The sequence below is a fragment of the Salinisphaera aquimarina genome, from assembly GCF_042643355.1.
In the GTDB taxonomy this organism is placed as follows: Bacteria; Pseudomonadota; Gammaproteobacteria; order Nevskiales; family Salinisphaeraceae; genus Salinisphaera; species Salinisphaera aquimarina.
Window position 1 is genome coordinate 512,195 of the sequence record NZ_JBHRSS010000001.1, and the last position, 114,441, is coordinate 626,635.

The window sequence follows — 114,441 nt, forward strand, 5'->3', positions numbered from 1 at the left end:
CTGGGCACGTTGCCGCTTGCGCTTGCGACCGGCGCATCGGCTAACAGCCGAAATGCCATCGGTACCGCCGTGGTCGGCGGTATGCTGGCGGCCACCTTTTTCGCGATACTTTTCGTGCCCATGTTCTATGACCTGATCGAGAAGGGCACCGACAAGCTCCGTGGCCGGGGTCGAAAAGAGCACAATGAGGAACAACATGATGCGTAAGGCCCTGCTTCTGCTGGCCGTGGCCGGTCTGTCGGCGTGCACGCTCGGGCCGGATTACAAACGTCCGGATATCGATCTGCCGGCGTCGGCCTTCGATTCCACGCTGTTGAGTCAATCACAGCAGGACGCCATGGCGTATTGGTGGACGCGCTATCGCGATCCGCAGCTCAACAAGCTGATCGACGACGCGCTCGACGACAATCTCGATATCGCGCTGCAGGCGGCGCGTTTCCGGGAAGCCCGGGCGCAGCTGGGTCTGGCCAACGCCAACCTGTTCCCCTCGATCGAGGGCCAGGCCAACGCGACCCGCCAGAAGACCAGTGGCGCGGTACCGTCCTCGGGCGGATCGAGTTCCGGCGGGGGCGGTGGCGTCGGTGGCCAGTCCGGTGGCGCGTCGAGCGCCGGCGGCTCGGGCGTGCGCTATAACTATTTCTCGGTGGCGGGTTCGATCAGCTATGAACTCGACGTGTTCGGTGGCCTGCGCCGCGCGGACGAACAGGCGCGCGCGCTGTTGCTGTCGTCGGCCTATACCAAGGATTCCGTGCGTCTGAGTATCGTCAGTGATGTGGTGACCAACTACATGTCGCTGCTCGCGCTCGAGCGCCAGATCCGGGTGACCAACGAGACCATCGCCACCCGCAAGAAAGGCATGGATCTGGATGAGCAGCGCTACAAGTACGGCGCCATCGACAAGCTCACGCTGCTGCAGACGCGATCCTTGCTGCAAACCGCGCGCGCCCAGCTGCCGCCGCTCAAGCAGCAGGCCAGCGAGCTGCGTTCCTCGCTTGCGATCCTCACCGGACGTACGCCGCGCGAGATCATGGCCGACCCGCAGATCGAGGCGGGCACGTTCGAAGACGTGCATCTGCCCGATGAGCTGCCGGTGGTCATGCCCTCGCTTCTGGTCGAGCGTCGGCCTGATATCCGCGCCGCCGAGGCATCGCTGATCGCGGCGAACGCCAATATCGGCGTGGCCAAGGCGCGGTTCTTCCCGACCTTCAATCTGACCGCGATGATCGGCACCGAAGCGCTGGACGTGGATGATCTGTTCGAGCCGTTCGCCGAGACACAGGGCATCACCGGTGCTATTACCGCGCCGATCTTCGATTTCGGTCGTCGGCAGGCCGGTTACGATACCGCCGTCGCCCAGAAGGACGAGGCCGAGATCATGTATCGCCAGACCGTGCGTCAGGCCTTCCGGGAAGTGCGCGATGCCCTGGTCGCGGTCGATCTGACCAACCAGAGGCTCGAAGCCGTCCAGCAACAGGTCGATGCCTACCGGGAGACGGTGCGTCTGGCGCGGCTGCGCTACCAGGCCGGGCGTACCGCGTTTTTCGACGTACTCGACGCCCAGCGCCAGTTGTTCAGCAGCCAGCTCGATATTGCGGAAGCCATCCGCGACCGTTTCACCGCGACCGCGGACCTGTTCAAGGCGCTTGGCGGAGGCTGGACCGAGAACAGCGATTCGCTGACGCCAGGGCTGCAGGCGACGCGCGACAGCTATGCGCCGGCGGACGATGCGCATGCGACACCGACGGGCATGTCAAAATAGCGACATGAGCTCTCCCGGCAATCTGTATTCGTGGCGCTAGCCTCTGCCCGACAATCATCGCTGTATCGCATCGAGGATCAGAACGGTCGTCGTGCGCTCGTGCTTGCGGGCGACTGGGGTAGCGCGGCGCGTCTGCCCAGTTCCGGTCCGCTGGCGAAGCGCCTGCTTGGATCGTTAGCCTCCGACGACGGTGTGGTGATCGACGGGCAGGGCCTCGATAGCGCCCACCCGCGCGTAGCGGCGCTCGTCTATACGCTCGTGCAGCGTCTGCGCCGCGCCGGTGTCGAGGTGGAGTTGCACGCCTTGCCGGCGAGCGTGGCGTCGCTGGTGGATCTGGCCCGGCCCGCCGAGCGCGAATCTTCGCCGCCGGTTCGACGTGCAGGCTGGGTCGCCCGTCTGGGCGCCGCCGGGCGCAGCCGTTTCGATACGGTCGGTATCGTGGCCCGGCTGGTGGGCAACGCCGCGTCGGCAACACCCGGGCTCGCCACCGGCAAGGCGCAGGCGCGCTGGGTTGACTTCGTGGCATTGCTGCGCGAAACCGGCGCGTCGTCGCTGCCCGTGGTGACGGTCGTGAATCTGTTGATTGGCGCTGTGCTGGGCTTCGTCGGCGCGGTGCAGCTGGCGGCGTTCGGTGCCGGTCTGTACCTGGCCGATCTGGTGGGTATCGCGGTCGCTCGCGAGATGGCGGCGATCATGACCGCATTCATCATGGCCGGGCGTATCGGGGCAACGTTTGCAGCTCATCTGGCCACCATGCAGGCCAACGAGGAGATCGACGCCCTGCGCATGATCGGCGTCTCGCCGTTCGAGTTTCTGGTGCTGCCGCGCCTGGCCGCGATGACGCTGATGATGCCGCTGCTGTTTCTCTATGCCGCCGCGCTGGGCATCGGCGGCGGCATGATCGTGGCCGATCTCGTGCTCAACACCTCACCGGCGAGCTTTCTCGGGCGTCTAGAAGACGCGGTCGCTGTGCGTCATTTCGTGATCGGCTTCGTCAAGGCCGTGTGTTTCGGCATCCTGATCGCGCTGGCCAGCTGTCATCTGGGGATGAGCGCCGGGCGTAATGCCGCCGAGGTCGGGCGTGCGGCCACGCGCACCGTAGTCGTATCGATCATCGGCATCATTCTGATCGACGCCGTGTTCGCGCTGTGTACCAACGCGTTGGGGATCTAGTGTTGGCGCAAGCCAAGCCGCGTCGCTGCGTGGCCGCGTGGCGGCGTGCCACGGGCAGGGCGAGGGTCGGTTATCGTGCCCTGTGTGACACGAGCGTTACCTGCATCGGTCGCTTGCTCGCTATTCGCCCACTGCACGTTACAGGACGCTAGCCCATGGCCGAGCTCGACAAGGCACAATCGCTGGATGAGGGCATCGTCGTGCGCGACCTGCGCCTGGCCTATGGCGATACGCTCGTCCAGCAGGAGCTGTCGTTCTACGTGCCGCGCGCGAGTATTTTCGTGATCATGGGCGTGTCCGGCTGTGGCAAGAGCACCTTGTTGCGCCACATGATCGATCTCGAGCAGTCCGACCAGGGCGATATCCGTTTCGACGGTCAGCGCCTGTGGACCCGCGACGCCGCCGAGCGGGCGGCACTGCAGCGGCGTATCGGCGTGTTGTTCCAGAGCACCGCGCTGTGGAGTTCCATGAACATCGGCGAGAACGTCGGCCTGCCCATGCAGCTACACACCCGCCTGAGCGCGGCCGAGATTCGTGATCAGGTGGCCTTCAAGCTGGCGCTCGTCGGCCTGGCCGGTCAGGAAAAGCGCATGCCGAGCGAATTGTCCGGGGGCATGCAAAAACGCGCCGGGCTGGCCCGCGCCATCGCCCTCGATCCGGACTATCTCTTTCTCGACGAGCCCAGCGCCGGCCTCGATCCGATCACCTCGCAGCGTCTGGATGCGCTGATCATGAACCTGCGCGACGCGCTTCAGTTGAGCGTGGTCGCTGTCACCCATGAACTGCCGAGTATATTCACCATTGCAGACGACAGCATCTATCTCGACAATGAGAGCCGCCGCGCAATCGCGCACGGCAACCCGCGTGACCTGGTCCGGCATGCCGAGCATGCCCGGGTGCGTGCGTTTCTCAATCGCAGCTCCGTTGCCAGCGAGGTCGCGGCGGGTGCGTCGTAACCATCGCTATGGGCGCAATACGCTGATTCTGGGAGGATTCCCGTATGGCCAGTAACCGCAGCTATACCCTGATCGGCCTGTTTCTGCTGGGCGCGATCGTGCTGTTCGTGGCGGCGGTGCTGGCCTTCGGCGGTACCCGCTTGCTCAGCGACAATCGCACCGCGATCATCTTTTTCGATCAATCGGTGCTGGGTCTGACCAACGGTTCGAAGGTGCTGTTTCGCGGCGTTCAGGTCGGTACGGTCAAGAACGTGCAGCTCCGGCTCGACCCCGAACTCGGCAAGGCGCGGATCGGGGTGACGATCGAGGTGGGCGCCAATAACACCGTGATGATGGATGGCGACGGCTCGACGCGGGACGTCACCACGCAGGAACTGGTAGACCGCGGGCTGCGCGCGCAGCTCGTGGTATGGAGTTACGTGACGTCGCAGCTGGCCGTCAACCTCGACTTCCAGCCCGACAGCAAACCGAATTTCGTCGCCAAAAAGCAGGATCTCGCCTATCCCGAGATTCCGGCGGTGCCATCCCAGATCGAGCAGCTCAAGGACACGGTCAGCGATCTGCCTTGGAAGGAGACGCTGACCACGGTCAACGAGACGATGCAATCGATGGTGACGCTCGCCAACGACATGGACGCGCTCATCACCACGCTGGGGCCCAATCTGGCCCAGACCAGCGACGCCGCGCGCGATACCATGCAGGCGGCCCGGACCACGATCACGTTCAGCAACACCCAGATCGAAAAGACGCTGTCCGGCTTGCGCGAGCTCACCGACAACGTCAATCACCAGCTGGTATCGCGCGATGCGCAGATTGGTCGGCTGCTCAACAACGCCGAGGCGACCAGCAAGAATCTCACCTCGATTTCCAGCAATCTCGAGGCGTTGACCGATCCCGGCTCGGATGATCGTCAGGATATCCAGAGTGCGATTCGTGATCTGTCCGCCGGGGCTGCGTCCCTGCGTCGTTTCGCTGAAACCCTCGAGCGCGACCCGAATTCGATCCTCTTTGGAGAGTCACGATGAAATCAGTTTTCCAGGGCGGCGCGATCGCCGTCTGCCTGCTCGGTCTGTCGGCCTGCGCCAGCGTGCCGCCGGTTCAGCATGTGCTGCTGTCGCCGCCACAGAGTGAGCGTGCCACCACCCGGGCGAGCCGGTGGGATGTGCGGCGCGTCCAGATGCCGGAATATCTGGACAGCTATGACGTACAGCTGCGTACCGACGAATACGTGCTCACGCGCCTGCCGGACAGCAAATGGGCCGAGCGGCTGCCGGTGGCCATGACCCGCCTGCTGCAACAGACCATCGACGAGAAACTGGTCAACAAACGGGATCGTCCCTATCAGGTCGATGTGAAGGTGGATACGTTCGAGCCCCAGCCTTCCGGGCAAGTCGTGCTGTCCGCACGCTGGACCGTTACCGATACTCAGGACGACACGGTCATCGCTCGCGATAACAGTCTCATTCAGCAGCCGTTGCCGGCGGCCAACCGCGACGCAGCCGCGATCGGGCGCGCCATGTCGGAAGCGGTGCGCCAGCTGGCGTTCCGGATCGTCGCCGCGGCGGGCTGACCGCGCCGGTCGTCCAGCCTCTCTGCGAGGGGCGGGGCGCGCCGTTGTCTGATGTCAAACGGGGTTTCCTCAGGCGCAGAGGACGAACGCGACAGCACGGCTGCTCTCGGCGGCGCAGGACAGTATCAAGGCTGTGTATGCCGGCCACAGGCAGGGGCGTTGCCGTTACTGCTCGGCTTCTGCAACGGTGGTGGGGGCGCTGATGTTGCGTCCTTGCCCGCCGATCCTGCGTCGATTCGACGCGTGCGCTGTCTCGCGATGTGCGTTCCTGCAGTCGCAGTCTGCGGTGCTGCTGAAAACCGATGACCACAAAAAAGGCCGCCCGGATGACCGGGCGGCCTGGAAGTCCTGCGTGTTCGCAGCGATCAGAAATGCATGCCGAACGAGAACTGATAGAGCACGGCCTTGAAATCGTTGGATGAACTGACGGTGCCCACGTCGATCGGGCCGACCGTCGGACTCAGCGTGGGCGAATTGACCACGATGTTGTTCACCTTCGCTTCGACCGTGGCACAGCCCACGTACTTCACGTCCGCCGTGATGAACATGTTGTTGGGCAGCTGGAAGTCCGCACCGAGCTGGCCCACACAGGCGACCGGCTTGGTGAGGTTCAGCGTCGGCTCATTGCCGTATGCGTTCAGCACGGTATTGGAGACGTCGGTGTCGTAGGTGTAGAGATACATGGCGCCGACGCCGATGTACGGCTGGATGATCGTATCCACCCACGGACGGTAGACGATGGTGAAATTCGGCGGCAGCGTCTTGAGCGTTCCGATCGAACGACCCAGCGGCGGTACTCCGGTCGGGATGCCGTTCTTCGTGGTCGGCGACAGCGATTCGTCGATCGCGTTCTTGGAGACTTCGAAGTCCAGCTTCAGCGGCGGCGCCAGCGTGACTTCCATCGCCAAGTGGTGGCCGGTCAGCGGCAGGTACAGACCGTAGGTGCCGCCCAGCGTCGTCGTGTTACCCGTCGACGAGCCGGTATGGGCGATCTCGCTCTTGCCCGGGCCGAACGCCTGCGCAGCCAGCCCTTGAGCGTTCTCGACACGCAGCGGCGAGCTGGTGCCGTAGTACTGCAGATGCAGCACGCCGATACGGAAGTAGCTGTTGTGCTTGACGTAGTCGAACGACTTGGCAAAAAAGCCCGGCTCGCTCTCCGCCTTGAACTTGTCCGAGCCCGAGTTATCGGCGCCGTCGCCGCGCATCTGGCCCTGTGCCAGCGCCGATCCCGCCACCAGCAGGCTGGTTCCCGCAAGAATCACCGCGGCGGCCCGCTTGCCCAGCAGACGGCGCCTGGACGTTGTGTCCTGATTCATCTCCCTTCTCCTTGTCACGTTTTATCTTGTTAGAGAGGCACGGACCCCGGCTGCCCCCCAAGGCAGCCGGGGTCGTCACGCCGTGTCATTTAACGATTCGGGAACTCGCGACCACCATGCGCCGGCGAGCCGACCAGCTGGAAGTTCAGGCCGCCCGGATCCACAGTGGCCGTTGCAGGCAGCAAATTGAGCGCCGTTGCATTCAGCCGGAATCTGTTCGAATTCCTCACCGATATTGCCAGGCGTCCGTTCTGCTCGAACGTCACCGGGCCGACAATGTTGACGTTGATTGGCTGCTGATCCAGTGCCACGCCCTGGCCGTCCGGTGCGTTGGCGACGAGCGTGAGCGAGGCCGCGAAGCAGGGCTCGAAGTCGTACGGAACTGCAGGGCTGGTGACGTTGCCGTCGGCATCAGTGCGCGCGGGGAAGGTGCCCGTGCATTTATCCACGATGTAACCCGACTGGGTACCGTCGGTGTTTGCATCGTTGGGGAATCGCAGCAGAATTCGACCAGTACGCAATGCGGTTGTATCACCGAGTCCCGCATCGTCGAGAAGCGCACTTAGCAGTCCTCCTACTAGATCTCCAGGCTGGCTAAGTTGATTGAGCAGACTACCTACAGTCGTCTCATCATTAAGCAGCATCGAGAACAGCTGGGCTATTTGGCTATCAGGTGGAAGAATCTGACCCAGTAGGCCACCCGCCTCTTCGGGGGTCATTTCTGGGTTTCCACCAAGTAGGCCGCCGACAGTGCTGAGTAGACCGTTTATCGCATTACCTACCGCGGGGATCTCTCCAATAGGGGACGTCGGACCCTGATCGGGATCCTCGTTGACCAGTGCTAATTGGTCCACGATTGCGCCAACCAATTGGTCCAGAGGTCCGCCTACTGCACCAGTTATTGTAGCGCTTAGCTGGGAGATGTCGATATCAACGCCTGTCAGCGAATTGATACCGCCCGGTAGCAACGAGACGCGTATGCATTCGTTAGGCGTACTGCCGACAGCGCTCGACCCGTCAGCGTTCGCCACTGAATCAAGCGCGGCGCAGTCTTCCATCGTGTCGCGTATGGCGATCGGCCTTGCCAGGGACAGATATGAGGCGAAACGACCATCCGCTTGCTCACCCGGAATCATCAAGGAGTTGCCCAATAACTCGGTAGTAAGCGTCAACAGCGTACGGTTGCCTGCCTGGGGTACTTCGCCGTCGTCGAACTGACCGTTTCCGTTGGTGTCGGACTCGGGCAGTGTGAACTGGTTGGCGTAGTAGTCGTCGCTGGCCGCGGTGGCATCGAACGGGATGACGATATCCGGACCGCCCGCAGGGGGCTGGGTGGTCGCCGCTTGCGGCGTCGAACCGGTTCCATTCAAGGGATTGGTATTCAGTGCGGTACCGTCGGCGTCCACGATCTGGTTGCTGCACGACGACCCGTCGGTGCCGCAGACCACGATCCAGTAACGCGTACCGGGCTGGAAGTCTTCCGACGGCCGGAAGCTGAAGCCGCGGGTCAGCGCGTCACCCTGATTGGCGAGTGCAATCTCGCCCGGCACGGCGCCGACACACTGACCGCTGCCGTTCATCTGCTGTACCGCGACCGTGGCGCCAGCGTTGCTGTTCGCATCGCCGCTGCCGGCGGTCAGGCAGCCATTGGCCAGCACGATCGAGTCGCTGTCGACGAGCTTCGAGAAGAAGCCGTCGACCGAGACATTGGCCGGGCTGGTGAACACGGGGAAATCGTCCGAAGCAATATCATTGCCATCGGCGTCCATACCCGGGTCGTCACCGACGCAATGGCCGGCGGTATCACCCCCCGAGTTGAAATCACCGCCCTCCAGCGCGCAGGGAATACCGGGCGACAGGGTGCCCAGCAGCGGCGGCGTCGGGCTGGTCTCGACCTGTGGTTCGGTGGTGAACGCAATCGTCTGGCCGGGGCCCAGTGTGTTTTCGAAGCTCACTGCGTTGCCGGCGAGATCCTTAAGCGTGTCGCTGGCATTGAGCATGATCGTGTATTGCGTGCTCGGCTGCAGCAGGCTGATCGGGTCGATCACGATGCTGAAGCCTTCCACGCGATAGGTGGCGGGGACGTCGCCCGCGTCACTGGTCAGCATGATACTGCCCGGATTGACGCTGGTCGGATCGAGCGGCTCACTGAAGGTGATGGCCGGGCTCGACTCGATCGGGAAACTGTTGATCGCTGCGCTGTCGTCGTCGCCAGGTGAGCCATCAGTACACAGCTGTTCCGGAAGTGCAGTTGGCGACGCACCCAGAGATGCGAACACCGGATTGTAGGCTGCAGAGCCGAACGCATAGAGACAAGCGGTGGGCGACTGTGCGGTCACAGTCGGCGGCAGCTGATCCGCGGCGACATCGATCTGATCGTCCGGCAGGGCCGGCAGCACCAGCGTGAGCTGGAAGTCGGTGGTGGCGTTGTCGGTGCGGTTGACGTTGATCGGGAAGGTGCCGATCGTGCTGATCGCCAGATCGCCGTTGGCGCGCGGCACGGCCAGACCCGCGGCCTGGATATTGAGCACGGTCTGGTTGAATACGCCGTTGGCCAGCGATTGAATGATGTTTTCCGGCGTGCCCGCGGTCGCGGTGATCAGGGTGCCGATGCCGAGATCGAAACGCAGGCGTACTGCCGTGGGGGCTTCGATATTGCGATAGTCGTTGGCCATCAGATAGACATCGACATCGTTGATGAAGTTGACGTCGATCAGACCGCTCGGGTCGATCGGGGTGGCGATATCGCCGTTGAGCGACAGGCTCAGGCCCTTGAGCTGGAATTTCTGCCCGGCGCGAATGACCGCGGGGAAGACGTCGCCGAATCCGGGCTGGCCGGGCGTGGAAAGCGTGGTTTCGACGCCGCGAGCGACGCGGGACGCCGCGGCGCCGTCCACGTCGCCGGGGCCGACGACCGGCTGGTCGTTGGAGGCGATCAGCTTCGACGAGATGTTGACGTTATTGGTCGCCATGCCGTCGAGGTTGTTATCCGGCAGGTCATCGGGGTTGGTGCCCGTGTCTTCGATCGTGAGGGTCTGGGGGATCGGCTTGCCGATACTCAGGACCTGTCGTGTCTGGCTGCCGGCAACGAGCGGCTTGCCGAACTCGGAGACGATGTCCGAGGTCCAGGAAATGGTGTACTTGCCGGGCGGGAGCAGGTCTTCGGTCGGATCGAAGACGATATAGCGGCCAAGCGCGGTGAGTTTCGCCTGGGTCGCGTCGCCGTTGGTACCGGTCGTGATCTGTTCGCCGTCCGGGCCGGTGACCACGAACGTGGAATCGTCGACCGTGGCCGGATCCAGCGGCTCGTTGAATATGACGCGGATGGCGTTGAACTGGGCGAATATGGATTTCTCGCCGGTGATTTCATTGGTTTCGCCGGGTGTGACGGTCGTGACCTTGAAGTCGCCGTCGGCGGGGCGTCCTTCCGCCGGGCGCGTGATGAACGAGAACACGCGGTCGCCGGCATCGAAGTTGGTGTTGCCGCCGGCGATCGAATCGGTGGCGACCACGTCATAGCGTGTATTGGGCAGCAGATCGGCGCTGGCCGTCAGTCGAATGATATTGGGCTGGTCTTCGTCCTGTGTCGCCGTGAGCGGCGGCTGGGCGTCGTCGCCGTCGATCTGGAGCGCGAAGGCGTCGGACACGTCGCCCGATACGGCGCCGCCGAAATCGACCACCATGGTGGTGTCGAGCACGACGTCGCTCTGGCCATTGAAGGGATAGGTGAAGATCAGCCCCTGCGGGGTGACTTCGTCACGGGGGTTCGCGGAGCCGTTGCTGCCGCCGCTGCCGCTGGAACAGGCCGGCAGGATGCCCACCATGACAATCAATAACGTGAGGACGGCGAATCGGGTCACGCGCGAATGGCGGACACCGGACTCGCCTCCGAATACGGCGCGCGCAAAGCCTGCAGACGGCTTGGCGCAACGCATACCAGAGGAATGCATGGATTGCACGGCTAATTCTCCCTTGCTGATGAACGTGTCGAATGCGACACGCATTCTTTTTAGAATGCCCCGCGTTGACAATAAACGAGATCGCAATCAGGCGCTAGAGATGGAGGTGAAAATACTGATTACACTCGCATTTTGACGCGTTGCAGCATGGCACGGATCAGCCGGCCTGTGCGCGCTGAAACGTTGGTGAGTACAGGGTTTTGTCGCCCTCAGGCGACAGCGTCGGTCCGGCCGCCGCGCGCGCTATTTCTTATGCCCGGATAGTCTCCGGATGACGCAGTGCGCGCGTTTGCGCGTTTTGCGCTGGCCGTGTTCTGTTTGCCCTGCGCCGAAGACCGCCGGCAAAAAAAACGGGCCGCATCTGGCGGCCCGTTGAGGTGGGTCTGCAAGGTCCAATTCTCAGGCCGCGCGAGAGCGGCTCGCGGCCGCCTTCTTTCGCGCTGAACGCATTTCGGCGGGATCGAAATCGTCCACATTGATGACGGCCATCTGCAGTTCGTAGAGATCGCGCATGCGCTGCGCTTCGTCGGCGCTGAATACTTCCGCCGCGGCTGCCTGTTCGATCTGCTCGAGCGGGTGATCGGCGGTCACCTTGTTCTCCTTGCGGGCCGATACGAGTCTCTTCTGCAGATCGGCGCCGTCGAGCGTGGCCTGCATGGCCTGTTCGAACAGCGCCACGCTTTCGTTCTTGGTCTGCGAGATATAGCAGCGCGGCGTCAGCCGGTCGCGGACAGCGCCGGGCGTCTGCAGCAGCGCGGCGATACGTTGACCGAGGACATCGCCCGGCACCCGGGCGCTCAGACCCAGCGGGAAGATCAGCACGCCGGCCAGCCACGCGGCGGGGCGATTGGGCAGATGCCGGATTACGCCGGCGAGTGCGGTCTCGATGGTCGCAAAGGCATCTTCACAGACCCATTGCACGAACGCCAGATCCTCGGCGTGGGCACCATCTTCCACGAAACGTTTGAGGGTGGCGCTGACGATATAGAGATTGGACAGCACATCGCCGAGCCGTGCGGAAATCGATTCGCGGAATTTCAGGCTGCCGCCCATCGTTGCCATGGCGATATCCGATAGCAGCGCAAGATTCGCCGAATAACGGTTCATGGCCTGATAGTAGGGCTTGAGCACGGCGGTGTTGCCGGTGGCCGTGCCCAGTCCGCCGGTGATGCCCATGACCAGCGATCGTGCGGCGGCGGCGAGGTCGTGGCCGACGTGAGCGTAGAACAGGTCGTCGAAATCGTTCAAAGCCGCCGATTTGTCCGGGTTACCGGCAGCCTCGATTTCGTCGAGCACATAGGGATGACAGCGGATCGCGCCCTGGCCATAGATCATCATCGACCGGGTCAGGATATTGGCACCCTCGACGGTGATGTTCACCGGCGCGGCCTGAAAGCTCCGGGCCACCGGGTTGGACGGGCCGAGCATGACCGCCTTGCCGGCATGGATATCCATCGCGTCCTTGGCGACCTGCTGGCCCATGGTGGTGACATGGTATTTGGCGATCGCCGAGGCCACCGAGGGTTTTTCGCCCAGGTCCACGGCGTTGGCGGTGAAGCGGCGCACCGACTCGCAGGCGTAGGTCTTGCCGCCGATTCGCGCCAGTGCTTCCTGGATGCCTTCGAACGCACCGATGGATACATTGAACTGGCGCCGGATGACGGCATAGGCGCCGGTCAGGCGGGCGTTGCCGATGGCGTCGCCGGTGGAGCCCGAAGGCAGCGAGATCGAGCGCCCGACCGACAGGCATTCCATGAGCATGCGCCAGCCCTGGCCGATCATTTTCTGGCCGCCGATGATGAAATCCAGCGGCACGAAAACATCCGTGCCCCAGGTCGGCCCGTTCTGGAACGGGGCGCTGGCCGGAAAATGCCGTCGCCCGGTATGTACGCCTTCGATATCGGTGGGGATCAACGCGCAGGTCACGCCCAGTTCGGTGTCGTCGCCAAGCAGCCCGTCCGGGTCGTACATCTTGATCGCCAGTCCCAGCACCGTCGCGACCGGAGCCAGAGTGATATAGCGCTTGTTCCAGGTCACCTTTATGCCGACGACCTGCTCGCCGTTCCATTCGCCCTTGCAGACCACGCCCCGGTCGGGAATGGCGCCGGCGTCGGAGCCGGCGTGCGGGCCGGTGAGGCCGAAGCAGGGGATTTCCTCGCCCACGGCCAGGCGCGGCAGGTAGTGGTCCTTCTGTGCGTCGGTGCCGTAGTGCATGAGCAGTTCGGCCGGGCCGAGCGAATTGGGCACGGCCACGATCGGGCCGACGGTGCCGCCGGCCGGCCCGCTGCCGATCTTGGCCAGCACGCAGGAATGCGCATAGGCAGAAAACGCGAGTCCGCCGTAGCGTTTGGGAATGATCATGCCCCAGAACTTGTTGTCCTTGATGAACTGCCAGGCGGCATCGCTCAGGTCGGCGTCTTCATGGCTGATCTGCCACTCGTCGCAGATGTCCAGCAGCTGCTGGACCGGGCCATCCAGAAATGCCTGTTCCTCGTCGGACAATACCGGTGGCGGCAGCTTGTCCAGCCGGCGCCAGTTGGGCGCGCCGGAGAACATTTCGCCTTCCCACCACACGCTGCCGGCATCGAGCGCGGTGCGTTCGGTGGCCGAGAGGGTCGGCAGCACCTCGCGGAACAGATCCAGAATCGGCTGCGTGAGCCACGGCTTGCGGATGGCCGCGACGTTCAGCGGCACGGCTACCGCGGCAAAGACCAGCCACAGGAACAGGCCGACGCCGAACCCGGTGCTGGTAAGCGTACAGGCCGCCAGCAAGAGTGCGGTCACCGCCGTCGCCGTCCTGAGGCCGACCCGGTTGTAGGCCAGGGCGAGAAACGCGCCGAGAAAGACAACGATCCAGATGAGCGTCAGCATCGCGCAACTCCGCGGCCGATCGATCGGCCGGATTGAAAAGGTTCAGTCGAGCATAGGCAATGGCGATCGTGCCCGCAAACCCGTCTGCGGCGGGTATTTCGCTGTCGTTTCAGTTCACTCGTGGGCGCTCAGAAAAGCGCAAATCGCATCCGCGAGCGCTTCGGGCCGCTGGATATGCAGCATATGGCCGCAACGCTCGAGCACGACATGCTCGACGGTGGTGAAACAGGCGCGTCGACGGGCCATTTCCTCGTCGTCGATGACGAATCGCATCATCGAACCGGCGGCATCGATGCACAGCACAGCGGCGCTGACCTCGCGCCAGAGCGCCATGGCTTCATCCGCGCGAAAACCGTAGGCGGCAGTGGCCCGGTGCCAGACGTCGTGGTTCATGCGCCGGCGCTCGGTGTCGTCGACCGATTCCGACCAGCGTTCGGCCAGCGTGGCCAGTTCGTTGTCGTCGAGCTCCGGATAGCGCTTGCCGATACGTTGGGCGATAGCGGCGGTGTCGTCGTATACCCGCTCGATCGGCGGCGAGGCCTGCGCATCCAGCCAGCGCCGGTAGCGTCTCGCGGTCTCGGCGGTGTCGGCATCGGGCACGTTCAGGCTGTCGAGTGTGACCAGATGCGACACGCGGTGCGGACGCACGCCGGCGTACTGGCTGGCGACCTGGCCTCCCATGCTGTGGCCGACCAGGATGACGCGCTGATCGGCTGCGCCGACGACGTTGTCGATGAGCCGTTCCAGATCGACCAGGTATTCCGGGAACCAGTAAGTGTTGTCGATGGATTGGGTCTGGCCGTGGCCGCGCCAGTCCGGGACGATGAAACGATAATGCCCGGGCACGCGGGCGTCGATGGCATCGACCAGGGCTGCGAAGCTGGCCCCGGTATCGAGCAGTCCGTGCAGCAGTACGATGGGCGTGCCGTCGGCCGGCCCGGCTTCGCGCACGGCATAGCGAAGTGCGCCGAGTTGACGAAAGGTGACGTGTTCGAGAAGGGTCATGCCGGTACGCTTCGAAGTCGGTTCACCTGGGCCTGGCGGGCATAGAACGCCGCCAGCGCGCCCAGGATGATGGCAATGGCGAGCAGGGTGGTCGCAGTGGGCGCTTCAGCCAGCCACAGCCATGCCCAGAGCGTGCCGAACACGGTCTCCAGGAGCATCAGCAGGCTGACTTCCGGCGCCGGCAGATAGCGCGGACCGCGGCCGATCAGGCCGAAGGCGAGCGGCAGCACCACGGCCATGGCCGCCAGGGCGCCGAGCCCCGTCGTGTCGAGCGACAGCGGCGATGCCGGCCATGCGGATGCCAGCGCGATCAAGGCGCCGCCCAGCGCCAGTCCCGGCAGGGTGTCGCCGTCGCCGGTGGCTCGCATGACCACGAATGTGGCGCCGAACACAGCCGCCGTGGCGACTCCGATCAGGCGCCCGAAGCCGCTGCCGGCACCGCCCACGGCGATCAGGAACAGACCGAGTGCGATCACCGCCGACACCACCCAGACCCGCAGCGGCGCGCGTTCGCGCAGAAACACGGTGCTCAGCAGTGCGGCAAAGATGGACGCCGTGGCCAGACACCCCAGGGTGTCGGCGACCGAGGTGTTCGCGAGCGCGGTGACGAACAGGATATTGCTGAGCGCGAACAGCACACCCAGCCCCCAACCCTGCGGACGCCGCAGCTGTCGGAGCATTGCGGTGGTGCCGCGGTCGCGAATCACGATATAAGCGAACAGGCCCACGCCCATGGCCAGTCCACGCCAGAACAGGGTGGTCGCCAGATCGGCGCCGAGCAGACGAATCAGGATCGAATCCGGACTGAGCACGAGTACCCCGGCCGCGGTCAGGGCGATGCCGCGGGCGCGCGCCGTCAAAGTGCCTGCCCGGGGCGAGTCGGCTCGATCGATGCGATCAGCGCGCCGGATTCTCGTAGCCGTCGACCACGCGATGGATGAAGCCGAGTTTTTCGTAGGCGCGCGCCGGCAGCACGAATGGATAGGCATCCGGCAGACCCATGCTGCGATTGACCGCGTTCATGCCGATCGCCAGATGGGTCCAGCGGTGACTGAGTGCATCGAAGTCGCTGCTGTCGCGCTGCCACGGCGGCGCGGCCACCAGTTGGTACTCGGTCGCGGTTTCCAGCGTGTCGCGGATGTGCAGATAGTGCGCCCATGATTCGGCCCAGTCCTCCCAAGGATGGGACGAAGCATAGGGGGTCACGAAGTGCGCCTGCCAGTCCGCGGGCGCGCCCTGGCTATAGTGCTGCTGGAGTGCGGCACCGTAGTCGGCGCGTTCATCGCCGAACAGGGCGCGGTATTCGTCGATCCTCGGCGTATTGTCGATCAGCCGGGCCCAGTAGTAGTGCCCGATCTCGTGCCGGAAATGACCCAGCAGGGTGCGGTAGTGCTCGCCCATCTGTTCGCGCATGCGCGCCCGGGCGACATCGTCGGCTTCCGCGATATTGATGGTGATCAGGCCGTTGGCATGGCCGGTATTGATCTGGGCCTGGCCGGCGAGCCGTTCGGTGAATTCGGTATTGGCGTCCCGGTCGGCAAGAAAATCGAAGGCCAGGCCGTTGTCGGGATCCTGGTCGCGGCCGATGATCGGCAGACCCAGCTGCATTAGGTTGTAGACCAGATGCCGCTTGGACGCCTCGAGCTTGGCCCAGAGCGCGTGGTGACGGGGCTCGGTGAGATCGGGAATCGTGCGCGTGAGCCGACAGGACGGGCACAGGCAGTGCGGGGACTCTTCCGGCACCAGCCAGTTGCAGACATTGTGATCGCTGTAGTTGGTGCACAGCCGGTAGATACGACCGAGCACGCTGCCGGCCGGCGGTACCTGCCAGCGGCCATCACCGAGCGGTTCCAGCGAGGTCAGTCGCCGGGCTTCGGGCAGGAAGCCCAGACGGCGTTCGCAGCGCAGACAGCGGGTGTTGTTGAAGAATATCGAATTGCCGCACTGGCAATAGAAGTCGAGCATCGAATATGTCCGGTCGCGGTGACCTGTGAAATGGCGCCCCGCGCGGTGCGCCGGCTGAATTACTCTGAGCCTAGTGCTGAAAGTATCGGCTCTGAATCACGTCGTTGAAGCGGTTCAACTCGATCTGCATACGGTCGAGAAACTCGCTCAGACGATGACCGCTGAGACGGCTGAAATCCGCGTTGGAGAGTACATCCAGGGCGATATTCAGTTGTGCGGTGCAGGGGCTTGAATTGGGCAGTCGTGCCAGCCGTGCACCCGCTTGGTGCAGACAGAAACGCGTCGACCGGGGAAAGGCGACGTCGGAGAGCAGAAAACGCACCACGCCGGGGCCGGTGACTCGTGTGCGCACGTGCCGCCGGTACATCTGGAAGGCGCTCAGTGACTTGAGCACGCTGATCCATTGCACATTCTGGTAAGGGAGCAGGTCGCCGGTTTCGTCGGTGAGCAGGTCGCTGCTGCGCACGTCGATCACGCGTGTGGTCATGTCGGCGCGCTCGATCGACATGCCCAGAGTGAGCATGTCGTAGGCGGCGTCCCGACTCATGCCCGATTCGATCTGGCCCCAGGTCAGGCGCGCGGTATGAACCACGCGATCCATCACCCGACTGCGCGCGAGCCGGCGCTCGATCTGCTGGCCCTCGTCGGCCATGAACAGATGCAGGCCGTTGATCTCCTCCCACACCTCGCGCGGAATGAGGTCGCGGGCGCTGCGCAGATTCTCGCGCGCGGAGGCCACCGAACTGGCGATCGAGCCGGGATGGGCGCGATCGCTCGTGAGAAAGCGCATCACACAGGTTTCGCTGCCGTCCGGATAGCGCTCGGCGAACAGATCGTCGGCGCCGACGATTTCGACCAGCGCGCGCCAGTCGAACTCGGTCTGCCGGGGCAGATCCAGCAGCAGCAGGGTGGTGGCATTGATCAGGCGCGCGCTGGATTCGGCACGTTCCAGATAGCGCCCGACCCAGAACAGATTCTGTGCAAGTCGTGACAACACGGTCAGTGCTCCTCGTCCTGGACGATCCAGGTGTCCTTGCTGCCGCCGCCCTGGGAGCTGTTCACCACCAGCGAGCCTTCGCGCAGCGCCACCCGCGTGAGCCCGCCCATGGTCACGAAACCGCCGCCGTCGGGGCGCGAGACGATGAAAGGCCGCAGGTCCACGTGGCGGGGCGCGGCGCAGCCGTCGATCAGGGTGGGGGAGGTGGACAGCGCCAGCGTGGGCTGGGCGATGTAGTTACGCGGATTGCGCTTGATCAGGTCGGCGAACTGGGCGCGCTCGGCGTCGGTCGCGCGCGGGCCGATGAGCATGCCGTAGCCGCCGGATTCGTTGGCGGGCTTGACCACGAGCTTGTCCAGGTTCGCCAGCACATGTGCGCGTTGCTTGGGATCCATGCACAGAAAGGTCGGCACATTCGGCAACTTGATGTCTTCATCCAGGTAGTAGCGGATCATCTCGGGCACGTAGGCGTAGACGACCTTGTCGTCGGCCACGCCGGCCCCCGGTGCGTTGGCGATGGCGACGTTGCCCGCGCGCCAGGCCCGCATCAGCCCTTTCGTGCCGAGCATGGAGTCGGGGCGAAAGGCTTCGGGGTCGATGAAGGCATCGTCGACGCGCCGGTAGATGACGTCCACCCGCTGTGGCCCGAAGATGGTGTGCGAGTAGACACAGTCATCACGATCCACATACAGGTCGCTGCCCTGTACCAGTTCCGCGCCCATCTGGCCGGCGAGCCAGACGTGCTCGAAGAACGCCGAGTTGTAGACGCCGGGCGTGAGTACTGCGACGTTCGGGGTCACATCCTTGCGCGGCGACAACGCATTCAGCGCATCGAGCAGCTCGCTGGCGTAGTCGTCCACGGGCAGGATCGTATGGCGTTCGAACAGTTCCGGAAACACCCGTTTCGAAACCAGCCGGTTCTCGACCATGTAGGACACGCCGGAGGGCACGCGCAGGTTGTCCTCCAGCACGTAGAAGTCGCCCTGGCCGTCGCGGACCAGATCCGAGCCGCAGATATGCGCCCAGATATCGCCCGGCGGCCGGATGCCCACACATTCCGGGCGGAAGTTCACCGAGTGCTCGAGCACTTCGCGCGGAAATACGCCGTCGGCGATGATCTTCTGCTCGCCGTAGAGATCGGCAATGAACATGTTGAGCGCGGTGACCCGCTGCAGCAGGCCGTCGCGTACCCGCTGCCATTCGGTCTCGCCGATTGTGCGGGGCAGCACGTCGAAGGGCCAGGCGCGGTCGATCATGCCGGCATCGGAGTACACCGTGAAGGTGATGCCCATGGCTTTGATCGACAGATCGGCCGCGGTACGCCGGTTGCTCAGTTCGGGGCCGCCGAATTCCCCCAGCTGGCGAATCAGGCCACGCGCCGATGCTCGGGGCGACCCGCCGTCGTCGAACAGCTCATCAAAGAAGCCGGGGCTGCGATAACCCTGCCAGAAGTCATTCATGGGATAGGTTCAAGCAATCGTGTGAGGGATAGAGTACCGCTATTTTCTATGCAAGACGCAGACCATGAGCATGCTAGAATCCCGCATTGTTTTGAACGTGACTTAGCACATGGCGGGTACAACTACCGCGGCGGCTGCCGGCGTCGTGTTCAAGGGTCGGATGATGACGATTACGGTGCTCGAGGTTCGCGAAACCGACAGCGACCGCATCGCCAAGCAGATCGACGACCAGTTGAAACGCACGCCCGGTTTCTTCTCACGCATGCCGGTGCTGCTGTCGCTGCCGGACGCGCTCCCCGATCTGGCCGCCCTGGGGAACATCGTGCGCGATGCCGGGCTGATGCTGGTCGGCGTGCTCGACCCGAACGAGCAGGTGGCGGCTGCCGCCGCGGATGCAGGCCTGAGCGTTATTGCCTCGCCCACCCGTGGCAGCAACGGTGCCGAGCGCGCGCGCAAATCCGCGCCGGAGCCTAAAGACAGCCCGCCACCGGCCCGGGACAACGATGCACCGGAATCCGCGAAAACACCCACACGCCTTGTGACGCGGCCGGTGCGCTCCGGCCAGCAGATCTATGCGCGTGGCGGCGATCTTGTCATCGCAAGCTCGGTCAGCGAAGGTGCGGAAATATTGGCCGACGGGCATATCCATATTTACGGTGCGCTGCGTGGGCGCGCACTGGCCGGCGCGAGCGGAGACACGCAGGCGCGTATCTTCTGCCGCCGCTTCGAGCCGGATCTGGTCGCCATCGCCGGCTGTTACAAGGTCGCCGATGCCATAGACGAGGGCGTACGTTCCAGGGCCGTTCAGGTATCTCTGGAGCATGACAACTTGACCATAGAATTGCAGGAGTAGCGAGTGGCAAAAACGATCGTCGTCACGTCCGGTAAAGGCGGGGTCGGCAAGACCACGACTGCCGCATCCTTTGCGACCGGCCTGGCCATGCGGGGTCACAAGACCATCGTCATCGACTTTGACGTGGGCTTGCGTAATCTCGATCTGATCATGGGGTGCGAACGCCGGGTTGTGTTCGACTTCATCAACGTGATCCAGGGCGAGGCCAACCTCAAGCAGGCCATGATCCGCGACAAGCGGGTCGAGAATCTCTATATCCTCGCGGCGTCCCAGACCCGCGACAAGGACGCGCTGGTGCTGGAAGGCGTGGAACGCACGCTCAACAAGCTGGCCGAGGAGTTCGACTATATCGTCTGTGATTCGCCGGCCGGCATCGAAACCGGGGCCATCATGGCGATGTATTTCGCCGACGAAGCGCTGGTGGTCACCAATCCGGAAGTCTCTTCGGTACGCGATTCCGATCGCGTGCTCGGCATGCTGTCGTCCAAGACACGTCGCGCCGAGAAGGGCGAAGAGCCGGTCAAGGAGCATCTGGTGGTCACCCGCTATGCGCCCAGCCGCGTGGGCAAGGGCGAAATGCTCTCGCTGGTCGACGTCAACGATATTCTCGGTATCCCGCTGCTGGGCGTGATCCCGGAATCCGAAACCGTGCTCAATGCCTCGAACTCGGGTGTGCCGGTGGCGCTCGAAGACAATGCCGATGCCGGACAGGCCTATCTGGACATGGTGGCGCGTTTTCTCGGTGAGAACCGCCCGATGCGTTTCACCGAAGCCAAGAAAGGCTTCCTCGATCGTTTGATGGGGAGGTAAACCATGGGTTGGCTCGATGTTTTTCGCGCCGAGAAAAAAGGCTCGGCGCAGATGGCCAAGGAGCGACTGCAGGTCGTTGTCGCGCATCGTCGTACCGGCGGTGGCAATCATCCGGCGTACTTCCCGCAGCTGCAGCGGGATCTGCTCGCGGTGCTGCGCAAGTATGTCGAGGTCGGAGAAGAGGCGGTACAGATGGAAATCGAGCGTGAGGGCGATCTCGAGGTGCTCGAGCTCAATATCACGCTGCCCGACTCTCGCCACTAGCTGGAGTCCGGGATGAGAGCGCCGTGGTCCGATTGGGGCGCGGCGCCCTTTAAAAAGCGATCGCGGGGCATACGGCGCAGGATGCCTCGCTCTGGAATTCCGACGGCCAGATGACGCGCCATATGTGTCAAGATCGTGAGATGCAACGCGAGGCCGCGCTGATCGTCGACGTATTCTTTCGCCGCTGATTCAAAAACGCTGATTACCCGACACGGCATGGCCGCGTATGCGAAAATAACTATTTTCGGCACGAGGGGTCAGGATGTCCGCACAGCAGAAAACGTTCGATTACGTGATTGTCGGCGGTGGCTCGGCCGGTTGCGTGCTGGCGAACCGTCTGAGCGCGGACCCGAATGTATCCGTCTGCATGCTGGAGGCGGGGCCGGGCGACTGGAATCCGTTGATCCATATCCCGATCGGCATCATCGGCCTGATGTGGTCGAAGATGTTCAACTGGGCGTATTACACCGCGCCACAGAAGCATCTCGACAATCGGCAGATGTTCTGGCCGCGCGGCAAGACGCTGGGCGGTTCCAGCGCCATCAACGCGCAGTGCTATACGCGCGGCAACGCCTGGGACTACGACCACTGGGCGGAACTCGGCAATCGCGGCTGGGGCTATCGCGAGATGCTTGGGTATTTTCGCAAGTCCGAACGCTTCGAGAACGGCGAGAACGAGTATCACGGCCAGAGCGGCAGCTATGCGGTGAGCAATCTTCGCCACGTCAATCCGCTCAGCCGCAAGTTCGTGGACGCGGCGGTCGCCTGTGGCTACGAGCGCAACGACGACTTCGGCGGCGCCACCGAGCAGGGCTTCGGGCTCTATAACGTGGCTCAGGACAACGGTCGCCGCTGCAGCAACGCGGACGCGTTTCTGCATCCCGTGGCGGATCGCAAGAACCTCACCGTGATCACGCGCGCGCGTGCCAAGCGGATTCTGCTGGAAGGCAAGCGCGCGACCGGCGTCACCTACAAGAAAGGCTGGTTCGGCGGCGGCCATGCCGTGGCGGCGAAACGCGAGGTGCTGCTGTGCGGCGGGGCGATCAACTCCCCGCAGCTGCTCATGCTCTCGGGCATCGGGCCGCAGTCCGAGCTGGACGCCCACAGTATTCCGGTCCTGCATGCGCTCGAAGGCGTGGGCAAGAACCTGCAGGATCATCTCGATGTCAGCATCATCGATATCGAGAAGACAAAGCTCAGCCTGCGTCTGGGGCCGAAGTTCCTGCTCATCGACGCCCCGAAGGCCGTCTGGGACTATTTCGTCCACGGCCGTGGACAGCTGACCAGCAACGTCGCCGAATCCGGCGGTTTCGTGGCCAACGACGAAGCCCCCGAACTGGCCGACATGCAGCTGCATTTCATCGCCACGATCGAGCAGGATCACGGCCATAATCTGTGGAACACCATCAAGCATCACGGCTATACGCTGCGCATCTGCGACCTGCGGCCGAAATCCCGTGGCTTTGTCGGGCTGCGAAGCGCTGATCCGATGGCCGACGCGTTCATCGACCCGAATTATCTGTCGGCGCCGGAGGACATGGCGCAACTGGTTCGGGCGGTCAAGATCGGCCGTCGTATCATGGGCGCCGAGCCGCTGGCCGCGCATCGCGAGCGCGAGATGGAGCCCGGCGAAGACGTGCAGGACGATGCCGCCATCCAGCGCTTCATTCGTGCGCGCGCGGAGACGATCTATCACCCGGTGGGCACATGCAAGATGGGCCATGACGATCAGGCCGTGGTCGACGACCGTCTGCGCGTGCACGGCATGCAGGGCCTGCGCGTGGTCGACGCGTCGATCATGCCGACCCTGGTCGGCGGCAACACCAATGCCCCGACAACGGCGATCGCCGAGAAGGGCGCCGAGATGATCCTCGAGGACGCGATGGGCTGACCAGCCTGTGCGTCGGCTTGGCTGTCACATGGTCTCGCCCGTCGTGCTCAAGGCACGCGAACACTCCAGAAAAGGCGCGAGACACGGATTGTGGTTATGCGCGCTCCAGTAAATCCCCTGTTCGATCAGGGGCGCGTCCCGGATCGGATGAAACACCGCGCCCGGCAACTGCATGCGGCGCATGGATTCGGGTACCAGCGACACCCCCAGCCCGGCCGCGACCAGATTGACGATGGTCTGCTGCAGATGGGTTTCCAGGCGGATGGTCGGTTCGAAACCGTGGCGCGCGCAACAGCTTGAAAGCGCCTCGTAGAGCGCCGGCGCGGTGGTGCGCGGGAAGGTGACGAACGGCTCCTGGGCGAGCTCATCCACCGCAATCAGCGGTTGTTCGGCCAGCCGGTGTGTGCTTGGCAACACCGCGCATAGCGGCTCCCGGAACAGGCTTCGATAGCGTAGCGTCCGCCGGAGCTGGGACGGAAAGCCGATACCGACGTCGGCGCGCGCCGATGCCAGTGCCTCGTCGAGATGTCCTGGCAGCGTCTCCTCCAGACGAATCGAGATCTGTGGGCGCTGATCGGTGAATGCGCGGATCAGCTTCGGCAGCAGATTCCATGCCGCGTACATGGTGAACCCGACGCTGAGTTCGCCGTGATGGCCATGCGCCGTGGCCCGTGCCGAGCGCTCGGCGCGGTCGACGTCATCCAGCAGACGCAGCACGTGGGCGTGATAATCGACGCCCGCGGCAGTCAGCGCGACCGAGCGGGACGTGCGGGTGAACAGGGCGACACCCAGCCGTGATTCCAGTGCCGCGATCTGCCGGCTCAACGGCGGCTGGGTGATATGCAGTCGACGCGCGGCGGCGCCGAAGTTGAGTGTCTCGGCGAGAACCGCGAAATAGCGCAGCTGGCGAAAATCCATAAACGATGTGTTTTCGGTATCAATCGCGATAGTAAATAGCATTAGACGGTATCGATTGCCAGCCGTAGTCTGCTGCGCCTTGTACCCGTCGACAGGTTGCGCGCCGTCATGGCCTCCGTCACCAATGTTCTGTTGCCCATCTTCGGGCTGATTCTGGCCGGCTATCTGTGCCGCCGCACCCATCGCCTGGGCGACACCGCGGCCTCCGAACTCAACCGTTTCGTGGTCTGGCTGTGCCTGCCGGCGCTGTTGTTCGAATCCACGGCCACCGCGAGCTGGACGCAGATCTGGCATCCGGGTTTCGTTGCCGTCTCGGTCATCTCGACCATGGCGGTGTTCGGTGCCACGCTGCTCTATCGGCTGCGCGGCCCACGCCATCTCGCCGACGCGAGTATCGACGCCCTGGGCGCGGCCTATGCCAACACGGGTTATATCGGCATTCCGCTATGCGTGCTGGTATTGGGGGACGATGGGCTGGTGCCGGCGTTGATCGCCACGCTGGTGGTCGTATGCGTGCTGTTCGCGATTGCCGTGGTCTGTGTCGAGGTGGGTCTGCAGACCGAACGGACACTGCACCGCGCCGTGATCAAGGTGGTATTCGCGCTGGCCAGGAATCCGCTGGTGGTGGCGCCGGTGCTGGGCGGTCTGTGGGCAGCGAGTGGTCTGACGCTGTTCGAGCCGGCCGCGAAATTCCTGCATCTGATGGGGCTGGCGACCACGCCCTGCGCGCTGGTCTCGCTCGGCGCCTTCCTGGCTCAATCCAGGCGCGAAAAGAGTAGCGGCGCGCCGGCGCTGGTGACACTCAAGCTTATCGTGCAGCCCGCGCTGGCCTGGATTCTGGCGGTTTATGTCTTCGACCTGCCCCTGTTCTGGGCCCAGGCCGCGTTGCTGCTGGCCGCCTTGCCGACCGGCACCGGGCCGTACATGCTCGCCGAGTTCTATGGTCGTGAGGCCTCGGTAGTGTCGAGCACGATTCTGTTGTCGACCCTGGGCTCGCTGATCACGCTTTCGTTGTGCCTGTATCTGATTTCAGCCTGACGCATTGCGCCGCAACTGTCCGCGGAGCGCCGTTGTATTAGATGCCGGGTTCGCTGCCGCAGGTTTCTGATTGGAAGTGCTTGCCAGGTGGCATGGTTTCGGATAGCGTTCGCTCTATAAGTCAGCCTAGGCTTAATATAGGACGCAGATGAAAGAAATGGCGCAGAGGGCGATATACGCAACCGGCACAAGATGGCCGGCCGTGTTTGCTCGTGGAAGCTGGCGCTGGAGCCTGCCTGTGCTGATCACCCTGTCGGTACTCAGCGGCACCGAGACCGGTGTTCTCGTACGCGACACGCTCGCCGAGGCGTATCTCCAGGTCAGCGTATTCGTCGCCGCGACCCTGATGCTGCTCTACGGCATCGAGAACCGGTTTTCGGTCGACCTCGAAAGTCGGCTCGCCAACGCCGGCCGGGCGCAAGTACCGCTGGCCGCCGGCCTCGGTTTGTTGCCGGGCTGTGGGGGCGCAATCGTCGTGGTTACGCAGTTCGTGAATGGACGGATCGGGTTCGGGGCCCTCGTCGCGGTTCTGATCGCGACCATGGGCGATGCCGCGTTCCTGCTGATCGCGGCCGCGCCGGGAACCGCAGGGGTGGTGCTCGGTGTGAGCCTGGTCTGTGCGGTTCTGGGTGGCTGGGCCGTGGATGCCATTCATGGCCCGGGCTACATGCGGCCCGAGGCGAGGGCCGACGGTGCTGCCGCTCCGTCCGCGCGGGGTCGGGTGGAATCACGACCGTGGCTCGATCGAGGCTGGTTCGCGCTGTGGGCCGCCGGAATGCCTTTGGCCGTGGCGATCGCATTTCAGCAGGATCCCAACGCCTGGTTCGGCCCCCTGTCCGAATACGAGCCGGCGACGTGGCTGGGGTTTGCCGGCGCCATGCTCGCCCTGCTGATGTGGGCAGCACGCGTTGGCGGCACCGCGCCGGCGGGGTTGATGCAGGAACGGTCGTCGGCGCTGGCCAATCCGGGTCACGGGATGGCGGTGGAACGGCCGGTACAGGGGCACGGTCTGCTGGCGCTGGCCACGCGCGCGAGCCCGGATACCAACTTCGTGACCGTGTGGGTCATCGTCGCTTTTCTGTTGTTCGAACTCAGTATCGCGTTTACCGGCACCGATCCCAGCGCCTGGTTCAATATTGCGGCTCCGTTGATGCCGCTGATGGGCGTGCTGGTGGGTTTCATACCCGGCTGCGGGCCGCAGATTCTGTTGGCGACGCTCTATCTGAGCGGGGTGGTGCCGATGTCCACGCTGCTGGCCAACGCGATCAGCAACGACGGCGATGCCCTGTTTCCCGCGCTGGCACTCACGCCCCGCGCCGCGCTGCTGGCGACGCTGTACTCGGCCGTGCCGGCGTTGATGGTCGGCTACAGCGCGTTCGCACTGGGGTATTAGGGCGTGTTGCCGTTTGGCCCGACGCCGCGCCAGCGGCCATTTTTTTGCAAGACAAGGCGCAGTGCGCGTCGTGTAGCCGGGCTACATGAGCGTGCTGTAACGCCGTACTGCAGGAAAATGGACGCTGTCCCGAAGGGTTGCGGCCCAAAATCGGTCCATACGGCGTTGCGCGGTTTGACCCTAGAATGACTAGGGTCGGCACCCCGCGCCTTGTCTGGCCCGATTTTGGGGTGCAACGCGGGGCCGCGCCAAACGGCAACACGCCCTAGTCCGTTGCTGGTATTACGGGCATGAAAAAGGCCGCCGGCGCAGAGCGCGGGCGGCCCCGGGCTGGCCTGGCGTCGTTTTATTTGTCGCGCAGATCCTTGCGCAGGATCTTGCCGACGTTCGATTTCGGCAGTTCGTCGATGAAGGCCACCTCCTTGGGCACCTTGTAGCCGGTCAACTGCGTGCGACAGAACTCGATGAGTTCTTTTTCGGTGAGGCTGTTGTCCTTCTTGACCACGAATATCTTGACCACTTCGCCCGATTTTTCGTCGTCCACGCCCACGCAGGCCGCTTCCAGAACCTTGGGATGCTCGGCGACCACGTCCTCGATCTCGTTGGGATAGACGTTGAAGCCGGACACCAGAATCATGTCCTTCTTGCGATCGACGATATGGAAGAAACCCTTGTCGTCCATCTTGGCGACGTCGCCGGTACGCAGCCAGTGCCCCTCGAAGAAGGTCTTTTCGTTCTCCTCGGGCTTGTTCCAGTAGCCGGCCATCACCTGCGGGCCGTGCACGCACAGTTCGCCGGCTTCTCCGGCAGGCAATTCGTTGCCTTCGTCGTCACGAATCGAGACATCCGTCGACGGAATCGGCAGGCCGATGGAACCGTTATAGTCCTGCAACGACAGCGGGTTGATACAGGCGGCGGGCGAAGTTTCGGTCAGGCCATAGGCCTCGATCAGCGGTACGCCGGTCGCTTTCTTCCATTTCTCCGCCACCGCTTTCTGGACAGCGGCGCCGCCGCCCAGGGTCAACTTGAGGCGAGAGAAATCCAGCTTGCTGAAATTCTCGTCGTTGACCATGGCGTTGAACAGCGTATTCACGCCGGTGAAGGCCGTGGGTTTGTGCTTGTCGAATTCCTTGACCAGTGCCGGAATATCGCGCGGGTTCGTGATCAGCACGTTCTTGCCGCCCAGTTGCATGAACACCATGCAGTTCGCTGTCAGCGCAAACACGTGATAAAGCGGCAGGGGCGTGATGATCAGCTCCTTGCCACGCTCGGTCCACGGTTCCAGCCAGGTACTGGCCTGGGCGATATTGGCGACCAGATTGCGATGCAGCAGCATCGCCCCCTTGGCCAGCCCGGTGGTGCCGCCGGTGTACTGCAGGAAAGCGATATCGTCGCCGGACAGATCCACCGGCTTGAGCTGTTGCTTCGCGCCCTTGCTCAGGACATCGTTGAAACGAACGGCGCCGGGCAGCTTGAAGTCCGGCACCATGCGCTTGACGTGCTTGACCACGGTATTCACGAGCGTGCGTTTGAGCAGCGGCAGGCGATCGCCGATCTGGGTGGTGATGACGGCTTCCAGGGCGACCTTGTCGATCACCTGCTCGAGCGTAGCGGCGAAGTTTTCCACGATCACGATCCCGCGTACGCCGGCATCGGAGAGCTGATGCTCGAGTTCGCGCGCGGTATAGAGCGGGTTGACGTTCACCACCACCATGCCGGCACGCAGGATACCGAACAGCGCGATCGGGTACTGCAACAGATTGGGCATCATGATGGCGACGCGATCGCCCTTGGCAAAGCCCAGATCATTCTGCAGGTAGGCGGCGAAATCCCGGCTCTGCGCGTCCAGCATGTCGTAGCTGAGTTCGCAGTCCATGTTGCTGAACGCGGGATTCTTGCCGAAACTACGAATACTGTCGTCGAAAATATCGACGATCGTGCGCTTGGGATCGACATCGATCTCTTTGGCGACGCCCTCGGGGTAGTGATCCAGCCAGGTTTTGTTCACGATCGCTCCTCTTGTAACCATATGACCGGCATAGCATCGATGCCGGCATCATTTGCGTTGAGTATATCAGTCGGGGCATCCCGGCAACGACGGGCCATATCCCGGCATGTTCCCGGTTTTTAGCGTTCGATCAACGCAGTTCCTTGCGCAGGATCTTGCCAACATTGGACTTGGGCACCTCGGCGATGAATTCGTAATGCTTGGGTACCTTGTAACCGGTGAGATGGTCGCGGCAGTAGCGGCGCACCTCGTCGAGTTTCAGTTCGCTGTCTTTCTTGACCACGAACAGCTTCACCGCTTCGCCCGATTTCTCGTCCGGCACGCCGACGGCCGCGGCTTCCAGCACGCCTTCATGTCCCGCCACGACATCCTCGATCTCGTTCGGGTACACGTTGAAGCCCGATACGAGGATCATGTCCTTCTTGCGATCGACGATATAGAACAGGCCGGACTCGTCCTGACGCGCAATATCGCCGGTGCGAAAGAAGCCGTCCTCGGTGAATGCCTCGACGTTGACCTTGTCCTGGCGCCAGTAGCCGCTCGTCACCTGCGGGCCGCGCACGCACAGTTCGCCGGGTTCGCCGATCGCCAGGCTGTCGCCGTCGTCGTTGCGAATATCCACCTCGGTCGAGGGCACCGGCATGCCGATCGAATGATTGAACATGCGGCTGTTGAGCGGGTTGCAGCTGACCACGGGCGCGGTCTCCGACAAGCCGTAGCCCTCGATGATCGGATGGCCGGTGACCTCGAACCAGCGCTCCGCGACGGCCTGCTGGGTCGCCATGCCGCCCGACATCGAGAACTTGAGCTGGGAAAAATCCAGTTCCGCGAAGCCGGGCGTGTTGAGTAGGCCGTTGTAGAGCGTGTTGACGCCGGTAATCGCCGAAAATGGATATTTGCCCAGGGTTTTCACGAAGCCGGGCATGTCGCGGGGATTGGTGATCAATACGTTGTGGGCGCCCACCGAAAAATAGACCAGCGTGTTCACCGTCAGCGCGAAGATGTGATACATCGGCAGTGCCGTGATCACGAGTTCGCCGGTATCGCTCATCTCCGGCTTGAACCATTCCTGGCATTGCAGCACGTTGGCCACCACGTTGCCGTGCGACAGCATCGCGCCCTTGGCGGGGCCGGTGGTGCCGCCGGTGTATTGCAGGAAGGCAAGATCGTCGGGGCCGATTTTCACCGGCTCGAAGGTCAGTCTCCGGCCCTCGGCCAGCGCGCTGGGGAAATCCAGCGCCCCCGGCAGATTCCAGTCGGGCACCAGTTTCTTGACCTTCTTGACCACGAAATTGGTGAGCAGACGCCTGGGCAGCGACAGCATGTCGCCCAGCTGGGTCGTGATCACTGTCTCCACCGGCACGCTGTCGTAGATCTTCTCCAGGGTCGCGGCGAAGTTCTCCATCACCAGGAGCGTCTTGACGTCGGCGTCGACAAGCTGATGCTCGAGCTCACGCGCGGTATAAAGCGGGTTGATGTTGACCACCACGAGCCCGGCCCGCAGAGCGCCGAACAGTGCGATCACGTACTGAAGACAGTTCGGCATCATGATCGCCAGACGTTCGCCGCGACGCATCTGCAGTGACTGCTGCAGATAGGCGGCAAACGCTTTCGAATGCTGCTCGACGTCGGCGAACGTCAGCGCCGTATCCATGCTGGAGTAGGCCGTGCGCTGTGCATGATCGGCGCAGCTGTCCTCGATGATCGACGCGACCGACTCGAACGCCGCGGTATCGATGGTATGGCGTACGCCGATCGGATAATTTTCGAACCAGTTCTTGTGCATCTGTCGCCCCCTTTGAACCATTCACCCTGAATAGCGGCTATACGATTTTCATCACCCGGTTGCCTGGAACGGCCCCGCGCCGGCCCGTTCTTTTTCACGCATGCTGGCCGATACGAGCCCGCGCAGCGACAAGTCCCCGAACGTGTCGTGCCGTGCCTTTTCCTTGCGTGCGATCCACGCCATGACTTCCCGGTGCGGCGCGTCGTCGCGCGTGTTCGGCGCGGACGTCGGATCGCCCCGCCGTACTGCGTCTAGTATGTCATTGACCTTGAGGCATTCGATGTCCTGACGCGGCAGCAGGGTAACCGTGGTGTCACCGCTCTCGATCAGGATATTGGCCTCGACCAACTGGTCGACGATGTCGTAGACATGATCGGGGGCGGCGCCGATGTAGCGTGCCAGGCGTGCCACCTGCCACGGCGTATTGCCCTGCATGAAGTTGTAGCCGATCAGGCTCATCATGAGCAGTGCGATCTCCTCGCGCTGATATGCGCCCAGGCGCGGTGGATAAGGCGCGCGAGTGAGCTGCTCGCCGTGCTGAAGCAGAAACGCGACCCGGCAGCCGGTGAGCATGATCAGCCAGGACACGTACAGCCAGATCAGCAGCAGGATGAGGATGGCGAAGCTCGAATATACCGCGTTGACATTACCGGCATTGGAGGCGAACACGGCAAAGCCGAGGCTGGCGGTCTGCCAGAGAACGCCGGCGAAGACCCCGCCGCCGATGGCCGGCAGGATATTGACCTTGGTGTTCGGCATGAAGGCGAACAGGAAGGTGAAACCGATGCTGTAGAGCACATAGGGCACCAAGCGGCCGATCAGGTACAGCGAGGCGCCGAACGGCTCGATCGTGCTCAGGTATCCCACGACGGTGTTGTTGCTCAGCGACGCGGTCATGCTGGTGGCGGCCAGGATCACGATCGGGCCGACGATCAGCACGCTCAGGTATTCGGTGAAGCGCCGTCCCAGCGAGCGCGGCTTGCGCACCTGCCAGATGTAGTTGCAGCCGTTTTCGACCTTCTGGATCAGCGAAATGACCGAATACATCAGCAGCACAACGCCGATGGCCCCGAGCAGACCGACCTGCACGTTCTCCACGAAGCCGACCACCTTGTCGATGATCTCGTCGGCCTGTGCCCCCAGCGGTGCCAGAAAGCGGTGCAGTACCGGCCGCAGGGCGTTGTTGACGCCGAAAGCCTTGAGCATGGAGAACGCCAGCGCCAGCAGCGGCACCAGCGACAGCAGGGTGGTGTAGACCAGCCCCATGGCGCGCATGGTGATCTCGCCGCTCTGGATATCACGAAATAGCACCTGCCCGAGCCGCACGGCGATGATGCCCCAACGCCTGGGGCGCCGAATCGTGTCGAGATCGCGTTGCCAGATGGCGGCATCGAAGCGATTGCTTATCCGGTTGAGCATTTAATCTCCCTGGTCAATCCATGCCGTACCGTTCGCCCCCGCTGAACGGATGCGCCGCCCCCGGCCGGGGGGCGGCGGACAGATCGGCGCGCCGCATGCGCGCTCGAATACGACCGCAGCCGTGTTCGAATCGCCGAAGCCTGATGTGATTTGCGCTTGTAAACCCTCTGGCGGCATTGTAACCATCGTGGCACGCCTTGGCGTGCGGCAGTGCGCAAAAACCGGTCGATAACGCCGGTATAGTGAGTCCATGACAATTCATACCACGATCCGACCCACCCCATGAGCGCAATCGCAACGCCGGCCCCGGACGTATCGGACCCCGCTTCGCCGCGCTCGCTGCGCGATCTCACCGGCGCCTATGCCTTCGTGGGATCGCGCTGGGGCGAAGCGCTGGTGTCGGGGCGCGAATTGCTCACCGTGCTGGCGTCGCATCCGCTGACCCTGGCCAGGGCGCAGGCCGCGCTCAGCCTTGAACTGGGCCGTATCGCCATCGGCCGCTCGACGCTGCGCGCGGCCCCGGACGATCGCCGCTTCACCGACCCCGCCTGGCAGGACAACCCCGCATTCCGGCGGGTGTTGCAGGGTTATCTGGCCTGGTCCAGTGCCTTGCTGGAACTGGTGCACTCATTGCGCATCGGCGCCGACCAGCGACGTCGTCTGCTGTTTGTGGCCGAGCATCTGGTGGCCGCCGGCGCGCCCAGCAACCTGTTTTTCACCCACCCGGGTTTCTACGAGCAGGCGGCAAGAACACACGGCGGCTCGATCGTTTCCGGGATACGCCATCTGCTCACGGACCTGCGCAGCAACCGCGGTCTGCCGCAGCAGGTCGATCGCTCGGCTTTCAAGATCGGACGCAATATCGCGGCGACCGAAGGGGCGGTGGTCTTTCGAACCGAAGTCTTCGAACTGATTCAGTACAGTCCGCGCACGGCCACGGTCGACTCGCAGCCGGTGCTGCTGTGTCCGCCCCAGATCAACAAGTACTACGTGCTCGACCTGTCGTCCGAAAAGAGTTTCGTGCGCCACGCGCTGGATGCCGGTCAGCAGGTGTTCACGATCTCCTGGCGCAACCCCACCGCGAGCAAGCGCGACTGGGATCTGGCGACCTACGTCCACGCCACCTGCAAGGCGCTCGACGTCGTGCGCGAGATCAACGGCGAGGTTCCGGTCAAGCTGTTGGGCGCCTGTGCCGGCGGCCTGACCGCCGCGGTCACGCTCGCCTACCTGGTCGCGCACGGTGAGGGCGACAAGGTGGCCTGTCTTTCGATGCTGGTCACCATGCTGGATTCACCGCGCGCCAAGCGCCTTGCGCGGGTCGCTGACGACACCGCGGTGGCGGCGGCGCTCGCACGCTCGCGTCTCGCCGGCGTGCTCGACGGCGCCGACATGGCCCGCACCTTCGCCTGGCTGCGCCCGAACGAACTCATCTGGCACTTCGTGACCAACAACTACGTACTCGGGCGCGAGCCGCCGGCCTTCGACGTGCTGTACTGGAACAGTGACACCACGCGTCTGCCGGCGGCCCTGCATGCCGATCTGCTCGGCATCTACCGGCACAACCGATTGCGGCACGGCGGCGGGCTGCAGATCGACGGCACCCCGATCGATATCGCCGCGATAGCACACGATGTATTCGTGGTCGCGGGCGCGCGCGACCACATCACGCCCTGGCAGGCCTGTTATCGGTCGATGCAGATGTTTCGTTCCAACATGCGCTTCGTGCTCGGTTCGGCCGGGCATGTGCAGTCGATACTTTGCCCCCCGGAAGAGGACAGCCCCGATCCCGGCGTGGATAACGGTGCGCGTTTCTATGTCAACGACGACTACTCGCTGGACCCCGCGGCCTGGCGGCGTGCCGCACGCGAGCAGCGCGGTTCGTGGTGGCCCGCCTGGGTGCGCTGGTGCCAGAGCCACGGCGGCGATGAGCGTCCGGCACCGACGGTATACGGCAATGAAGACTATGAACCGATCGAGGCCGCCCCGGGGCGTTATGTCCGGCAACGTTGAGACACGCGTGTTCGAGACCGTCGACATCGACGGCGAATCGCTGCGGGTATCGGTATCGCCCGGGCCGGGCACACCGCTGGTCATCTGCAACGATTTCGCCGCCAATCTCGATGTGCTGGACGATTTCGTGGTGGCGCTCGCACGCCCCACATTGTGCTTCGATCTGCCCGGCATCGGCGGCTCCGCCGACGCTGCCGCGATGCGGCGGATGCCCGCGCTGTCGCGTCTGCTGGCCAGCTTGCTCGAGGCGTTGTCCATGCCCCGGCGCGTGGATGTGATGGGCATTGGCTGGGGCGGGCTGCTGGCACAGCAGTTCGCACGCGACCATCGTGATCGGGTGCGCCGTCTCGTACTCACCGCGACCTCCAGCGGTCAGCTGATGTTTCCCGGTCGCCTGGCGAGTCTGTGGCGGCTGGCGCGTTCGGGCGGACTGGTGCGCGCCGCCCCCAGCGCCCAGGACGCGCGGATCCTGTTCGGCGGGCGCCGCAATGACGAATGCAACGCTATCGCCAACGGCTTGAGTCGTGCCATCCGACCGACGCGGCGCGGTCACGCCGGCCAGCTGTACGCGTTGACCGGCTACAGCAGTCTGCCGTGGCTGCATCGTCTGAACGTGCCGACGCTGGTCATGGCGGGCGATGACGACAATATCGTGCCGATGGTCAATGCGCGGGTGCTGGCCCTGCTGCTGCCGCTGGCACGTCTGGCCATCATCCGTGGCGGCGGTCACTGGTTCGTGCTGGAGCGGACCGACGAAGTGGTGCGTGTCCTGGAATCGTTTCTCGACGCGCGCGTCGCGATCACCGACGCGGATCAGGACAATACGCTTTAAGGATGCGTGTTAATGCTCTGTATCCATGGGGTTGGTGCGTTGCGGCAAAAGTAGTAGAGCGGCGTTTTTGGCTTTGCGGCATACTCGGGCGGGGAGAACGATTCGAGGGAGTACTGTGAGCGCAGAGCCAGCGGAGAAACGCGCGCCGCGGCGGTCCGTGCCGCCGAATCTGAGTGTCTTGCGTCGGCGCACCAAGATGCACGTCGAGTTCGTCGACGTGGACGGCGTCAGCCTGCGGGTAGGGACCCGACGTGGCCGCGGCCGGCCGATGTTGCTGTTCAACGGTATCGGCGCCAATCTGGACATGACGCTGCCCCTGATCAACGCGCTCGACGATGTGGAAGTCATCGTCTTCGATATGCCGGGCGCGGGCGAGTCGCCGGCGCTTGCACTGCCGCGGCGTTTTCGATCACTGGCCCGGTTGGCGGCGAAGCTGCTCGACCGTCTGGGCTACGACGAGCCGTTGAACGTCGCCGGCGTTTCCTGGGGTGGGGCACTGGCCCAGCAATTCGCCCTGGATTTTCCCGAGCGTACCAATCGGCTGGTGCTGGCCGCGACCTCGACCGGGATGCTGGCGCTGCCCGCGCGTTCCAACGTGTTCAAGCGCCTGACCACGGCGCGCCGTTATCAGAAGAATGAAACCCTGGCGCATCTGGCGCCTGCGCTCTACGGCGGGCTGATGCGTCGGCGTCCCGACCTGCTCGAGCGTCAGAGCCGCCATCCCGCCGGCTTATCGACTCGCGGCTATGTCAATCAATTGCTCGCGGGCGTGGGCTGGACCAGCGTGCATCGGCTCTATCGTCTGCGGTGTCCCACGCTGATCATGGGCGGCGACGATGATCCGGTCATGCCGTTGGTCAATATTCGTCTGCTCTACTGGCTGATTCCCAAATCCTATCTGCATATCGTGCGTGGCGGCGGGCATCTGTTTCTGCTGGTGCGGGCCAACGAAAGCGCGGCGGTGATCAAGCGTTTCATCAACGAGCGCCGCTACGACGGCACCGACGGACAGGATTACTACGCGGCTCGCAACCAGCCTGCCGACGGCGCGCTCAAACCTCTTCTGGCACAGGACAGCTGAGTCTTCCCGGGACTTCGGTAATCGGCGCGCGCGGCGGACCTGATTCCGACGACGCCATCTTTCGGGGTGATGAAGCCTGTGCCTGCCGTTTGGCGGCCGCGATCGGTCGGGCCTGTGTCAGCGAGCGCCAGCGATCTCGATTGCGTCAGCGCTTGTTCGTGTCGCGCCGTAGACGGGCTTTGGCTGCCGCCATCATCTGGCGGTGGCTGATCGCGTTATAGCTGGCCTCCGCCAGACTGCGACGGTCATAGCCGCGCGGGTCGATGGCGGCACAGATACGAATCTGCGCGCGTATGTTGTGAACCCGGAACAGATCGCGAAAATGCGGCCAGATCGGCGCCTCGTCGACCCAGGGCACCAGTGCGTGGTGCATGTCGGGCGGTGTGGTGTCGTCGCAATAGCGCAACGCGACCGGCATGACCGGATAGCCGCCGTCAATGGCCGCCGCGAACAGCCGGGCGTGGAAACGACGCGGCTGCGGATCGGTGGTCGTGGTGCCTTCCGGGAAGAACAGCACCGAGCGGCCGGCGTCGAGCACCGAGCGGATCTGTTCGGAGGTTTCGCCGGTTTTGCCGGCGCCGCGGGTGAGAAACAATGTCCCGGCCGCGCGCGCGAACGCGCCGACCAGCGGCCAGCCGCCGATCTCCGCCTTGGAGACGAACGAGGCATTGAAGGCATGGCCGAGCACGACGATATCCAGCCACGAACTGTGATTGGCCACGATCAGCGCCGGCCCGGTCAATGGCGCGCCGTCCATTTCCAGGGTGACGTTGAGCACCCGGAGCATGCGCCCATGCCACCAGCGCACCAGCTTCCAGGAGCGGGTGCCGATAAGCGGTACGATCGGCAGCAGAATCAGGCCGAGCAGAACCAGGCCGATCAGGCGCGCGGCTTTAACGCACAGTGACAGGCGGCCGATGAGCGGCCGGGCGGGGGCGGTGAAGGAAGTGTCGTGCATATCGCGGGCACAAGTTAGCGACTTGCAGATGCATGAACAAGTCCGCGACCCGGAATTCGGGGTCCCAGCAGGGCGCACCGCCCACCGTTGCGCCCAGCCGCAGGTAGGCCTTGAGCAACGGCGGGCGCGAGAATACGGGCGCTTGCGCGTCTTTTGCGGTATCTGCCGGTGGCAGCTCGCGCTTCGGCGTTACCCGGCAGTCGACCGGCGACAACTGTGTCTGCACCAACTGCGCGTACAGGAAATGCGCGCGTGCGCTGCCATCGCGCGCATCGATGCTGGCACAGCCGATCAGGTGCTCGAATCGGCCGCTGCGAACGAACGCGCCGATGCCGGACCACAGCGCGGCGATGACCGCCCCCTGGCGTGATTGCGGTGCCACACAGGTGCGTCCGATTTCGAGTGTGCGGCCGGGCTGATGGCGTATCGGCGCCATGTCGAATTCGGATTCCGAATAGAAACCACCGATACGCTGCGCGGTATCGCAGTCCAGCAGACGGGTGCTGGCGAGCAGCTCGCCGTCGACTGGGTCGATCACCAGCAGATGCTGACAGTGGCGATCGAAGTCATCCGTCTCGATCGCATCGGCGCAGGCGATATCGGCGCCCATTTCGTCCACGAAAACACGATGACGCAGGCGCAGACTGGCGCGGATATCGGCTGCGGATCGTGCGAGTCGCACCTGCGGTATCCGACCGGGTGAGGCGGCTTGAACAACACGTGCGGCGACAGCCATGGCATGACCTCTCGTGAAGGTGAGTCATGCGCAGGCTAGGCGGCTCAAATTGAGAAACGATGACGTTCCGGTGACCGCTGGATGACCGTCGGCGTCGCGCCAGGCGGCTACGTGCCCTGATCCTAACTCTGTGGTTCAGGCGGTACCGCTTCGTAGACCGGCCGGAAACGATTGACGATGGTGCAGAACAGGCGTGCGGTCTGTTCGGTGTCGTAACGGGCCGAATGCGCGGCGTCGTTGTCCCAGTCCATGCCGGCGGCGGTAGCCGCGCGCCGAAGCACGGTCTGGCCGAAAGCCACGCCGCCCAGGGTGGCGGTATCGAAGCAGGAGAACGGGTGAAACGGGCTGCGCTTGATGCCGGTGCGGGCAATGGCCGCATTGAGAAAGCCCAGATCGAAATGTGCGTTGTGGCCGACCAGCACGGCGCGCTTGCAGCCGGTGTCTTTCACCGTGGCACGAACCATCTTGAAGATGCGCGACAGCGCGTCATGTTCGGATATCGCCGGGCGCAGCGGGTGGTGGGGATCGATACCGTTGACCTCCAGCGACGCCGGTTCCATGTTGGCGCCTTCGAACGGTTTCACGTGATAGGCGATCGACTCGCGGATTTCGAGATCCCCGGTGTCGTCGAAATCCACGGTCACGGCCGCGATTTCCAGCAGCGCGTCGGTAGCGCTGTTGAAGCCGCCGGTCTCCACGTCGATCACCACCGGCAGGAAGCCGCGAAAACGGTTGGCGAGCGCGGCCGGTGCATCTTGCGGGGTATCAGTATCTGTCATGGATATTTGTCATCGCGCGCGATGCAACTCTTGGAATAACGGTCGGATTCGGCCCGTGCCCGCGTTGGCCCGTCGATACGGGGCGCGGCGAGGCGATGCCCCATGCTACACGAGGGGTTGGCTGTGCCCCATGCCGGTTACCCGCCGGGCACGTCTGTATGCCGGCTTCGCATCACCGTACCGGGCGATGGCCGTGGGCGAGCCGGCGGGGCGGTGCGTATAATGCGCCGGCAGTGATTATTCACGCGCGCCTTCACGCGCGCGACACGGGACAAGGGATACGACGAAGATCATGAGCGACGTCAAGAAAGTAGTGCTGGCTTACTCCGGTGGCCTCGATACCTCGGTCATCCTCAAATGGCTGCAGGATACCTACGGCTGCGAGGTGGTGACGTTCACCGCCGATATCGGCCAGGGCGAGGAACTCGACGCCGTGCGACCGAAGGCCGAAGCGCTGGGCGTGAAAGAAGTCTTCATCGACGATCTGCGCGAGGAGTTCGCGCGTGATTTCGTCTACCCGATGTTCCGCGCCAACGCCATCTACGAAGGCGAGTATCTGCTCGGTACCTCGATCGCACGCCCGCTGATCTCCAAGCGCCTGGTCGAGATCGCCCGCGAGACCGGAGCCGATGCCATCGCCCATGGCGCCACCGGCAAGGGCAACGATCAGGTGCGCTTCGAACTGTCGGCCTATGCGCTGATGCCCGGCATCAAGGTGATCGCGCCGTGGCGTGAGTGGGACCTGAACTCGCGCGAAAAGCTGCTCGCTTATGCCGAAGAGAACGGCATCGATATCCGCAAGAAGGCGGACGGTGGCTCGCCATATTCGACCGACGCCAATGCCCTGCATATCTCCTATGAAGGCGGCGTGCTGGAAGATCCGTGGACCCCGGCCGAGGATTCCATGTGGGAATGGACCGTGTCGCCCGAGGACGCGCCGGATGCGCCGCAGGAAATCGACCTGACCTTCGAGCGCGGCGATATCGTGGCCATCGACGGCGAGAAGCTGTCGCCCTATCAGGTGCTCGCGAAGCTCAACACGCTGGCCGGCGCCCACGGCATTGGCCGTATCGATATCGTCGAGAACCGCTATGTGGGCATGAAATCGCGTGGCTGCTATGAGACACCCGGCGGCACGGTCATGCTACGTGCCCATCGCGCGATCGAGTCGATCACCCTGGATCGGGAAGCGGCGCATCTGAAGGACGAGTTGATGCCGCGCTACGCCAAGCTCATCTATAACGGCTACTGGTTCGCGCCCGAGCGCGAGATGATGCAGGCGGCCATCGACAAATCGCAGGCGCACGTCAACGGCACCGTGCGGGTCAAGCTCTACAAGGGCAGCGTGAGCGTGGTTGGCCGCTCGTCTGAGCAGGATAGCCTGTTCGACGCGGCGATCGCGACCTTCGAGGACGATCGCGGTGCCTACGATCAGAAGGACGCGGCCGGCTTCATTCGCCTGAACGCCCTGCGTCTGCGTCTGGGGCATCGCCAGCGCTGATCGCCGAGTAGGGGGCGGTGGCGGGCGTATGGATCGTCCGCTGCCGTTCACGGCGCGAGTGACCATATTGCGCGTGGCACCGCCTTCCGCGCCAATGCGCTTGTCGCTACAATGCGCGCCTTCGCCGGATGGGTTCCGGTTCGGCCTGGAAGACACGGCATGGGGCAGGTGGTTGTATCGCTGGCGGCGATGTTCGCCAGTCTGGCGTTGTTCATCGCAGGTACCGCGCTGCTGACCACGGTGCTGGCGGTACAGCTGGCCCACGAAGGTTTTTCCTCGACCCAGGTCGGCCTGGTGCTGGTCTGTCATTCGATCGGTTTCGTGCTCGGGTCGCGGTTCGCGACGCGCCTGATTCGGCGTATCGGTCAGGTACGTTCATTTGCCGCGTTCGCGGCGATCGGCTGTGCGGCAGCGCTGCTGCACCCGATGTTCATCGATGGCTGGCTGTGGGCGGTGTTGCGCGGCCTCGTGGGGTTCTGCGCGGCCGGCCTGATCATGGTGCTGGAAGGCTGGATCTCGGCGCGCGCGACCAACGCGAGCCGCGGCGCGCTGCTGGGCATCTATCAGGTGGTGTTCTTCTTCGCCGCGGCCATGGGCCAGTATCTGGTCTCGCTGGGCGCTACCGACGACTATCGAATCTACAGCGTGGTGGCGATCCTGATCGTGCTGTCGCTCATCCCGCTGGTCATGACCCGGTCCGAGGCGCCGGTCATGAGCATGGCGGGGCGGCTGGGCTTCGCCCAGCTCTACGCGTTGTCGCCGTCGGGCCTGTTCGGTGGTGTTGTGGGCGGCGTGGTCGTGTCCTGTTTTCTGTCGCTGGGGCCCGTATACGCCAGCGAGAACGGCATGACGCTGGAAGGCGTGTCTTATTACATGACCTTTGCGGTGATCGCGACCATGGCGCTGCAGTGGCCGGTGGGGCGCCTGTCGGATATGTTCGACAGGCGATGGGTGGTCGCCGCGATCAGCCTGGTGGCGACCGTCGCCGGGGTCGTGGCCGCATGGCTGGGCGCGACCCAGGTCTGGGTACTGTATGCCGCGACCGCGCCGTTGTTTGGCCTGGCAGGCTGTCTCTATCCGGTCAGTCTGTCGATGATCAACGACCATATGGAAGAGGGCGACCCGGTGGGTGCGAGCGCGGGCCTGCTACTGGCCTATGGCCTGGGTACCTGCATCGGCCCGGTAGCAGGCGCGCTGACCATGCAGCAGCTCGGCCCCGCGGGGCTGTTCGTGTTCATGGGCGGGTTGTTCGCGGCCTATACGTTGCTCGTGCTCTGGCGCTGCGCGACCACACCGACGCTGCCGGTGGATCAGCAGGTTCGATTCGTGGGTATCGTGGCTTCGCAGACCGGCCCGACCATCCTGGAACTCGATCCACGTACCGACCCCTACGACGAGTCCTATCTCGATCCGGAGACCGTCACCGACGACAATGGCCAACAGCGCTGATCGAGCACTCGCCGGCGTCGATGCGGTGCCTTGCCGTTCGGCGCTCAAGGGCCGGCGCGAGTGGCGATCAATACAGGCTTTGCGCTGATTCAATCCCTGCTTTTTCTCCTATCGGCTTTCGCGTAGTCTTGCGGGTTCCAAGATTGGACACGGATGATTTCAATGAAAAGATATATGGCTTTGCTGGCGTGCCTGTTCGCACTGAGTGCGTGCGGTAATCAGTCCGACGACAATGCGTCGGCGGATGCCCAGGCGGCGAACGGTGACGACAGCAGCGCGATGGCCGATAACGGTCAGAGCAACAACGGCGACGCGAAGGCGGACGCCGCGGACGCCGCGGGCGACAACGGCGACTTCGCCAGCGACGCCGAAAAGCGCAGCTATGCGCTGGGCATGGACATCGGCAATTCCCTCAAGGAGCTGCCGGTCGATATCAACATGGATTCGCTCACCCAGGGCGTACGTGATGTTGTCGACGGTGGCGATACCAAGCTCACGCAGGACGAACTCGATGGCGTGATGCAGGGCTTCGTGCAGGACATGGAAGCCGCGCAGAAGGAAAAGGCGCAGAAGCAGGCCCAGACCAATCAGCAGAAGGGCGAGAAGTTCCTGGCCGATAACAAGGACAAGGACGGCGTCAAGACCACCGACAGTGGCCTGCAGTACAAGGTCCTCGAGGAAGGCGACGGCCCGACGCCGGGCGCCAAGGACAGCGTGACCGTGCATTACACCGGCAAGCTGATCGACGGTACCGTCTTCGACAGCTCGCGCAAGCGTGGCGAACCGGTCACCTTCCCCGTCGATGCCGTGATTCCCGGCTGGACGGAAGCACTGCAGCTGATGAAGCAGGGCGCCAAGTACGAGCTCTATATTCCGGCCGACCTCGCCTACGGCGAACGCGGTGCCGGCGCCCAGATCGGCCCGAATGAAACGCTGATCTTCGACGTCGAACTGCTCAAGGTCGCCAAGAAGGGCGACAAGGCCAAGGCGGACGACCAGGGCGCCTCGGCCGATTCGCAGAGCGGCCAGGCCGAAGACGAGGGTCAGGACAAAGGCCAGGACGCCATGCAGGGTCAGAGCGACGAGGGCGACAGCAGCAACTGATCGCACGCGACGCGGCTCTTCGGCTGCCATGAGTTGAAAAGCCGCCGGCCATCGGGTCGGCGGCTTTTTCATGGGCGTCGTTTGCCGCTCGTGCGTGGTAATGCCGAGGGAACGTGGCGCGTGATCCGGTTCCAGAGGCGGGTCGGGGGCATAAAAAACGGGCAGTGGCTGGGCCGGCTGCCCGTGTCGCGTGCCGTGCGTTGGTCAACGAACGGTTACGCTGGTATTGCGTCGTTGGCGCTACATCACCGCTTCGATGCCGAGGGCGTCGAAGTTCTTGGTCTTGTAGTTGTCACGGAACATGTCGCGCAGTTTCTCGGCCTGCTTGTCGTAGGCGCTGGCGTCGTGCCAGGTGTTGCGCGGATTGAGTATCTCGCTCGGCACGCCCGGGCAGGCGGTGGGCATGGCCAGGTTGAATACCGGATGGTTTTCGTAGTCGACCTTGTCGGCGTCCAGGTCGCCGTTCAGGGCGGCGTTGAGCAGGGCGCGCGTGTGCTTGATGGATATCCGTTTGCCAATGCCGTGCGGGCCGCCGGACCAGCCGGTATTGAGCAGAATGCAGCGCGCCTTGTGGGTCTTCATCTTGCGCGCCAGGATTTCCGCATACACCGATGGCTTCTGGGCCATGAAGGGAGACCCGAAACAGGCCGAGAACGCGGCCTTGGGTTCGGTCACACCGACCTCGGTGCCGGCCAGCTTGGCGGTGAAGCCGGACACGAAGTGATACATCACGTCCTTGGCGTCGAGTACCGATACCGGCGGCAGCACGCCGAAGGCATCCGCAGTCAACAGCACGATGGTTTCCGGATGCGGTCCGCGCGCGCCTTCAGCAACGTTGGGATTGGCCGACAGCGGGTAGGAAAGACGGGTGTTCTCGGTGATCGAGTCGTCGGTCAGATCCAGATCCTGGGGATCGGTCTCGCTCATCGGTTTGCCCGGTAGCGGCGGGACGTTCTCGATCACGCAGCCGGGGGTGGACAGCGCGGCGGCGATCACCGGCTCGGCGTCCTTGTCCAGATCGATCAGCTTGGCGTAGCAGCCGCCCTCGAAGTTGGATACGCCGTCGGCGGTCCAGGCGTGCTCGTCGTCGCCGATCAGCTCACGGTCCGGGTCGGCCGAGAGCGTGGTCTTGCCGGTGCCGGACAGGCCGAACAGAATGGCGCCGTCGCCCTGCGAGCCGACATTGGCCGAGCAGTGCATCGGCAGCTCGCCGATTTCGGGCAGCAGGTAGTTCATGACCGTGAACATGGTCTTCTTGACCACGCCACAGTAGTCCGCGCGCCCCAGCACCAGGCCGATGCGGTTGCGGATATCGACGATCACCGCGCGCTGGGACTTGGTGCCGTCGCGTTCCGGGTCGCAGTGGAAGCTGGGCACGTTGAGCAGCGTCCAGCGTTTGTCGTCCGGATTGTCGACCTCGATCTGTTCCACGAACATGTTGGTCGCGAACAGCGCGTGGGTCGCGAATTCGCCTACAAAGCGATAGGGCACGGCATAGGCCGGATCCCAGCCGCAGTAGACATCCTGAACATACAGATGCTGGCCGCGTTCGTTGAGATGGGCCGCGACGCGTTCGAGCAGCGGCTCGAAATGATCGGGGTCGAACTTCTGGAAATCGGATTTCCACCAGACCTTGTCTTCGATCTCGGGCCAGGCGACGGCGAAGGTGTCCTGGACCGGGCGGCCGGTGCAACTGGGGTCCGAGTAATAGACCAGCGGGCCTTCGTTACCCAGCGCCGTAGCGTAGGCCTTGGGCTCGTCGTCCGGCCCATCGGCGCGGATGCGGCCTCGATCGTTGGCGAGTGCCTCGTCAAATAACTGATTTTTGGTCAGATTATGACGATATTCCAGGCCCTCGAGGCCCAGCGTGTTGGTCAACTCGGCATTCAGAGTCATGAGGCAGTCGTCCAGAGCAGGCGGGCCACGCCGGGCCAGCAAAACGCGCAGATTACCGATTCGTCATAAGCGTGGCAACTTGCCGGTGAGCGCGGGCTGTCGAGGTCATCGTACGGCAGGGTCGCGGCTGTGCGGATCATTTCCGGCCCGGAAATTCGGTGGCAATGTGCGCCGGCATCACGCGCATCCGTCTGCGCTGTCGCACCGTCGTGGCCTCATGAGCCAGGTTTGCGCCGGGTGAGGCCCGCGTTCTGTTTCGGTGCGTCGTCATCCTGCTCGAACTGGTTGGGCACGCGTACGATCAGGGTGCCGTCGCGATCGGAGCGAATCGTGCCGGCCGCGCTCTGGGCGCGGTAGTGGTAGAGATGAAAATCCAGCGGCGCATCGCTGTCGCTGAGCAACTCGAGGTGCGCATTCACCAGCAGCGTCGAGAAGAAACGCGCGTCCCCCGACTGTAGCCAGATATAACTGTCGGCCGGGTGCGGCGGGTCGGTGAAGCCGGCGTCGCTGGTGTCGCTGGCGAAAGTCAGGGTGAGCCCGTCGTCGTCGAGGCTGGCCTTGCTGATCCGGTCGATGATCAGTCGCGGCGGCGGGAAAAGGGTTTCCGGATTCATCAGCAGCTGGTCGCCTTCGAGCTTGACGCCGGGCCGGTCGAACGGGGTGACCGTCGACAGCGACATCTGGGCGGCGTCGAGCAAAGGTTTTACCGGCAGCCCGAGTTGTTTGACGGTGCTCGGGGTATAAACAAGCCAGTTGTCTTTACCGACCTTGACCGGCCCGCTCAGCGTCGTCGGAATACCCCCCACCGGCGGAATGAACTTGAACAGCCGTGCACCCACGGTCACTTCCAGCGTGTCCTTGCGGGTGTGGTTCTCCACCGAGGCCAGGGCGCGCGGCTCGTAGGTCAGAATATAGTTGTTGAACAGCGCGTCCAGATCCTGCGGGCGGATCAGCACCTCGCCGGAGAGAATATGAATCCGGTACTGCTCGGGGTCGTCGAAATCGACCGGTTCGCCTTTGTTGACCGGCACCAACGCGGCCTTGAGATGCTTGACGTGATAGCCGACGCCGTCGGCGAGATAGAAGTTCACGTTCTCGGCGGACAGCGCAACCGAGTTGATACCGGAATCGCGGGCGCTGGCCTTGCCGGCGTTTGCAGCCAGGCCCGATGGCACTGTGCGCTTGTTCCAGATGTTACTGAGCTGGTCGTACTGCCGGGTCTTTTCGCGTAGCAGCGATGGCACGATGCGATCCTGTGGATCGAGCTGATTGCCGGGCCCGGGCTGACTCCCCTGACCTGCCTTCATGTTTTCACCGTCCGGATCGGTATCGGCGGAGGCGTCGGCGGCCTGTGGCCAGGCCGAGTCGCTCGATGCGTCCTCCTTTTCGTCGTCTTCGTCGGCGTCGTGTCTGGCACCGGGCTGGGCCGAATCCATGCCGGCGCCCAGGGTTTCGCGCATCTGGCCCTGGGCCAGCGCGGTGGCCGGTAGCGCGAGGCTCATGCTCAGGCACAGGGCCATGCCGATCAGACGTGCCGAAAGACGGGGGCCGTGTGCATGCGGGGCGGTGGCGGGGCAATCAGGATGCATCGCCGTTCTCCGGTTTGGCCGGTGGCAGATAATCGGCGGGCTGGTAGGGGCCGAGATAAGCCACGAGTTCGCCGGCCGGCGTGGCGTCGAAAAAACCGTCCAGGATCTGGGCGCGGTAGTTGTACAGCGATGTATCGAGCTTGCCTCCGCCTCTGGCGATCAGCTGCATGCGCGCGTCGGTGATCAGTGCTCGAAAGGTCTTGATGTCGCCGCCCTGAATCAGCACGTAGCTGTCGGATTCGACGATCGGATCGGGAAACGCCGGATTGAACTGACTGCTGAAATCGAGATGCACCCCGGCGTCGTCGATACGCATGCGGGCGATATGCACGTCCTGGGTCGGCGGTGGCAGCGAATGGTTGAGATCGAGCACCACGTTATTGCCTTCGAGCTGGGCGCCCTGGGTATCGATCTGGAGCAGTTTCGACAGCTGCAGATTGATCGCACTGAGCAGGCCTTTCGCCTCGATCTTGGCGACCTTGATCTTGTCCGGCGCGTAGACGAACAAGTGCCCTTGTTCCACATGCACGCTGCCTTCCATATGAAAGGGTAGCCACACTCCGGGGATCTTGGACGATTCGCCGTCGACGACCAGACGGTTCGGCTGGGTGGACACCTTGATGTTGCGCATCTGGGTGTCGGGATAGTCGGTCAGATACTGGTTGAACAGAGCCGTGAGCGCCGAGGCCGGCATGATCACCGAGCCGTGCAGCGGCTGGAACACGAAAGACGTCGGGTCGTCCAGGGTGACCGGACGCGGCGGATCGGTGGGCACCAGCAGCGCCGACAGCTGCTCGGTATCGAAGCCGATATCGCCGGCGATTCGAAAGAAGGTGTTCTTGATGAACAGTCCGACCGCGCCGCGGCCGCTGTCACGCAGCGTCGGCTGTTCCTTGCGTGGGTTGAATGGCCCGGCAAATTTATCGTGGGCGGCCGCCAGTTCCTCCAGCGACTGCAGCTGGGCAGCCTTGGCGGTGGTCATCGGCGGCGGCGACTGATCCAGCCCCTGGGCCATGCGCATGCCGACCAGCGCGATCACGATCAGCAGGACGACGCCCGCGCCCATCCATAGAACTTTCTTCTTTCTGGCCGCCATGGACGCTCTCCGGGACGTCGGCATTTTCAGACATCGTCACCCAGCGCCGCTAAAATGACAATGTTTCTTTTTAGTTTTGTGCCGTCGGGAAGCTGCTGGATTTACAGCAGTTCGGCCAGGCTGTCGACGATATGGTCGGGTCCACTGTCGCTGATCGGGTCGCCGTGATTGTAGCCATAGGTGACGGCCAGGGTACGGAACCCGGCGGCCTTGCCCGCCTGCACGTCGTGCCGCGAGTCGCCGATCATCAGGCCGGCGCCGGGCGCTATATCACCCTGGCGTGCCGCATACAGAAGCGGCGCGGGATCGGGCTTTTTTTGGGTCAGGCTGTCGCCGCCCAGGGTCAGCGAAAAGAAGCCGTTCAGGTCGAGGGCATCGAGAATCGGCGGTAGAAAAGCGATCGGCTTGTTGGTCACCAGCATCAGATCGTATGCCTGGTCGCGCAGCGATTCGAGGCACTCGCGCACGCCGTCATAGAGCACCGTATCCGTGCACGGCGCGGCGGCATAGTGGCGCAGGAACGCCTCGTGTGCCTCATCGGTATCGACCCCGTCGGCCGCGGCGTTTGCCAGCGCGCGTTCGACCAGCTTGTGGCTGCCGTTGCCGACCCAGTGTCGCACCGAGTCCAGGCCGGCTGGCTCGAGCCCGTAGTCGGCCAGCGTCTTGGCGACCGCCGTGGTGAGATCGGGAGCCGAGTCGATCAGGGTGCCGTCGAGGTCGAACACCACCAGGGCGATATCGTCGAGCGCCTTATGCATACGTTGTTCCTTGTTATTTATTATCAGGCCTGTCGACCCACGCGAGATTGCCGCGCCCGCGCTCAGGCGGTGGTCCACCGAGCGCCCGGCAGCTGAGGGCAGGACAGTTCGAGCTGCATGCCGGCGCTGATCGGGCCGACGCCTTCGGGGGTGCCGGTATAGATCAGATCACCGGGCAGTAGCCGCCAGTGACGACTTAGCATGGCGATGATATCGGCGACGCCCACGAGCATGTCGGCGGTATGGGCTTTCTGCCGGGTTGTGCCGTCCACGCTCAATTCGAAATGCATATCGGCCAGATCCATGGCGTCGGTCAACGCCACGAGCGGGCCGAGTGGAGCACTGTAGTCGAAGGACTTGGCTTTCTCCCAGGGCTCGCCGGTATTCTTCAGCTCGGTCTGGACGTCGCGCAGGGTCAGGTCCAGACCGAGGCCGATCCCGCTGATGTGCTCGCGTGCCGTATCGGCGGCGATATCGCGTCCGCCGTGGCCGATCTCGACCACCAGTTCGGCCTCGTGATGTATTTCGCCGACATTGGTGGGCAGCGTAATCGCCTCGTCCGGCTTGACCAGCGCGCTTGCCGGCTTCATGAACACCACCGATTCCTTGCCGCTCAGGGTGTTGTTGAGTTCGGCAATATGCTTTGCGTAATTGCGACCGATACAGAAAATGCGCGGCGTGCTGCGGGCGGTGAAGGCGTCGGCGGAGCGTTGGCTCATGTTGTGGTGTCCTTGCTAGATACATGGGTCTTGTGCCGATATTCGCACAGATCGACGATGCTGCAATCAGCGCACAGCGGTGTGCGTGCCTTGCAGACATAGCGTCCGTGCAGGATCAGCCAGTGGTGCGCATCCTGCAGGAACGCTTTCGGAACCAGCCGCATGAGCCGGTCCTCGACCGCGCGCACGGTCTTGCCGGGGGCGATGCCGGTGCGATTCGATACCCGATAAATATGCGTATCCACCGCCATCGCCGCCTGTCCGAAGGCCGTGTTGAGCACCACGTTCGCGGTCTTGCGGCCCACGCCCGGCAGGGCGAGCAGTTCCTCGCGCGTGGACGGGACTTCGCCGTCGTACTTCTCGATGAGCGCGCGGCAGGTCTTGATGATGTTGGCGGCCTTGCTGTTGTACAGGCCGATGGTCTTGACGTATTCCTTGAGCCCGTCCTCGCCCAGGTCCAGGATCGCCTGCGGCGTGTTCGCCACCGGGTAGAGCTTGCGCGTGGCCTTGTTGACGCCCACATCGGTGGCCTGAGCCGACAGGATGACCGCGATCAACAGCTCGAAAGACGAGCCATACTCCAGCTCGGTCTTCGGCGCGGGATTGGCGGCCTTGAGGCGCTCGAAAATCTCGGTTCGTTTGGTCTTGTTCATTGCTTCGAGTCGTCAATCGGCTACGGCGCCGCCCTCGCTAATCTATCCGCATTCATCTGCGTCTATCCGCGGCTAAAACTACAACAACGTTTCGCCAATAGGCGCTAACCGCGATTGTTTTCGCGCTTGGCCTTGGCGCGGGCTATCGCATCGGCGATCGTGGATTTCTTGGCGGCGGACGTGGCGATGGCATCTTCGCGCGCGTCGACCGTCGCGTCGTGGCGATTGGCGCGACGCCGGCGTGTGGTCTTGCGGTTCAGACGTGCCTGTCGCGCCTCGAACAGCTGGCGTGCGCGCGCGGCGCGCTCGGCATCGATGTCGCGCTCGGGCGGCCACAGCGGCTGGCCGCTCTCGGCTTCCGATTCGGGCATGTCGATACAGTCGACCGGGCAGGCCGGCACGCACAACTCGCAGCCTGTGCAGTCATATTCAATTACCGTATGCATCTGCTTGGCCGCACCGATGATCGCGTCGGTCGGACAGACCTGGATACAGCGGGTACAGCCGATGCATTCGTCTTCACGAATGAAGGCGACCTTGGCCACGCTGGCGTCGCCGCATTCCGGGTCGATCGGCTTGACCGACTCGCCGGTGAGCACGGCCAGCCGCTCGACCGTCGCGTCGCCGCCGGGCGGACAGCGATTGATATCCGTCTCGCCCGCGGCGATCGCTTCGGCATACGGCCGACAGCCGTCATAGCCGCAGCGCCGGCACTGCGTCTGCGGCAGCAGGGCGTCTATGGCGTCGACAGACGGCTCGCTCATGGGCTACTTGATCTTGTCGCCTGGCTTGGCGCCGTCGTCGGGCGACAGGATATGCGGCGAATCGCCAGCGGCCAGCACCATGCCTTCGGACAGGCCGAAGCGCATTTTGCGTGGGGCTAGGTTCGCGACCATGACGGTCAGCCGGCCTTCCAACGCCTCCGGCGCATAGGCGGACTTGATACCGGCAAAGACTTGCCTGGTGCCCAGCGGGCCCACATCGAGCGTGAGCTTGAGGAGCTTGTCCGCGCCTTCCACATGTTCGGCGCTGGCGATACGCGCGACACGCAGATCGACCTTGGCAAAATCGCCGATTTCGATCGTGCCGGCGCCCTCGGCTGATTCCGACTTCTTATCCGCCGGCTTCTTCTCGGCTTTCTTCGGCGCCTCGGCCTGGGCCTGTGGCGCGGCCTTGACGGCCAGATCTTCCTGGCTCGCCTCGATCATCTTGTCGATGGCCGGCTGTTCGACACGGCGCAGCAGCGGCTTGAACTTGGCGATTTCGTGGCCGGTCAGCGGCGTGGCCAGATCGGCCCAGCCCAGATCGCCGACCTGCAGGAACGCCTCGGCGCGAGCCGCGGTTTCCGGCAGCACCGGCTTGAGATAGATGGTGAGCTGGGCGAACAGGTTCAATGCGGTCGTGCAGATCTGCTGCAGCTCGTCCTCGCGGCCTTCTTCCTTGGCCAGCTGCCAGGGTGCCCGCTCCGCGACATAGGCGTTGGCCTCGTCGGCCAGCGCCATGATCTGGCGTACGGCCTGGGCGAAACGGCGCTGCTCGTAGTGCTCGGCGATCTCGTCGGCGGCGGCTGCAAAACGCTCGAATAAAGCGGGGTTGTCCAGCGAGTCGGCGAGTTGGCCGTCGAACCGCTTGGTGATGAAATTCGCACAGCGGCTGGCGATATTGACGTACTTGCCGACCAGGTCCGAGTTGATCCGGGCCATGAAGTCGTCGAGGTTCAGGTCGAGATCCTCGACCTTGCCCGACAGCTTGGCGGTGAAGTAGTAGCGCAGGAACTCCGCCGGCAGGTGCTTGAGCCAGGTGCGCGCCTTGATGAAGGTGCCGCGCGACTTGGACATCTTCTCGCCGTTGACGGTGAGAAAGCCGTGCGCATGAATCGCCGTGGGCGTGCGATAGCCGGCGCCTTCGAGCATGGCCGGCCAGAACAGCGCATGGAAATAGACGATGTCCTTGCCGATGAAGTGATACAGCTCGGCGTCGGAGTCGGCCTTCCAGAAGCGGTCGAAATCCAGGTCGTCCCGGCGCTTGCACAGGTTCGCGAAACTGGCCATATAGCCGATCGGCGCATCCAGCCAGACATAGAAATACTTGTCGTCGGTGCCCGGAATCTTGAAGCCGAAATAGGGTGCATCGCGCGAGATGTCCCAGTCGCGCAGACCGGCCTGGAACCATTCGTCCAGCTTGCGGGTGACCGCTTCCTGCAGATGATCGCTACGCGTCCAGTCGTGCAGGAACTGCTCGAAATCGGCGAGCTGGAAGAAATAATGCTCGGAGTCGCGCTCGACCGGCGTCGCGCCCGAAAGAACCGACACGGGGTTCTTCAGTTCGGTCGGCTGGTAGGTCGCACCGCAGACTTCGCAGGCATCGCCATACTGCTCAGCGCTGCCGCATTTCGGACACTCGCCGCGGATGAAGCGATCCGGCAGGAACATCTGTTTTTCTTCGTCGTACGCCTGCGAGATGGTGCGGCGGGCGATATGGCCGGCTTTCTCCAGACGCGTGTAGATCTCGCTGGCCAGCTCGCGGTTCTCGTCCGAATGGGTCGAGTGATAGTTGTCGAAGCCGATCAGGAAATCGTCGAAATCCTGCTTGTGCTCGGCGCCGACATCGGCGATGAGCTGCTCGGGCTCGATGCCCATGTCACGCGCCTTGAGCATGATCGGCGTGCCGTGTGCGTCGTCCGCACAGACATAGATACAGTTGTTGCCGCGCAGCTTCTGGAAGCGTACCCACACGTCGGTCTGGATATATTCCACCAAGTGGCCAAGATGGATCGACCCGTTCGCGTAGGGCAGGGCAGAGGTAACAAGAATATCGCGCGCCATGGCTCGTACAAATCCGACTTTTTCGAGCCGGCCAGTATGCCACAGCGGTCACGCGGGGCGGTTCGTCCTTGCTATCATCGGCACCGTTTCAATTCGTAAAGACAATCATCGAGTGCACGCCATGAGCGATTCTCTCAAGAAGACCGTCGAGACCGAGCTCGGCCGGTTCAACGAACCCTATCTGGATACCGACCTGATGAGCGCCCGCGCGGTGCGCTCGCTGGAAGCGGAGGAGGGCCACGTCAAGCTGGCGCTGGATCTGGGCTTTCCCTGTGGCCAGTACGGTCAGCAGCTCGCCGAGCGTGTGCGTGCCATGCTGGAAGCGGTCAGTGGTATCGACCGGGCGGATGTGACCGTGGGCTTTTCAGTGGCCGCACGCGCCGTGCAGCCCTCGCTCAAGCGCGTCGACGGCGTGCGCAATATCATCGCCGTGGCCTCGGCCAAGGGCGGTGTGGGCAAATCCACCGTGGCCGCCAACCTGGCGCTGGCGCTCAAGGCCGACGGCGCATCGGTCGGTCTGCTGGATGCGGATATCTACGGCCCGAGTCAGCCGCGCCTGATGGGCATCGAAGGCCGGGCGCAGGCCAAGGACGGCAAGACCCTGCTGCCGATGGTCGCTCACGGCCTGCAGACCATGTCGATCGGCTATCTCATCGACAAGGAGTCGCCGGCGATCCTGCGCGGGCCGATGGTGACCTCGGCGCTGCAGCAGATGCTGTTCCAGACCGCCTGGGACGATCTGGATTATCTGATCATCGACCTGCCGCCGGGCACCGGCGATATTCAGCTCACGCTGGCGCAGAAGATTCCGGTCTCGGGCGCGGTAGTGGTCACCACGCCGCAGGATCTGGCGCTCATCGACGCGCGCAAGGGCGTGGAGATGTTCAAGAAGGTCAACGTTCCGGTGCTGGGTATCGTCGAGAACATGAGCACACACATCTGCTCGAAATGCGGCCACCAGGAAGCCATCTTCGGTGCCCACGGCGGCCAGACCCTGGCCGACGAATACGACGTCGATCTGCTCGGTGAACTGCCGCTGGATATCGCCATCCGCGAACATTCGGATGCCGGCACGCCCACCGTCGTGGCCGATCCCGAGGGCGCGCTCGCCGCGGCCTACTTCGACGTCTCGCGCAACACCGGCGCGCGTCTGGCCCGCCAGAAGAAGGACTACGCCAGCAAGTTTCCGAATATCAAGATCGAGAGCACTTAAGTTAGAAAGCGTTGTTGACAGCACTGTGCCGCAAACGGAAACCAGAGCAGGAAGGCACTGATCCGCAGATTGCGCAGATGACACAGATTTTCATGCGTACTGGTCCAGAGCATTCCAACTCCTGATTGTTCGAGGCTTTTGAGTTGTCTGCAGCGCTGCTGATCATGACGGCCAAGAAAAACGCCGGCTCTAAGCCGGCGTTTCTGTTCATCTGCGAAATCTGTGTGATCTGCGGATAACGCCTTCTGTTCCTGTTTTATCCGCCCTGACAGTTGCTACTTCGAGGACAAGTCCGCGCTACAACTGACGCGCCTCGTCGGCGATATCGATCACGATCTTGCCGACGGCCATGCCGGCTTCCAGATGGCCGTGGGCGGCGGCGATATCGTCCAGGTTGAAACGTCGGTCGTCGAGTAGCGGCTTGAGCTGATCGTTGGCGGCCAGGGCCGCGGCCTTGGTGAGAATCTCGCCGTGATGCTGCGGATGGGTGCCGTTCAACATGCTGGTGAGCATGAAGATGGTATGCAGCGTCAGGCTCTTGACGTGCATTGGGCTCAGATCAGCCTCGTACTGAGACACGATGGTGGCAACCTGGCCGTTGACCCGCGCGCCGGCGAAAGAGGTGGCGATATCCGAGCCGCCGGTAGCGTCGAACACCACGTCGAAACCACGACCCGCCGTCAGGCGTTCGACGTAGTCCGTGACGCTTTCTTCCTTGTAGTTGATGGTCTCGTCCGCGCCCATGCGCGTGGCGATATCGGCCTTGGCCGCCGACGAGATCGTGGCGGCGACGCGCGCACCCTGGGCCTTGGCGATCTGGATGGCGATATGGCCGACGCCGCCGGCGCCGCCGTGGATGAGCACATGATCGCCGGGGGCGACGCGGCAACGGTCCACCATGGCTTCCCAGGCGGTGATCGTGACCAGCGGCAGGGCAGCGGTTTCGCGCCAGCTGAGCGTATCCGGCTTGAAGGCCATGAATTCGGCGTCGACGGCAATGAACTCGCCATAGGCACCACCGCGTCCGCGCAGGCCGCCGGCGCAGCCGTAGACGGCGTCGCCGGATTGAAAGCGGGTCACGCCCTGGCCGACGGCCTCGACCGTGCCGGCGACGTCACAGCCGAGCACGCCGGGCAGTTCCGGCGCGATCGGCGGGCCGGCGGCGCGCAGCTTGGTGTCGACCGGGTTCACGCTGGAAGCGATCTGACGGACCAGAATCTGTCCCGGACCAGGGCTGGGTTTGTCGATGTCGGCGGCTTCGAAGACGTCGGGCGCGCCGAATTCGCGGATGATCTGTACGTGCATATCGGTGATCGTTTGAATTATTGCTACATAAGGTAACAGGTCGAAAACCCTGCGCCACGCGATCGTGGCGGTGGCAAGCGCAGCGTGACGTCACGCCTCCTGCGGTTGGTGCCGCAGCAGGCGTGACGAACACGTCCGGTCGTCATGTCGCGACCGCTCGTCTACCCGAGGACAACGATTTCAGGAATCGTTCTTATCCCTGGGCACGAAGTCGGGGAGGATCACGTTGCCCGTGGTGGCCTGGGGCGGCCAGATGACGACCTGCTCGCCCTGTTGCCACTGAATCGCCACGCCCGGGACGTACTGCTTGCCGTACCTGGTGTCGTGGGCGTACTCGGAATCCTTCGAGTAGAACTGAATCTGGCCGATCGTGCCGGTGTAGTCGGTCTTCTCGAGAGCCGCGACCAGCGCGTCGGCCTCGTCGCCGCCGGCGCGTTCGATCGCGTTTTTCAGCACATAAACGGCATCGTAGCTGGTGTAGGCATCATAGGCCGGGCTTTCCTTGAAGCGTTCGGTATAGGCTTTCGCGAACGGTATGCTCTTGTCGGTCAGCGCCGCGGAACTGGCACCGAGATTGCCCGTGATCACGCCGTTCGCCGCACCGCTGCTGTCCTGCCAGAAGCTGCTGGCCCCCGCCTGGGAACTCCAGCAGGCAAGCAGCGCCGGCACCTGCTGCTGGTGCCACTGTATGGTCGGCTTGACCCCGACATGGGCAATGCCGGAAATGATCACATCCGGATTGTTTTTGGCGATGCGGCTGAAGATCGGCGAAAAATCCGTCGTGCCCGGAGAAAAACGGATGTGATCCAGTACCTTGAGCCCGGCCTCGGGCAGACACTTCATGTATTCCGCGTCCAGCGGCTTGGTCCAGGCGGCATTCTCGCTCATGATCACGGCGGTCTTGTAGCCGAGTTGCTTGACCAGCACGTCCTTGGTCGTGGCGCAGACGTTCTTGGCCAGGAAGGCCGAGTTCAGATTGACCCGAAAAACGTATTTGTACTGCTCGTACTGGGCATGGATACGCTGTGGAATCTTGGTCGTGGCCGCGCCGGTCACGATATACGGTTGTTTGAGGCGGGCCGCCCAGGGCTGGATGGCCAGAGCCACCTCGCTGGTGAAATTCCCCAGCACCGCGACGGTGTGATCCTGTCTGACCGCACGCTGGAAAGCGCGTATGCCGTCGGTGGCCGAGGCATGGTCGTCGTATTCGTGCAACTGGATCTGACGACCGTCAATGCCGCCGTTGGCGTTGATCTCATCGGTGGCCATGCGTATGCCCTGAAAAATCGCCCGGCCGTTGATGGCAGAGGCCGGGGCGATGACCCCGATCGAGACGGGGGTAGCAGCGTTTGCCGATGGGGCCAGCATCGTCATGGTGACGGCTGCGAGCATGAGTAAGGATTGGCGATGCTCGCTCCCGCATGGCGCAGGCTATAAACTGCGCGCTTTGAGTTGCCCTGGGGCCGATAGATGAGCATCAAATCCGACAGGTGGATCCGCCGGATGGCGGCCGATCACGGCATGATCGAGCCGTTCGAGCCGGGACAGGTCAAGGAGAACGGGGGCGGAAAGATCATCTCCTATGGTGTGTCGAGCTATGGCTACGACGTGCGCTGCTCGCCGCAGTTCAAGATCTTCACCAACATCAATAGCGCGCTGGTCGACCCGAAGAATTTCGATTCGCAGAGTTTTGTGGATTTCGAGGGCGATGTCTGCATCATTCCACCCAATTCGTTCGCGTTGGCGTCCACAGTTGAATACTTTCGAATTCCGCGCAGCGTTCTCACGATCTGCCTGGGCAAGTCGACGTATGCGCGCTGCGGCATCATCGTCAACGTGACCCCGCTCGAGCCGGAATGGGAAGGGCACGTGACGCTCGAATTCTCGAACACCACGCCGCTGCCGGCCAAGATCTACGCCCACGAAGGCGTGGCTCAGATGCTGTTCCTGGAATCCGACGAGGTCTGCGAGACGTCATACAAGGACCGCGGCGGCAAGTACCAGGGCCAGCGCGGCGTGACGCTACCGCGGACCTGAGCGGTACTGGCCGATATTGGCCGGCGTTGGCCAGCGCTAGCTAGCGCTCCAGCGCGGTCATGTTCATCTGGAATATGCCGTCCTCGTCTTTCTGCTGCTCCACGCGGACCGGGATCCATTCGGCGCTGCGGGCGAGCCAGAATGTGAGTCGTTTGTTGTCGTCGACGCGATCCACCCGAACCGTGTCGTAGCGGCCGGCGGGCGTCTGGATATCGCCGCCGTCGGTCGCGCGCAGGCGATAGGTCTTGATCTCGTCTTCGTCGACCATCGGAAAATCGGCCTCGCCGAGTGTTTCCGGGTCGTCGGCTTCATCCACCCATTGGCGTGCGGCCATATGGATGGACAGCGGATCGAGGGCGCGCTCGGGCAGCGTCATGGTGTCCTGTTTGCCCGCTTCGCTGCGGTAATGGACTTCGTGCGCGGACCAGTCGAAGTCGAGGGTGTAGCTTTTCTTCTCGTCGCCGGCGATGTGATGCCTGAAATGCTGTGGGCGGATTACGCCGTCCTCGATACAGAAACGGCTTTCATCGGTGACGTCGCCTAGAAACAGCCGCACCAGCGCGTTGGGCCGGGCCTGTCCGGTATAGACATAGCAGCCGGCCTTGGCGCCGGGCGTGATTCCGAACGCGGTGGTGCCGAGCGCGAGCTTGCCGCGATGGACATCGAAATTCGCGGTGAAGGTATCGGTGACGTCGGCCTGTGCTGTGCCGGTTGCGAGGACGCCGAGCACAATCGTCAAGGCGCCGCGAAGCGCTCGCGCGGATTGCCTTGTCAATCGGTCATTCGTCGACGGAAGTATCGTAATCGACATGCGGGCATTGCTCCTGAATTCGTTCGTCGCGCCATACCCGGCCCTGGCGATACACCACACGGCCGTCGACCAGATCGGCCAGCGCCGCGGGATACAGGCGCTGCTCGACGCGCTGCATCAGCCGGTCGGCGAGGGTTTCGTGGCTGTCGCCACGGTCGACCGCGATGCTGCCCTGACGAATCAGCGGGCCGGCATCCAGATCGGGCGTGACGAAATGTACGCTCGCGCCATGGCGGGCATCGCCGTTGGCCAGCGCGCGGGCGTGCGTATCCAAGCCTTTGTAGCGCGGCAGCAGCGATGGGTGAATATTGACGAGTCTGTCGGCGAAACGCTGTACGAAGGCTGAACTGAGGATGCGCATATACCCGGCCAGCACGACCCAGTCAGGTGCGGCGGCGGCGATACGATTACCTAGTGCCAGGTCGAAGGATTCGCGGTCGGCAAAGGCCTTGGGGTCGATGGCCGCGGTTCGCAGCCCGGCCAGACGCGCGATGCGCAGGCCTTCGGCGTTGATGCGGTTGCAGGCGACCAGTTCGATGCGCGCGTCGAGTAAGCCGGATTCGATCGCCCGAATGATCGCGTCCAGATTGCGGCCACGCCCGGAAATCAGTACGACCAGGCGCGCCGGTTGCGCGGCGCGCGGCGTGCCGTCAATCAAACCAGGCGGACGGGGTCGGCGTTTTCCTCGCGCGTGTGAACGCGGCCGAGTTCGAAGACCTGCTCGCCGGCTTCGGTGAGCACGTCCGTGGCCTCGGCGACCTGATCGGCGGGCACGACCAGGCAGAAGCCGATCCCGCAATTGAAGGTACGCGCCATTTCAGCGTCACTGACGTTGCCGGCCTGGGCCAGCCAGTCGAAGATCGCCGGCTGCTGCCAGGCGCTGCGCTCGATGGTGGCAGCCAGATGATCCGGGATCACGCGGGCGAAATTCTCCGCCAGCCCGCCGCCGGTGATATGCGCCATGCCACGGACGTCCACCCGGGGCAGCAGCTGCCTTATGGCCTTGACATAGATCCGGGTCGGGGCGAGCAGGGCGTCGGCCAGGCTCTGGTCGGCCAGGCGTGTTTCCAGGGTAGCGCCGGCGACCTCGAGAATCCGCCGTACCAGCGAATAGCCGTTGGAATGCGCGCCCGACGAGGCCAGGCCGAGCACCACGTCGCCCTCGGTCATGTGGCTGCCGTCGATACGATCGTCATACTCGACCACGCCGACGCAGAAACCGGCCAGGTCGAAATCGCCGGCCGCATACATGCCCGGCATCTCTGCGGTTTCGCCGCCGATCAGCGAAGCGCCGGCCTGGCGGCAGCCTTCGGCAATGCTCTTGATCACCGGCGCCGCCACGGCGGCGTCGAGATGGGCGGTGGCGTAATAGTCGAGAAAGAACAGCGGCTCGGCGCCGGTCACGAGTACGTCGTTGACGCACATCGCCACCAGGTCGATACCGATGCCGTCGTAGCGCTGTGCGTCGATCGCCAGGCGCAGTTTCGTACCCACGCCGTCGGTGCCGGAGACGAGCACGGGCCGGCGATAACGATCCACCGGCAGTTCGAACAGGCCGCCGAAACCACCGAGGCCGCCGATGACTTCCGGTCGACGCGTGGCTTCGACCGGTTCGCGGATCTCGTCGACCAGCCGGTTGCCGGCATCGATATCAACGCCGGCGTCGGCGTAGGTCAGGGTTGGGCGTTGACTCACGTCGGTTCGCTCGCAATGGAAAGTATGGCGCCGGTTTTCACGGCGTTGGCGCACGGTTCGCATGTTATTGTAACGCGGGTTGAATGCCCCGCCGAATAAAACGTGCTGCGTCGCGGCATGGCTTTGTTCGATCACCGTTGTCCGCGCCTGTATCCGGCTTTGCCGCCTTATTGTCGCGTATCCGTCGAGTCACGCATAACCACATGATCCGTCGTCGCAACATCCTGCTCGTCGCTCTCGCCGCCGTGATTCTGCTGATCTGGCTGCTGGGATCCATTCTCACGCCTTTTCTGATCGGCGCGGGGCTGGCCTATGTCTGTGATCCGCTGGTCGATCGACTCGAAGGCATGCGCCTGTCACGTACCAGCGGAGTAGTGGTCGTATTCGCCGTGGTGACGCTGACGATGGTGCTGCTCGTGCTGCTGCTGTTGCCGTTGTTGCAACAGCAGATCAACACCTTCGTACAGAATCTGCCGCGCTATCTGGACTGGATTCAGCGCACCACGGCACCCTATCTGGGCGGCGTGTCGCGCGGCGGCCAGCCGCTGGACGTGGATTCGATCAAGAGTCTGATCGCCGAAAACTGGGGCACCGCGGGCGGCTTCGCCTCGACGCTGGCCAAGAAAGCGTTCTCCTCGGGCACCGCACTCATGGCCATGGTCATGAACCTGCTGCTGATCCCGGTGATCATGTTCTATCTGCTGCGCGACTGGGATCACATGGTCGCCTGGATTCGTTCGCAGCTGCCGCGTCGCTATGTCGACACGATCACCGAACTGGCCGAGGAGACCGACAAGGTGCTGGGCCAGTTCATTCGCGGCCAGCTGCTGGTCATGACCGTGCTGGGTTCCATCTATATCGTGGGCCTGTGGCTGGCCGGCCTCGATCTGGCGCTGGTGATCGGGCTGGGCGCCGGTATCGTGAGTTTCGTGCCCTATGTGGGCGTGATCAGCGGGCTGGCGGTTTCGAGCATCGCCATGCTGGTGCAGACCGGCGACCCGTTCCAGCTGATCTGGGTGTTCGTCGTCTTCGGCATCGGTCAGGTGATGGAGCAGATCGTGCTCCAGCCGTTGTTGCTGGGCGACGCTATCGGCCTGCATCCGGTCTGGGTGATCTTCGCCGTGCTCGCAGGTGGTCAGCTGATGGGCTTCGTCGGCGTGCTGATTGCCTTGCCGACCGCCGCCGCGATCGCGGTTCTGGTGCGCTACGGCGGGCGCCAGTGGCGCGCGAGCCGTCTGTATCTCGACCACTAGGGGCGCGGCTTTGGCAGTGCAAATGGTGCTCGGCGTGCAGCTGCCCCAGAGCGCGACGCTGGATGCGTTCGTGGGCCGGGAGAATGCACACGTGAAGGCTTCGGTCGCGGAACTGGTGGCGGGCCGCAGCGAGCGCCTGTTCGTCTATGGCCCCGCCGCCACCGGAAAGACGCATCTGCTGCAGGCCGCCTGCCGTGCGGCGGGCGATGCCGGCCAGCGCAGCGTCTATGTGCCGCTGGCGCAGGTGGCCAGACAGGCGCCGTCGCTGTTGGCCGGACTCCAGGATATGGATTGTGTCTGCGTGGACGAGGTGTCGGCGATCGCCGGCGATCGAGACGCCGAAATCGCACTGCTCAGTCTCACCGAAGGCCTGCGTGCCAGCGGCGCGCGCCTGCTGGCCGCCGATACGTGTTCGCCGCGCGAGATCGGGCTGGCCCTGCCGGACCTCGCCAGCCGTCTCGCCTGGGGCGGCGCGATCGCGACCGTCGAACTCGACGACGACGACAAGCTGCAACTGCTGATTCGACGGGCCGCGCAGCGCGGCATGGCCATGCCCGCCGCCACCGCACGCTGGTTGCTGCGCCACGGCGACAACGACGTGCCGGCGCTCATGCGCCTGCTGGACACGCTCGACCATGCCTCGCTGTCTGCGCACCGGCGCCTGACGATTCCGTTCGTCAAGCAGACGCTCGATTCGCGGGCTGAGCCCTGATTCCTGATCTTGCGATAACGCCGTCGCGATAGCGGCGATCACGCGTCGATTGCGCCCGACTAGCCATAAGGGCGCTTACCCAAACCCGTGTACACATCGCGCTTCTGCGCTGCCATGAACGACCAAATTGGGTCACGGCGCGGCGATGCATGGTCTTCGCCTGACCCCTGTTCACCTGTTCGTTTTGTACACTCGCGTGGAGGCCGTTCTGCAGCCCGCGGGCACTGCCGGCCGCGTGGTTCGGACGACCGCTGAGCCATCGAAAAAATCACGATCGTCCTGCACAAGACGGGGCGACACGAGGAGAACCCATTGAACAAGACCCGCAATCCCGTCGGCTGGGGCTATGTCGAAGACGCGCTGAGCGAAGCCGATGTTCGGCCGGTGCTCGACATCATGCAGCCGATGCTCAACCGCGCTGCCGGCGCGCGTCGTCCTGCGCCCAGCGCACAGAACATCACGCTGTCGACGCCCCCAGTGTCGCCGCCGAAGGTACTGCAGGGTGTCGTCGCCACGGACCATGAGACACGCCTGCTGCATGCGGCCGGGCGCAGCTTCCGCGACCTGGCCACGCTGCGTGCGGGGCGGCCGCTGCCGGCACCCGCGGCGGTTGCCACGCCTCGCGACGAACGCGAGCTGGCCGACGTGCTCGCCTGGGCGTCCGACACCGGCCTGGCTGGCATCCCGTTCGGCGGCGGATCCAGCGTCGTCGGCGGCGTCAACCCCGAAGACATGGGCGACTGGCCGGGCGCGGTGACGATCGATCTGCAGCGCATGAATCGGGTGCTCGAGGTCAGCGAACGCGACCGGGTGGTGCACGCCCAGGCCGGCATCCTCGGCCCGGAACTGGAGGCCCGGCTGAGCCCGCACGGCCTGGGGATGCGGCATTATCCGCAGTCCTATTTTCATTCCACTCTCGGCGGCTGGGTTGCCACGCGCGGGGCGGGGCATTTTTCGACCCTGCGCGCCAAGATCGAGGACCGCGTGCAGGCGCTGAGCGTCATGCTCCCCGACGGCAGCACCGCCACGACACGGCCGCTGCCGGCGTCCAGCATCGGCCCGGACCCCAACCGTCTGTGGTGTGGCAGTGAAGGCGCGCTCGGTATCATCACCGACGTGCGGCTGCGGGTTGTGGCCAGCCCGGCTCACAAACACTCGGCCGCGGTCGGCTTCACTGATTTCGAAAGCGCGCTGGAAGCGACCCGCGCCATCGTCCAGGCCGAGCTCTGGCCGGCCCAGATGCGCGTGCTGGACCCTTTCGAGCATATGGTTTCCAGCGCCCAGTCGGGCGCGGTCGGGGAAGGCGCGCTGATGATTCTCGGCTTCGAGGGCCCGCGCGACGTCGCCCTCCAGTGTGAAGCCGCGCTGGAAATCGCACGCGAACACGGCGGCACGCCGCGCGAAAGCAGCGACGGTGGTACCGGCAGTTGGCGCGACGCGTTCTTCCGCCAACCCTATATGCGCGATGCGCTGCTCGACTACGCCGTGATCGTGGATACCTTCGAAACCGCAGTGCCGTGGTCGGCGGTACCGGCGTTCTATCATCACGTGGTCGAGGCCACCGGCGATGCACTGGAACAGATCGCCGGGGCCGGTGGTGTGGCCTGTCGTGTCACCCACGCCTATCCGGACGGCGTGGCGCTGTATTTCTCTTTCTATGCGCCGGGCGAACACGCCGCGCTGCTAGCGCAATGGCAGCAGATCAAGAGCGCGGCGTCGGAAGCGGTGATCGCCGGCGGCGGCACGATGAGTCATCACCACGCCATGGGCCGCGATCACAAGCACTGGGTCCGCGAGGAGATACCGGCGGCGTTTCGTAGCGCCATCCGTGGCGCCAAGCAGGCGCTCGATCCGAGTGGAATGCTCAATCCGGGGCTGTGGTTCGCGGACTGACCGGGCCGGCCAATCGGTCGGCGGTCGACAGAATTCAGCCGAGATACCGTGCCGCCCGACGTGGGTTACGGATCACTCGGACTTGGCCAGCAGTTGCTGGACCGTGGTCGCGACATTCTGCGCGGCGCCGAGGGATTCCATCCCGATGCCGGTCTTGGCCAACGCCAGCGCGTCCTTCAAATCGGCTTGCCCCTCGCTGTCGGCGTCATTGATGGCACCGTTGCCCTGGCCGTCACAGGGGTTGCCCGACTTGGCGTCGAAGTCGTCACCGTCGGGGCCGACCAGACAGTTGACGACGTGATGCAGGTGCAGATGCACCTTGGCCACGGTATCCGCGCCGGCGGCGTAGCCGGCGTGATCGGCGGCGGTGGTGACTTCCTTGCCCGGGTCGGCAGCCTGTGCCGCGAGCGGCCATGCGAGCACGAGTAGACACACGGCCGCGAACTGAAGAAAACCGGCTCTCGATTGGGTGAAAATCAACATGGGGCGCTCCTGTCGTAATCGTGAAAAGCGACGCGATGCCTGTCTCTATACGACCATACGCTCGCCGTCACCTGCGTGCTAGCGCGGCAGATCGGATGTGATTCGACAGGGCAAGCGAGGGCTCGAAACGGCCTGTCGCTGTCGCCCAGGCCCTTGCCGGGCCGTGCTCAGGAAGCGTCGCCCGGCTGTTCGCGCGAATCCCATTTGGCGAATACCACGCAGCCCACAAACAGCGCCACACTCGCGGCCAGACAGATGTCGACCCCGATGGTCGCCGCCCCCGCGATGTATTCCACCATCGCATAGGCCATATAGAACAGCGCCATCATCGACGCCCAGGCGGCCGTGTAGACGCGGGCGCGCAACAGCCCGTTGAGGGACGCCAGCAGGGGCAAGCTGAACAGGGCGGCGAGTATCAGCCGGTCGGTGCCGTGGCCGGCGATTATGAACATATCGGCGATCAGTACGATATTGCCGATCACGGCGACTGCGAGGGCGTAGCGCGAGAGCTTCATTCAGGGGCGTCCAGTTTCTTGGCGATACGGGCCACGCGCTCGCCCAGCGCGCGGGCGAGTTTCTTCTCGATCTCGGTGAGCGGGTTGTCGCCGAGCGTGCCCGAGACATGGCTGGCGCCATAGGGCGTGCCGCCAGAGGTGGTCTCGGCGAGCAGATCGTCGGCGGTGTAGGTCAGGCCGACCAGGATCATGCCGTGATGCAGCAGCGGCAGCATCATGCTCGTGAGCGTGGTTTCCTGGCCGCCGTGCAGACTGCCGGTGGAGGTGAATACCGCGCCCGGCTTGTCGGTGAGCGTGCCGGACAGCCATTGCCCGGACAGGGTGTCGATGAAATGCTTGAGCGGGGCGGCCATGTTGCCGAAACGCGTGGGCGAGCCGATGATCAGGCCGGCGCAGTCTTCCAGATCGTCCACATGCACATAGGGCGCGCCGGACTCGGGCACGGTGTCGGCACTGGCTTCGGACACCGGCGAGACCTCGGGCACAGTGCGCACGCGCGCCTGCATCGGCGGCACCCGCGCCACGCCGCGCGCGATTTCGTTGGCGAGCGCGGCGGTGGCGCCACTGCGGCTGTAGTACAGCACCAGAATATCATCGCTCATCGGCAGGACTCGTTGGCAGGAACCATCGGGCCGCGTTCATTCATCGGCCGCTTCGGCATCGACGAGTTCGAATACGCGCTCGGGCGGCCGGGCGATGAGCGCGCGGTCGTCGACTTCCAGAATCGGCCGCTGCAGGAGCGCGGGTTCCACCGTGAGTATCTCGATGACGCGGTTTCGATCCAGCGGCGGTTCGTCAGGCTGGACCCATTGCGCGGCGGCCGGGTCGTTGCGACGAACCAGCGCGTCGGGCTCGACGTCCAGCAGTTCGAGCAGCCGGTCGAGCGTGGCCGTATCCGGCGGCTGGGACAGGTAATCGACGATCGTGGGCTCGTGTCCGGCGTCGCGAAGAAGCGCCAGTGCGGCGCGGGACTTCGAGCAGTCCGGGTTATGGTACAGACGCATCGTCAGTCCCGTTGTTGATGAGCGCGACATCCTGACGGCGCCCCGGCCGGCGTGCAACAGGCAATGCCCGGCACGGCCGCGATCTGGCGCGCCGATCAATCCGCATCAGCGCGCATACCAGCGTCTTTGCATCGCGGTTTCCACCCTGGCCGGATACCAGTACTGGCCCAGACTGCCGTTGTAGCGGGCCAGGGCGCGGGTGAGATTGCCGTGCTCGATCTTCAGGTAATAGGCGAGGATGGTGCAGCCATAGCGCAGGTTGGTGCGCATATCGAAGAGATTGTCGTCGGGGCGGCCGATCTCGTCGATCCAGAACGGCATGATCTGCATCAACCCGAGCGCGCCCGCCGAGGATATGGCAAACCGCTGGAAGCGCGACTCGACCTGGATCAGCGACAGCACGACCTGCGGATCGAGCCCGGCATGAGTGGCTTCGGCGTGCACGGTCTTGAGCAGCGCCATGCGCCGTCCGATGTCGGGCATGAGCGGTTCCAGTCGCGTGGACATATCCAGCAGCCAGACCTCGGCCTCGAAGCGATTGGAAAAACTCGCCGAATCGTGGACGGCGTTCATCAAGGCCTGGCGCAGCGCCGGGTCGACCGTGTTCGGTACCGCGGCAACCGCGAATGCGCGCGGCGCCATCAGGGCGAGCAGCAGCATGACGCCGGCCGCCGCTGGCCTCATTCGTCGGCAGTGCGGCCCAGCGCTTGCTTGATCGCGTCCATGCTGTGTTCGATGTTCTGCGACTCGCTGTCGCGCCGGCCCTTGTATTCCAGCGTGCCGGCCTCGAGGCCGCGATCCGAGACCACGATGCGGTGCGGAATACCGATCAGTTCGGCGTCGGCGAACATCGGTCCGGGGCGCAGGCCGCGATCGTCGAACGCCACGTCGATGCCGGCGGCCCGGCATTCCGCGTACAGGGTCTCGCAGGCTTCGCGCACGGCAGCCGACTTGTCGGCCTTGATCGGGATGATTGCCAGTTCGAACGGCGCGATCGCCGTCGGCCAGCAGATGCCGGAATCGTCGTGGCACTGCTCGATGGCAGCCGCGACAATACGCGATACGCCGAAGCCGTAGCAGCCCATCTGCGGGGTCACGGCCTTGCCGTTCTCGTCGAGTACAGTCAGTTCCAGCGCCTTGCTGTACTTGTCGCCGAGCTGGAAGACATGGCCGACTTCGATGCCACGTAGCAGCTGCAGCGGCGAACCGTCGGGGCTCGTGTCGCCGGCCACCACGTTGCGCAGATCGGCGAACTGCGGCTCGATGCTGTCGCGGCCCCAGTTGAAGTTCACGAAATGGGCGCCGTCGTAGTTGGCGCCCACCACCAGATCGCCGGCATTGGCGAGGGCAAAGTCGGCAATCACCGGAATATTGAGATTCACCGGCCCGAGCGAGCCGGGACCGGCGCCGAAATGCTCGCGGATCACGCTTTCCTCGGCGAAGGTCAGCGGGGTGGCGACGCCGTCGAGATTCTCGGCCTTGATCTCGTTGAGGGTGTGATCGCCGCGTAATACCAGCAGGATCGGACGCGCGTCCTCGCCCATGACCACGATGGCCTTGGCCGTCTTCTCCGCGGGCACTTCCAGGGTCTGGCACAGCTGCGCGATGGTCGCCACGCCGGGGGTGGCAACTTTCTTCAACTCGCCGGTGGCCGCGGCGCGCTCGCCTTCGGGGCGGTGCGTGGTCGCGGCCTCGGTGTTGGCGGCATAGCGGCCGTCCTCGGACACGGCCAGTTCGTCTTCGCCGGTCTGGGCCAGCACATGGAATTCCTCGGACTTGGCGCCGCCGATGGCGCCCGAATCCGCGGCGACCACGCGATAGTCGAGGCCGATGCGATCCAGAATCGCGGTATAGGCCGCGCGCATGACGTGGTATTCGCGATCCAGATCGGCCTCGTCCATATGGAAGGAATAGGCGTCCTTCATGATGAATTCGCGCGCCCGCATGAGACCGAAGCGGGGCCGGATCTCGTCGCGGAACTTGGTCTGGATCTGGTAGTAGTTCACCGGTAGCTGCTTGTAGCTGCTGACGTCGCGCTTGACGAAATCGGTGATGACTTCTTCGTGGGTCGGGCCGAAGCAGTACTCGCGTTCGCCGCGGTCGTGCATGCGCAGCATCAGATCGCCCATCAGGTCCCAGCGCCCGGATTCACGCCACAGCTCGGCCGGCTGGATCGCTGGCATCAGCACTTCCAGTGCGCCGGTGGCGTCCATCTCCTCGCGCACGATGGCCTCGACCCGGCGCAGCACACGCATGCCGAGCGGGCTCCACGTATACAGGCCGGCGCCCAGCTTGCGGATCATGCCGGCGCGCAGCATCAGCTGATGCGACACGATCTCGGCATCGGCCGGGGTCTCTTTGGTGGTGGATAGCGCGAAGGCGGATAGACGCATGGGCAGGGCCGATTGAGGGCAAACGATGAATCAGCCCGCGATTCTACAAAAAAGCGCCGCCTCGGGCGCGCGGCATATCAATATGCGCTGCGCTCAGTCCATCACGGTCAGCGGCACATCGCGCATCTGTTCGCCGTCGCGCTGCCAGGCTCGCATCTCCAGTACGCCCTTGATATTGAGCGAGATGATCAGATACAGCGCGTTTGGATAACCCAGCCCCTCGATATCTCGCACCGACGGCTCGGGCGGCGCGCTCGGGTGCGAGTGATAGATGGCGAGCATGGTTTCGCCGCGCTGGCGGATGCGCTTGAGCGCGTCGATCTGCTGCGCGCTATCCATCTCGAAGGTCGTCGCCGGCTCCGCCGCCACGTTGGCCACCGGAAAGATCTCGACAGGCTCGCCGTCGCGCGCACTCAAAAAGCCGCAGACCTCGAGGTCCGGTTGCTTCTGTGCCTCGAACAGAAGGCGCGTGGCCAGCGGCCGGCTCATCTTCAATACGGTCAAATTTCACCCCTGTGCATGCAAACGCTGCGCATCATAGCGCCGGCGCACGCCGAGCACGACATTCCGCTCAGTAGTTCTACTGATTGAAGCAGGCTGGCCGCGAGCGCTTTCATAGTTGCATATAACACGAATAAGTGATCGGGGGCACCGTGATCAGAGCTGGGGGTTGTGGCAGCAGCGCACCGCAGGCAGGCGCCGGGGCGACGGGTTGAGTGCGCGCGGCCCGCAGGTCTTCCCCCGTGGAAGCAATGCGGTGGCCGCGGCCGTTCTCGTGCTGATCCTGGTCGGCGTTCTCGGGCTGGGACTCATTGCCGGCGTACTGGCCCGCTCCGATTACGCCACCACCCAGAATCGTGCCCTGGAACAGCCGGTGCCGTTCTCGCATCAGCATCACGTGGCCGGCCTCGGTATCGATTGCCAGTACTGCCACACCTCGGTGACCGAGTCCCAGTTCGCCGGTCTGCCGCCGACCCATACCTGCATGACCTGTCATTCCCAGCTGTGGACCAACGCCGACATGCTCGCACCGGTGCGCCAGAGCCTGGAACAGAACAAGCCGCTGCAATGGCAGCGCGTGCACGACCTGGCCGACTACGTCTATTTCAATCACAGCGTGCACGTGACCAACGGCGTGCCCTGTCAGGCCTGCCACGGGCGCGTCGACAAAATGCCGCTGATGCAGCAGTCGAAATCGCTGACCATGGGTTTCTGTCTGGACTGCCATCGCGATCCCGCGCCCAACCTGCGTCCGGCCAGCGCGATCACCGCCATGGGCTGGAAGCCCGGCCCGGACACGCCCTCGGGCCACGCGCTGATGAAGCAATACGGCATCGATCCCCAGGGCTTGACCGACTGTGTGACCTGTCACCGATGAAACGCCTGCAACCGACACCGCCCGACGCCGCCATGCCGATCGATCTGGAGGCGCTGCGCGAGCGTCTGCGCGGCCAGGACGGACCGACCTACTGGCGCAGCCTGGACGAGCTGGCGAATACGCCGGCGTTCGAGAATTTCCTGGAAAAGGAATTCCCGCGCTGGGCGCCGATATGGCAAGAGGCGGTCGACCGACGTTCGGTGCTCAAGCTGATGGCCGCGAGCATGGCGCTGGCCGGCCTGACTGCCTGCGGCGCGCAGCCACCGGAAACCATCGAGCCGTACGTGAACATGCCCGAAGGCATGGTGCCCGGCCAGCCCCGCTATTACGCCACCGCCAGCCTGGTCGGCGGCTACGCCCACGGTCTGCTGGTGCAGAGCCGGGAAGGGCGGCCGGTTAAGATCGAGGGCAATCCCGATCATCCGGCCACGCGCGGCGCCTGCGACGTATTCAGCCAGGCCAGCGTGCTCTCGGTCTACGATCCGGATCGCTCCGACAGCGTGCTGCGTGGCGGTCAGATCAGCAGCGTCGGCGGCTGGCTCGATGCCCTGGCCGAGGCGCGTGCAGGCTGGGACGACGGCGGTGGCGCGGGCCTGTGTCTGCTCACCGAGACCGTGACCTCGCCCAGCCGGGCCGCGCAGATTCGGGCCATGCAGCAACGCTGGCCGCAGATGCGCTGGTTCGTGCACGAGCCGGCAGCGAGCGATGCGCCCATCGCCGGTGCGGCGCTGGCTACGGGACGGCGCCTGCAGCCGCGCTATCGCTTCGACCGGGCGCGCTGCGTGCTCTCGATCGACGCCGATTTTCTCGGCCGGATGCCGGGTTTTCTAAGCTACGCGCGAGACTTCGCGGCGAATCGCCGACCCACGCGCGAGCATCCGGAGATGAGCCGTCTGTACGCGCTCGAATCCACGCCCAGCATCACCGGCGCGAGTGCCGATCACCGGCGCCCGGTCGCTGCCGACGAACTGCTCGACGTCACCCGGGCGCTGGCCTCGGCGCTCGGCCTGGACGCCGGCGCAGTCGATAACATCAGTATCGACAAGGCCTGGCTGCAGGCGGTGGCCGACGATCTGCGCAGCAACGGATCGCGCGCGCTGGTCATCGCCGGCGAGCATCTGCCCACCGAACTGCAGGCGCTGGTGATCGCCATCAACGACACACTCGGCGCACTCGGCCAGACGATGGTCTTCCAGCAGCCGGTGGCCGCCAGCGACGGCGCGCCTGCGCTGGCCGCGCTCGCCGAGGCGATCCGAGCCGACCAGGTACGCACGCTGGTGGTGATGGATGCCAACCCGGTCTACAGCGCGCCCGCGGATCTCGATTTCACCACGCTCTACGATCGGGTTGCCCTGCGTATTCACTACGGCGGCCATGTCGACGAGACCGCCGAGCGCTCGCACTGGCATGTGAATGCCACCCATGCGCTGGAAAGCTGGGACGACGCGCGGGCGTTCGATGGCACGACGTCCATCGTGCAGCCGCTGATCGAGCCGTTGCATGGTGGCCACAGCGCGCTCGAATTCCTGATCGGCCTGGCCGATGGCGTGAGCGGCGATGCCCGCGAACTGCTGCAGCGTTACTGGCGCCGCGCCCGCCCGCAGGATTTCGATGCCGCCTGGCGGCGATGGCTGCAGCGTGGTGTGGTGCCGGATAGCGCCGCGGCCGAGGTTACGGCGGCGCCGCGCGGTGGCTGGCAGGCCGCGTTGGCCCAGGTTACCCAGAAGACGCGCAGGCCGGAGACGCTGACGCTGCAGTTCAGCGCCGATCCCGCGGTCTGGGACGGGCGTCATGCCAACAACGGCTGGCTGCAGGAGCTGCCGCGCCCGCTCACCAAGCTGACTTGGGGCCAGGCCGCGCTGATCTCGCCGGCGCTGGCCGAACGCCGTCAGCTCAAGCAGGGCGATGTGGTGCGATTGACGCTGGAAGGGCGGCGTCTCAAGGTGCCGGTATATGTGCTGCCCGGCCAGCCGGATCGGGCGATCACGCTCAGTCTCGGTTACGGGCGCACCGCCGCCGGGCGTATCGGCAACGGCGTGGGTGCGAGCGCCTATGCGCTGCGCGCCAGCGGCTCGCCGTGGGTGCGCACCGGCGTCGAACTGCAGGCCACCGGTCGGCAGCAGGGGCTGGCTACAACCCAGCATCACCACGCCATGGAAGGCCGCGATCTGATCCGCGCGACCGCGCTGGCTGACTTCGTCGAACACCCCGATTTCGCCAAACGGGAGCCGCCGGACAAATCACTCTATCCCGAGCCCTGGCCGCGCGGCGAACCGGCCGAGCACCAGTGGGGCATGAGCATCGATCTGAACGCCTGTATCGGCTGCAATGCCTGCACCATCGCCTGCCAGGCCGAGAACAACATCCCGGTCGTGGGCCAGGCCGAGGTGCTGCGCGGGCACGACATGCACTGGATCCGTATCGATCGTTATTTCGAGGGCCAGCCCGAGGCGCCACGGATGATCTTCCAGCCGGTGCCCTGCATGCACTGCGAAAACGCGCCCTGTGAATATGTCTGTCCGGTCGAGGCCACCCAGCATTCCGCGGAAGGCCTCAACGAGATGATCTACAACCGCTGCGTGGGTACCCGCTACTGCTCGCAGAACTGCCCCTACAAGGTGCGCCGCTTCAATTGGTTCAACTACACCGACGAAAACGCAGCGCATCCGACGCCGGCAGCGGCCAACAACCCGGACGTGACGGTGCGCTCCAGAGGCGTGATGGAGAAATGCACCTACTGCGTGCAGCGCATCAACGCCGCCAAAATCACCGCCGCCCGCAGCGACGCACCCGACAACGGCCGCATCGCCGACGGCGCGATCGTGACTGCCTGCCAGCAGGCCTGTCCGACCGATGCCATCGTGTTCGGCGATATCGCCGATCCGGCCACCGCCGTGAGCAAGGCCAAGGCCAGCCCGCTCGACTACGGCCTGCTCACCGACCTGAACACGCGCCCGCGCACGACCTACCTGGCCGCGGTACGCAATCCCAATCCCGCCATCGCCGAAGACGAGGGCAGTGACCGCAAGGTGGGCGATGCCGCGGGCTGAGCACGAACCCCTGCTGCCGGCGACGCTGACCCATGGCGGCATCACCGAGTGGATCAGCGGGCTGATCATCGAGCGGCGTGCGCCGCTGGCATGGTTCGTCGCCTTCGGCGTCTGCGGCGCGCTCACGCTCGTGTTTCTGGGCTCGCTTTCCTATCTGTTCTCGGTGGGCGTGGGCATCTTCGGTCTCAATATTCCGGTCGCCTGGGGCTTTCCGATCGTCAATACGATCTGGTGGATCGGTATTGCCCATGCCGGCACGCTGATCTCGGCGGTGCTGTTGCTCACCCGCCAGGACTGGCGTGCCTCGATCAACCGCATCGCCGAGGCGATGGCCATGTTCGCCATCGTCTGCGCGGGCCTGTACCCGCTCATCCATCTCGGCCGGCCCTGGTTCTTCTACTACATCCTGCCGTACCCGAACACGATGGATCTGTGGCCGCAGTGGCGCAGCCCGCTGGTGTGGGATTTCTTCGCCATCACCATGTATCTGCTGTTCACGATGAGCTTTCTCTATCTCAGCTTGCTGCCGGATTTGGCCACGCTGCGAGATCGCGCGCGCTCGACCTCCGGACGGGTCTTCTACGGCCTGCTGGCGATGGGCTGGCGCAACAGCGCCGCCCACTGGTCGCGCTATCAGCGCGCCACGCTGATCCTGGCCGGCTGTGCGGCACCGATCGTGGCGCTGGTGACCGGCATCGTGTCGACCGATCTGGCGGTATCGATCGTGCCGGGGTTTCACTTCACCATATTCCCGCCATATTTCGTGGCCGGGGCGCTGTTCTCGGGTTTTGCCACGGTCACGCTGCTGGCGGTGGTGCTGCGCTGGATGTTCTCGCTGCAGGCGATCATCACGCCGACCCATCTGGATTATCTCGGTCGCATGATGCTGGCCTTTGTGATGATCGTGGATTTCGCCTACAGCCAGGAGATGTTCACCGCCTGGTATTCGGGCGAGGATTTCTACCGCTATGTCTATATCGACCGCATGACCGGGCCCTACGCGCCGATGTGGTGGAGCATGATCCTGTGCAACGTGGTCCTCATCCAGCTGCTCTGGTTCAAGCGCGTGCGCCGCACCCCGGCGGCGATCCTGGGTCTGGCGATCGTGGCCGATATCGGCATGTGGCTGGAGCGTTTCCAGATCCTGTTCACCTCGACCCATGCCGACTACATGCCGTCGAACTGGAACGTGGTCTGGCCGACGTTCTGGGACTGGTCGGTCTATCTCGGCTCGCTCGGTCTGTTCGGGACCCTGCTGCTGCTGTTCCTGCGCCTGATGCCGATGGTATCGCTGCACGACATGCGCGAACTGATCTCGCGTCGCGGCGAGGAGGGCGGCCATGACTGAAGCCGCCTACGGCTGGCTGGCGCGCTTCGAGCACGCCGACGCGCTGCTGGCGGCGGCCCGGACGCTGCGCGCGGACGGGGTCACCGGCGTCGAGGCGTATACGCCGTATCCGGTCGAGGGGCTGGGTACGGTGGTCGGCGGCACCAGCCGGGGCGTGGCGCTGTGGTCACTGATCAGCGGCGCGGTCGCCGGCCTGATCACTTTTTTCATGCAGTGGTATTCGGCGGTGTATGCCTATCCGTTCGTGGTCGGCGGCAAACCGCTGGGCGGCTGGCCTGCGTTCATGCCGGCCACGGCGGCCATGGTGATGCTGTTCGCGGTGATCGGCGCCTGGATCGGCATGCTGGTCGGCAACCGCCTGCCGCAGCCCTATCATCCGGCGTTCAACGTCGAGGCCTTCGCGCGTGCGTCGAGCGATGGGTTTTTCCTGCTGGTCGAGCGCCCCGCGAATGACGAGGAGGACCGCGGCCGTATCGAGCGCCGGCTGCGCGAACTGGGCGCGGCGAGCGTCGACGCGGTGCCGGCATGAAGCGCCTGTGCCTGTTGTGGCCGATTGCCGGCCTCGTGCTCGGCGTCGCCGGCTGTAGCCAGCCGAAGATGGAGAATCAGCCCAAATACGAGACCTACGAGAATGCCCCCGACTGGCCCGACGGACAGTCGGCGCGCACGCCGCCTGCCGGCACGGTCGCCCGCGATGCGCAGCTGGCACCGCGGCCGGATCACCTGCCGGTGCCATTGACCCAGGCGTTGCTCGATCGCGGTCAACAGCGTTTCGAGATCAACTGCCTGCCCTGCCACGGGCGGGTCGGTTATGCCGACGGCATGGTCGTGCAGCGCGGCTTTCCGAAGCCGCCGTCGTTTCATAGCGAGCGCCTGCGCCACGCGCCGCTGTCGCATTTCTATGACGTGATGACCGACGGCTACGGGGTCATGTATTCCTATGCCGATCGGGTCGAGCCGGCGGATCGCTGGGCGATCGCGGCTTATATCCGTGCCCTGCAGCAATCGCAGCATACGCCGGTCGCTGCACTCGATCCCGCGCAGCGGCAGGCTCTGAATCAGTCCGGCAACGGAGAGGACCGATGAACGTGCGTACGTTTGCGGTCATCGCCGTCGTCGGCCTGCTGATCTGTGCTGTCGGCCTGTGGTTCGATGCTGGTCTGATGGCGCACGCTTGGCTGGCCGCCGCGCTGACCTGGGGGCTGCTGCCGCTGGGTGCGTTGGCGGCGCTGCTGACCTGGGGCCTGACCGGCGGCGGCTGGGGCGAACTGGGCGCGCCGACCTGGCGGGCGCTGACCGCCTGCCTGCCGCTGTTCGCACTGGCGCTGCTGCCGCTGCTGCTGTTCGCGCGCTCGGCGCTGTTCCCGTGGACACAGCCGCTCGAGACCCTGCCGGAGGTCGTCCGCCACAAGCATCTGTATCTGAACACGCCGTTCTTCGTGATCCGTACGCTGGTTTATTTTCTCATCTGGTGCCTGTTCGCGGCGCTCGTCGGCGTATGGCGCCCGCGCGTGCCGGGCGCAGCTGTGTGTGCCGGTGGCCTGGTCGCGTTGCTCTATACCCTGGCTTTCTTCGGCTTCGACTGGATGTTGTCGCTGGAGCCGAAGTTCTATACCGATGTCTTCGGCCTGTGGCTGGCGGTGACGCTGCCGGCGGGGGCGACCGCGCTGGTGCTGCTGCGCCCGCCGGTCACGCGCGGCGGCGTCGATATCGGCCGGCGTGCGGATCTGGCCAATCTGTGGTTCGCGCTGCTGCTGGGCTGGGCGTTCATCGCATTCGCCCAGTACATCATCATCTGGTCGGGCAACATCCCCGACGAGATCGAGTGGTATCTGGCGCGCGGCCACGGCGTGTGGCGGGGCATGGCCTGGCTGGTCTGTCTGCTGTTCTTCGTGGTGCCGACCCTTGCGCTGCTGTTCGGCGGCTTCAAGCGCAACGGCCGCTGGCTGCAGCGGCTGGCCGGGGTGGTTCTGCTCGGCTATGTGCTGCAGATGCAGTGGTGGATCCTGCCGGCGGCCGATGCGCCGCAGTGGCCGCTGCTGTGGATGGCGCCGCTGTGCCTGATCACCCTGGGCGCGGCCATGCTCGCGCTCTGGTCGTATCACTTCGAACGCGCGCAGGTTCGCCATGAGCGATAACCCGACGCGCCCCGACCACGATCACGAACGCAGCGATGTCGCCCCGCGCTGGCCGATCTATATCGGCGTGGGCATGCTGTTGACATTGCCCCTGGCCGTGGCCGTGGTGGCAGCTCTGCTCTATAGCGTCTGGGCACCGCCGCCGCAGCGGCCCGGCCCGGCCATCGAGACCCCGGCGCCGGCGGTCAACGCGCCGCGATTGCAGCTCAATCCGCGCGCCGATCTGGCGGCCTTGCGCGATAGATGGGACCACCAGTTGCACAGCACCGGCTGGGTCGATCGCGACGCCGGTATCGTGCACGTGCCGATCGACCAGGCCGAGCGGCGGCTGCTGGCCCATGGTCTGCCCGACGATACCCGTATGCCCGGGCCGAGCCGCGCGGGCGAGGCCATGTCCGGTACGGCCAGCGACCGGGCGCAGGCCGGGCAGGGCGCCGACGCTGATCGCGGGTCGGGCGACGGGGGCGGGCAGCCATGAGCCACAGCGTGTCCTATCTGCAGGATGCCGATCAGCCGTTCCGGTTCATTCCGGTGCAGGCGTCGACCGGCGCTCACGATGTCGATCTGCTGGCCTATGTGCTGTTCGGGCTGTGCGTGGTGCTGGCCTTCGTGGTGGCCGGGTTGATCGCATGGTTCGGGATCCGCTATCGCGCCGGCTCCACGGTCAAGCGTTTCGCGCCGGTGTCCGAACATCGGGCGCACTGGATCGAGGCGATCTTCGCGCTCGTGCTGCTGGCCGTGTTTCTGGTGTTCTTCTACTGGGGCGGCCGGCTCATGGTCGATCTCTACCGGCCGCCGGCCGATGCGATGACCATTCACGTGGTCGGCAAGCAGTGGATGTGGAAACTCGAGCATCCGAACGGTGCGCGCGAGATCAATACCCTGCACGTGCCGACCGGGCGCAACGTGCGTCTGGATATCACCTCGCAGGATGTGATCCACAGCTTTTACGTACCGGCATTCCGGATCAAGCACGACGCCGTGCCGGGCCTGCATACCACGCTCTGGTTCAAGGCGACCCAGACCGGCGAGTACCGCATGTTCTGTGCCGAATACTGCGGCACCAACCACTCGCGCATGCGCGGCAAGGTGGTGGTGATGGCGCCGGCCGACTACGCCGACTGGCTGGACGCCAACGGCCACGATCAGAACCCGGTGCGCCTGGGTCGGGAGCTGTTCCGGACCTATGGGTGCAGTGGTTGCCATATGGGCAGATCGGCGGTGCATGCGCCCAAGCTGGCGGGCATCTACGGGCGCTCGATTGCGCTCGCGGACGGCCGCACGGTGGTCGCCGATCAGGCCTATATCCGCGATTCCATCCTGCAGCCGAAAAAACAGGTGGCCGCCGGCTTCGCGCCGATCATGCCCAGCTTCGCGGGGCGTATCAGCGAAAGCGAACTGCAACAGATCATCGCCTATATCCGCTCGCTCAAGCCGGGCGACTGGGCCACCGCCGGTGAAGGAGGGGATACCCGATGAGCAGCACACAGGACGCCTTCACCGAGTCGCATTATCTGTCGGGCGACTGGGGCCTGCGCGGCTGGCTGCTGACCACCGACCACAAGCGCATCGCCTGGCTGTACATGGTCTCGATCACCGGCTTCTTCTTTCTCGCCGGGCTGGCCGCGCTGCTCATCCGCCTGGAACTGCTCACCCCGGCGCCCTTGTTCGTGGGCTCGGATAGCTACAACCGGCTGTTCTCGTTGCACGGCATCGTGATGATCTGGTTCTTCCTGATCCCGTCGATCCCGGCGACGCTCGGCAATTTCCTGATCCCGCTGATGGTGGGCGCGCGCGATCTGGCGTTTCCGCGGCTGAACCTGCTGTCCTGGTACATCTACACCCTCGGCGGTCTGTTCACGGTGGCCGCGGTCATCCTCGGCGGCGTCGATACCGGCTGGACGTTCTACACGCCGTACTCCGACCAGTTCTCGCAGAGCTTCGTGGTGCCGGCGGTGATCGGCGTGTTCGTGGTTGGCTTTTCCTCGATCCTCACCGGGCTCAACTTCATCGTCACCACTCACGAAATGCGCGCGCCGGGCATGACCTGGTTCCGGCTGCCGCTGTTCGTGTGGGCCAACTACGCGACCAGCCTGATGATGGTGCTGGCCACGCCGGTGCTGTCGGTGGTGATGCTGCTGATCGCGGTCGAGCGCATCTTCGGCCTCGGCGCGTTCGACCCGGCGCTGGGCGGCGACCCGATCCTGTTCCAGCATCTGTTCTGGTTCTATTCGCATCCGGCGGTCTACATCATGATTCTGCCGGCGATGGGCGTGGTCTCGGAGATGATCGCCGCCGGCGCGCAGCGCCCGATCTTCGGCTACAAGGGCATGGCGCTGTCGATCCTGTCCATCGCCCTGTTCGGTTTCCTGGCCTGGGGGCATCACATGTTCGCCTCCGGCCAGAGTATCTATGCCGGGCTGATGTTCTCGTTCTTCACCTTCGTGGTCGCGGTGCCCTCGGCGATCAAGACCTTCAACTGGACTTTCACCCTGCCGGGCGGGCGCATCGTCTACCACGCGCCCATGATCTATGCGTTGTCGTTCATCGGCCTGTTCACCATCGGCGGGCTCACCGGCGTGGTGCTGGCGACGGTGGGACTGGATATCGATCTCACCGACACCTATTTCGTGACCGCCCATTTTCACTACATCATGGTCGGCGGCGCGGTCACCGCCTATCTCGGCGGCCTGCATTTCTGGTGGCCCAAGATCACCGGCCGCTTGTATCCGGAAACCTGGGCACGGATTGCGGCGGTGGCGCTGTTCATCGGCTTCAACCTGACCTTCTTTCCGCAGTTCCTGCTCGGCATCGCCGGCATGCCGCGCCGCTATCACACCTATCCGGACGCCTTTCAGATGTTGCACGTGCTGTCCACGCTCGGTACCGGCGTGCTGGCGATCGGCTATCTGCTGCCACTGGTCTATCTGCCCTGGTCGCTGCGCAGGGGTCCGCGCGCCGGCCCCAATCCCTGGCGTGCGACCGGGCTGGAATGGCGTACCAGCTCGCCGCCGCCCACCCACAATTTTCTGCGGATGCCCGTGGTCGACGCGCCGCCCTATGATTACCCGACCGACGTTATGCCCGACGGGTCCCGTCATGACTGAACGCGCGCCGTATCTGGCCGAACAGTTCGACGACCTCGAACAGCAGCGGCATGCCGACATCATGGGCATGTGGCTGTTTCTGGCCACCGAACTGCTGCTGTTCGGCGGCGTGTTCATGGCGTTCGCGGTCAACCGCTGGTTTCATCCCGAAACCTTCGGCGAAGCCGCCCACGAACTCGATCTGGTGCTGGGCAGCGTCAATACCGCGATCCTGCTGACCAGCGGCCTGACCATGGCGCTCGCCGAGCGCGCCATGGCAGTGCGCCGGCGTGGGCTGACGCTGGCGCTGCTGGGCGCGACGCTGGCGCTGGGGCTGGTGTTTCTCTCGATCAAGGGTTTCGAGTACTACAAGGAATACAGCGAGCAACTGCTGCCGATCACCGGGCTTGCCTTTGGCTACACGGGCGCGCACCCGGAGCACGCGCAGATGTTCTTCAATTTCTATTTCGTGCTGACCGCCATGCATGCGCTGCATATGGCGATCGGTCTGGCCATCATCGCGGTGCTCATGGGCATCGGCCAGTGCTGGCGTCAGCCCGATCGCTTCGAACGCCAGGTCCGTATCGTCGGCCTTTACTGGGCGTTCGTGGATGTCGTCTGGGTGTTTGTCTTCACCACGCTCTACCTGCTTCGCTCATGAATTTTTTACGTGCCAACAGTCTGCTCATTGCTGCCTTCGCGGCCCTGCTGATGCTGCTGATCTTCAATATCGGCGTGGCCTTCATGCCGTTGCCGGGGTTTCGTACGGTCCTGCATCTGGGCAGCGCCGTGCTCATGGCGATCATCATCGCCGGCATCTTCATGGATCTGCGCAGCGCCGGCGCGCTGATGCGGGTGTTCGCCCTCGGCGGGTTGCTGTGGCTCGCCTTCATGTGGTTGCTGTTCCCGGTCGACTATTTCACGCGTTAGTCGAACTCCGTTCGGGCAACGGCAGGGCCCGCACGCAGTGCGCCGAATCCACCGGCACCAGCTCGAAGTCGAGCAGGCGCCAGTCGAGGGCCTCGATGCGGCGCCGGGCGGCAGCGAAACGCTCGATTGCGACCCGATCCTCGTGCGGGCAGACCAGGGCGATGCCGGTGAGCAGCCGACCTTCCTCGCGCAGACGCACGCGCGCCGAGGCGATCCAGTCCATCTCTTCGAGGGTCTCGCGAATGGTGGCGCCGAGCGGATCGATCCGGCTCGAGCCGATCTGACGCGGGACTTCATCGATCAGATCGCAGACCGCGGTGTGCAGATGACGGGCCCCGTGATACAGGATGTCCAGGCCGATGATCACCGTAGCCGCGAAGTCCGCCCACCACAGGCCCAGACCGACGCCGAGCACGCCGATCACCGCGGCGCTGCCGGCCAGCCAGTTCGCGCGGCCCATGGTGGCGTCGGCGTACAGGCCCTTGTCGTGCAGGGCGACGGCCAGCGACTGGCGCGAACGCCCGGCCACGAACGGTACCGCGATGCTGTAGGCCAGCGCGGCGATGATCGGCCAGCCGGGCCAGTCCAGCAGCGGCCCGGTCTGGGCAAGCGTGGCCAGGGTCGGATGGCGCCCGTGCAGCAGTCCGCTGGCGGCCGCGTAGAGCAGATACAGGCCCATGCAGGTGAGCGCCAGCGCCGCGCTCAGAAAGGCAATGCTGCCGACGCGATAGAAGCCGTAGGGAAAGCGCGGGTTGGGGTCGCGCTTTTCCACATGGCAGGCGACCAGAAACGCCACCGGCGGCAGCAGCGCCCACAGGTTCTTGAGCCAGATCGCGGTCAATGCCTCAGTGCTGCCGAGGGCGGCATAGAGCGCGACGACCACGCTCAGGCGCAGTCCCAGAGTGAGCCACTCGACCCGCCGGGCCTGGCCGAGTTCGCGCTGCTTGTCCGGCGGCAGGCGTCCGGGATTGCGCGGCGCGGCGTGGCTCATGCCGGGCGCCGGAACAGCGCGGCCGTCGTGCGTGTCCGCACTGCGCTCACGGGTAGATATGGATACGGGTGCCGTCGGCCACGTGACTCCAGATCTCGTCGATGGCGGCGTTGGAGACGGCGATACAACCGTTGGTCCAGTCGCCCCTGCGCTGACGGTCGTCGTAGTCGGGCTCGCCGTGGATCATGATCATGTCGCCCGGGTCCTGGCCGCGTGCCTGTGCGGCGGCGATATCGTCGGCATCGGGATAGGACACATGGATTGAGCGGTGGAAGATGCTCTGCGGGTTGCGCCAATCCAGCGTGTACGCGCCGATCGGGGTCTTGTTGTCGCCGCGTTGTTGCTTGGTGCCTACCGGATTCTTGCCGAGGGCGATCGGATACTGGCCGATGACCATCCCGTCAGAATACAGATAGAGCACGCGATCGGATTTGAGTACGACCACGAGGTCGGCCATCGGCTGTGCGGGTTCGCTGGCCTCGGCCGGTGTCACGTCGAGGGGCTGCGCCCAGGCGGTCATGCTCGTCAGGCACAGCGCGACCAGCACGGGAATCAACCCAACGAGCGCTCGGCATGGGGACGAAAAAAGACGCATGGCAGGGCTCGTATTCATGACGGGTCGGTTCGGTATTGGACATTCGCCGGCTCCCGACCGGCGGCCCGGGCGCCTGTTGCAATGCTGAAAAAGTCGATTTTCTCTAAGCTGTATCCATTGATCCAGCCGGCGGTGGCCGATCGGCATGTCCGGACAAGCGGCGACGGCTCGGCGCGATGACGGCATTGCGCCGGTCACGGGACGGCCGCCCCTCCGGTGCTAGGATGCCATACAACTTTTCAGACGCGACGCGCGCTGTTTCGACGACTGCCGTGGATCGTGCGACCGAACATTTTTCCTGACAGGACATGACATGAGCAATACGCCGGTCACCATCATCAAAGGCGACGGTATCGGCCCCGATATCGTCAATGCCGCCCTGCGCATCCTCGATGTGCTCGAGCCGGGGCTGGATTACGAAGAGGTCAAGGTCGGACAGGCCGCGCTGGACGACGGCGAGAGCGACGTCGTGCCGCAGTCGGCGATCGAGTCCATCGAACGCACCGGACTGGTGCTCAAGGGCCCGGTCACCACGCCGTCCGGCAAGGGCTATCGCTCGGTCAACGTGGCCATGCGCAAGCATTTCGATCTGTATGCGAACGTACGCCCGACGCTGTCCATGCCGGGCACGAAATCGCGCTATAACGATCTCGACATCATCACCGTGCGCGAGAACAAGGGCGGCATGTATTCGGGCGAGGGGCAGACCCTGAGCGCCGACGGCACCCGCGCCGAGGCGCTGTCGGTGATCACCCGCGAACAGTGCGAGCGCATCATCCGTTTTGCCTTCGACATGGCCCGCGCGCGGGGGCGCAAGAAGGTCACCCTGGCGCACAAGGCCAATATCATGAAGTCGACCTCGGGCCTGTTTCTAGCGGTAGGCCGCGAGATCTCCGGGGAATACGACGATATCGAGCACGATGAGGTCATCGTCGACGCCTGCGCAATGAAACTGGTGATGTATCCCGAGCAGTTCGATGTGATCGTGACCACCAACCTGTTCGGCGACATCATCTCGGATCTGTGTGCCGGCCTGATCGGTGGCCTGGGTCTGGCGCCGGGCGCGAATATCGGCGAGGACTGCGCGATGTTCGAAGCCGTGCACGGCAGCGCCCCCGATATTGCCGGCAAGAACATCGCCAATCCGATTTCGGTGGTGCTGGCCTCGGCGCTGATGCTCGATCATATCGGCCAGCCGGACAACGCCGCTCGTATCCGCAAGGCGGTACGCGCGGCGGTGGCCGATCACGATCGCACCACCCCGGATCTGGGCGGCGATGGCAGCACCGACAGCTTCACCGACGCGATCATCGAGCGGCTGGGCTAGCGTCATATATTAGCGTGCCCGGGCTGCGCCAGGGCACGCGATTCGGCGTGCTACTTCGGCGCGAAGTAGAGGTCGCGATAGGCTGCGCCGGCCGTGCCGCCGGCGTTGTCGCAGTCGGTCATGATGGCGACGGCGTCGACGCTGTCGAGATCCAGATCGTAGAAGCGTTTGAAGTCGGCGCGCACATCGCGTGATTCGCTGACCCAGGCGTGCGGGTCGGCGGTCGCGCCCGATTCGACGGCCACCATCATCGCCTGATGTGTGAACGGGTTCGGCCAGTGGCTGCCGCGTTCGGCGCTTCCCGCCCAGACATAATTGATGGCGCGGCTGCGCCACTTGAGCAGACCGGCGTCGTGGATCACGTAGACCCTGGCGGCGAAATCGTCGCCGGCCTTGCCGTGTTCGTCGAGGCCTTCGTGGACGTTCTCGACGCGCCACTGCCAATGCAGAACCGGCGTGGCGTTCAGATCGACGGGCAGGAGACGCGCGATCGCCGATGCCGTGCCGTCGCAGCGTGCTTCGAGTGCGCGGTGATTCCCCGTGCCGGTCAGCCGATAGTCGGTTTTACCCTTGAACGATTTCTCCTGCCAGGCGGCCAGCGCACCGGCCGAGAAACGGCCGATATCGACGCGTTCGGCGGATCCTGCCGTAGACATGGCTGGCACGAGCAGGGCAAGCAGGAGGCTTGTTGCGGCGAGCGCCCTGCGTCTCTCGTCACGACGGGTCCGGTTCGCTTTGATTGTCTTCACGAGCGCGTGCTCAGCCGGCCAGCCGACCGGTACTCACGCGTTCATTGCGGCCCAGGTCTTGAATACTGGCGACGCCGACGAAACCGGCCGCGGCCAGCAGTGCTCGGACTGCCTCGCCCTGGTCGGCGCCATGCTCAACAAAGATCGCGCCGCTGCTGTTCAAATGAGCCGGGGCGCCCGCGATGATCGTGTCCAGATCGGCGATGCCGTGATCGGCCGCGACCAGAGCGTTCTGCGGTTCATGGGTGAGTTCGGGTGCGGCCAGATGGGTATCGCCCGATGCAATATAGGGCGGGTTGGATACGATCGCGTCGAAGCGACGCCCGGCAATCGCGGCATACCAGGCGCCAGCGCTGAACGCGGTGTTGGCCACGCCCAGCCGTGTCGCGTTGGCTTGGGCGCAGGCCAGGGCGGCGCTGCTCGCATCGGTGGCGGTGAGCCGCCATGTCGGGCGCTCGCTGGCCAGGGCGAGGGCGATGGCGCCGCTGCCGGTACCCAGATCGACAACGTTCAGTGGTGTGCGCGCATCCAGTCGGTCGAGCACGGCCTCGACCAGGGTTTCGGTATCCGGACGCGGGATCAGCACGCGCGAATCCACGGCCAAGTCCAGCGTCCAGAAGCCGACACGGCCGGTGAGATAGGCAACTGGCTCGCCGGCGCTGCGGCGCGCCACCAGCGCGTCAAAGCGGGCCGCGTCGGCAGCGTTCAAGGGGTCGGCGCCGTGCACGATCAGATGGCTGGCGGTAACGCCCAGCACATGCTCGAGCAGCCGGCGGGCGTCGAGATCCGGGCTGTCGCTGGTGGCTGCCAATAGCGCGCGCGCGGCGCGCAGGCTTTCGTCCAGACGTGTCGTCATTGCCGCGAATCGACGGCCGGGCGCCTAGGCCGCGCCCAGTTCCGCCAGCTGATCGGCCTGGTATTCGCTGGTGAGCGCGTCCAGCACCTCCTCCAGGTTGCCGGCCATGACGTCGTCGAGCTTGTAGAGGGTGAGGTTGATGCGATGGTCGGTGAGTCGGCCCTGCGGGAAGTTATAGGTACGGATGCGCTCGGAGCGATCACCGCTGCCGACCAGTTTCTTGCGGGTGGCGGCCTGTTCGCTGGTCTGCTTATCCTGCTCGGCGGTGAGCAGCTTGGTCTGCAGCAGCGCCATCGCCTTGGCGCGGTTCTTGTGCTGCGAGCGCTCCTGCTGGCATTCCACCACCACGCCGGTGGGGATATGGGTGAGGCGCACGGCCGAGTCGGTCTTGTTGATGTGCTGGCCGCCGGCGCCCTGGGCACGAAACGTGTCGATGCGCAGGTCATTGGGGCTGATATCGATCGCGCCGACTTCATCCTGTTCGGGCAATACCGCCACGGTACAGGCGGAGGTGTGGATACGGCCCTGTGATTCGGTGGCCGGCACCCGCTGCACGCGATGGGCACCGGATTCGAACTTGAGCCGCGAGAAGGCGCCCGCGCCGATCACACGGGAGATCACTTCCTTGTAGCCACCGTGTTCGCCCTCGCTGGCCGACAATATCTCCACCTGCCAGCCCTGTTTTTCGGCATAGGTCGAATACATGCGCAGCAGATCGCCGGCGAACAGCGCGGCTTCGTCGCCACCGGTGCCGGCGCGGATTTCCAGATACAGATTGGCGTTGTCGTTGGGGTCCCTGGGGATGAGGTGCTTGCGCAGTGCGGCTTCCAGGGTGTCGAGGCGTTCGCGCGCGCCTTCGATCTCCATTTCCGCCATCTCGCGCAGCTCGGCCTCGTCCGCGTTCTGCATCTCTTCGAGGTCGTCGATCTCGGCGGCCAGTTCACGCCAGGCCCGGTAGTCGGCAGTGACTTCCTCGAGCTGGGCATATTCCTGCGACATGCGCCGGAATTTGTCCTGATCGTTGATCACCTCCGGGTCGGAGAGCGAGTGGGTCAGGTCCTCGTGGCGTTCGACCAGTTCCTCGAGTTTGGCGCGCAGTGAATCTTTCATACGGTGTCGTCGTTATAGCCATTGGTCTGGCGATCGAATTGGCGATCGGATTGGCGATGGGATTCGCCGGGATTCGAGTGATCGAAGGCATCCTCGATCTGAAAAAGAGTACGCGCACCCGACAGCAGTTCCTGCTGTTCGGCGCCGCGTGCCTTGCGCAGGCTGGCGCTGGGGGCGTGCATGAGCTTGTTGGTGAGCGTGCGGCCCACGAATTCGAGCACGTCTTCGATCGCCTCGCCGCGCTCGATCTGGCGGCGTGCCTTGGCGATCACTTCGTCGCGTGTTTCCAGCGCGCGTTCGCGTATCACCTTGATCGTATCGGTGGCCTGACGCGAATCCAGCCAGTCGATATATTCCTCGATGCGCGAATCGAGCATGCCATTGGCCAGCGCCGCCGCCTGCTGGCGCGAGGCCATGTTGTCCTGGATCACGCTCTGCAGATCGTCCACCGAGTACAGATAGATATCCTCGAGCTCACCCGCCGCCGGGTCGATATCGCGCGGCACCGCCAGATCGAGCACGAACATGGGTTTGCGCCGGCGCGTCTTGACCGCGGCCTTGAGCTGCGAGAAATGCACCAGATAGCCCGGGGCAGCGGTCGAGGAGATGACCATGTCCGCCTCGGCCAGATGTGCGGGTACGTCCGACAGCGCAATGGCATAGCCGTGATAGCGGGTGGCCAGCGCCTGGGCGCGCTCGATGCTGCGATTGGCGAACACCATGCGCCGTACGCCGGTTTCGGCCAGATAACGTGCGGTCAGCTCGATGGTTTCGCCGGCGCCGATGAGCATGGCGGTGGTATCGCCCAGGTCGGCGAAGATCTGGCGCGCCAGGCTGACGCCGGCATAGGCGACCGACACCGGGTTGGCGCCGATATCGGTCTGGCTGCGAATCTGCTTGGCCACGGCGAAACTGTGCTCGAACAGACGGGTGAGCAGCGGCCCTGCGCCGCGCGCGGCCCGCGCCGAGCGATAGGCAGTCTTCATCTGGCCGAGAATCTGCGGCTCGCCGAGAATCATCGAATCCAGCCCGGCGGCGACGCGCAGGCTGTGGCGGACCGTTTCGCGGTCGTGGTAGATATAGAAATGACGCGCCATGGCGGCGCTGGACAGCCCGCGTTGCCCGCACAGCCAGTCGCGCAGATGTGCGTCTCCCGGCGCGTCGGTCACGGCATAAAGCTCGGTGCGGTTGCAGGTCGACAGGATCGCGCCTTCCTCTACATGTGGCAGGCGCAGGAACTCATCGAGCGCAGAATCGAACTGCTCGGGCGGGAATGCGGCGGTCTCGCGCACGGAAAGCGGCGCGGTGTTGTGGTTCAGGCCCACGGTCAACAGCGTCATGCCGTTATTCTACAGCGTATGTCGGGCCGTGAGCCGGTTTGCATGGCGGGCCGATCCATCGGCGCGGTATCATGATTACATGCAGATTTATGATGTGAATTGGGCTCGCGGCGCGCCGGCCGGGCGTTGCAGGCGTTTGACCGTTGCGCTGTTGACCCTGTCCGTGATCGCTGTCGCGGGTTGCGCGAGCCAGGCACTGCCCGAACGCGCTGCCGGCATGCGCATCGATGCGTCCAGCGTGCAGTCGCCGGCGGTCACGCGTCGGTCGGCCTACGAATACCACGTCCTCGCCGGCGAAATGGCGATTCAGCGCGGCAATCGCACCCTGGCGGCAAGCGAATATGTTGCCGCGCTCGATTATTCGCGCGATCCGGCGCTGGCCAAGCGTGCCACGCGAATTGCGTTGTTCGCGGGTGACCCGGCGCTGGCTTATCGCGCGGCCGGCAGCTGGGCGGCCAGCGAGCCCGATTCGCTCGATGCCCAGCGCACCGCCGCGCGCCTGGCGTTGAGCAACGGCGATGAAAAAGGGCTGAAGGTCTATGCCCAGTCGACGGTGGCGGCCGCCGCTTCACCCGATATCGGTTACCGGTTGCTGGCCGATGTGCTCAGTGGCGAGTCCGCGAATTCGGATCTGGCGGTTCGGACCGCCAGCCACATGGCCCAGCGCGACAGCGACAGCGCGCCGGCGCAGTACGCCCTCGGCGTGGTGGCGTTGCGCTATAACCGCAACGATGTGGCCGAACAGGCCGCGGCACGCGCGGTGGCGCTGGATCCGCAGTGGAACGACGCGGTCCTGCTGCGCGCGGGCGTGTGGATTCGCAACGGCGAATCCGCCAAGGCTCAGGCTCTGGTGGACGATCTGCCGGGTAACGATGCGACACGCGCCCAGTACCACATGACGCTCGCGCGTCTGCTGATCGAGGCCGACCAGGACGAAGCCGCGCTGGACGAGTTTCAGCATGCGATCGATCTGCAGCCGCAGAATGCGGATGCGCGCTACGGCCTGGCCATCCTGTCGCTGAGCGTCGGCGATCTCGATCGCGCCGAAACGGCGTTCAATGCGCTCTACGATGACAACGAGCGCGCGGACGATGCCGCTTATTATCTGGGTACGATTCACGAACAGCGCGAGGAGTACGGCCCCGCGCAGCACTGGTATCAGCGCGTCGAAAACGGCAGCCATGCCTTCGAGTCGCAGGTGCGTGGCGCACGCATGATCTACATGCAGGACGATCTCGCGGGCGCCCGACAGCGTTTGAGTGAACTGCGCGGTGTCTACCCCGAGCTGGCCGACCAGCTGTATGCCGCCGAAGGCCAGCTGCTCTACGAGGCCAACGAGCCCCAGGCAGCGCTCGAGCTGTATAACCAGGGGCTTGCGGAACTGCCGGACAATGCCGAGTTATTGTACGGCCGCTCGATGGCCTACGAGCGGCTTGATCGGATCCGCGCCGCGGAAGCCGACCTGCAGACGTTGCTGGCCAACGAACCCGACGATGCGCGCGCGCTGAATGCGCTGGGCTATCTGCTCACCAACCATTCGCGCGATTTCGATCAGGCGCTGGCGTATATCGAACAGGCGCTGGAGTCGGAGCCGGACAACCCGGCCATACTCGATAGCCTCGGCTGGGTGCATTATCGCCTCGGCCATCTGCGCAAGGCCCGTCGTTATCTCGAACACGCCTATCGCGTGTTTCCGGACGGAGAGGTCGCCGCGCATCTGGGCGAAGTGCTCTGGAAGCAGGGCGAACGCGATGCCGCGCGTCAGGTATGGCAGGATGCGCTCGCCGACGATCCCGACCATGCGGTACTGCGTGCCACGATCAAGCGCCTGGACAAATGAAACAGATCCTCGTTTTTCTGCTACTCGCCAGCCTGCTTTCCGGCTGCGCCATCATTCGCAAGCCGGCTGAATCCGAGCCGGGTGTTGCCAATGCCACCGCCTGGCTCGATCACAAGCGCGAGCTCGAAGACGTGGATGTCTGGTCGCTGCAGGGGCGGGTGGCGACGGGGCAGCTGCTGGGCTGGACCGGCAATCTCAGCTGGCGCCAGAAGCAAGACCATTTTGATGTGCGCCTGTCCGGCCCGCTCGGCGCCGGTGGCTTTCGCGCCGAGGGCGCGCTCGACGATGTGGTGGTGATCCAGACCCGGGATCGGCGCATGGTCACCGAGGACCCCGATGCGCTGGTCGAACAGACGCTGGGCTGGACCTTCCCGCTCGAGCCGCTGCGCTACTGGGCGCGCGGTCTGCCCGCACCCGGTAACTACCGCAGCATCAGCGTGGATGCGCAGGGGCATCTCGTGGCGCTGGATCAGCAGGGCTGGGAATTGTCGTTTCCGGCTTACGAACAGCCCCAGGGCGCGCCGGCTCTACCCAAGCGGATCGTGCTCGACAATGGCGATACGCGTATCCGTCTGGTGGTGGATCGCTGGTTCGACAGTAACGGCGCAGCAACGGAAAATTGACACTGCGACGGCCAGCCAAGAAAATACGCCGCCTCTAGCGGGTCGTGCTGGTTTCAGAGCGCAAACGAAATGCGCCGGGACGAGCAGGATCCTTGGGAACGAAGACAGCGAAAGTTTAATGGGGCGTAGCCAAGCGGTAAGGCATCGGGTTTTGATTCCCCATGCGCCGCAGGCTTTTTAAGCCCGCAGGTTTGGATGCTGGCGCCGCAGGCGGCAGGATTCGAACGGAACGAAGACAGCGAAAGTTTAATGGGGCGTAGCCAAGCGGTAAGGCATCGGGTTTTGATCCCCCATGCGCCGCAGGCTTTTTAAGCCCGCAGGTTTGGATGCTGGCGCCGTAGGCGGCAGGATTCGAACGGAACGAAGACAGCGAAAGTTTAATGGGGCGTAGCCAAGCGGTAAGGCATCGGGTTTTGATCCCCCATGCGCCGCAGGCTTTTTAAGCCCGCAGGTTTGGATGCTGGCGCCGTAGGCGGCAGGATTCGAACGGAACGAAGACAGCGAAAGTTTAATGGGGCGTAGCCAAGCGGTAAGGCATCGGGTTTTGATCCCGTGTACCGCAGGTTCGAATCCTGCCGCCCCAGCCAGGACAAGACGTCCGCGCAAGCGGACACAGATGAGGCGGCAGGAAGAGAATCCTGCAGGTTCGACGGGCGCGCGACAGCGCGCCCGAACCGCGGAGCGAAGCGACGCGGGCCCGGAGGGTGAGCCACCGAAAGGTGGCGAATAATCCTGCCGCCCCAGCCAGGACAAGACGTCCGCGCAAGCGGAAACAGATGAAGCGGCGGGATGAAAATCCTGCATGTTCGACGGGCTCGCGATAGCGAGTCCGAGCCGCGGAGCAAAGCGACGCGGGCCCGTAGGGCGGGCCGCCGAAAGACGGCGAATCGTCCTGCCGCTTCAGCCTATTCCTGATTCATACAGCACGGCAGCACGCATGGCAGATTCCAGGTTGATGGTCTTTACGGGCAACGCCAATCCGGCGCTCGCCCGGGATGTGGCCGGTTACCTCAAGCTGCCGGTCGGCAAGGCCAGCGTCGGCAAGTTCTCGGACGGTGAGGTCGCCGTCGAGATCGAGGAAAACGTGCGTGGACGCGACGTGTTCGTGGTGCAGTCCACCTGCAGCCCGACCAACGACAACGTCATGGAACTGCTGATGCTCATCGATGCGCTGCATCGGGCATCGGCGGGTCGCATCACCGCGGTCATTCCGTATTTCGGCTATGCCCGTCAGGACCGACGTCCGCGCTCGGCGCGCGTGCCGATTTCGGCGAAGGTCGTGGCGAGCATGCTGGGGGCGGTGGGTACCGACCGCGTGCTGACGGTCGACCTGCACGCCGACCAGATCCAGGGCTTTTTCGACATGCCCGTGGACAACGTCTATGCGTCGCCCATCCTGCTGGGCGATATCTGGCGCCAGAAGGAAGACAACCTCATCGTGGTATCGCCCGATGTCGGCGGCGTCGTGCGCGCCCGTGCGCTGGCCAAACGTCTCGATGATGCGGACCTGGCGATCATCGACAAGCGCCGGCCGAAAGCCAATGAAGCCAAGGTCATGAACATCATCGGCGACGTCAACGGCAAGAGCTGTATTCTGGTCGACGATCTGGTCGATACCGCCGGCACGCTCTGCCAGGCCGCAGATGCCATGAAAAAACAGGGCGCAACGCGCGTGCGAGCCTATGTGACGCACCCGGTGCTGTCAGGCAAGGCGGTGGAAAACATCAGCAACTCGCAGCTTGACGAGCTGGTGGTTTCGGACACGATTCCGCTGTCGCCCGATGCCGCGGCCTGCGGCAAGATCCGGCAGCTGCATATTGCGGCCCTGCTGGCCGAAACCATACGGCGGGTGAGCAACGAGGAATCGGTGTCGACGCTATACGTCGACTGAAAGCGCCCCGATAGCGCTTGAACATCAAAAACACGGCCCGCGGGTCGTGCAATTGGCTGATAACGGCGTATACTACGCGGTCTTTTGACCCCGGTGGGCAAGCGGCCCGCCATACAAAACAGCGATCGAGCGGTCGGCCAGCAAGCCTTCGCCGACCGTCTTTATATCTGGAGCGAATCGATATGGAAGCTTTCGAGCTGAATGCGGAAAAACGAACCGCCAAGGGCCGCGCCGAGAACCGTCGCCTGCGCAAGAGCGGCCGTGTGCCGGCCATCATCTACGGCGGCAAGGGCGAGCCGGTGATGCTGACGCTGGAGCACAACGACCTCAACCATCATCTGGATAACGAGGCGTTCTTCTCGCACATCATCAAGATCAAGGTCGCCGGCGGTGATACGGAAGAAGCGGTGCTGCGCGCGCTGCAGCGTCATCCGGCGCGTCCGTTCATCGAGCACGCCGATTTTCTGCGCGTGGTTGCCGGTGAGACGCTGCGCATGAGCGTGCCGTTGCACTTCGCGGGCGAAGACGAATGCCCGGGCGTGACCGACGAAGAAGGCGTCATCCAGCACAACATGAACGAAGTCGAAATCGAATGTCTGCCGCGCAACCTGCCGGAATACATCGAAGTCGACTGTGCCAAGATGCAGCTGCATGACTCGATCCATCTGTCCGAGCTCGTGCTGCCGGAAGGCGTCGAGATCGTCGAGCTGATGGGCGACGAGGACGAGCGGACCGACCGTACCGTGGTCTCCGTGCAGTTGCCGCGTGCCGCCATCGAACTGGAAGCCGCCGACGAGGCCGAGGCGGAAGCCGCGGCAGCGGAGGCCGCCGAAGAAGCCGAAGGCGAAGAAGGCGCCGATGGCGAAGGCGAAGAGGGCGACTCCGAGGCATCGGACGACGACAGCAAGGACGACGAAGACAAGTAGTCTTCGTCGGTCGGCGGCGCGACGGGGCCTGGCGGCGTGAGCGAATCCATTCGTGCGATCGTGGCGTTGGGCAATCCCGGCGCCGACCACGCCCGCGACCGGCATAACGCCGGCTTCTGGCTTGCGGATGCGCTGGCCAGACGCTGGCGTCTGTCGTTTTCTCCCGAGAAGCGTTTCAAGGGTGAAGCCGCCCGCTACGGTGCCGGCGACGAAACCGTGTGGCTGCTCAAGCCGCTGACGTTCATGAACGTCAGCGGTGAGGCGGTCCAGCCGCTGTGTGCATTTCACAAGATCAGCGCGCCCGAAGTGCTGGTCGTGCACGATGAGCTGGATCTGCCGCCCGGCACGATCCGCCTGAAAGAGTCGGGTGGCCACGGTGGCCACAACGGCCTGCGTGATATTCATCGCGTGATCGGCTCACATTACAAGCGTCTGCGCGTGGGTATCGGCCATCCGGGCGACAGTGCCCGGGTGCTGTCCCATGTGCTGGGTACGCCGTCGCCCGACGACCAGATTGCCATCGACGTGGCGATCGACGCCGGCGTCGAGGCAATCGAAACCATCCTGAAATCAGGCTGGAACCGCGGCGCGCAACAGCTTAATTCCCGCAAGACAACGTAGGGGCCTTGCATGGCACTCCAGGTAGGTATCGTCGGGTTGCCGAATGTCGGCAAGTCGACCCTGTTCAATGCGCTCACGGCCGCCGAAATTCCGGCCGAGAACTATCCGTTCTGCACCATCGACCCGAACGTGGGCGTGGTGGCGGTGCCTGACTCGCGTCTGGCCGCCCTGGCCGCCATCGCCTCGCCGGAAAAGACGCTGCCCACGGCCATCGAGTTCGTGGATATCGCCGGCCTCGTGGCGGGCGCGTCCACCGGCGAGGGCCTGGGTAACAAGTTCCTGGCCAATATTCGCGAAACCGACGCCATCCTGCACGTGGTGCGCTGTTTCGAGGACGACGATGTCATGCACGTCGCGGGCAAGGTCGATCCGATCAGCGATATCGAGACCATCGATACCGAACTCGCGCTCGCCGACCTGACTACCGCGACCCGGGCCGCCGAGCGCGCGGCCAAGGCCGCCAAGTCGGGCGACAAGACCGCCAAGCGCAATGCCACGCTGTTCGAGCGGGTGCGCGACCATCTGGATACCGGCGCGCCGGTGCGCGCGATGACGCTGGACGAAGATGAGCGTCTGGCGCTGCGCGAACTGCACCTGATTACCGCCAAGCCGGCGCTGTTCGTGGCCAACGTCGACGAGGACGGCTTCGAGAACAATCCGCTGCTCGACCGCGTGCACGAGCACGCCGCCGCACAGAATGCGATCGTGGTCGCCGTATGCGCCGCGCTCGAAGGCGAGATGGCGCAGCTGGACGGCGACGACAAGCTCGAGTTCCTGGCCGATCTGGGGCTCGAGGAGCCCGGGCTTGATCGGGTGATTCGCGCGGCCTATGAACTGCTCGGTCTGCAGACGTTCTTCACCGTCGGCCCCAAGGAAGTACGCGCCTGGACCGTACGCACCGGCGCTACCGCGCCGCAGGCTGCAGGCGTGATTCATACCGATTTCGAACGCGGCTTCATCCGCGCCGAAGTGATCGGCTACGAGGATTTCGTCAGCCTCAAGGGCGAGAAGGGCGCCAAGGAAGCCGGGCGCCAGCGTCTGGAAGGCAAGGAATACCGGATGGTGGAAGGCGACGTCGTCCACTTTCGTTTCAACGTCTAGGCAGCGTTCGTTGCGAGGCAGGGGATTATCGGTCCAAAGCCTTGACACGAATGGCCCGGGCGAAGAAACTACGCGACCTTCGGCTATGTAGCTCAGGGGTTAGAGCATCGCATTCATAATGCGAGAGTCGGTGGTTCAAATCCACCCATAGCCACCAGTCGACGTGCACCTTCGATTTCGATCGAAGGATAAAGGGATCCGGTTACGGCCGGATCCCTTTTTTTGTGGCCCGCGAACAGGCCGTGGGTCACGCGGCCATCGTGGCGGATCAAGCTGATAGAATCGGGACTTTGCGGGGCAACCGGCGTAGATATGGCCAGAGATTCCGACAGCGGACGAAAAAAGCCGCTGAAGCTCAAGACCGGGTCCTTCGACCGCAACGCCGCGATGGCTCGCATGGGGATGGTCGCCGGGGCGCAGTTCGCCGGCCACACGCTGGGTAATCTGTTCCGCAGCAAGGAAGACAAGGAACGCCGTAACCGCGATTTCTATATCAAGCAGGCCCAGTTCCTGGCCGACGAACTCGGCCAGCTCAAGGGCAGCGTGATGAAGGTCGGGCAGATGCTGTCCGTCTACGGCCAGTATTTTATGCCGCCGGAAGCCATCGAGGTGCTGCGCAGTCTTCAGGACGACAGCCCGCCGGTGGCCTGGGAAGATCTCGAGCCGGTCGTGGTGCAGCGTCTGGGCAGCAAACGCCTGGCCGAGATCGATATCGATCCGGAGCCGCTGGCCGCGGCCTCGCTCGGTCAGGTGCATCGGGCGACGCGCAAATCCGATGGCATGCAGCTGTGCGTGAAGATTCAGTATCCGAAACTCGCGGATGCGATCGACAGCGATATCCGCACGCTCACCCAGATCGTACGCCTGGCCCGGCTGGCCCCCAAGGGCGTGGAGCTGTCTTCGATCATGGAAGAAGTGCGCGAGATGATCTATCGCGAGGTCGACTACGACCGCGAACTGCGCATGACCCGTGAATTCTCGGAGCGGCTGGCCGACGACCCGCGTTTCGTGGTGCCGCAGGTATTTCCTGAATATTCCACGGAAACGGTACTCGTGACCTCCTTCGAGCAGGCGCACCACGTGCAGAGCGACACCGTCCAGAATCTGTCGCAGGTCCGCCGGGACCGTCTGGGCGCGCAGGCGCTGGAACTGTTCTTCCGCGAGTTCTTCGTCTGGGGCATCGTCCAGACCGATCCGCACTTCGGCAACTACAAGGTGCGGGTCAACGACGACGGCAACGATCAGATGGTGCTGCTGGATTTCGGCGCCACCCGCGAGTTCGCGCCGCGTTTTCTGGGCTCCTACTACGACGTGGTGACCGGTGCCTTCGAGCGTGACGCCAAGCGCCTGATCGACGGTGCGATCGGCATCAACCTGCTGCGTCGCGATTCACCGCAGCACGTGTTCGATGCTTTTGCCAAGGTTGGCATGCTCATGATCGAGCCGTTCTCCGATGACGCGCCGGCGCCGCTGACCAACGCCGAGGGCGCCTATCGCTGGGGCGATTCCGATCTGCCGTTCCGGGTCTCGCGGGCGGTGTCCGACGCCGCGATTTCGCGCTGGTTTCGTATCCCGCCGCGCGAGATCGTGTTTCTGCACCGGCGCCTGGGCGGCGTGTTCGTGCTGCTGGCGGTACTCGACGCCGAGGTCGACTCGCGCGACATGCTGGCTTCGTATCTCTATCGGGCGCGTGACGCCGAGCAAAGCACCTAGACTTCCCCGGCCCGGTCCGGATTCTCTTCAATACAACCGACGCGGGGCGGTTCCATCCGCTGCGTGATTCGCCGCTCAAGGAAAGCCATACATGAAGTTCGAGGAAACGTTCGATTTCGATTTCGACGCCGATACCATCCTGCGCATGTTCAGCGACGAGGATTATTACCTGAAGAAATACGAGACGCTGGGCGGGCGCAGGCCCAAGCTGCTGGACAGCGAAAAGACCGACGCGCACTTCATGATCAGCGTGCGCCACGCGCTGGACGCAACCAAGCTGTCGTTTCCCGACATGCTCAAGAAGCGTATCGGCGACAATATCCTGCTGCGTCAGACCGATACCTGGGAACTGGCAAAGTCGGTCGGCAAGATCGTTATCGACATCGAGAAAGCACCGGTCGATATCACCATCGGCATGACCCTGGAAGATCGCGGCAGCGGCAAATCGCAGCTGCGGCTGGCCTTTGACATCGACGCCCAGATTCCGCTGTTGGGCGGCAAGATCGAAAAAGCCATCGCCGGCCCCATCACCCAGCGCACCCACAAGGATCTCGAACTCAGCAACAGGATGGCGGTGGACTACACCGGCTAGACGATGCGACATCACGACGAAGACGATACGCGCAAACCGGCCCCCACCCTGTGGCAGACCTGGATGAGCGTGCTGGCTGCGTTCTTTGGCGTACAGTCCAGCGCCAACCGGGAGCGCGACTTCACCCGCGGCAAGGCGAGTCACTTCATTCTGCTCGGATTGCTGGCCACCGCACTGTTCGTCGGCGTACTGGTCGGGATCGTGACGCTCGTCACCCGCCTGGCGGGCGTCTGAAAATCGGGCGATTGGCGCAGCGCTAGCCGTTGCCGACGAGATTCTTGAGCCGATAAAGCTCGGCCAGCGCCTCGCGCGGACTCAGGTCGTCGCAATCGATATCCGCGAGGGCCTCGCGCAGGGCATCGGCTGCCGGTTCTCTGGTGTCGGCTGGCGTCTCGAACAGCCCCATCTGCGGGCCGGCTTCGGCGCGCGACTGCGACTCGAGTTCTGCCAGATGTCGTTCGGCGCTGCGGATCACGATCTTCGGCACCCCGGCGAGCGAAGCCACCTGCAATCCGAAGCTGCGCGAGGCCGAGCCCGGACGGATCGCGTGCAGGAACACCAGTTTGTCCTCACCGCCGCTCTTGTAGTCGGCCACCTCGAAATGGGCGTTGCGGCTCGCCGGCCACTGCTCGGCGATCTGGGTCAGCTCGAAATAATGGGTCGCAAACAGAGTGTAGGCGCGGTTGTGGCGTGCCAGCCGTTCGGCGACCGCCCGTGCCAGTGCGAGGCCGTCGTAGGTCGAGGTGCCGCGCCCGATCTCGTCGAGCAGCACCAGCGACGCGTCCGTCGCGTGATGCAGGATCTGCGCGGTCTCGCTCATCTCGACCATGAACGTGCTTTGCCCGGCCGACAGGTCGTCGCCGGCGCCGATGCGCGTGAAGATACGATCCAGCGGGCCGATGGTGGCCGAGTCGGCAGGTACGAAGCTGCCGATATGGGCCAGCAGGACGATTAGCGCGGTCTGGCGCATATAGGTCGATTTACCGCCCATGTTGGGGCCGGTGATCAGCAGCAGTCGGCAGTCGTCGTCGAGCTCGGTGTCGTTGGCGACGAAGGGATGGTCGGAGAAATGCTCGACCACAGGATGGCGCCCGCCGCTGATATGAATACCCGGCGTGTCGACCAGTTTCGGGGCCACCCAGCGATGATCCAGCGCACAGCGGGTGAGCGCGCAGAGCACGTCCAGATGGGCGAGCCCTGCGGCGATCGCCTGCAGTTTCGACAGATACGCCGCCAGCGACTGAACCAGTTCGGCGTAGAGCGCTTTCTCGCGTGCCAGCGCGCGCTCGCGCGCCGACAGTACCTTGTCCTCGAAGCCCTTGAGCTCGGGGGTGATATAGCGCTCCACGGCCTTCAGCGTCTGGCGGCGCTGGTAGTCCAGCGGTGCCTTGTCGGCGTGGGCGCGGCCCATTTCGATGTAATAGCCGTGCACGCGGTTGTAGCCGACCTTGAGCGTCTCGACCCCGGTGCGTTTCTTCTCGCGGGCTTCCAGTTCGGCGAGATAGCCGTCGGCGTTGGCCGACAGATCGCGTAGTTCGTCGAGGGTGGCATCGTAGCCGCGGGCGATGACGCCGCCGTCGCGAATCACCACCGGGGGCGTGGCCACCACCGCGCGTTCGAGCAGGGCACGCACATCGGGGACCGGGTCGAGCTGTTCGTTGAGTGCGGCCAGCAGCGGCGCGTCGAGTACGTCGAGCTCGACCTTCACCCCCGGCAGGGCGACGAGCGCGCTCGCCAGTCCTGAAAGATCGCGCGGGCGCGCGGAAGCGAGCGCGATGCGGGTGGCGATGCGCTCGACGTCCGGAATCTCGCGTAGTTGATTATGCAGCGACGTCTGGGCGCCGCGCGCGAGCGTATCGATGGCCTGATGCCGATGGCGCAGAATATCGAAATTGCGCAGCGGCTCGGCCAGCCAGCGGCGCAACGCGCGCGCTCCCATCGAGGTCGCACAGCGATCCAGCAGGCCGACCAGGCTGTGGCGGGTGTCGCCCGCGGCACTGTGCTCGATTTCGAGGTTGCGTCGGGTCGGCCCGTCCAGCACCAGCGTGTCGGTGATTGCATAGGTGCGCAGGCTGGTGATGTGATTCAGCGCCGCGCGCTGGGTCGCTTCCACATAGTCGACCAGCGCGCCGGCGGCGGCGATGGCGCGTGGCAGGTCGGCACAGCCGTAGGCATCCAGTTGCGCGACTTCGAAGAAATCTTCCAGCCGACGGCGCGCGCTCACGGCATCGAACAGCCACGCCGGGCGCTCGGTGATCGCGGTGTCGGTCACGTTCAGGCGCAGCGGGCTGTTTTCGGCGATCACGATTTCGCTCGGCGCGAGCCGCGCCAACTCGGCCGCCAGCGCGGTCTCGTCGGCGACTTCGGTTACCGCGAAGTCGCCGCGCGCGAGTTCCAGTACCGCGATGCCGATGGCACGTTTGGCCGGGGCGAGGGCCACGATCAGGTTGGCGCGACGGGCGTCCAGCAGGGCGTCGTCGGTCACCGTGCCAGGTGTGACCACGCGCACGACTTCGCGTCGAACCGGGCCCTTGCTGGCGCCCGGCGCTTCCATCTGTTCGCAGATGGCCACCGACTCGCCGCGCGCGATCAGGCGGGCCAGATACTGTTCGGCGGCGTGATAGGGCACGCCGGCCATCGGAATCGAGCGCCCGCCGGATTCGCCGCGCGCGGTCAAGGTGATATCGAGCAGCTCGGCGGCGCGCCGGGCGTCGTCCATGAACAGCTCGTAGAAGTCGCCCATGCGGTAGAACACGAGCATGTGCGGATAGTCGTCCTTGATGCCCAGATACTGGCGCATCATCGGCGTGTGGTGCGCGCGATCCTCGCGCTCCGGTGCGTCGGACGAGGTCGGGCTGTTCGATTCGCTCATGGGCAGTTCGGGCTTGTGAAGACTTGCGGGATCGATATCGACGGCAGTTGCGGTGGCGCGGTGCATCGACTGATCCGCGATTGTAGACATCGCGGCATCGTTTCGCAGGCATGGATACGGGCATAATGCAGCAATGATTGCTCCCTTTGATCCCCAACAGTCCATTCCCGCGCTGGTCGAGCAGCTGGCGACGCTGTTGCCGTCGCACAGTCAGCGGCTGGTCACGGCCGAGTCCTGCACCGGCGGCCTGATTGCCGCGGCCTGCACCGAACGCGCCGGCAGCTCGGCCTGGTTCGAGCGCGGTTTCGTGACCTATTCCAACGACGCCAAGCAGCAGTCGCTGGGGGTGGACGGCGCGTTGATCGATCGCCATGGCGCGGTCAGCGATGTGGTGGTCGCCGCCATGCTCGAGGGCGCGCTGGCGCACAGCCCGGCGGAGTGGGCGGTCGCGGTATCGGGGGTCGCCGGGCCCGACGGGGGCAGCGCGGACAAACCGGTGGGCACCGTGTTCATCGGCTGGATGAGTCGCGGCGGGGCGGCCGACGTGGTGCGCTACGACTTCGACGGCGATCGCGCCGATGTACGCAAGGCGAGCGTGCTGGCGGCGCTGGTTGGGCTGCGCGAGCGCGTCGACGCCCAGTGACGGCGGGCGCGCAGCGGCTATTCTTCGCGCTGTGGCCGCCGCGAGATGTTGCGCGGCGCATCGCCACGCAGGCCGATGCACTGGGTATCGGCGGTCGCCGGGTGGCGTTGCCGCGTCTGCACATGACCCTGGCTTTCGTCGGGGCCTGTGATAGCGCGCAAACGGATGCCCTGCGAGACAATGCCGCCAGTATTCGCGCCCCTGCGTTCGACCTTGTTCTTGATCAGCTGGGTCATTTTGCCCGCCCCGGGATCACTTGGTTCGGCTGCACGACGGCCCCCGATCCACTGCTCGCGCTGGCTGCGGGGCTGGCGCCCGCTGACGTTGATAATCGGGCGTTCCGGCCGCATGTTAGTGTCGTTCATGACAGCGTGCCCATGGCGACCCGGCTCATTGATCCGATTGCCTGGCGGGTCACTGCTTTTGCATTGATCGCCAGTGGCCAGGCCACCGTCGCGGGCGCGTATCGCGAGCTGGATCGCTGGGCGCTGGCTTGAGCCACCGTCTCGGCGCTGTGCATGCCCGGCGGTTATGAAATAATGCCGGCCGGCCACTGAATTGGTTCACGGGATTCGCGATCGCGTTGGCGCGCGGCTCCCGCACACAAGTAAAAAGACTATGGATGAAGATCGCAAGAAGGCACTCGCGGCTGCTCTGACCCAGATCGAGCGCCAGTTCGGCAAGGGCTCGGTCATGCGCATGGGCGACGTCGAGGCCATCAACATACCGGCCATCTCCAGTGGCTCGCTGACCCTGGACGTGGCGCTCGGCATCGGCGGCTATCCGCGTGGGCGCGTGGTCGAGATCTATGGTCCGGAATCCTCGGGCAAGACCACGCTCACCCTGCAGGCGATCGCCCAGGCCCAGAAGGCCGGCGGCACCGCTGCCTTCATCGACGCCGAGCATGCGCTCGACCCGGCCTATGCCGAGGCGCTGGGCGTGGATATCGAGAATCTGCTGATCTCGCAGCCGGACACTGGCGAACAGGCGCTGGAAATCGCCGACATGCTGGTGCGCTCGGCCGCGGTCGATATCGTGGTCGTGGACTCGGTCGCAGCACTCACGCCCAAGGCCGAAATCGAAGGCGAGATGGGGGATTCGCACGTGGGCCTGCAGGCTCGTCTGATGAGCCAGGCCCTGCGCAAGCTCACCGCCAACATCAAGCGCAGCGGTACGCTGGTGATGTTCATCAACCAGATCCGCATGAAGATCGGCGTGATGTTCGGTAGCCCGGAAACCACTACCGGTGGCAACGCGCTCAAGTTCTACGCTTCCGTGCGTCTGGATATCCGCCGCATCGGCGCGATCAAGAAAGGCGAAGAGGTGATCGGCAACGAGACCCGCGTGAAGGTGGTCAAGAACAAGATGGCGCCGCCGTTTCGCAAGGCCGAGTTCGAGATCCTCTACGGCCAGGGCTGCTCGCGCGAGGGCGAGATCATCGACCTGGGCGTGGCCAACAACCTGGTCGAAAAAGCCGGTTCCTGGTACTCGTACAAAGGGGACCGCGTCGGCCAGGGCAAGGACAATGCACGCAACTTCCTCAAGGAAAACCCGGAGATTTCCCAGGAGATCGAAACCGCGTTGCGCGAGCTGCTGATGCCGCCGAAGAAGAAAAAGGGCGACGAAGCCGAGCCAGTGGCGGATGCCGACCTGCTCGATTCCGCCAAGGAGTCGGGCGCGGCCCGCTAGGCGGGGCGGTCCGAGGACGATGCCTGAAAAAGCCCGCGCAGGCTGCAGCGCGGGCTTTTTCATGTCCATGCCGGAACAATGAACGACGATAGCGAAAGCCACGACGTGCCCTCCGCGGAAGAGCAGATCCGGGCCGAGAGGCTGGCGATCCGCAAGCGTGCGATGGACATGCTGGCCAGGCGCGAGCACGCCCCGGCGGAGCTCGCAGCGAAGCTGCGCAAGCGTGAGCACGCCGATGCCGACATCGAACCCGTGCTCGACGATCTCATCAATGAGGGCCTGTTGAGTGCCGAGCGCTACGCCCACGCCGTGGTCCGCTCGAAAAGCGAGCGGGGTATCGGCCCGCTGCGCATCCGTCGTGATCTGGCCGCGGCGGGCGTGAGCGATTCGCTCATCGAGATCGCGCTCGACGAGGCCGAGGTGGACTGGTTCGCGCTCGCCGAAGCGGTTCGGCATAAGCGCTTCGGCGCGTTGTCGCCGGGCGATTTTCCGACCCGGGCCAAGCAGATGCGTTTCCTGCAGGGACGTGGCTTCGAGCCCGATCAACTGCGCGCCGCTTTCGATGACTGATCGCGGTTATCGACGGCTGCGGCCGTTCATTCGCTTTGTGTTGACGGCATATATGTTCGTGCAGGCAGACGCATAGCACCATCAGTGCGTGATCCATGCGGGCGATCGGTGCCGCACTATGTCGCGGCCTGCCAGCCGATTCTCGAAGACGCCGGGCTCATCAACCCCGAGATGCATGCTAGGGAACCTCTGATTGAATCCTCGCGAATCGCGTCGAGTCTCCAAAGACGTTGATACAAGACGCCCGGGTGAAGCGTCCGGCTTATTGCCGGACCGAACCCGGCAACGCTGTAGCGGCGTCTTTGGAGCCGAACCCCTTCGGGGCCGCGGCTTTGCGCCCGTCTGGACTGTGTCGTTCGTCATTCACGTGCAATGAGCACGCGACATTCTTCACTCCGTGCCAGTCGCGCGCAAAGCACTCCGGCGCGACCGCGCGGATTCAATCAGAGGCTCCCCGTGCACCAACGTCGAAGGCGAATGGGATGACGTATTCGCCGCCTTCAAGCGTTGTCACGAGCACATCCACGAACTGGGCGCGCCGCGCGTGTTCACGACGGTGAAGCTCGGCAGCCGGATCGATCGCCAGCAGAGCAACGCTGACAAGGTGAGTAGTGCGCGCGCCAAGGGCGTCGATGACTCAAACGACGGGCGCGCGATGATGTGCGCGGCGAGCTTGGCGGTATCGATCCGTGCTGATTGTGATAGGTGGGCGTCGCCCCCTCTGTTAAACTATCGCGCTGTTTGTTGACGCTGTTTTCGGGAGACGCGGCCTACCATGATGTCCACCAACGCGCTGCGGTCGCGTTTCATCGAATTCTTCGAACGCGAGCAGCATCGCTTTGTTGCTTCCAGTTCACTCGTGCCTGCCTCGGACCCCACGCTGTTGTTCACCAACGCCGGCATGGTGCCCTTCAAGGACGTATTCCTGGGCGACGACAAACGCGACTACAGTCGCGCGGTGTCGTCGCAGCGCTGCGTGCGCGCCGGCGGCAAGCACAACGATCTCGAGAACGTCGGCTATACCGCCCGTCACCACACCTTCTTCGAGATGCTGGGCAACTTCAGCTTCGGCGATTATTTCAAGCGCGAAGCGATCCGGTTCGCCTGGGATTTCCTCACCAGGGAACTCGAACTGCCCGCCGAGAAACTCTGGGTGACGGTGTTCGAGGAGGACCAGGAAGCCGAGGATATCTGGCTCAAGGAAATCGGCGTGCCGGAGACCCAGTTCTCGCGTATCGGCGCCAAGGACAATTTCTGGTCGATGGGCGATACCGGGCCCTGTGGTCCATGCTCCGAGATCTTCTACGACCACGGCGCGCATATCGCCGGTGGTCCGCCGGGCACGCCGGAAGAGGACGGCGACCGCTACGTGGAGATCTGGAACCTGGTCTTCATGCAGTACGACCGTCAGAAGGACGGCGAAATGCGCGAACTGCCGCGCCCGTCGATCGATACCGGCATGGGCCTGGAGCGCGTGGCCGCGGTCATGCAGGGCACGCACGACAACTACGGCATCGACACCTTCCAGACGCTGATTGCGGCGACCGCCGAGGCGGTCGGCATCAGCGGCGATGTGCTCGAGTCGCAGCAGGCCTCACTCAAGGTCGTGGCCGATCATATCCGAGCTACGGCATTTCTGATCACCGACGGCGTGATGCCGGCCAACGAAGGGCGCGGCTATGTGCTGCGCCGGATCATGCGCCGCGCGATTCGCCACGGTCACAAGCTCGGTGCGACCGGCAGTTTCTTCTACCGACTGGTCGCGCCGCTGGTTGAACTGATGGGCGAAGCCTTTCCGGAGCTCGCCGATGCCCAGGCCCAGATCGAACGCGTCGTCGAGCAGGAAGAGCAGCGTTTCGCGCTCACCCTGGCCCAGGGCATGCGTATTCTCGAGGACGCCATCGAGACCATGGACGGCACCGAAATTCCGGGCGAAACCGTCTTCAAGCTCTACGACACCTACGGTTTTCCGGTCGATCTGACCAACGATGTCGCCCGCGAACGCGAGCTGACGCTGGACACCGCGGGCTTCGAGCGTGAAATGAATGCCCAGCGCGAACGCGCGCGGGCTGCCAGCCAGTTCGGCGCAGACTACCAGGCAAAGCTCGACGTCAGTGAGCCGACCGAATTTCTCGGCTACACCGACACCACGGCTCAGGGCGCGATCGTCGCGCTCGTGCAGAACGAGGCACCCGTGGATGTGCTTGCAGCCGGCGACGAGGGCGTGCTGGTACTCGATCGCACCCCGTTCTACGGTGAATCCGGCGGTCAGCTGGGCGACACCGGTGTGATCGTGGGCCAGGGCGAGGGGTTTCGCTTTGTCGTCACCGACACCCAGAAACAGCGCGGCGTATTCCTGCACTTCGGCCGCGTCGAATCCGGCGAAGTACGGATCGGTCTGGCGGTAGACGCCCAGGTCGATGTGGCGCGCCGGCAAGAGATCGAACTCAATCATACCGCCACCCACCTGCTGCACGCGGCCCTGCGCGAGACGCTGGGCACCCATGTACGGCAGAAGGGCTCGATGGTCGCACCCGAGCGGCTGCGCTTCGATTTCGCCCACTACGAGGGTGTCGCGCCCGACGTGCTGGCCGATATCGAGGCCCAGGTGAATGCCCGCGTGCGCGAGAACATTCAGGGCCAGTTCTATACTCGCAGCTATGACGACGCCATCGCCGAGGGCGCCCTGGCGTTCTTTGGCGAGAAATACGGCGACGAAGTGCGCGTGGTGCGCTTCGGCGACTACTCGGTCGAGCTGTGCGGTGGCACCCATGCGGCCGCGAGCGGCGATATCGGCCTGGTCAAGATTACCGAAGAGCGTGGCGTGGCCGCCGGTGTGCGACGCCTGGAAGCGGTTACCGGCGCACACGCGCTGGCCTGGCTGCAGGACACCAGCGCCCGTGAGATGCGCGTGGCATCGAAGCTTAAGGCGTCGCCGGCCGAACTCGAAGACAAGCTCGATCGCATGCTCGAACGCGTCGCCGGTCTGGAGAAACAGCTCGAAGCGGCCAACCAGAAACTCGCCTCCAGTCAGGGCCAGGACCTGGCCGCAAGCGCCCGCGAGATCGGCGGCGCGCAAGTCGTGGTCCAGCGCATGGACGGCGCCGACCGCAAGGTGCTGCGTGAGACCGTCGATGCGCTCAAGAACACGCTCGACAACGCCGTGGTCGTGCTCGCCGCGGCCGCCGACGGCAAGGTCGCGCTGATCGCGGGCGTGGCCAAGTCTCAGAACAAGGCCGTACCCGCCGGTGAGCTGGTCAATTTCGTCGCCGAGCAGGTCGGCGGCAAGGGCGGCGGCCGGCCGGACATGGCCCAGGCCGGCGGCAGCGATCCGTCCAAGCTGGACGACGCGCTGGCAAGCGTTTATGAATGGGTCGAGGATCGGACGGCGGGCTGATCGGATTCTGATCCGCGAATTTTATTGGCGCGCCCGGCGCGCCCGACGAGGAACACATATTCCATGGCATTGATTGTCCAGAAATACGGCGGTTCGTCCGTCGGCTCGGTTGACAAGATCAAGCGCATCGCGCAGAAGATCAAGGGCTATCGCGAGAAGGGCGACCAGGTTGTCGTGGTCGTATCGGCGATGGGCGGGGAAACCGACCGATTGACCGGTCTGGCCGAGGAACTCGACGGCCGTCCGATCGCGCGCGAGATGGATGTGCTGCTGTCCACCGGCGAGCAGGTCACCATCGCGCTGCTGTCGATGGCGCTGCGTCATGCCGGCGTGGATGCGCAGTCCTTCACCGGCTGGCAGGTGCCGATCGTCTCCGACGATTCACACTCCAAGGCCCGTATCGAGAAGATCGATCCGGACAAGCTGCGGGCCGTGCTCGACGACGGCAAGGTGGCCGTGGTCGCCGGGTTTCAGGGCATCACCGAGGACGGACAGATATCCACGCTCGGTCGGGGCGGCTCGGACACCACCGCGGTGGCCCTGGCAGCCGCGCTCAAGGGCGACGAGTGCCAGATATACACCGACGTCGACGGCGTCTATACCACCGATCCGCGCGTGGTATCGAGCGCCCGTCGCCTGAATACCATCACCTTCGAGGAAATGCTCGAGATGGCCAGTCTCGGCTCCAAGGTGCTGCAGATTCGCGCGGTCGAGTTCGCCGGTAAATACGGCGTGCCGCTGCGGGTGCTGTCTACCTTCGACGATGGCCCCGGCACGCTCATCACATTGGAGAATCAAGTGGAAGAACCGATCATTTCCGGCATCGCCTTCACCAAGGACGAAGCCCAGCTGACCGTGCTCGGCGTACCCGACCGGCCCGGCATCGCCTATGCGCTGCTCGGGCCCATCGGCGAGAACAACATCGAAGTCGACATGATCCTGCAGAACGTCTCGGGCGATTCGTCCAGTGACTACACGCTCACCGATTTCACCTTCACCGTGCATACGCGCGATTTCGATGCGGCCAAGGAACTGCTGGAAAAAGCGGCCAAGGATCTGGGCGCGCGTCAGGTCTCCGGCCAGTCCGGAATCGCCAAGGTGTCGCTGGTCGGCGTGGGCATGCGCTCGCACGCCAACGTCGCCGCGCGCATGTTCAAGGTGCTCTCGGACGAGAACATCAATATCCGCATGATCTCGACCACCGAGATCAAGATCTCGATCGTCATCGAGACCAAGTACCTGGAACTCGCGGTACGGGCGCTGCACGACGAATTCGAGCTCGACGAAGAGCCGAAGAAAGTGGAAAGCGAACTTACGCCGACGGCAGAACAGGATTAGGGTCAGCGCATGCTGATCATCGAACGACGTGCCGGTGAACTCATCCAGATCGGGGATGAGATCCAGCTGTGCGTGCTCGATGCCGACGGCGATACCGTGCGCATAGGCGTGAGCGTGCCGCGCGATGTGCCGGTTACGGCCATGGATGGCGCAGCCGAATCGCCGTCGCTGGCAGAGCAGGGTGGGGCCGATACGCCTGCCCGACGCGAAGACGAGAACAGCGAAGACAAACAAAGCGGCTCAAGGGGTTTACCCGGGGCCGGCTAGCCGGTATTATTCGCGGCCTTGAACGATTGCGCACTCGTTCTCGCAGGGCCGCTTCTCAGCAAAGACGGTTTGTTCGAACGGTCGACGCAAACCGCCTGATGCGGTCTTTGTGTTCGAGTGAGAAAACGGATTCGAGGAGAGGTGGCCGAGTGGCTGAAGGCGCTCCCCTGCTAAGGGAGTAAGGGGTTTATAGCCTCTTCGAGGGTTCGAATCCCTCCCTCTCCGCCATTACAGCGCTGAGTGTTTCACCCGTAAGTCAGGGTATAATGAGACTTCCGCCGAGGCAGCGGTTAAATTGTCAAAACAAGTCAATGCGCCCGTAGCTCAGCTGGATAGAGCGTGCGGCTACGAACCCCTAAGTCGGGGCTGTACATTGAGAAGAAGCAGTAACGACCTTACTGTCACAATTAGTTTAAAAGCGCCCGTAGCTCAGCTGGATAGAGCGTGCGGCTACGAACCGCAAGGTCGGGAGTTCGACTCTCTCCGGGCGCACCATAATCCAGAAGGATCAGTAGCTTATAGCTTCTGGTCCTTTTTTTTGCCTAGAGTTCGTGGCTTGGCATTATGACAATCGCATCGCCAGTTGCGCGCTCTGGTGATCGAGAGCATGACCGTAAGGCTTTGAGCCAAGAATCTAGGCCTTTAGCCGTTCGGGCCTTGTCCGGGCCAGATCTGGGCCTACCAGAGTGACGGCGTTGATTCGGTTGCAGCCTGAATGACAGTGAGGCTAGGGGCCCACAGGATCCTCAGCTGTTGTCTTCCTGCTCGGGCACCCGCTGCAGCAAGTCCTGCACTTCGCAGTCGAAATACGCGCACAACCGATCGACATTATCGGTGCCGGTGTTATAGCCGCGCTCATTCGTGATCTTCGACAGCGTCGCTCTGTGAATCCCTGTTTCCTTCGCAATCTGAGCGAGCGTGATATTTCGCGCTTCTTGGAATTCTTTCTCGGCAAGCAGTTCTTTGACCTTAAAGCGGATCACACCTAACGCTCCATATGTCGCGCAAACGCGACAAAAGATGTTGACAATCGACATCGGATGCGTATTATAGGCATCATGCGTCGCGTAAAAGCGACACGCGATACATATACGCAACAGATGGAGCCTAGCATGAACTACACGTACCTAACGACGGAAGCGTTGGCGGAGCGCATTCACTATGACGTTCAGACAATACGAGACCGGCTGAAAGATTCAGTGCTGATCGAAGGTAAGCATTACTTCCGACCTTTCGGTGGCCGGAAGATCTTGTACATATGGGAAACGATCGAGCGCGATATGAGACAGCCGCAGTTAGAGATCGATTCGTCGCTGATCAACAGCGGCCCAGCAGCGTCTCCGCAACCGGCTACGGAAAAGGCCAATCGAGCAGCTTCTGTAGAAGTTGCCTTTATCCCAATGGCCGGCGGGGGTATTTGCAATGGTTAACATCAGAAGCCGCGAAGATACCGGAAAGCTGTTCTTCGACTTCAAATATCGAGGCATGCGGTGCCGCGAATACACCGCGCTTGACGATACGAAGTCGAATCGGAAGCGAATGAAGTCGGTGGCGGAGAAAATGGACGCCGAGATAACGCTCGGCACATTTGCATATCGCCATTACTTTCCTGATAGCAGGGGTGCTGCCCGCTTTGATCAACATACGTTCGATTCGGAAGAAAATCAGTCCGCTACGACGCCGCTTTTCCGTGATTTCGCCGACACTTGGTGGCTTGAGAACGAAATCCGGTGGCGCCGCAACACGCAGCTGGGCAACCGCGCGGTCCTGAACCGCCATCTGTTGCCTGCGTTCGGTGATTGTCCGATCGCCGAGATTACAAAAGCGGACGTGTTGGCCTTTCGAGCCGAAGTCGCTAAGTGCGCTGGACGCTCTGGAAACGTCACGCTGTCGCCCAAGACCATCAACAACTTGATGGGCGTGTTTAACATGATCATGACCGAGGCGGCCGATCGCTTCGAGTTCCCCAACCCGGTTCGGAACATCAAGCGTTTGAGACTTCGTCGCAAAGACATACAGCCGTTCTCGCTGGACGAAGTACGCCTCATCCTCGACACCGTTCGTAGCGACTATAAGCAGTACTTCACGCTGCGCTTTTTCACGGGTATGCGCACCGGCGAGCTCCATGGTCTTAAATGGTCGCGGATCGATTGGGAAGCGCGTCAGGTCCTCGTGCGGGAAACCGTGGATAAGGGCGTGACCGACTATACGAAGACGGATGGATCCCAGCGAGAGATCGCGATGTCATCGGTCGTGTACGACGCCTTGCGCGCCCAACACGAGGTGACCGGGCAGGGCGAGTACGTCTTCGTTACCCGGGACGGCACACCGCTCGACACCACGAACGTCACTCAGCGGGTTTGGTATCCGCTGCTCAGGCATCTGCAGCTCGCGCCCAGGCGTCCGTACCACTGCCGTCACACCGCGGCCACGCTATGGCTCGCGGCGGGGGAGAACCCCGAGTGGATTGCGCGACAGATGGGGCACACGACCACGGAAATGCTCTTTCGGGTCTATTCACGGTACGTGCCGAATCTGACACGGCGCGACGGCAGCGCCTTCGACCGATTCGTTACCAATGCGATCAACGGCGGGATGGAAGAGGAGGAGCGGACATGACATCAATCGCACACCTCACCGCCCAAGCAGGGTCGGATATAACAGGCGTTTACCGCCTGATCTGCGTCAAACGCGCAGCGGGCCGAGGCCATGAGGATAGGGCGCACGTCACCATCGCTGACGCTACGGGGTTCGCCGTCTGCGACATGTCGATCAACAATGTTGGCTTCGCGGGTCTGACGGATTTACGAACCCGTTTCGTCTCCGTAGCGGGGCGCGTAATGACCTCACCCAGCGCCATGGTGAGTATTGATGCGAGTCGTATTGAGCGGGTGGCCAAGCCAGACCGCCCGAGCTGGCATCTCTTATCACGAACCTGGGTTCCCGCAGACGCGTTGGATGCCTTCGATCGATTGATCGCAGTATTGGATCGACTCGAAGGGCCCCACGTCCGCTCGCTCGCGCATCGCATCTTCGCGAGTCAAGAAATTTCAGAGCCGTTTCTTTGTGTCCCGGCAAGTCGTTCGCATCACCACGCTATCGCCGGTGGATTGCTGGTACACAGCGTCGAGTGCGCGGAGATGGCCGAGTCGTTGGCGCGCTATGTACTGCCATCGCATGAGCGTGATCTGGCGGTCATGGGCGCCTTGCTCCACGACCTGGCCAAAATACGCATCATGAAGTCTGAAGGATCGAGCCGACATGCCATATACGGTGTCACACAGGAAGCGCTGAATCTCGAAGTACTGGCACCGTTTCTGCGACGTCTCGATCAGGACTGGCCAGAGGGTGGGGCAGGGTTACGCGAGATGCTGGCGCCGGTTCGCCAGTACGGGCGCAGTAGCAGTGCCTCGCCGCTGTTGCTGACCGATCTGGTTCGCTACATCGACCGGCTGAGTTCGGGCGCGGATATCCGCGCACAGAGCTTTCGGGGATCGCCCGCATGGCGACATTGCGCAAGGACAGGACAGGGCGATCTCGTGAAAAGAGTACTGCCCGCGATCCACGGTTCTAGCGGGCTGCAGGTCGCCCCATGAACCCGTATGACTATTCGGTAGATGAAGAAGACGGGTGCGACGGCGATCCATGCTCGATTCCGGCCATGACTGTCTTCGATTATGGACAGTTGAAAGCAGCGCACGATGCGGAGACGAAGAACTCGCAGCGGCGCGAGGCGCTGAGCCGAATGCTCAAAAGCGGCCCGCACCGGCGATTGGCTGTGGCCGAACCTGGGTTGATGGGAGACTTGGAACAGCTCGCACGCCGGCAACCGAACTGCGAAACGGTCATCGCCAGGATCCGTCGCCATATCGCGTTGAGTCTGTTGGCGGAGCCGAGAGCTTTGCGTTGGCCACCGCTTCTGCTGGATGGCCCGCCGGGTGTCGGTAAGACCTATTTTGCGCGAGCACTGGCTGAGCTCTTAAGGACGCCCTTTTTCATGGTGAATTGTTCATCAGTGACCGCAAGTTTTGTACTCGGCGGCAACAGTGCCAGTTGGGCCGGCAGTCGGCCCGGCAAGATCGCCGATGCGCTCAGAGACAGCGTAGTCGGCAATCCGATAGTGCTGCTTGATGAGGTCGACAAGCTGAGCGGCGACTCGCGCTTTGATGGATACGGACCGCTCTATCAACTGCTCGAAGAGGACACCGCCAAAATATTCGAGGACGAGCACATCGGTGTGCCGGTCGATGCATCACAGATCATGTGGCTGGCGACATCGAATAATCCGGAGGCATTGCCGGAGCCGATCAGGTCGAGGTTCGAGGTGGTCTCCATCAACAAACCATCGATGGCTGATTTGGGTGCGATCACACAATCGATATACGACGGCTTGCTTGATCGAGAGAGCGGATGGAAGAAACGCTTCGCCGCGCGGCTGCCCGCCGACGTCAAGACCGCTCTATCCGGCGTGCCACCGCGCGAGATCCGGCGCATGTTGACGGGCGCTATGGGTCAGGCTGCTGTGGCGCGGTCAGCTAGTAGAAGTATTCAGATTGGGCTAGACGATCTCGACGTCGGTGACGAACGACATAAGGCGAAGATGGGATTTCTTGCGTAGAGCTAATTGGCGCAGATATCCCGCGGTAGCGCTCGGGCGACCGGCTTCGGCCAGAGGCGGACCTTGTGACCATCGATTCGGCTACCTTTCTATGACTCTAGATGGGGCGCTACTCGATAGCGGGGTATGGTCGAAGGTCGCGAGTTTGAATCTTATCCGCCGCCCCAATCGTCTGTTCCTGACTGCGAACCCGGCGACCGCCCACAAACAACCTCGAACGAATCGGCTTCACGACGCCGGATTGCTCCGGTTTCTTATGGGTTCGCGGACAACTGAATGCCGTCTTCACGCATGCCACGTCGATGAGCCGCGATGACAGCCGCACGATCTATATAGCCCACCAGGCGAGTCTTGTCGTGCCGCGCCACTACGGGCAGGCGTCCGATATCGTGATAAAGCAAGCGGTGGACCGCCTCGCGCACCGTCTCATCGGGAAAGGCAACGACCGGATTGCGCGTACACAACACCCCGGCCGTCAATGAATTGTCTATATGCTCCGTTTGGGCTCGAAGGACATCGCTGCGCGTGAGGATGCCGACAAGCGCTTCGTCGGCATCGACGACCACCAATGCGTCGCAGTGCGCTGAGGCCTGTTTGCTCATGCCGAGGAGCGGGGCGATCGAATCGAGCCGCGCGTCCTCGCGAATCCGTAGTGGTTGAGTTTCCATGACCGAACCGATATCGGCGCGCTCCAGCGGATCAACCTCGAAATCCTGATGCACGCGCAGGCCGCGTCGCGCCAGCTTCTCAGTCATGATCGTTGTGCGCATGAACAGAATGCCGACGCCGGTGGCGATCACGCAGACCAGCATCAGGGGCAGGATGGCGTCGTAGTTGCGGGTGATCTCGAAGGCGAAAACAATCAGCGCGAACGTTGCACGGGAGGCAGCGGCGAACAATGCTGCCATGCCCACCAGTGCGAAGGCCGCGGGTTCAAGCGGTGCCCCCGGCAACAGCGCATTCATGCACACCGCGAACAATGCACCGAGCGCGGCGCCGGTCATGAACATGGGCGCCAGCAGGCCGCCCGAAGTGCCCGAGCCGAGCGATACCAGCAGTGCCGCGGTCTTGAACACCGCAATCGACAGCAGCGCTGTCACCGCAAAATGGTTATTGAGAATGCCGGTGATGAGATCGTAACCAACCCCCAGCACCTGCGGTGCGATCAGGCCGATCAGTCCCAAACCAAGGCCGCCGAGGGCGGGCCGCCATACCTCGCCGATCGGCAGCGCGTCAAAGCCGTCCTCGACCAGAAACAGCAGTTTGCTGAAACCCACCGCGACGAACCCGATCAATACCGCAAAGACGATATAAGCCGGTGCATTCCAGGGTAAACCGAAGCTGACGGCGTCCATCGCGAAAAGCGGCCCGTCACCGATCAAGGCGTGGCGCAGGGTAGTGGCCACCGCTGTGGCAATGACCAGCGGTATGAAAGATCGGGCTCTGAACTCGAACAGCAACAACTCGATAGCCAGGATCACGCCGGCCAGCGGCGTACCAAAAATCGCCGCCATACCCCCTGCGGCGCCGCAGGCCAGCAGCACCTTGCGTTCCGATGCCGTCATCGACACCTTTTGCCCGAGCAAAGAGCCCAGAGCGCCGCCGGTCTGGATGATCGGCCCTTCGGCGCCGAATGGCCCGCCGCTGCCGATAGCGACGACGGTCGAAATAGGTTTCCAGATCGCCACGCGAGCAGAAATACGGCTGTCGCTGGTCAGCACCGCCTCCATCGCTTCGGGAATGCCGTGGCCTTTGATCTTCGGTGAGCCATAGCGCGCCATCAGACCGACCAGCAGGCCGCCGATTGCCGGCACGATGACAATCCAGGCGCCCAGGGTGTGTTGCGCAAGATTGGGTAATTCGAGCGATACCGCCTGGAAATAGGTGACGTTCAGCGCAAGTGCGATGAGATTGAACAGCGCGTAGGCGACAAGTCCGGAGATCAGCCCGGTGATGGCTGCGAGCGCCGACATATATACGGCGCGAAACCGCTCGTCATGACTTAGATAGGTTGGTTGATTCAGGGCCATTCAAAGCGCCGTACCGTGATCGGGTGCAGAATTTTGCCGCAATCGGGCGGGAATTTCAGGTCCGTGTATTCAGCAGGCGATTCGCCAAGGCCGGGAACGGAAACACGCCTTAGGGTGAAGCTCCGGCCTTATATGATAGTGCCCCTCATGGCCGTTGCTGGATCATTGGTGAACGGTTGAGGCTATCCGCGGCTTCGATCAATAAAGGTGCCAGCTGGGCACGAAAATCCTCCGGCGACCAGCTATCGCGTGTGGCAGCGATATGGATAGCAGCCATTGGCTCACCGTGACGATCGACGATTGCTTTGCCTAGTGTAAGTTCACCGGGTACGCACTCCTCCACGGCTAGCGCGTAGCCGTTTCGTCGAGCCCGCTTAACTTCACGACGTACCGCGGCGAGCGTAGTCAACGTGTGAGGCGTGAGGGCACGTCGATCGGAGCGACGCAGAATCTCGTCGACTCGGGTGTCTTCCAACTGCGCAAGCATGGCGCGGCCGCCTGCGGTGCAGAATAGCGGCATTCGCCGACCTACGAGCGAAGCTTCCGGGTAGTCTTGACGGCTTAGCTGACGAACCACGTAGATCAACGTCGTGTCGTCGAACAGGCTGAGGTTGACCCGCTCTTGACATTTCTCTCGTAGCGCCAAAATAGTCGGCATAGCGCGATCGATCAGCGGGTGGCTGTGCAGATAGGCCCAAGCCAGCTCCAGGATGCGCTTGCCCAGATAAAAACGCCGTGTATCTGGGTGCTGACCCAGCATGCCCAATTCGGTTAGCGAGTGAGTAAATCGCTGCACGCTGCTGCGATCCAATCCGGTGGCCGTTACGAGTTCCTGATGACTTAGCGACGCCGAGTGTTCGGTAAACGCATAGAGCACTCTTGTGGCTTTTTCCAGCGAGCCTACGAATAGCCGACTGCGTGCCATGTCTGCCTAGATGATTGCAATGCAATATTCAGTATGTCATTGCAATATTGTAATTGCGAGTGGATTTGTCTGATTATGCACGGGCACCCGGCGCCTGCCGGGAAAACGCAAACGATTGGGAGGGCCGTGATGGCTGGTACGTCTGAGCAAATGGAACGCGCGGACGCGCGGGAGCAGCGCAGAGGCCAGAGGGGCCGCAAAGCAGTGGTTGCGGCGGCCTTTGGCAACGTATTGGAGTGGTATGACTTTGCCGTATACGGCTTCCTCGCCACCACCATCGGACACCACTTTTTCCCTTCCGATAGCGAAGCAGCAGCGCTGATAGCGACCTTCGCGGTATTTGGCGTGGGGTTTATAGTCCGGCCTCTCGGGGGCATCGTGATCGGTTGGATTGCTGATCGGCGTGGACGCAAGTACGCGCTCCTGCTGACTTTGTTTGCCATGGCGATCAGCACCACCGTCATCGGTTTGATCCCTTCAGCAGCTAGTATCGGATTATGGGCGCCGCTGCTGTTGCTGGTCGCACGCCTTGTGCAAGGGTTTTCTACGGGCGGCGAATGGGGTGGCTCGACCGCGTTCATGGTGGAGTGGGCCCCGGCTCATCGTCGCGGCTTCTTCGGCAGCTTCCAGCAAAGCAGCGTCGCGCTGGGACTGCTGCTGGGTTCGGCAGTTGTCGCCGTACTTGGCGGCCTCTTGGGCGAAGCGGCGATGAGCGATTGGGGATGGCGCATTCCATTCCTAATGGGTGCCGTTCTCGGGCCTGTCGGGCTCTATATTCGCCGCGATGTCGACGAGTCGCCGGCCTACGAGGCCGCCATGGCGGCAGGCGATACTCACTTCGAGGCTACCGCCGTGGAGCCTACAGCCCTCTCGATAGGGCGCGCTGCGCGTGCCTTTGGATTCACGACCCTTTGGACGGTGGCCTACTACGTGATGTTGGCTTATATGCCGACTTTTTTGCAGCAGCACGCAGGGCTTTCGTCCACTCAGTCGTTGTGGTCCAACACGATTGGACTGTGCGTGCTGGTAGTTGCTGCTCCGTTAATGGGGGCGCTGTCGGACCGCTGGGGTCGCCGGCCGCTGCTGCTCGGCAGCTGCGCCGCGTTTTTTGTGCTGGCCTGGCCGCTGTTTACGTTGGTCGTGGCATCGCAAGCGATGGTCATTGTGATCGCCGTG

101 protein-coding genes, 4 tRNA genes and 1 pseudogene (2 of these 106 only partly in view) are annotated in these 114,441 nt (G+C 63.9%); 61 read left to right on the plus strand and 45 right to left on the minus strand.

Annotated features, from left to right (window positions below):
- The 6 genes from ACFOSU_RS02375 to ACFOSU_RS02400 form a co-directional block, all read left to right on the plus strand.
- A protein-coding gene (locus ACFOSU_RS02375) for an efflux RND transporter permease subunit (RefSeq protein WP_380686079.1) crosses the window boundary here: on the plus strand, positions 1–207 show its 3' end. The gene continues 2,946 nt to the left of window position 1, outside the view; 207 of the gene's 3,153 nt are visible here — the last part of the coding sequence; the start codon falls outside the window, past its left edge; the stop codon is at positions 205–207.
- Positions 197–1,759 (plus strand): efflux transporter outer membrane subunit, encoded by a 1,563-nt coding sequence (locus ACFOSU_RS02380; RefSeq protein WP_380686081.1) that lies wholly within the window; start codon positions 197–199, stop codon positions 1,757–1,759. The genes ACFOSU_RS02375 and ACFOSU_RS02380 overlap by 11 nt, the downstream gene beginning before the upstream one ends.
- A 30-nt stretch (positions 1,760–1,789) precedes the next feature.
- On the plus strand, positions 1,790–2,932 hold the full coding sequence (locus tag ACFOSU_RS02385) for an MlaE family ABC transporter permease (RefSeq protein WP_380686083.1): 1,143 nt from the start codon (positions 1,790–1,792) through the stop codon (positions 2,930–2,932).
- Between the two features lie 155 nt (positions 2,933–3,087).
- Complete coding sequence (locus ACFOSU_RS02390) at positions 3,088–3,888, plus strand: ABC transporter ATP-binding protein (RefSeq protein ID WP_380686085.1); 801 nt, start codon at positions 3,088–3,090, stop codon at positions 3,886–3,888.
- Positions 3,889–3,932: 44 nt separating this feature from the next.
- Positions 3,933–4,913, plus strand: a complete 981-nt coding sequence (locus ACFOSU_RS02395; protein WP_380686087.1) for an MlaD family protein — start codon at positions 3,933–3,935, stop codon at positions 4,911–4,913.
- The gene (locus ACFOSU_RS02400) at positions 4,910–5,458 is read left to right on the plus strand and encodes a PqiC family protein (RefSeq protein WP_380686089.1); all 549 of its coding nucleotides are present in this window, start codon (positions 4,910–4,912) and stop codon (positions 5,456–5,458) included. Before ACFOSU_RS02395 ends, ACFOSU_RS02400 begins: the two co-directional genes overlap by 4 nt.
- Positions 5,459–5,823: 365 nt before the next feature.
- Here ACFOSU_RS02400 and ACFOSU_RS02405 read toward each other — a convergent pair whose 3' ends face one another.
- The 8 genes from ACFOSU_RS02405 to ACFOSU_RS02440 form a co-directional block, all read right to left on the minus strand.
- Complete coding sequence (locus ACFOSU_RS02405; RefSeq protein WP_380686091.1) at positions 5,824–6,774, minus strand: OmpW family outer membrane protein; 951 nt, start codon at positions 6,772–6,774, stop codon at positions 5,824–5,826.
- Positions 6,775–6,863: 89 nt separating this feature from the next.
- Entirely contained in the window at positions 6,864–10,634 is a 3,771-nt protein-coding gene (locus ACFOSU_RS02410; protein ID WP_380686093.1) for an Ig-like domain-containing protein, read from the minus strand.
- Positions 10,635–11,132: 498 nt separating this feature from the next.
- Entirely contained in the window at positions 11,133–13,604 is a 2,472-nt protein-coding gene (locus tag ACFOSU_RS02415) for an acyl-CoA dehydrogenase (protein ID WP_380686095.1), read from the minus strand.
- 114 nt (positions 13,605–13,718) lie between these two features.
- Positions 13,719–14,609, minus strand: coding sequence for an alpha/beta fold hydrolase (locus ACFOSU_RS02420; protein ID WP_380686097.1), 891 nt, complete (start codon positions 14,607–14,609; stop codon positions 13,719–13,721).
- Positions 14,606–15,469, minus strand: coding sequence for a DMT family transporter (locus ACFOSU_RS02425; protein WP_380686099.1), 864 nt, complete (start codon positions 15,467–15,469; stop codon positions 14,606–14,608). Before ACFOSU_RS02425 ends, ACFOSU_RS02420 begins: the two co-directional genes overlap by 4 nt.
- Positions 15,470–15,506: 37 nt before the next feature.
- Positions 15,507–16,574, minus strand: coding sequence for a zinc-binding metallopeptidase family protein (locus ACFOSU_RS02430; protein ID WP_380686101.1), 1,068 nt, complete (start codon positions 16,572–16,574; stop codon positions 15,507–15,509).
- A 70-nt stretch (positions 16,575–16,644) separates the two neighbouring features.
- Positions 16,645–17,571 (minus strand): alpha-E domain-containing protein, encoded by a 927-nt coding sequence (locus ACFOSU_RS02435; RefSeq protein ID WP_380686103.1) that lies wholly within the window; start codon positions 17,569–17,571, stop codon positions 16,645–16,647.
- A gap of 2 nt (positions 17,572–17,573) precedes the next feature.
- Entirely contained in the window at positions 17,574–19,031 is a 1,458-nt protein-coding gene (locus tag ACFOSU_RS02440; RefSeq protein WP_380686105.1) for a circularly permuted type 2 ATP-grasp protein, read from the minus strand.
- Between the two features lie 109 nt (positions 19,032–19,140).
- On the opposite strand from ACFOSU_RS02440, the gene minC reads away from it, so the two are divergent.
- The 4 genes from minC (at position 19,141) to ACFOSU_RS02460 (ending at position 22,849) form a co-directional block, all read left to right on the plus strand.
- Positions 19,141–19,884 (plus strand): septum site-determining protein MinC, encoded by a 744-nt coding sequence (minC, locus tag ACFOSU_RS02445; RefSeq protein WP_380686107.1) that lies wholly within the window; start codon positions 19,141–19,143, stop codon positions 19,882–19,884.
- A gap of 3 nt (positions 19,885–19,887) precedes the next feature.
- The gene (gene minD, locus ACFOSU_RS02450; protein WP_380686109.1) at positions 19,888–20,694 is read left to right on the plus strand and encodes a septum site-determining protein MinD; all 807 of its coding nucleotides are present in this window, start codon (positions 19,888–19,890) and stop codon (positions 20,692–20,694) included.
- Between the two features lie 3 nt (positions 20,695–20,697).
- On the plus strand, positions 20,698–20,958 hold the full coding sequence (gene minE, locus ACFOSU_RS02455) for a cell division topological specificity factor MinE (RefSeq protein WP_380686111.1): 261 nt from the start codon (positions 20,698–20,700) through the stop codon (positions 20,956–20,958).
- Positions 20,959–21,220: 262 nt separating this feature from the next.
- The gene (locus ACFOSU_RS02460) at positions 21,221–22,849 is read left to right on the plus strand and encodes a GMC family oxidoreductase (RefSeq protein ID WP_380686113.1); all 1,629 of its coding nucleotides are present in this window, start codon (positions 21,221–21,223) and stop codon (positions 22,847–22,849) included.
- Positions 22,850–22,873: 24 nt separating this feature from the next.
- On the opposite strand, the gene ACFOSU_RS02465 is transcribed toward ACFOSU_RS02460, so the two are convergent.
- Positions 22,874–23,767 (minus strand): LysR family transcriptional regulator, encoded by an 894-nt coding sequence (locus ACFOSU_RS02465; RefSeq protein ID WP_380686115.1) that lies wholly within the window; start codon positions 23,765–23,767, stop codon positions 22,874–22,876.
- Positions 23,768–23,875: 108 nt separating this feature from the next.
- Between ACFOSU_RS02465 and ACFOSU_RS02470 the strand changes: the two genes are divergently transcribed.
- Together ACFOSU_RS02470 and ACFOSU_RS02475 are read left to right on the plus strand one after the other, a co-directional pair.
- On the plus strand, positions 23,876–24,805 hold the full coding sequence (locus tag ACFOSU_RS02470; RefSeq protein WP_380686117.1) for an AEC family transporter: 930 nt from the start codon (positions 23,876–23,878) through the stop codon (positions 24,803–24,805).
- 202 nt (positions 24,806–25,007) lie between these two features.
- Positions 25,008–26,198: a putative manganese transporter gene (locus tag ACFOSU_RS02475; protein WP_380686119.1), complete on the plus strand. Its 1,191-nt coding sequence runs from the start codon at positions 25,008–25,010 to the stop codon at positions 26,196–26,198.
- A 346-nt stretch (positions 26,199–26,544) separates the two neighbouring features.
- On the opposite strand, the gene ACFOSU_RS02480 is transcribed toward ACFOSU_RS02475, so the two are convergent.
- The 3 genes from ACFOSU_RS02480 to ACFOSU_RS02490 form a co-directional block, all read right to left on the minus strand.
- Positions 26,545–28,206: an AMP-binding protein gene (locus ACFOSU_RS02480; RefSeq protein WP_380686121.1), complete on the minus strand. Its 1,662-nt coding sequence runs from the start codon at positions 28,204–28,206 to the stop codon at positions 26,545–26,547.
- A gap of 130 nt (positions 28,207–28,336) precedes the next feature.
- The gene (locus ACFOSU_RS02485) at positions 28,337–29,992 is read right to left on the minus strand and encodes an AMP-binding protein (RefSeq protein WP_380686123.1); all 1,656 of its coding nucleotides are present in this window, start codon (positions 29,990–29,992) and stop codon (positions 28,337–28,339) included.
- Between the two features lie 51 nt (positions 29,993–30,043).
- Positions 30,044–31,411, minus strand: coding sequence for a YihY/virulence factor BrkB family protein (locus tag ACFOSU_RS02490; protein WP_380686125.1), 1,368 nt, complete (start codon positions 31,409–31,411; stop codon positions 30,044–30,046).
- A gap of 282 nt (positions 31,412–31,693) precedes the next feature.
- Between ACFOSU_RS02490 and ACFOSU_RS02495 the strand changes: the two genes are divergently transcribed.
- The 3 genes from ACFOSU_RS02495 (at position 31,694) to phaZ (ending at position 35,334) form a co-directional block, all read left to right on the plus strand.
- Positions 31,694–33,421 (plus strand): PHA/PHB synthase family protein, encoded by a 1,728-nt coding sequence (locus ACFOSU_RS02495; protein ID WP_380686127.1) that lies wholly within the window; start codon positions 31,694–31,696, stop codon positions 33,419–33,421.
- Positions 33,405–34,253, plus strand: a complete 849-nt coding sequence (locus ACFOSU_RS02500) for an alpha/beta fold hydrolase (protein ID WP_380686129.1) — start codon at positions 33,405–33,407, stop codon at positions 34,251–34,253. The genes ACFOSU_RS02495 and ACFOSU_RS02500 overlap by 17 nt, the downstream gene beginning before the upstream one ends.
- Positions 34,254–34,368: 115 nt before the next feature.
- Positions 34,369–35,334 (plus strand): poly(3-hydroxyalkanoate) depolymerase, encoded by a 966-nt coding sequence (phaZ, locus tag ACFOSU_RS02505; RefSeq protein ID WP_380686131.1) that lies wholly within the window; start codon positions 34,369–34,371, stop codon positions 35,332–35,334.
- A gap of 145 nt (positions 35,335–35,479) precedes the next feature.
- Here phaZ and ACFOSU_RS02510 read toward each other — a convergent pair whose 3' ends face one another.
- From ACFOSU_RS02510 to rnt, 3 genes are all read right to left on the minus strand, one after another.
- Complete coding sequence (locus ACFOSU_RS02510) at positions 35,480–36,292, minus strand: lysophospholipid acyltransferase family protein (RefSeq protein WP_380686133.1); 813 nt, start codon at positions 36,290–36,292, stop codon at positions 35,480–35,482.
- Positions 36,228–36,974: a GNAT family N-acetyltransferase gene (locus tag ACFOSU_RS02515; RefSeq protein ID WP_380686135.1), complete on the minus strand. Its 747-nt coding sequence runs from the start codon at positions 36,972–36,974 to the stop codon at positions 36,228–36,230. The genes ACFOSU_RS02510 and ACFOSU_RS02515 overlap by 65 nt, the downstream gene beginning before the upstream one ends.
- A 176-nt stretch (positions 36,975–37,150) precedes the next feature.
- The gene (rnt, locus tag ACFOSU_RS02520) at positions 37,151–37,807 is read right to left on the minus strand and encodes a ribonuclease T (RefSeq protein ID WP_380686137.1); all 657 of its coding nucleotides are present in this window, start codon (positions 37,805–37,807) and stop codon (positions 37,151–37,153) included.
- 292 nt (positions 37,808–38,099) lie between these two features.
- Between rnt and ACFOSU_RS02525 the strand changes: the two genes are divergently transcribed.
- From ACFOSU_RS02525 to ACFOSU_RS02535, 3 genes are all read left to right on the plus strand, one after another.
- A complete protein-coding gene (locus ACFOSU_RS02525; protein WP_380686139.1) occupies positions 38,100–39,308 on the plus strand; it encodes an argininosuccinate synthase in 1,209 nt (402 codons plus the stop codon).
- A gap of 159 nt (positions 39,309–39,467) precedes the next feature.
- Complete coding sequence (locus ACFOSU_RS02530; RefSeq protein ID WP_380686141.1) at positions 39,468–40,757, plus strand: MFS transporter; 1,290 nt, start codon at positions 39,468–39,470, stop codon at positions 40,755–40,757.
- Positions 40,758–40,919: 162 nt separating this feature from the next.
- Positions 40,920–41,861: an FKBP-type peptidyl-prolyl cis-trans isomerase gene (locus ACFOSU_RS02535; RefSeq protein ID WP_380686144.1), complete on the plus strand. Its 942-nt coding sequence runs from the start codon at positions 40,920–40,922 to the stop codon at positions 41,859–41,861.
- Positions 41,862–42,101: 240 nt separating this feature from the next.
- Here ACFOSU_RS02535 and ACFOSU_RS02540 read toward each other — a convergent pair whose 3' ends face one another.
- The 8 genes from ACFOSU_RS02540 to metG form a co-directional block, all read right to left on the minus strand.
- Complete coding sequence (locus ACFOSU_RS02540) at positions 42,102–43,757, minus strand: phosphoenolpyruvate carboxykinase (ATP) (RefSeq protein WP_380686145.1); 1,656 nt, start codon at positions 43,755–43,757, stop codon at positions 42,102–42,104.
- 215 nt (positions 43,758–43,972) lie between these two features.
- Complete coding sequence (locus tag ACFOSU_RS02545; RefSeq protein WP_380686147.1) at positions 43,973–45,346, minus strand: hypothetical protein; 1,374 nt, start codon at positions 45,344–45,346, stop codon at positions 43,973–43,975.
- Entirely contained in the window at positions 45,336–46,442 is a 1,107-nt protein-coding gene (locus tag ACFOSU_RS02550; RefSeq protein ID WP_380686149.1) for a hypothetical protein, read from the minus strand. Before ACFOSU_RS02550 ends, ACFOSU_RS02545 begins: the two co-directional genes overlap by 11 nt.
- 101 nt (positions 46,443–46,543) lie before the next feature.
- On the minus strand, positions 46,544–47,200 hold the full coding sequence (locus ACFOSU_RS02555; RefSeq protein WP_380686152.1) for a phosphoglycolate phosphatase: 657 nt from the start codon (positions 47,198–47,200) through the stop codon (positions 46,544–46,546).
- 62 nt (positions 47,201–47,262) lie between these two features.
- Positions 47,263–47,919: a fumarylacetoacetate hydrolase family protein gene (locus ACFOSU_RS02560; RefSeq protein ID WP_380686155.1), complete on the minus strand. Its 657-nt coding sequence runs from the start codon at positions 47,917–47,919 to the stop codon at positions 47,263–47,265.
- Positions 47,916–48,572 carry an endonuclease III gene (gene nth / locus ACFOSU_RS02565; protein WP_380686157.1) on the minus strand — a complete coding sequence of 219 codons (657 nt, stop codon included), beginning with the start codon at positions 48,570–48,572 and terminating at the stop codon, positions 47,916–47,918. The genes ACFOSU_RS02560 and nth overlap by 4 nt, the downstream gene beginning before the upstream one ends.
- A 104-nt stretch (positions 48,573–48,676) precedes the next feature.
- Positions 48,677–49,336, minus strand: coding sequence for an RnfABCDGE type electron transport complex subunit B (locus ACFOSU_RS02570; RefSeq protein ID WP_380686159.1), 660 nt, complete (start codon positions 49,334–49,336; stop codon positions 48,677–48,679).
- Positions 49,337–49,339: 3 nt separating this feature from the next.
- A complete protein-coding gene (metG, locus tag ACFOSU_RS02575; protein ID WP_380686162.1) occupies positions 49,340–51,397 on the minus strand; it encodes a methionine--tRNA ligase in 2,058 nt (685 codons plus the stop codon).
- A 121-nt stretch (positions 51,398–51,518) separates the two neighbouring features.
- On the opposite strand from metG, the gene apbC reads away from it, so the two are divergent.
- On the plus strand, positions 51,519–52,610 hold the full coding sequence (gene apbC, locus ACFOSU_RS02580) for an iron-sulfur cluster carrier protein ApbC (RefSeq protein WP_380686165.1): 1,092 nt from the start codon (positions 51,519–51,521) through the stop codon (positions 52,608–52,610).
- A 297-nt stretch (positions 52,611–52,907) separates the two neighbouring features.
- Here the strand turns inward: apbC and ACFOSU_RS02585 are convergent, their stop codons facing one another.
- Together ACFOSU_RS02585 and ACFOSU_RS02590 are read right to left on the minus strand one after the other, a co-directional pair.
- The gene (locus tag ACFOSU_RS02585; protein WP_380686167.1) at positions 52,908–53,915 is read right to left on the minus strand and encodes a zinc-dependent alcohol dehydrogenase family protein; all 1,008 of its coding nucleotides are present in this window, start codon (positions 53,913–53,915) and stop codon (positions 52,908–52,910) included.
- A 180-nt stretch (positions 53,916–54,095) separates the two neighbouring features.
- Positions 54,096–55,289 carry an ABC transporter substrate-binding protein gene (locus ACFOSU_RS02590; protein WP_380686169.1) on the minus strand — a complete coding sequence of 398 codons (1,194 nt, stop codon included), beginning with the start codon at positions 55,287–55,289 and terminating at the stop codon, positions 54,096–54,098.
- A 96-nt stretch (positions 55,290–55,385) separates the two neighbouring features.
- On the opposite strand from ACFOSU_RS02590, the gene dcd reads away from it, so the two are divergent.
- Complete coding sequence (gene dcd, locus ACFOSU_RS02595; RefSeq protein WP_380686171.1) at positions 55,386–55,952, plus strand: dCTP deaminase; 567 nt, start codon at positions 55,386–55,388, stop codon at positions 55,950–55,952.
- Between the two features lie 40 nt (positions 55,953–55,992).
- Here dcd and ACFOSU_RS02600 read toward each other — a convergent pair whose 3' ends face one another.
- From ACFOSU_RS02600 to purM, 3 genes are read right to left on the minus strand one after another with little or no spacing between them, the layout of a single operon-like run.
- Positions 55,993–56,682: a DUF3108 domain-containing protein gene (locus ACFOSU_RS02600; RefSeq protein ID WP_380686449.1), complete on the minus strand. Its 690-nt coding sequence runs from the start codon at positions 56,680–56,682 to the stop codon at positions 55,993–55,995.
- A 49-nt stretch (positions 56,683–56,731) separates the two neighbouring features.
- A complete protein-coding gene (purN, locus tag ACFOSU_RS02605; RefSeq protein WP_380686173.1) occupies positions 56,732–57,421 on the minus strand; it encodes a phosphoribosylglycinamide formyltransferase in 690 nt (229 codons plus the stop codon).
- Positions 57,418–58,458: a phosphoribosylformylglycinamidine cyclo-ligase gene (gene purM / locus ACFOSU_RS02610; RefSeq protein WP_380686175.1), complete on the minus strand. Its 1,041-nt coding sequence runs from the start codon at positions 58,456–58,458 to the stop codon at positions 57,418–57,420. Before purM ends, purN begins: the two co-directional genes overlap by 4 nt.
- 203 nt (positions 58,459–58,661) lie before the next feature.
- On the opposite strand from purM, the gene ACFOSU_RS02615 reads away from it, so the two are divergent.
- The 3 genes from ACFOSU_RS02615 to ACFOSU_RS02625 all read left to right on the plus strand — a co-directional run bounded on the left by ACFOSU_RS02615 (position 58,662) and on the right by ACFOSU_RS02625 (position 62,316).
- Positions 58,662–59,711 carry an AI-2E family transporter gene (locus ACFOSU_RS02615; protein ID WP_380686177.1) on the plus strand — a complete coding sequence of 350 codons (1,050 nt, stop codon included), beginning with the start codon at positions 58,662–58,664 and terminating at the stop codon, positions 59,709–59,711.
- Positions 59,712–59,727: 16 nt separating this feature from the next.
- The gene (gene hda / locus ACFOSU_RS02620) at positions 59,728–60,423 is read left to right on the plus strand and encodes a DnaA regulatory inactivator Hda (RefSeq protein WP_380686451.1); all 696 of its coding nucleotides are present in this window, start codon (positions 59,728–59,730) and stop codon (positions 60,421–60,423) included.
- A 312-nt stretch (positions 60,424–60,735) separates the two neighbouring features.
- Positions 60,736–62,316 (plus strand): FAD-binding oxidoreductase, encoded by a 1,581-nt coding sequence (locus ACFOSU_RS02625; protein ID WP_380686179.1) that lies wholly within the window; start codon positions 60,736–60,738, stop codon positions 62,314–62,316.
- Positions 62,317–62,388: 72 nt separating this feature from the next.
- Here ACFOSU_RS02625 and ACFOSU_RS02630 read toward each other — a convergent pair whose 3' ends face one another.
- The 7 genes from ACFOSU_RS02630 to ACFOSU_RS02660 all read right to left on the minus strand — a co-directional run bounded on the left by ACFOSU_RS02630 (position 62,389) and on the right by ACFOSU_RS02660 (position 67,215).
- The gene (locus ACFOSU_RS02630; RefSeq protein WP_380686181.1) at positions 62,389–62,799 is read right to left on the minus strand and encodes a hypothetical protein; all 411 of its coding nucleotides are present in this window, start codon (positions 62,797–62,799) and stop codon (positions 62,389–62,391) included.
- 167 nt (positions 62,800–62,966) lie between these two features.
- On the minus strand, positions 62,967–63,314 hold the full coding sequence (locus ACFOSU_RS02635) for a DUF2069 domain-containing protein (protein WP_380686183.1): 348 nt from the start codon (positions 63,312–63,314) through the stop codon (positions 62,967–62,969).
- Positions 63,311–63,916: an NAD(P)H:quinone oxidoreductase gene (wrbA, locus tag ACFOSU_RS02640; RefSeq protein WP_380686185.1), complete on the minus strand. Its 606-nt coding sequence runs from the start codon at positions 63,914–63,916 to the stop codon at positions 63,311–63,313. The genes ACFOSU_RS02635 and wrbA overlap by 4 nt, the downstream gene beginning before the upstream one ends.
- 36 nt (positions 63,917–63,952) lie before the next feature.
- Positions 63,953–64,318, minus strand: a complete 366-nt coding sequence (locus tag ACFOSU_RS02645; RefSeq protein WP_380686187.1) for an ArsC/Spx/MgsR family protein — start codon at positions 64,316–64,318, stop codon at positions 63,953–63,955.
- Between the two features lie 105 nt (positions 64,319–64,423).
- Entirely contained in the window at positions 64,424–65,002 is a 579-nt protein-coding gene (locus ACFOSU_RS02650) for a transglycosylase SLT domain-containing protein (protein WP_380686189.1), read from the minus strand.
- Positions 64,999–66,711, minus strand: a complete 1,713-nt coding sequence (locus ACFOSU_RS02655) for a proline--tRNA ligase (protein ID WP_380686191.1) — start codon at positions 66,709–66,711, stop codon at positions 64,999–65,001. Before ACFOSU_RS02655 ends, ACFOSU_RS02650 begins: the two co-directional genes overlap by 4 nt.
- 93 nt (positions 66,712–66,804) lie before the next feature.
- Positions 66,805–67,215 (minus strand): Mov34/MPN/PAD-1 family protein, encoded by a 411-nt coding sequence (locus tag ACFOSU_RS02660; protein WP_380686193.1) that lies wholly within the window; start codon positions 67,213–67,215, stop codon positions 66,805–66,807.
- Between the two features lie 253 nt (positions 67,216–67,468).
- Here ACFOSU_RS02660 and ACFOSU_RS02665 point away from each other — a divergent pair, with 253 nt between their 5' ends.
- Genes ACFOSU_RS02665 through ACFOSU_RS02715 form a run of 11 tightly spaced genes read left to right on the plus strand, consistent with a single transcriptional unit; the run spans position 67,469 to position 78,641 of the window.
- A complete protein-coding gene (locus ACFOSU_RS02665) occupies positions 67,469–68,089 on the plus strand; it encodes a cytochrome c3 family protein (RefSeq protein ID WP_380686195.1) in 621 nt (206 codons plus the stop codon).
- Positions 68,086–71,139 (plus strand): TAT-variant-translocated molybdopterin oxidoreductase, encoded by a 3,054-nt coding sequence (locus ACFOSU_RS02670; RefSeq protein WP_380686197.1) that lies wholly within the window; start codon positions 68,086–68,088, stop codon positions 71,137–71,139. The genes ACFOSU_RS02665 and ACFOSU_RS02670 overlap by 4 nt, the downstream gene beginning before the upstream one ends.
- Positions 71,126–72,487 carry an NrfD/PsrC family molybdoenzyme membrane anchor subunit gene (nrfD, locus tag ACFOSU_RS02675; RefSeq protein ID WP_380686199.1) on the plus strand — a complete coding sequence of 454 codons (1,362 nt, stop codon included), beginning with the start codon at positions 71,126–71,128 and terminating at the stop codon, positions 72,485–72,487. Before ACFOSU_RS02670 ends, nrfD begins: the two co-directional genes overlap by 14 nt.
- Positions 72,480–73,016, plus strand: coding sequence for a DUF3341 domain-containing protein (locus tag ACFOSU_RS02680; RefSeq protein ID WP_380686201.1), 537 nt, complete (start codon positions 72,480–72,482; stop codon positions 73,014–73,016). Before nrfD ends, ACFOSU_RS02680 begins: the two co-directional genes overlap by 8 nt.
- Entirely contained in the window at positions 73,013–73,573 is a 561-nt protein-coding gene (locus ACFOSU_RS02685) for a c-type cytochrome (protein ID WP_380686203.1), read from the plus strand. The genes ACFOSU_RS02680 and ACFOSU_RS02685 overlap by 4 nt, the downstream gene beginning before the upstream one ends.
- The gene (locus ACFOSU_RS02690; RefSeq protein WP_380686205.1) at positions 73,570–74,625 is read left to right on the plus strand and encodes a hypothetical protein; all 1,056 of its coding nucleotides are present in this window, start codon (positions 73,570–73,572) and stop codon (positions 74,623–74,625) included. The genes ACFOSU_RS02685 and ACFOSU_RS02690 overlap by 4 nt, the downstream gene beginning before the upstream one ends.
- Positions 74,615–75,103 (plus strand): hypothetical protein, encoded by a 489-nt coding sequence (locus ACFOSU_RS02695; RefSeq protein WP_380686207.1) that lies wholly within the window; start codon positions 74,615–74,617, stop codon positions 75,101–75,103. The genes ACFOSU_RS02690 and ACFOSU_RS02695 overlap by 11 nt, the downstream gene beginning before the upstream one ends.
- Entirely contained in the window at positions 75,100–76,104 is a 1,005-nt protein-coding gene (coxB, locus tag ACFOSU_RS02700) for a cytochrome c oxidase subunit II (protein WP_380686209.1), read from the plus strand. Before ACFOSU_RS02695 ends, coxB begins: the two co-directional genes overlap by 4 nt.
- Positions 76,101–77,732: a cytochrome c oxidase subunit I gene (locus ACFOSU_RS02705; RefSeq protein ID WP_380686211.1), complete on the plus strand. Its 1,632-nt coding sequence runs from the start codon at positions 76,101–76,103 to the stop codon at positions 77,730–77,732. The genes coxB and ACFOSU_RS02705 overlap by 4 nt, the downstream gene beginning before the upstream one ends.
- Positions 77,725–78,372, plus strand: coding sequence for a cytochrome c oxidase subunit 3 (locus ACFOSU_RS02710; RefSeq protein ID WP_380686213.1), 648 nt, complete (start codon positions 77,725–77,727; stop codon positions 78,370–78,372). The genes ACFOSU_RS02705 and ACFOSU_RS02710 overlap by 8 nt, the downstream gene beginning before the upstream one ends.
- Positions 78,369–78,641: a caa(3)-type oxidase subunit IV gene (locus tag ACFOSU_RS02715; RefSeq protein ID WP_380686215.1), complete on the plus strand. Its 273-nt coding sequence runs from the start codon at positions 78,369–78,371 to the stop codon at positions 78,639–78,641. The genes ACFOSU_RS02710 and ACFOSU_RS02715 overlap by 4 nt, the downstream gene beginning before the upstream one ends.
- Here ACFOSU_RS02715 and ACFOSU_RS02720 read toward each other — a convergent pair.
- Both ACFOSU_RS02720 and ACFOSU_RS02725 read right to left on the minus strand, forming a co-directional pair.
- Positions 78,631–79,632, minus strand: coding sequence for a cation transporter (locus tag ACFOSU_RS02720; protein WP_380686217.1), 1,002 nt, complete (start codon positions 79,630–79,632; stop codon positions 78,631–78,633). The two genes, ACFOSU_RS02715 and ACFOSU_RS02720, sit on opposite strands and share 11 nt — an antisense overlap.
- Before the next feature lie 46 nt (positions 79,633–79,678).
- The gene (locus ACFOSU_RS02725; RefSeq protein ID WP_380686219.1) at positions 79,679–80,245 is read right to left on the minus strand and encodes a L,D-transpeptidase family protein; all 567 of its coding nucleotides are present in this window, start codon (positions 80,243–80,245) and stop codon (positions 79,679–79,681) included.
- Positions 80,246–80,540: 295 nt separating this feature from the next.
- Here ACFOSU_RS02725 and ACFOSU_RS02730 point away from each other — a divergent pair, with 295 nt between their 5' ends.
- The gene (locus ACFOSU_RS02730; protein ID WP_380686221.1) at positions 80,541–81,554 is read left to right on the plus strand and encodes an isocitrate dehydrogenase; all 1,014 of its coding nucleotides are present in this window, start codon (positions 80,541–80,543) and stop codon (positions 81,552–81,554) included.
- A 50-nt stretch (positions 81,555–81,604) separates the two neighbouring features.
- On the opposite strand, the gene ACFOSU_RS02735 is transcribed toward ACFOSU_RS02730, so the two are convergent.
- The 4 genes from ACFOSU_RS02735 to hemA all read right to left on the minus strand — a co-directional run bounded on the left by ACFOSU_RS02735 (position 81,605) and on the right by hemA (position 85,609).
- Complete coding sequence (locus ACFOSU_RS02735) at positions 81,605–82,210, minus strand: DUF3047 domain-containing protein (protein ID WP_380686223.1); 606 nt, start codon at positions 82,208–82,210, stop codon at positions 81,605–81,607.
- 103 nt (positions 82,211–82,313) lie between these two features.
- Entirely contained in the window at positions 82,314–83,159 is an 846-nt protein-coding gene (gene prmC, locus ACFOSU_RS02740) for a peptide chain release factor N(5)-glutamine methyltransferase (protein ID WP_380686225.1), read from the minus strand.
- A 24-nt stretch (positions 83,160–83,183) separates the two neighbouring features.
- The gene (prfA, locus tag ACFOSU_RS02745) at positions 83,184–84,269 is read right to left on the minus strand and encodes a peptide chain release factor 1 (RefSeq protein ID WP_380686227.1); all 1,086 of its coding nucleotides are present in this window, start codon (positions 84,267–84,269) and stop codon (positions 83,184–83,186) included.
- On the minus strand, positions 84,266–85,609 hold the full coding sequence (gene hemA, locus ACFOSU_RS02750) for a glutamyl-tRNA reductase (protein WP_380686229.1): 1,344 nt from the start codon (positions 85,607–85,609) through the stop codon (positions 84,266–84,268). The genes prfA and hemA overlap by 4 nt, the downstream gene beginning before the upstream one ends.
- Before the next feature lie 136 nt (positions 85,610–85,745).
- On the opposite strand from hemA, the gene ACFOSU_RS02755 reads away from it, so the two are divergent.
- From ACFOSU_RS02755 to ACFOSU_RS02805, 11 genes are all read left to right on the plus strand, one after another.
- The gene (locus tag ACFOSU_RS02755) at positions 85,746–87,449 is read left to right on the plus strand and encodes a tetratricopeptide repeat protein (protein WP_380686231.1); all 1,704 of its coding nucleotides are present in this window, start codon (positions 85,746–85,748) and stop codon (positions 87,447–87,449) included.
- Positions 87,446–88,072 (plus strand): lipoprotein insertase outer membrane protein LolB, encoded by a 627-nt coding sequence (lolB, locus tag ACFOSU_RS02760; RefSeq protein WP_380686233.1) that lies wholly within the window; start codon positions 87,446–87,448, stop codon positions 88,070–88,072. Before ACFOSU_RS02755 ends, lolB begins: the two co-directional genes overlap by 4 nt.
- A 512-nt stretch (positions 88,073–88,584) precedes the next feature.
- Positions 88,585–88,659 (plus strand) — tRNA-Gln (locus ACFOSU_RS02765).
- Positions 88,660–89,009: 350 nt separating this feature from the next.
- Positions 89,010–89,963 (plus strand): ribose-phosphate diphosphokinase, encoded by a 954-nt coding sequence (locus ACFOSU_RS02770; protein ID WP_380686236.1) that lies wholly within the window; start codon positions 89,010–89,012, stop codon positions 89,961–89,963.
- A 182-nt stretch (positions 89,964–90,145) separates the two neighbouring features.
- Positions 90,146–90,889: a 50S ribosomal protein L25/general stress protein Ctc gene (locus ACFOSU_RS02775; RefSeq protein ID WP_380686238.1), complete on the plus strand. Its 744-nt coding sequence runs from the start codon at positions 90,146–90,148 to the stop codon at positions 90,887–90,889.
- Positions 90,890–90,925: 36 nt separating this feature from the next.
- A complete protein-coding gene (gene pth / locus ACFOSU_RS02780) occupies positions 90,926–91,510 on the plus strand; it encodes an aminoacyl-tRNA hydrolase (protein WP_380686240.1) in 585 nt (194 codons plus the stop codon).
- Between the two features lie 9 nt (positions 91,511–91,519).
- Positions 91,520–92,611, plus strand: coding sequence for a redox-regulated ATPase YchF (gene ychF / locus ACFOSU_RS02785; protein ID WP_380686242.1), 1,092 nt, complete (start codon positions 91,520–91,522; stop codon positions 92,609–92,611).
- Between the two features lie 81 nt (positions 92,612–92,692).
- A tRNA-Met gene (locus ACFOSU_RS02790) sits at positions 92,693–92,768 on the plus strand.
- Positions 92,769–92,923: 155 nt separating this feature from the next.
- The gene (locus ACFOSU_RS02795; RefSeq protein WP_380686244.1) at positions 92,924–94,324 is read left to right on the plus strand and encodes an ABC1 kinase family protein; all 1,401 of its coding nucleotides are present in this window, start codon (positions 92,924–92,926) and stop codon (positions 94,322–94,324) included.
- A gap of 91 nt (positions 94,325–94,415) precedes the next feature.
- On the plus strand, positions 94,416–94,916 hold the full coding sequence (locus tag ACFOSU_RS02800; RefSeq protein WP_380686246.1) for a DUF2505 domain-containing protein: 501 nt from the start codon (positions 94,416–94,418) through the stop codon (positions 94,914–94,916).
- A 3-nt stretch (positions 94,917–94,919) separates the two neighbouring features.
- Positions 94,920–95,150 carry a DUF2970 domain-containing protein gene (locus ACFOSU_RS02805; RefSeq protein ID WP_380686248.1) on the plus strand — a complete coding sequence of 77 codons (231 nt, stop codon included), beginning with the start codon at positions 94,920–94,922 and terminating at the stop codon, positions 95,148–95,150.
- A 22-nt stretch (positions 95,151–95,172) separates the two neighbouring features.
- On the opposite strand, the gene mutS is transcribed toward ACFOSU_RS02805, so the two are convergent.
- On the minus strand, positions 95,173–97,788 hold the full coding sequence (mutS, locus tag ACFOSU_RS02810; protein WP_380686453.1) for a DNA mismatch repair protein MutS: 2,616 nt from the start codon (positions 97,786–97,788) through the stop codon (positions 95,173–95,175).
- 133 nt (positions 97,789–97,921) lie between these two features.
- Between mutS and ACFOSU_RS02815 the strand changes: the two genes are divergently transcribed.
- From ACFOSU_RS02815 to ACFOSU_RS02860, 10 genes and pseudogenes are all read left to right on the plus strand, one after another.
- Positions 97,922–98,431, plus strand: coding sequence for a CinA family protein (locus ACFOSU_RS02815; protein WP_380686250.1), 510 nt, complete (start codon positions 97,922–97,924; stop codon positions 98,429–98,431).
- Complete coding sequence (gene thpR, locus ACFOSU_RS02820; RefSeq protein ID WP_380686252.1) at positions 98,428–98,928, plus strand: RNA 2',3'-cyclic phosphodiesterase; 501 nt, start codon at positions 98,428–98,430, stop codon at positions 98,926–98,928. Before ACFOSU_RS02815 ends, thpR begins: the two co-directional genes overlap by 4 nt.
- Positions 98,929–99,049: 121 nt before the next feature.
- Positions 99,050–100,120 (plus strand): recombinase RecA, encoded by a 1,071-nt coding sequence (recA, locus tag ACFOSU_RS02825; protein ID WP_380686254.1) that lies wholly within the window; start codon positions 99,050–99,052, stop codon positions 100,118–100,120.
- 78 nt (positions 100,121–100,198) lie between these two features.
- Positions 100,199–100,690 (plus strand): regulatory protein RecX, encoded by a 492-nt coding sequence (locus ACFOSU_RS02830; protein ID WP_380686256.1) that lies wholly within the window; start codon positions 100,199–100,201, stop codon positions 100,688–100,690.
- A gap of 397 nt (positions 100,691–101,087) precedes the next feature.
- Positions 101,088–101,315 (plus strand): annotated as a pseudogene (locus ACFOSU_RS02835) (thiamine-binding protein); the annotation flags it as partial.
- 153 nt (positions 101,316–101,468) lie between these two features.
- Positions 101,469–104,087 carry an alanine--tRNA ligase gene (gene alaS, locus ACFOSU_RS02840; protein WP_380686455.1) on the plus strand — a complete coding sequence of 873 codons (2,619 nt, stop codon included), beginning with the start codon at positions 101,469–101,471 and terminating at the stop codon, positions 104,085–104,087.
- Positions 104,088–104,150: 63 nt separating this feature from the next.
- The gene (locus ACFOSU_RS02845; RefSeq protein ID WP_380686258.1) at positions 104,151–105,425 is read left to right on the plus strand and encodes an aspartate kinase; all 1,275 of its coding nucleotides are present in this window, start codon (positions 104,151–104,153) and stop codon (positions 105,423–105,425) included.
- Between the two features lie 9 nt (positions 105,426–105,434).
- Entirely contained in the window at positions 105,435–105,692 is a 258-nt protein-coding gene (locus tag ACFOSU_RS02850; RefSeq protein ID WP_380686260.1) for a carbon storage regulator, read from the plus strand.
- 135 nt (positions 105,693–105,827) lie between these two features.
- A tRNA-Ser gene (locus tag ACFOSU_RS02855) sits at positions 105,828–105,920 on the plus strand.
- A 190-nt stretch (positions 105,921–106,110) separates the two neighbouring features.
- A tRNA-Arg gene (locus tag ACFOSU_RS02860) sits at positions 106,111–106,187 on the plus strand.
- Between the two features lie 251 nt (positions 106,188–106,438).
- On the opposite strand, the gene ACFOSU_RS02865 is transcribed toward ACFOSU_RS02860, so the two are convergent.
- Complete coding sequence (locus tag ACFOSU_RS02865) at positions 106,439–106,729, minus strand: helix-turn-helix domain-containing protein (RefSeq protein WP_380686262.1); 291 nt, start codon at positions 106,727–106,729, stop codon at positions 106,439–106,441.
- Between the two features lie 75 nt (positions 106,730–106,804).
- On the opposite strand from ACFOSU_RS02865, the gene ACFOSU_RS02870 reads away from it, so the two are divergent.
- The 4 genes from ACFOSU_RS02870 to ACFOSU_RS02885 are packed head-to-tail and all read left to right on the plus strand — an operon-like array spanning position 106,805 to position 110,310.
- A complete protein-coding gene (locus ACFOSU_RS02870) occupies positions 106,805–107,122 on the plus strand; it encodes a hypothetical protein (protein WP_380686264.1) in 318 nt (105 codons plus the stop codon).
- On the plus strand, positions 107,115–108,311 hold the full coding sequence (locus ACFOSU_RS02875) for an Arm DNA-binding domain-containing protein (protein WP_380686266.1): 1,197 nt from the start codon (positions 107,115–107,117) through the stop codon (positions 108,309–108,311). Before ACFOSU_RS02870 ends, ACFOSU_RS02875 begins: the two co-directional genes overlap by 8 nt.
- The gene (locus ACFOSU_RS02880) at positions 108,308–109,288 is read left to right on the plus strand and encodes an HD domain-containing protein (protein ID WP_380686268.1); all 981 of its coding nucleotides are present in this window, start codon (positions 108,308–108,310) and stop codon (positions 109,286–109,288) included. Before ACFOSU_RS02875 ends, ACFOSU_RS02880 begins: the two co-directional genes overlap by 4 nt.
- A complete protein-coding gene (locus ACFOSU_RS02885) occupies positions 109,285–110,310 on the plus strand; it encodes an AAA family ATPase (RefSeq protein ID WP_380686270.1) in 1,026 nt (341 codons plus the stop codon). The genes ACFOSU_RS02880 and ACFOSU_RS02885 overlap by 4 nt, the downstream gene beginning before the upstream one ends.
- A 254-nt stretch (positions 110,311–110,564) precedes the next feature.
- On the opposite strand, the gene ACFOSU_RS02890 is transcribed toward ACFOSU_RS02885, so the two are convergent.
- Both ACFOSU_RS02890 and ACFOSU_RS02895 read right to left on the minus strand, forming a co-directional pair.
- On the minus strand, positions 110,565–112,124 hold the full coding sequence (locus ACFOSU_RS02890; protein ID WP_380686272.1) for a chloride channel protein: 1,560 nt from the start codon (positions 112,122–112,124) through the stop codon (positions 110,565–110,567).
- A 361-nt stretch (positions 112,125–112,485) separates the two neighbouring features.
- On the minus strand, positions 112,486–113,265 hold the full coding sequence (locus ACFOSU_RS02895; RefSeq protein WP_380686274.1) for an IclR family transcriptional regulator: 780 nt from the start codon (positions 113,263–113,265) through the stop codon (positions 112,486–112,488).
- Between the two features lie 129 nt (positions 113,266–113,394).
- Here ACFOSU_RS02895 and ACFOSU_RS02900 point away from each other — a divergent pair, with 129 nt between their 5' ends.
- Positions 113,395–114,441 carry the 5' portion of an MFS transporter gene (locus tag ACFOSU_RS02900; RefSeq protein ID WP_380686276.1) on the plus strand. It continues 276 nt past the right edge of the window, so 1,047 of the gene's 1,323 nt are visible here — the first part of the coding sequence; the start codon lies at positions 113,395–113,397; the stop codon falls past the right edge of the window.

What these genes read in the sequence shown, in the direction of transcription:
- ACFOSU_RS02380 (WP_380686081.1), top strand. Translation starts at nt 197, where the DNA reads ATGATGCGTAAGGCCCTGCTTCTGCTGGCCGTGGCCGGTCTGTCGGCG.
- ACFOSU_RS02390 (WP_380686085.1), top strand. Translation starts at nt 3,088, where the DNA reads ATGGCCGAGCTCGACAAGGCACAATCGCTGGATGAGGGCATCGTCGTG.
- ACFOSU_RS02395 (WP_380686087.1), top strand. Translation starts at nt 3,933, where the DNA reads ATGGCCAGTAACCGCAGCTATACCCTGATCGGCCTGTTTCTGCTGGGC.
- ACFOSU_RS02400 (WP_380686089.1), top strand. Translation starts at nt 4,910, where the DNA reads ATGAAATCAGTTTTCCAGGGCGGCGCGATCGCCGTCTGCCTGCTCGGT.
- ACFOSU_RS02405 (WP_380686091.1), bottom strand. Translation starts at nt 6,774, where the DNA reads ATGAATCAGGACACAACGTCCAGGCGCCGTCTGCTGGGCAAGCGGGCC.
- ACFOSU_RS02415 (WP_380686095.1), bottom strand. Translation starts at nt 13,604, where the DNA reads ATGCTGACGCTCATCTGGATCGTTGTCTTTCTCGGCGCGTTTCTCGCC.
- ACFOSU_RS02420 (WP_380686097.1), bottom strand. Translation starts at nt 14,609, where the DNA reads ATGACCCTTCTCGAACACGTCACCTTTCGTCAACTCGGCGCACTTCGC.
- ACFOSU_RS02430 (WP_380686101.1), bottom strand. Translation starts at nt 16,574, where the DNA reads ATGCTCGACTTCTATTGCCAGTGCGGCAATTCGATATTCTTCAACAAC.
- ACFOSU_RS02440 (WP_380686105.1), bottom strand. Translation starts at nt 19,031, where the DNA reads ATGAATGACTTCTGGCAGGGTTATCGCAGCCCCGGCTTCTTTGATGAG.
- minC (WP_380686107.1), top strand. Translation starts at nt 19,141, where the DNA reads ATGGCGGGTACAACTACCGCGGCGGCTGCCGGCGTCGTGTTCAAGGGT.
- minE (WP_380686111.1), top strand. Translation starts at nt 20,698, where the DNA reads ATGGGTTGGCTCGATGTTTTTCGCGCCGAGAAAAAAGGCTCGGCGCAG.
- ACFOSU_RS02460 (WP_380686113.1), top strand. Translation starts at nt 21,221, where the DNA reads ATGTCCGCACAGCAGAAAACGTTCGATTACGTGATTGTCGGCGGTGGC.
- ACFOSU_RS02465 (WP_380686115.1), bottom strand. Translation starts at nt 23,767, where the DNA reads ATGGATTTTCGCCAGCTGCGCTATTTCGCGGTTCTCGCCGAGACACTC.
- ACFOSU_RS02470 (WP_380686117.1), top strand. Translation starts at nt 23,876, where the DNA reads ATGGCCTCCGTCACCAATGTTCTGTTGCCCATCTTCGGGCTGATTCTG.
- ACFOSU_RS02485 (WP_380686123.1), bottom strand. Translation starts at nt 29,992, where the DNA reads ATGCACAAGAACTGGTTCGAAAATTATCCGATCGGCGTACGCCATACC.
- ACFOSU_RS02490 (WP_380686125.1), bottom strand. Translation starts at nt 31,411, where the DNA reads ATGCTCAACCGGATAAGCAATCGCTTCGATGCCGCCATCTGGCAACGC.
- ACFOSU_RS02495 (WP_380686127.1), top strand. Translation starts at nt 31,694, where the DNA reads ATGAGCGCAATCGCAACGCCGGCCCCGGACGTATCGGACCCCGCTTCG.
- ACFOSU_RS02500 (WP_380686129.1), top strand. Translation starts at nt 33,405, where the DNA reads ATGTCCGGCAACGTTGAGACACGCGTGTTCGAGACCGTCGACATCGAC.
- ACFOSU_RS02510 (WP_380686133.1), bottom strand. Translation starts at nt 36,292, where the DNA reads ATGCACGACACTTCCTTCACCGCCCCCGCCCGGCCGCTCATCGGCCGC.
- rnt (WP_380686137.1), bottom strand. Translation starts at nt 37,807, where the DNA reads ATGACAGATACTGATACCCCGCAAGATGCACCGGCCGCGCTCGCCAAC.
- ACFOSU_RS02525 (WP_380686139.1), top strand. Translation starts at nt 38,100, where the DNA reads ATGAGCGACGTCAAGAAAGTAGTGCTGGCTTACTCCGGTGGCCTCGAT.
- ACFOSU_RS02530 (WP_380686141.1), top strand. Translation starts at nt 39,468, where the DNA reads ATGGGGCAGGTGGTTGTATCGCTGGCGGCGATGTTCGCCAGTCTGGCG.
- ACFOSU_RS02535 (WP_380686144.1), top strand. Translation starts at nt 40,920, where the DNA reads ATGAAAAGATATATGGCTTTGCTGGCGTGCCTGTTCGCACTGAGTGCG.
- ACFOSU_RS02540 (WP_380686145.1), bottom strand. Translation starts at nt 43,757, where the DNA reads ATGACTCTGAATGCCGAGTTGACCAACACGCTGGGCCTCGAGGGCCTG.
- ACFOSU_RS02545 (WP_380686147.1), bottom strand. Translation starts at nt 45,346, where the DNA reads ATGCATCCTGATTGCCCCGCCACCGCCCCGCATGCACACGGCCCCCGT.
- ACFOSU_RS02550 (WP_380686149.1), bottom strand. Translation starts at nt 46,442, where the DNA reads ATGGCGGCCAGAAAGAAGAAAGTTCTATGGATGGGCGCGGGCGTCGTC.
- ACFOSU_RS02555 (WP_380686152.1), bottom strand. Translation starts at nt 47,200, where the DNA reads ATGCATAAGGCGCTCGACGATATCGCCCTGGTGGTGTTCGACCTCGAC.
- ACFOSU_RS02560 (WP_380686155.1), bottom strand. Translation starts at nt 47,919, where the DNA reads ATGAGCCAACGCTCCGCCGACGCCTTCACCGCCCGCAGCACGCCGCGC.
- nth (WP_380686157.1), bottom strand. Translation starts at nt 48,572, where the DNA reads ATGAACAAGACCAAACGAACCGAGATTTTCGAGCGCCTCAAGGCCGCC.
- ACFOSU_RS02570 (WP_380686159.1), bottom strand. Translation starts at nt 49,336, where the DNA reads ATGAGCGAGCCGTCTGTCGACGCCATAGACGCCCTGCTGCCGCAGACG.
- metG (WP_380686162.1), bottom strand. Translation starts at nt 51,397, where the DNA reads ATGGCGCGCGATATTCTTGTTACCTCTGCCCTGCCCTACGCGAACGGG.
- apbC (WP_380686165.1), top strand. Translation starts at nt 51,519, where the DNA reads ATGAGCGATTCTCTCAAGAAGACCGTCGAGACCGAGCTCGGCCGGTTC.
- ACFOSU_RS02585 (WP_380686167.1), bottom strand. Translation starts at nt 53,915, where the DNA reads ATGCACGTACAGATCATCCGCGAATTCGGCGCGCCCGACGTCTTCGAA.
- ACFOSU_RS02590 (WP_380686169.1), bottom strand. Translation starts at nt 55,289, where the DNA reads ATGACGATGCTGGCCCCATCGGCAAACGCTGCTACCCCCGTCTCGATC.
- dcd (WP_380686171.1), top strand. Translation starts at nt 55,386, where the DNA reads ATGAGCATCAAATCCGACAGGTGGATCCGCCGGATGGCGGCCGATCAC.
- ACFOSU_RS02615 (WP_380686177.1), top strand. Translation starts at nt 58,662, where the DNA reads ATGATCCGTCGTCGCAACATCCTGCTCGTCGCTCTCGCCGCCGTGATT.
- ACFOSU_RS02630 (WP_380686181.1), bottom strand. Translation starts at nt 62,799, where the DNA reads ATGTTGATTTTCACCCAATCGAGAGCCGGTTTTCTTCAGTTCGCGGCC.
- ACFOSU_RS02635 (WP_380686183.1), bottom strand. Translation starts at nt 63,314, where the DNA reads ATGAAGCTCTCGCGCTACGCCCTCGCAGTCGCCGTGATCGGCAATATC.
- wrbA (WP_380686185.1), bottom strand. Translation starts at nt 63,916, where the DNA reads ATGAGCGATGATATTCTGGTGCTGTACTACAGCCGCAGTGGCGCCACC.
- ACFOSU_RS02645 (WP_380686187.1), bottom strand. Translation starts at nt 64,318, where the DNA reads ATGCGTCTGTACCATAACCCGGACTGCTCGAAGTCCCGCGCCGCACTG.
- ACFOSU_RS02650 (WP_380686189.1), bottom strand. Translation starts at nt 65,002, where the DNA reads ATGAGGCCAGCGGCGGCCGGCGTCATGCTGCTGCTCGCCCTGATGGCG.
- ACFOSU_RS02655 (WP_380686191.1), bottom strand. Translation starts at nt 66,711, where the DNA reads ATGCGTCTATCCGCCTTCGCGCTATCCACCACCAAAGAGACCCCGGCC.
- ACFOSU_RS02670 (WP_380686197.1), top strand. Translation starts at nt 68,086, where the DNA reads ATGAAACGCCTGCAACCGACACCGCCCGACGCCGCCATGCCGATCGAT.
- nrfD (WP_380686199.1), top strand. Translation starts at nt 71,126, where the DNA reads ATGCCGCGGGCTGAGCACGAACCCCTGCTGCCGGCGACGCTGACCCAT.
- ACFOSU_RS02680 (WP_380686201.1), top strand. Translation starts at nt 72,480, where the DNA reads ATGACTGAAGCCGCCTACGGCTGGCTGGCGCGCTTCGAGCACGCCGAC.
- ACFOSU_RS02685 (WP_380686203.1), top strand. Translation starts at nt 73,013, where the DNA reads ATGAAGCGCCTGTGCCTGTTGTGGCCGATTGCCGGCCTCGTGCTCGGC.
- ACFOSU_RS02690 (WP_380686205.1), top strand. Translation starts at nt 73,570, where the DNA reads ATGAACGTGCGTACGTTTGCGGTCATCGCCGTCGTCGGCCTGCTGATC.
- ACFOSU_RS02695 (WP_380686207.1), top strand. Translation starts at nt 74,615, where the DNA reads ATGAGCGATAACCCGACGCGCCCCGACCACGATCACGAACGCAGCGAT.
- coxB (WP_380686209.1), top strand. Translation starts at nt 75,100, where the DNA reads ATGAGCCACAGCGTGTCCTATCTGCAGGATGCCGATCAGCCGTTCCGG.
- ACFOSU_RS02705 (WP_380686211.1), top strand. Translation starts at nt 76,101, where the DNA reads ATGAGCAGCACACAGGACGCCTTCACCGAGTCGCATTATCTGTCGGGC.
- ACFOSU_RS02710 (WP_380686213.1), top strand. Translation starts at nt 77,725, where the DNA reads ATGACTGAACGCGCGCCGTATCTGGCCGAACAGTTCGACGACCTCGAA.
- ACFOSU_RS02715 (WP_380686215.1), top strand. Translation starts at nt 78,369, where the DNA reads ATGAATTTTTTACGTGCCAACAGTCTGCTCATTGCTGCCTTCGCGGCC.
- ACFOSU_RS02720 (WP_380686217.1), bottom strand. Translation starts at nt 79,632, where the DNA reads ATGAGCCACGCCGCGCCGCGCAATCCCGGACGCCTGCCGCCGGACAAG.
- ACFOSU_RS02725 (WP_380686219.1), bottom strand. Translation starts at nt 80,245, where the DNA reads ATGAATACGAGCCCTGCCATGCGTCTTTTTTCGTCCCCATGCCGAGCG.
- ACFOSU_RS02730 (WP_380686221.1), top strand. Translation starts at nt 80,541, where the DNA reads ATGAGCAATACGCCGGTCACCATCATCAAAGGCGACGGTATCGGCCCC.
- ACFOSU_RS02735 (WP_380686223.1), bottom strand. Translation starts at nt 82,210, where the DNA reads ATGTCTACGGCAGGATCCGCCGAACGCGTCGATATCGGCCGTTTCTCG.
- prmC (WP_380686225.1), bottom strand. Translation starts at nt 83,159, where the DNA reads ATGACGACACGTCTGGACGAAAGCCTGCGCGCCGCGCGCGCGCTATTG.
- prfA (WP_380686227.1), bottom strand. Translation starts at nt 84,269, where the DNA reads ATGAAAGATTCACTGCGCGCCAAACTCGAGGAACTGGTCGAACGCCAC.
- hemA (WP_380686229.1), bottom strand. Translation starts at nt 85,609, where the DNA reads ATGACGCTGTTGACCGTGGGCCTGAACCACAACACCGCGCCGCTTTCC.
- lolB (WP_380686233.1), top strand. Translation starts at nt 87,446, where the DNA reads ATGAAACAGATCCTCGTTTTTCTGCTACTCGCCAGCCTGCTTTCCGGC.
- ACFOSU_RS02770 (WP_380686236.1), top strand. Translation starts at nt 89,010, where the DNA reads ATGGCAGATTCCAGGTTGATGGTCTTTACGGGCAACGCCAATCCGGCG.
- ACFOSU_RS02775 (WP_380686238.1), top strand. Translation starts at nt 90,146, where the DNA reads ATGGAAGCTTTCGAGCTGAATGCGGAAAAACGAACCGCCAAGGGCCGC.
- ychF (WP_380686242.1), top strand. Translation starts at nt 91,520, where the DNA reads ATGGCACTCCAGGTAGGTATCGTCGGGTTGCCGAATGTCGGCAAGTCG.
- ACFOSU_RS02795 (WP_380686244.1), top strand. Translation starts at nt 92,924, where the DNA reads ATGGCCAGAGATTCCGACAGCGGACGAAAAAAGCCGCTGAAGCTCAAG.
- ACFOSU_RS02800 (WP_380686246.1), top strand. Translation starts at nt 94,416, where the DNA reads ATGAAGTTCGAGGAAACGTTCGATTTCGATTTCGACGCCGATACCATC.
- ACFOSU_RS02805 (WP_380686248.1), top strand. Translation starts at nt 94,920, where the DNA reads ATGCGACATCACGACGAAGACGATACGCGCAAACCGGCCCCCACCCTG.
- mutS (WP_380686453.1), bottom strand. Translation starts at nt 97,788, where the DNA reads ATGAGCGAATCGAACAGCCCGACCTCGTCCGACGCACCGGAGCGCGAG.
- ACFOSU_RS02815 (WP_380686250.1), top strand. Translation starts at nt 97,922, where the DNA reads ATGATTGCTCCCTTTGATCCCCAACAGTCCATTCCCGCGCTGGTCGAG.
- recA (WP_380686254.1), top strand. Translation starts at nt 99,050, where the DNA reads ATGGATGAAGATCGCAAGAAGGCACTCGCGGCTGCTCTGACCCAGATC.
- ACFOSU_RS02830 (WP_380686256.1), top strand. Translation starts at nt 100,199, where the DNA reads ATGAACGACGATAGCGAAAGCCACGACGTGCCCTCCGCGGAAGAGCAG.
- alaS (WP_380686455.1), top strand. Translation starts at nt 101,469, where the DNA reads ATGTCCACCAACGCGCTGCGGTCGCGTTTCATCGAATTCTTCGAACGC.
- ACFOSU_RS02845 (WP_380686258.1), top strand. Translation starts at nt 104,151, where the DNA reads ATGGCATTGATTGTCCAGAAATACGGCGGTTCGTCCGTCGGCTCGGTT.
- ACFOSU_RS02850 (WP_380686260.1), top strand. Translation starts at nt 105,435, where the DNA reads ATGCTGATCATCGAACGACGTGCCGGTGAACTCATCCAGATCGGGGAT.
- ACFOSU_RS02865 (WP_380686262.1), bottom strand. Translation starts at nt 106,729, where the DNA reads ATGTCGATTGTCAACATCTTTTGTCGCGTTTGCGCGACATATGGAGCG.
- ACFOSU_RS02870 (WP_380686264.1), top strand. Translation starts at nt 106,805, where the DNA reads ATGAACTACACGTACCTAACGACGGAAGCGTTGGCGGAGCGCATTCAC.
- ACFOSU_RS02875 (WP_380686266.1), top strand. Translation starts at nt 107,115, where the DNA reads ATGGTTAACATCAGAAGCCGCGAAGATACCGGAAAGCTGTTCTTCGAC.
- ACFOSU_RS02880 (WP_380686268.1), top strand. Translation starts at nt 108,308, where the DNA reads ATGACATCAATCGCACACCTCACCGCCCAAGCAGGGTCGGATATAACA.
- ACFOSU_RS02885 (WP_380686270.1), top strand. Translation starts at nt 109,285, where the DNA reads ATGAACCCGTATGACTATTCGGTAGATGAAGAAGACGGGTGCGACGGC.
- ACFOSU_RS02895 (WP_380686274.1), bottom strand. Translation starts at nt 113,265, where the DNA reads ATGGCACGCAGTCGGCTATTCGTAGGCTCGCTGGAAAAAGCCACAAGA.